Genomic DNA, 115,343 nt, shown 5'->3' with positions numbered 1-115,343 from the left:
CCCGGTAAACACCGCCTCTGATTTACACAAATTATTATAAGTGTTATAATAATTATAACTCCCTTCCAAAACTCATACTTCGTACTTGCGAAAGCCACTATTTTTGTTGCCCTTAAAAGCAGGCATTTGAAAAATAGAAAATGCATACTTGTCTATAAAGAATAAACAACCCCACCTGTAAGCAGTTTATACATCGCTTCTATTTTCTGTTCCTCATAACGCAGCACCGGAAATCCTCCGGTACTGTGCAAGGACCCGGTATGCCTGAAAAAAAGGAACCGGGTAATTTCCCAAACGCAAAAAATAAACACAATGAATACAAAGTTGATCAGCCGAAAAGCCCTCCTCCTGTTAACGCTCTTTGCAGTAAAATTATCCTTTGCCCAGCGCTCCCTGAAATTTGAAAACGGCGGCGGGCCTACCGGAAGCGGCCCTTCCACAAATGATCAAACCATTACTTTCTATAATGGAAACGCCGGCGTATACAATCCAACTACCAAGGTAACCTACAAGCTAAGCAATCAACAATATACTACTGTAGAAGGTGCCAGCCTGCCAGGCCTGGTATTTGGCACTACTGTAAACGGCGCCACCAATGGCAATGCGCCCGTAGCCAATGCATTGTACCCGCTGATGAATTCGATCAGCAATTCCCAAAACATGCACTATGCCACCGGGGGAGCTACACCCGCCATTGATATTACCAACGACTATGGCGTGGAGCTGATGACCATTGCAGACGCGTTGATCAATAGCAACGGAAGCAATAAGATCGCAACCAATACTAAAGACATTTACTACGGCGATCTTACGCTTACCTTTTCCCGCCCTGTAAATAATCCGGTGATTCATTTCACCGGGATGGGGGGCTTTTTTCAATTGAACAGCAACAGCGGAACCTTAGGTTTTGCCGCAGGTTTTGAACTTACGGATCCTTATACCATATCGCGGCTGGCAGGCAATAATTTTTTCCGTGTAACCGGAAAAAAAATTGATAACTCCGCCGGCACTTATAATTCAACCACCGGCAATACGGCCCCGGCTGCCTCTTCCGGCAGTATACGGGTTAATGGAAACAATATTACCACGCTTACGTTTAAGGTATATTTGAGCGGGGATGGACAAGGTACTGTGTGGAGCTCAACCAGCAAATTTAACGGCGACGCATTACTGGTAGGTGTGTCTCTTACTACCTATGATATCAGCGGCAATGTGTTTAACGACGCCAACGGCATGAGTGACAATACCGTTAATGGCCCGGGTACGAACGCCGGTGGTCTGAATGCCGTTTTGATCGATCCCGCTACCGGTAACGTACTGGCAGTAGCGCCCGTAAATGCCAATGGCAGCTATAGTTTTACCAATGTATTGAGCGCTGGTTACGCTATTGCTATTACGAAAGACCCTGTTACGGCAGGTGATCGTTTTGCCGGTGTTGTGCTTCCCGAAGGCTGGACGGCCACCGGGGAAAACCTGGGTACCGACGCAGGCAATGATGGTAATGCAGATGGCATACTGACCAATGTACAACTCAATAGCAATGTAACCAATGCAAATTTCGGTATCGAACAAATGCCCGTCTCCGACAATAAGGAACAAACCATTTCCACCCCATCTGGCGGCACCATTCCGCAGGGGACCCTTACCACAGCGGTAAGTGGCCATGATGCAGAAGACGGTGCCCTTGGAAATGCCAACCCAATCGTGATCACAGAGCTGCCAACCAATGGCACGTTGTATTACAACAACAGCCCGGTAACCGCCGGTCAAACCATTGACCAGTTTGATCCTTCGTTGTTATCGTTTACCAACCTGCAGGGCGGCACCACCGAAACCGCTTTCAAATACAGCTTTGTAGATGCAGCCGGCAAACAAAGCAGCACACCTGGTATTTACACCGTCAAATGGGACACAGCACTGCCGGTTATGTTTGGACCGGTAACTGCCTATTGGCTAAACGGGCAGCTGATCGTTAACTGGAGCACACTTATGGAGCAACAAAACGATCATTTTGAAATCGAAGGTTCAATAGATGGTGTGCATTTTACAAGTCTTGGTTCTGTAGCATCAAAAGCACCAAATGGCAATTCAACAGCGGAACTTCAATACAATTTCAGCCGGTCAATGGCAGGCGCCGCATCGATGGCGGGTATTACTTTTTTACTTGCCGGGTTGCTGTTTCTGCCGCAGTACCGTCGCAACCGGTTTGTTGGAGCAGCAACGCTTCTTCTTATAACCGGAACCGTTATCACCTCCTGCAGCAAGAACACAAAGTCTATTGCTGACCGGAACAGTGCGCTTTATATACGCGTGGTTCAGGTAGACAAAGACGGTGCAACCAATGCATCGAAGACTATAAAAGTTACCGGGATATCCGGTAACTAATATAACACCCCCTTCCTGAAGAAGACTCAGGAATATTACGTACGCTATATTTCCCTGGTTGATGCACGTTACAAAAGAGGCCGGCCACTCGTTTGAAAGGCCGCCTCTTTTTATCGAAGCGTCAAAAGTATATCCGGCCCTACTACCATTATGAACTCATAACCAAACGTCCATATGACAGAGAAGGATTCATACCCGGTTTGTTTTGCCACCAGCTTCCAGGCTAACTCCGATGTTGAAAACAACGTGATCTATTCCCCCTTCCAGGGTGCGAACCAGATTGATACTCCCCAGGCTCATGACTTTTTTGTCTTTATGCTTTTCGAAAGTGGCAGCGGTACGCATACTATCGACTTTATCGACTACGAAGTGCATCCATACCAGATACACTTCCTGTTTCCCGGCCAGCTTCATCAATGGCAGCTGGGTGCAGATTCCAGGGGGCAGCGACTGATTGCGACCAAATACCTGTTTGAAAAATTTGCTGCAACCCTGCAACTTTCCGAAACCCGGTATCATCACCGGCCCGTGGTCGATTTGTCGCCGGAATCCTATCAGAAAACCGTTGCAGAATTCCAGCTCATCAGCCAGGAACTTATGCATCCACTACCGGTTTCATGGGAGATCGTAAGCCTGCGGATCCGGCTTATTTTTACATTGGCCAACCGGCAAACAGAAAATGAAGGTGCTCATTCGGATGCCTTTTCCAACAATCCCGTATTGCTAAAATTCCAGGCGCTTATCGAACAACATTTCCGCGAACATAAATCTGTTGCGTTTTATGCAGAGCAATTGCATGTAACCCCCAATTATCTATCCATCCTTTGTAAGCGAAACCGGAAAGCATCGGCCATCTCGCTGATTCAGCAAAAGGTAATCCTGGAAGCAAAAAAAATGATGCATACGCCCGGAATGTCTGTAAAGGAAATTGCCTATGAACTGGGCTTTAACGAAATCGCCTATTTCTCTTACTTCTTCAAATCCAAAACCGGACTTTCTCCCCGATCATACAGAAAACAGATTGCGGCATCAAAGGCCTGATACGCCCCGCTCAGGGCATTCACCACTACCCGTTTCACACGACCGCATAAAAAAAAAGCTCCCAAAAGGGAGCCTCTTTTCCATCTACCTCTTAACTTAAATGGGGGCATTCTTCCAGGTTAGTATTGGTTTTGTGTTGTGCGCTGAATATTCGATCCCGTTCTTCCTGCTCCTGCTGAAAGGATCTCTTCGAACGAGGAGTCAAAGATACTTTGACGCAGTTGCCTGTAATTACACAAATCCTGATAAAACTTACACATTCACTGACTATCTTATATTCTTAAAGCGAAGGCCCTGCCTGTTACCCGGTCTGCTCAGGATTGACGCCGATGAAACGATTGATTCCAGAAGATTTTTATTGTTTTTAAAAAAATTTGGTTGTATAAAAAATCTTCCTATTTTTGTAGTCTACAAAATAAGTAGACTAATAATTACAACGTGTCACAACATTCACCATACAGGATCCTCTGCCGTTCGTCCCGGTGTTTTCGCCCGGACTTCCTTTCGGCTATCGGTCGAATGTGTTGTTGTTAGTCTCGTTTCTTTCCGGCAATCATTTCCGGATCATCACGCTTTTGCAGTCTTTACACAAACTTTATTCATTATTATAAAACTATAGTTCCATGAGCCATCAGTTACAAAGCTTTGCCTTTCATGGGCAGATCGAGCCGGAGCACCAGGCTTACCTGAAAAAACACGGTGTATTGCATTTCAAACAATTCATTTCCAAAAGTACCGTTGCGGGTTTCCTGGTTGAGATCCGCAACATCGAACAGTATTTGATTGCCCGGCAGATTACCAAAGTAAACGGGATACCGCTTAAATACGGTACAGGTACCGATGGCCGGACGATCATCCAGCGTATTGCTTTTGCATCGCAATACAGTGATACCCTGCACCGCTTTTTAAACAGCGAAGCCCTGGGTGCACTTACTGCATTGCTGGCCCCCTACCAGGGCCGCATCGGCGAAAATGAAAAAGATGGGCTGGTTGTAAATCATTATATCAATTCCGGCGACAGCAGCTTTACCCGCCTGGGTTGGCATACAGACAGCCCGAGAGATCTGTTTCTGGGCTCGCGCATAAAGCCCATGTTGAATGTAGGACTGCACCTCGATGACTGCCCTTATGAAAATGGCGGGCTCCGGGTGATACCGGGCACCCATAACCAGGGTTTATGGAACCTTTTCTTTAAAAAGAAATACTTTGTAGATCACGCGCCTGATAAAAAAGAAACCGGATTTTCCATTGAAGCAGGTGACCTTACCATACACGATGGCCGCCTCTGGCACCGGGTTCAGCAATCGCCGTTCTCTGGCGAAAAAAGCCGCAGACGGGTTATGTATATCCCGGTAATCACCGGTGACTATCATCCTAAAGACGCAAACAGCGCTACCCCTTTTTACCACCAACTGGCCGGTATTAAACGGAGTACGCTTCTGCTCAAAGGAAAATCCGGGAAAGAAAGATCACAGGCACTTCCCCTATTACCCGAACTTAACAGCTAGTACAATGATCTGGGTCCTTCTTTATCTTTTTATACGAAAGCGATTTTTTAAACCGACGAATCCATAAACCATGTCATACGCATTAATCACCGGCGCTGCCAAAGGTATCGGCCGCGCTATTGCGGCAGCGTTAGCAGCAAAAAACTATCAATTGATCCTGGTCGATTTTGACAGGGAACAACTGGCAAAAACCGCAGCGCATCTGCAAACAACATACGAAGTTTCTATTAAGCCCATTTTCCTGGACCTGTCAGATAAATATGCAGCGGAATATATTTTCCGGCAAACCGTTCACTATCATTCCAAATTGCAAATTGTTATAAATAACGCCGGGTATGGTTTGAACGGAGCATTTGAAACATTGGGTCTTGAACAGCAATTAAATATTATCGATGTGAACATAAAAGCCCAGTTGCAGATTGCATATCTGTTTATTCCTGTTCTTAAAAATGTTCCGGATGCCTACCTGCTAAATGTTGGAAGCACGACCAGTTATCAATCCGTCCCCTTCCTGTCTGTTTATGCCGCATCAAAGGCGTTTGTTTTGTCCTTTACAAGAAGCCTGCGACAGGAACTGAGGCCTTCGTCGGTTTCTGTAAGCTGTCTGAGTCCCGGAAGCACGGATACCGATTTTGTGAACCGGGCAGGTATGGCGGCGCATACAAAAAAAATTGCAGCCCGCTTTAATATGACACCACAACAGGTAGCCCGTATTGCGGTAAAAGGAATGTTTAAGGGAAAAGCAGAGATCATTCCCGGGTTTACGAACCGGCTGAATGCCCTACTACCCCGGTTCTTTCCGAAAATCGTTACGGAGTGTATTGCAGCGGGTATTTACCGGCCACGGCCGGAGAAAGCCCTGACACCGCCGCCATCGCTGATACTAACCCCATCATAAACACGCCGTCTGGCGCTTAAAAAAGCAGCACATCAACCCGTGCTGCTTTTCGTTTTCATATCCGTCTCCAACCATCCGGTAAATCGCTGCAAAAACAATGCCCCGAATTAAGGGGTCTTTTTTGATGCTACTGAGGCAATAGTACCTGGTCTATCCGGTGAAGAACACCGTTTATATGATTGAGATCATTGGTGCTGCTGGGTGGTGCATTGAGTATGATATTAGCCGCCGTACCATTGCCCAGGCCTTTTACAATTGCCCAATTCAGCGTGGCTCCTGAAAAACTTGCCCTCAGCCCTACACCGGGGTGTGCAGGCACCGAAGCGTTAACCAGCGTGGGTACATTCACCACACTATCTGTCGGAAAATTCACCGTAAAATCCCGGTATCCCAGGGGCGTAGTACCCGGTTTTATCAGCAAATGATACGCCACAACACCCTGTAAAAGCTGGGGCGTAATTACGGCGGCCAAATCCGGTCCGTAAACCGGAACGGAAGCCGGGTTTGAAATAAGGGTTACGCCATAACCCGCCACCAGTGCCTCTGCGGAATTAACCGCTACGGCCCCTGGTACCCCTTTATTCAGCAATACTTTGGTAATTTGCCCAATCAGCAGTTGTTCAAATGCTGTATTGGTAGGCACCAGGGCCGTAAAATTGGCTGTAGGGTTACTTAAAGCGCTTTGAAACTGTCCGGTTGCGCTCTCACCGCCATCTGCCCGTATAACAGCGGCCTTAAAATAGGTATAACTTCCCCCGGCATTGGCAGCAATGGTTTGCCAAAGCACTTTATCAGGGGGCAGCAATGCCACGGCCACTTTGTGCATCACGCCATTTGAAGCCATAATATCCGGCGTTTTTACCGGAACATTGTTTACAAAAACAACCGGTCCCTGTTTACCCATAAAAATGGGCATCCGGTAACCGGGGGGCAAACTTGCGGAAGGCTGCGCTAAAACCAGCATGCTTTGCAAATACATATTGAGCGCGGGTGCAGTACTGCTGATCACACTGCTGGTAAGCTGTGTGCCACCGATAAGATGGTATTTTAACATAGAATCCAGCTGACCGGCACTAAAGAAATTTAGCGAGGATGCATCCGCGGGTAATCCCAATAAAGAAAAAGAGGTGTAGATCGCCGTATTATCAGGAGCAAAAAAGGTAAATACCCCATTAGTATTGCCCAGCAGATCCGTTAATTTTCCGGTGGTGCTGGCAAATGTACTGGCCTTTTCCACGGCCGTTTTTAAAATAGAGAACTCCGGTGCATTCAGTTTTTGTAATATCGTTTCGGTAGCTGCAGGTTTTTCCGGCGTTATCGGAACCGCTTCCGGAAGGTCTTTATTACAGGCCTGCAGGAGCCACCCCATTGCAAGCAGCAGGAATCCGGTTTTCTTAAAAAATTTATGATAGAAGCGCATATGTAGTGTGTTTAATGTAAGCAAAGTGGTTACTGTAAGTTATAGGTAAATGCAAGATAATAGAGCCCGCCGATGCTTGGGTTACCAATGCCATTGATATAATACTGGTTCAGGAGGTTGTTGGCACCCAGTTTCAGTTGCGATTTAATGGCCGGCAGCCGGTACATCAATGCGAAATCAACGATATGCGTCGGGTTGATCCTGCCGGAGGCAAAATCGCCTTCAAAATCGATCTTATCCTGCCAGCGCCAGTTTATATTAAACCCAAACAGATTCCTGGGACCGAACCCAGAATTGCTCAACCCCAGCAGGGCCCGGTATTTGGGGGCATTGAAGGAGGCTTTAAAATTATCCGGCACGTCTTTGATCTCATCTGAAGAGATATTTCCGTTTACCGAAAAATTAGACGGTAACCGCCAGTCAATGCTCATGCCCCATCCAAAGGTTTTTACCTTTACATCCGAATTGACCACTACAGAAATTCCACGGTATTTGGCAGGGTCAGCTGCATCATAGAATTGCACCACATCCCGTCGCCCGATAAAATTTTCATATTGCCCGGTATATACATAGGCATCTACCAGTACCTTGCTTTTGATCAGTGCTTTATATCCAAGTTCATAACTGGTTACACTTTCCGGTTTGACTTCTTTATACGTTACCGGGATCCGGTTGGCCGGATTGGTGATGAACTCCGGCGCAGAATAACCGGGGTTATTGATCAGATCATATGCCTCCCATATCACTTTATTTCCTCCAATCAATGTACCGCTTCCCACCGTAAGGTCGATCCATTGTTGCTGCGTACTGGGAAAACGGTAAGCCGTTTGATAGGACAGGCGGATATTGTGATCTTTTGCGGGTTGAATAACGGCGGTGATCCGGGGCGTAAATTTACCTTTAAAATATTCATTCTTATCATACCGGCCAGAAGCCGTTAATTTTAAGCGATCCCTGATCACTTCCTTTGCCACCTGTACATAGGCGCCCAGTTCATTGATCTTAATGGGACCATTCACTTCATGAAACAAGGTATTTTCACTGTTTAAAACAAATTGCCGCCAGTTGCCACCTGCCAGTACATCCACCACATGATTCAGCAGGGATGAAAAGTTATATTGTCCCTCTGCAACATACAGGTCGGATTTATCTAAAAACAAACCGCCATTCTTGTAGATGGGTTTTAAACGTACAGAATCCCACATCGTTTTAAACTCCGAAGAACCGGCTTCCGGCCGGCCAACATCGGCAACTGCACGGGCCTTGTTATGTGCATCGATATCGTTCATACCCGACATTTTTGCATTCAGGTATGCAAAACCATATTCCTGGTACCATTGTGTACTGGGCTTCCACAGCTCGTTAAACTGCCGGGCAGTGGCTGTAAGATTGTGCGATTCACCAGCGTTCTCCTGGGTGGTGTAGGCGCGCGCAAACCAGTTATCGGATCGCAGCTCAAATTTATATTGTGCAATCTTCAGATCCTTCAATGAGTACCGGTCGCTTCCCGTATAGATCGTATTCCCCGTTCCAAACTGTCCCATCAGTATGGCCTCGATCCTTGGCGTAATTTTATAATGCAGTGCTCCTGCCAGCTTATAATTAACAGTATTGGGATCGGCCAGTTCATTTTCCGTATAGCCGGTTCGGGAAACGGGAATATTGGCCGGCAGCTGGTTGATATAAGATTGCCAGAACGGCACCTGTGCCCCAATTGCATTCAGCACCAGCGATCTTAAATTAATGGTGGTTTCATCTCCATATACATTGATGCCGTCGTAATTGGGATCGGTTTCGCGGGTACCGTCCTTAATGGCTCCGTTGGTACCAACCCGGCCGTAATTCCGGTAATCCCGCGCCAGCCAGTCCTTCGCATGAACATATTCGGAAGTGATCTTATAGGCAAATTTATCGGATAGCTTCTGCGCCCATCTCAGCGAAAAATTGTAATAGGGCGATGCCCCCCGCCATTTATTATCCAGGTTCATCACGCCGGTCTTTGCCTGGAAAGAAAGCCCGGTATAATTGAACGGATTTTTACTGTTTACCAATAAGGTACCATTCATGCCCCCGGAGCCATAAAGAGCGGAAGAAGCACCGGGCAAGAGCTCCATGCTTTCCACATCAAGCTCGCTCAGTCCTACCACGCTTCCAACAGAAAAATTAAGTGCCGGCGCCTGGTTGTCGATCCCATCCACAAACTGGTTAAAACGGGTGTTTCCGCTGCCTCCGAATCCTCTGGTGGTAGGCGATGTAAATGTAAGGGATGCATTCACCACATCCACCCCTTTCAGTTTGGAAAGGATATCATAATAGCTGGCTGCAGGCGCATTCTTAATTGCGGCAGCACTTACCCGCTCTACAGTAACAGGTGATTCAATAAGCCGTTCTGCCGTGCGGCTGGCCGAAACAACCACTTCCTGTCCAAGTGCGGTACCCAACACCATGGAAACCGTTACCGGTTCCCGCGTGCTTACCGTTATTTCCTGTGTGGCAAACCCGATGGAACTAACAATCAGTTTAACCGGAAGCGATGACACGTGGATGGAAAAATTACCGGATGCATTCGTATAAGTACCGGACACACTGCCGGAAACAATTACGGAAGCGGCATTAATACCCTCCCCGGTTTCGCTGTTTTTAACAAAGCCTGTAATGGTTCCGGCCTGGGCAAGGGCTACAGCACAACACAGGCTAAACAGGCATACGAAGGCAAGTTGGCGAATCGCAGGTCTCATAAAATTAAATGGTTTTGAACATCAAAATAACACTTGTTAGTGGTAAATAAAAATTTAATTTTCCCTCAAACGGAGTTCCCCGGAATTTTTTCCGGCCCGGAAGCCATTCATATTCAAAGGCTGATTATTTTCGCAGCATGTCAAACTTTAATTTTCCAGGCCAGACCGCCTTTTATAAGGGTAAAGTAAGAGATGTATATACCATCAATGACGACCGGTTGGTAATGATCGCTTCGGACCGGATCTCTGCTTTTGATGTGATCCTTCCCCGCCCCATTCCCTTTAAAGGACAGGTACTGAACCAGATCGCGGCTTATATGCTCAATGCCACCCGGGATATCTGCAATAACTGGTTGCAACAGGTTCCGGCTCCCAACGCGTCTATCGGTATTAAATGTGTTCCATTCAAGATCGAAATGGTGGTGCGGGGTCATTTAACCGGACATGCCTGGAGAACCTATCAATCTGGAAAACGGGAATTATGCGGGGTGGCCCTGCCGGAAGGAATGCGCGAAAATGAAGCCTTTCCCACACCCATCATTACGCCCAGTACCAAGGCCGATGAAGGACACGATGAGGATATTAGTAAGGAAGAAATCATCCGCCAGGGACTGGCATCTGAAGCCGAATGGAATGAACTGGAACGCCTGGCTTTATCGCTTTTCAAACGCGGACAGGAACTGGCAGCCAAACAGGGGCTGATCCTGGTAGATACGAAATACGAATTCGGAACAAAAGACGGAGCCATCATCCTCATGGATGAAATTCACACTCCGGACAGCTCCCGGTATTTTTATGCGGATGGTTTTGAAGAGCGTTTGGCAGCCGGCGAAAAGCAAAAACAACTGAGCAAAGAATTTGTAAGGGAATGGCTGATTGCCAATAATTTTATGGGTAAGGAAGGCCAAACTGTTCCGCAAATGAGCGATGAATGGATCCAGACCATCTCTAACCGCTATATCGAATTATATGAAAAAGTGATCGGAACAGCGTTTCAACCGGAGCCGGCGAGCGATGAAGATTTATTTAGCCGCATTGTAAAAGCGCTGGAAGAATAAAGAATAATCTGCTTTATCATATGTACAAGCCATCCACAAGCAATAACGGATGGCTTTTCTTTTATAAACGATCGACAGCCCGTTTCAAAAAGGGCTTCAGCTCCCCAATGGCACTCACTACCTTTAAGATTTTTCCGTCCGGGCCAACCAGGATATGCGTTGGATACGAAGTAATATGCAGCTTATCACTCATAAACGGCCCTGTTTCCGGAATGACCGCATACCGGAGCTCCCGCATTTTTAAAAAGTTTTCAAGCTCCTTTTTTTCGTCACTTGCAAGGCTTACAAACAGCACGTCTTTTCGATCTTTGTAAGCATCCACCAGGGCATTACAATCGGGGAATTCCTGCACGCAGGCCACGCAGTGAATAAACCAGCACTTTAATACAAGCAGCTTTCCCTTTACAGATTCGTTTGTATAAAGCTGTCCGTTCAGATCGGTAAAGTGAAATTCCGGCAACAGCTCCCCTTCCATTTGAAAATTTTTCATCTCCCTGTAGCCCAGTTCCATCGCACCGGACCCGATATGATCATGATCCTGATTGAGTTTATATAATCGATATACCGGTATCCCCTGAACCCGCCGGATCCTGAATGCCACTAGTTTTCCGGTCATTAATTGCTGCAGGAACGCCCGTTTATCAATACGGTTCGAATCTGCATCCAGGCCGGTAAAGTCTTGCGACAGCTGCAACTGGTCATAGGCATATGCATTCCAGCTAACATCGTCCTTTAAAATCTCCTCCGGATGAACAGCATAGTTTTCATCCGGTAACGGCGAATGGGTCTCAATTGCCGCAATTGTTTCCGGTGCTGTATCAGGGCGCTGGTCTGCATGCTGACAAGACAGAACGCTCCAGCATAAAACGGATATCCAATAACAGTTCCGGTAGTAACCAGATAAAAGCGAACTGAGCGTCTTCAATGAATTGCGCTGCCGGAATGGTGAACCTCCGCAATGTAGGGTACCACGAAACTGTTGCATTTTACTCATTACTTCATTTTTTTGTTGCAGATCTGCCAAACTCCCGGACGTATTTATCAATGTACAGCAGCTTGTCTTTCGACCGGTATTGCTCAATATAACGGGGATGCTCCAATACGATGGCTTTATCAAATAACCGGGCGGTATCGTTTAGCTTATTAATAAATGCAGCGTTTTTCTTCCCTAAAATAAAAACCTCCGAAGTGTCCAATCCAAGACTGATATGCTTTTCCAGGGATTCAATCATAAAAGGCTTTACCATTTCAAAAAGCGCCGGATCATCATAATAATTTGCATTTACCCATTTACCGTCGCCTGCGCTCCGGATGATGGCAAGCGGAAATGGCGAATTGATATAAAACTTCTTGTAAAACGACGCGGCGCCACCCCAGGCTGCGATCATATCATATATAAATACCGAAGACACTTCATGCGTATAGGCCGATTGCATTTTGATACCGCAAGCCTGTTCCAGTCTTTTTGTATCTGTAAAGGGCACACCGGTTACACCCGCACCATGACGGCTGGGATTGATACCGATGATGAATTTCCGTTGCCGGGTATCATTATAATACTTACGATAAAATGACCGCATCACCTGCATGGTTTCGGGATTATCCAGGTATGGATTCATTACCTGGAACCCTTCCGGAAGTTTTCCGGTATATTTCAAATGCCTGTTAAAGTCAATCACTCTGTCTGCAAAGGTTGCCATGGTATTTAAAGCTATAAAATAATTTGGTTCTTTACCGTTTAATTTTATACTCCGGGAATAACAGGTACCGTTTTCCCGAAAAAGAAACCGGGAGACTACCCGGTAAAAATTCAACCGCAGCAAACGCACAAAATCACAACACGTAGCGCCTTCCTTTTTATTTTGCCTCAAGCTTAAGCTCATTGTGCCCAAAACCACCGCAATGCGCCTGAAGATAGGTTTTTAAAGCGCTTTTATCATTCAATCGTTCAATGCCATTGCTTCCTGTAATGATAACGGAATCAATATTATCGACCAACGCCTCCAGGTCCGCATCACTCCAATTACCCATTCCAAAATAAAATTCCCGGCTGGTCGTATTTCCCTGGGGAACACGGATTACGATCTGGCCCGTATCACCAGCGGCCCTTTCACCAGTCAATGGCTTGTTCCCATATAATACTATGGACGTATTTTTTTCGCCGGTAGCCCGCAAGCGCATCATCTGCGCATGATAACAACCGGCGAAGAGGATTGTTCCGGTAAACGCAATGGCCATCACCGGTAACCGGCCCGTTAACATCATTTTTGTTTTCATTTTTAGCGTATTTAATCGTTCGTTGGTATACCCTTAATACAGAACTTTCATATAAGTAACCGTTCACTTCATATCATAAAAATAAAAGAGCCGGCTATGGACGCCGGCTCTTTATCGCTGATCTCTTACAATCATGATTGCGGTTGCAGCGCTTCTATATCCTTAAGCGCTACGGTCAGTTCCTCATCGGTAAACGAATGATTCACCAGCTTGCCGTCGAAATAATCCTGGTAGGCCGCCATATCCACAAAACCATGTCCGCACAGGTTAAACAGGATATTCTTTTGTACGCCTTCCTCACGGGCCCGGTTTACTTCACGGATCACCTGGGCAATACCGTGGTTCGCTTCCGGCGCCGGTACAATCCCTTCTGCCTTTGCAAACAATACCCCGGCCTCAAAGCATTCCAGCTGCTGAATGGCATTTGCTTCAATCAGTCCGTCCTTTAATAACTGGCTGCACAATACACTGGCGCCATGATACCGTAAGCCGCCGGCATGTATGGCTGCGGGTGTAAAGCCATGTCCCAATGTAAACATGGGCAACAGCGGTGTATAACCCTGCGTATCTCCAAAATCATACATAAATTTACCCTTGGTGAGCTTTGGACAAGACGCCGGCTCCACGGCCACACAGCGAACGTTCTTACCCTCAATTTTGTCTTTTATAAAGGGGAACGACAGGCCCGCAAAATTGGATCCGCCACCTAACGGGGCAATGATCACATCGGGATAATCACCGGTGTATTCCAATTGTTTTTTTGCTTCCTGGCCAATGATGGTCTGGTGCAGCAACACGTGGTTCAATACCGATCCCAGTGAATATTTGGTATCCTCATCGTCGGCAGCAATTTCAATGGCTTCTGATATGGCAAGGCCCAGGCTTCCCGGCGTATCGGGGTTTGCCTCCAGGGCGTTCCTTCCCGCCTGTGTATTGGTACTGGGCGAAGCATATACCTTGGCGCCAAACGTATTCATTAATATTTTCCGGTACGGCTTCTGGTTAAAACTGATGCGCACCATATATACCTCACAATCGATCCCGAAATGTGCACAGGCAAAGCTTAATGCCGTTCCCCACTGCCCGGCGCCGGTTTCGGTAATGATCCGCTTTACCCCGGCTTTTTTATTATAATATGCCTGCGGAATGGCCGTATTTGGCTTATGCGATCCGCTGGGACTGGTGCCCTCATATTTATAATAGATCTTACAATCTGTTTTTAATGCTTTTTCAAACTCCGTTGCCCGGATCAATGGTGTGGGCCGCCAGATCCGGTAGGCTTCCTGCACTTCCTCCGGTATATCGATATACCGTTCCGCAGAAACTTCCTGCTGGATCAGATCCATAGGAAATAACGGTGCAAGATCCTCGCCACTGATCGGCTGCTTTGTACCGGGATGCAACGGCGGCAGCGGCTTATTGGGCATATCCGCTACAATATTGTACCATTGCGTGGGCATATCTTTTTCATTCAAAAGGATTTTCTTTTCCATTTATGATTTGGGTTTTAATTAGAATCTAAAGGACTAAATTTAAAATACTTATACTATATACCCAATTTAAAATGAACATTTTTTAAAAATCGGAACAAATACCTCCCATGCTGTGCCAGGCATTTTTGATTAAAGATCCCATGCGCTACCAACCATTTTTATCAAGCCCCTATTACCTCTGTTGCCGGAATACCACTAGCATTCCTGCTTTATACCCAAAAGACAAGCTATTGCCCGGCCTGCTTTTATCGAAGCTGAAACACCTCCGTTTGAAAGTTTTGCATAGATCCCTTTACCTTATACCAGGAGCTGTTGTCATTAAGCGGTATATAACGGCGTTCATCGTTTCGATAATGCCAGTCTTTATCTACCTGGTAGTAAATTTGTATACCTTCGGCCTCTATAATGTTCCGGATCTCGTTATCATGATAATTATTTTCATCAAAATCGGTTAGTGCCTTCTGAGCCATCCGGGAATACAGGCTATTAAGTTCAAACAACATATCATTAATCCTTTTATCGAGCAGCTTTATATTTAGCCCAATTTCTTTGGCTTCTTTCGACAGAATGGGGTAACTATGCGAGGGATAGTCGGAATTTAGCTTTTTGCTGATCATGGCGGCCTTTCGTTTGTCTTTCATGTGATAGGATAGAACGTCAGTGCAGAGCTTTATCGACAATGAACTGGCCCTGTCCAACGCACCAAACACAAGCGGATGAATATGCGCATATAAGTCCGGATAAGGATTTTCTTCTTTTCCCGCTTCTTTCCATAACTTCAGAACCCGGGTTAATTCATCCTGACTCACACTTACCAAATCATTGTCTTTATCGACCGGAGACAAGTCATGTGTTAGCGATGTATCCACCGCAGATAAGAATGCCAACGGCCCCATATGAATTTCATCCGCTCCCAAGGCCATTATTGTTGCGGCTGATGAACACTCTTCAGATATAAATACAATTAACCTTTGAGTATGCTCTCTTAGCAAATTAATAATACGGAGCGACGCTTTGCCATCTCCTCCGGCCGATTTTATAAACAGATAAATTTGATCCTGTATCCCCCAGTCCTTGATAATCTCATAAACGGAATTTACATCATTCTGGCAAACAGCGCCTCTCACAGAATTCCAGTATACAAGGATTTTTATTTTCCCCGATACCTGAATTTTTTTTATGAGCTTTTGCGTTTCGGCAAATAATACCGGTGGTTTAATGATTTTTTTTTTGGTAGTCATACTACGTATATTATACAGCATTGCAACAGCAATTTTGTTCCTGTTGCATGATTTATGTTTTACAAATTAAATAAGGTAAATTATCGCTGTCAGTTGGTACTGGTCTCAATAAGTCCTCACTATAAAAATAAGAAAATTCCGGTACTAAAATATTGCCCGGAACAGGAAACAGCAGTTTTCAAATCATGGAACCAGGTTACTGCCCATCGCCTGCTGTTACCAGCCGCTGGCCAGTACATCTGCCAGGTGCATGGTTTTAATGGCGTATTTTTTGTGATCAATATAGCCCTGCAAATGCATCAGGCAGGAAAGATCGGTGCTGATGAGGTAATCGGCGCCGGTAGCAATGGCGTTCTCTACTTTTTGTTCCCCCATATTAATGGATATAGAAGGAAATTTTACGGCAAAAGTACCTCCGAAACCACAGCAGGTTTCTACATCTTTTAGCTCGTTTAATACCAATCCGCGTACATGGGAAAGCAGGGTCCGGGGCTCCGATTTGATCTTGCATTCCCGTAAGCCGGCACAACTGTCATGATACGTGGCATTACCCTTCAGCGTGGCACCGGTATCTGTTACCTTCAGCACATGGGTGAGGAACTCGGAAAATTCAAAGATCCTTGCGCCCAGGTTTTTTACTTCATTATGTACGGAAGAATTATCAAAAAGCGTGGGATAATAATTGCGTACAAAACCTACACAGCTGGCACTGGGAGCTACAATATAATCGCTGCCTTTAAAATCATTGATAAATTTGGAACAAACGGCTTTCGCCTCTTCGCGAAAGCCGGCATTAAAAGCCGGCTGTCCGCAACAGGTCTGATTTCCATTATAACGAACCGTGCAACCGAACTTCTCCAACACTTTTACCATGTTAAAGCCGGTTTCCGGGTAAAGCTGATCTACAAAACAGGGTATGAAAATCTGTACGTTCATTTTATTGCTGTTGAACTTTTTGATATTCGGCAATCGTCAGCTGATCGCCGCTAACCGGTTCCATCACCTTTATAGTGAAATTCTGAGGATTCACGGTGAAAAAATAATAGGTCTCAAAACGCAGATCGCCGTTATATCCGGCTCTAAAGTTAACTTCTTTATCAGAAACCGTATCGATCAAAAATGCGATACCATGTTTGTGGTGACTGAATGAATCGATATACCGGTGGCTTTCTGCAACAAACGGAACCTTGCGCAAACTATCCAGCACTTCAGCCTCCGTTACTTTCCGGATAACCGGAACAGCGTCTATCGTATCCGGCACCGGCGTTTTTGCGGTCATAAGACTATCGCCACCCGCATCCTTTTTTGTTCCTGGTTCATTACAGGAAGTGGCCAGCAATATAGCCAGCAGGCAAGGGAAAAAGAAGCTTCTTTCAATCATTATGAATGAATCATTTTCAGCGCAGTAATGGCGGCTTCCTCGCCTTTATGCCCATGTGCACCGCCAATACGCTCCTGTGCCTGTTCATCGGTATTTACCGTTAGTACTCCAAAAATGGTGGGTACCGGCAACATCAGGTTCAGCTGTAATATTCCCTGGGTTACAGCATCGCATACATAGTCAAAATGCGGAGTATCGCCCTTAATGACACAGCCCAGGGCGATAAACGCATCCGGGGCAGCACCTTCTTTAGTCCGCTCCCAGTGCCTTTTTATAGCAAAGGGCAATTCCACAGCACCCGGCACTACCAGGGTCTGATACCGGATCTTATATTGATCAAAGATCCGTTTACAACCGTCTTCCAATGCATCCACAATAGCTGCATTCCATTCGGTTTTAACTAAAACAACACAGGCATTCTCTTTCAGAATGCCTGCATCAATATGATATAAAGAACTGTTTCCTTGTGTTGCCATTTTTAATTTACATTATAAACGCCTAACTGGGCCAGATACTTGTCAGCATCAAACCCTGGCTGAGTACGCGGATATTTTTCTTTTAATTCTTTATAAAGGCCAATGGCCTCGTCCTTTTTATTCAAAACATGCTGCGCCAGGTAAGCTGCGCTAAACAATGCATCCGCACTGGCGGTTTGATCCGCTTCAAATTCCTTTGAGGCTTTTTTATAGCTGTCCAGTGCTTCGGCACCTTTGCCCATGTCACCATAAGCATCTCCCAACAATTTATAGGCACGCTGCTGGATCTGTTTTGAATCGGTTTTGAAATCCTTCAGAAAGCTAACCGCTTTATCATTCTGATTCAGCTTTACATAACACACACCGGCATAGAAATTTGCCAGGTTGCCGGTAGGAGTACCACTGTATTTTTTTGAGATCGCTATAAAACCGGGGTTTACACCATCGCCATTCAAGGCAAGATTAAAGGAGTCCTTTTTAAAATACTGTTCTGCCTTAAAGCTTTTATCCAGCGCCTCTTCGATCTTTGGCTTTTGCACAAAGGTTTTATAAAGCAGGTATCCGCCTCCCAATACCACGATTACACCCAGGACAGCGGCAATTTTCTTACTGTTCTTCAGCCAGAATACTTTTAAATTATCAACAGCGTTTGAATCCGCAACATGCTCGTTTACAGCTTCATTATTTCGCTTATCTGTCATTTTGATATATATTATTTAGTTAGTTTTAATCTACAATGAATGGATAGTTCTGGTCCATGTATACATCCTTCAGTACCTCGTCATCTGAAGGGAACGGACTTTCTTCGGCGAATACCACAGAAGCCGCCACTACTTCATCGCAACGCGTATCGATCTCTTTTACCTGTGCTTCGGTAGCCACTTTGCCATCCAGGATATTTTTCCGCAGCAGGTTGATCGGATCCTTGGATTTGTATTCGTCTACTTCATCCTTGGTGCGGTATTTTTGCGGATCACTGATAGAGTGTCCTTTATAACGGTAAGTTTTAATTTCCAGTAAGGTAGGTCCGCCTTTTTCCCGTGCCCGCTTAACGGCTTTAGCCACGGCATCGTGAACGGTTTCGGGATTCATTCCGTCTACCACTTCAGATGGCATTTCATAAGCCGATCCCAGCTTGTAAATATCGTGAATATTAGAAGTACGTTCCACAGAAGTACCCATCGCATAATTGTTATTTTCACAAATATAAATTACGGGTAACTTCCATAACATGGCCAGATTAAAGGACTCGTGTAAAATTCCCTGACGGGCAGCACCATCTCCAAAGAAGCAAAGTACCACGTTGTCTGTGCCCTTATAATTTTCAGCAAATGCCAGTCCGGTACCAGTGCCGATCTGCGCTCCTACGATACCATGCCCGCCATAAAAATGCTGTTCTTTACCAAAAAAGTGCATACTGCCGCCCTTACCTTTGGCACAACCGGTGGCCTTGCCATATAATTCAGCCATACAGCTGTCCAGCGAAACGCCTTTGGCGATGGCCAGTCCGTGATCACGATAGGCCGTGATAAAAATATCTTCCGGTTTAGTGGCAGTCATACAACCCGCAGCAATGGCCTCCTGCCCTACATAGGCATGGAAAAAACCACGGATCTTTCCTTCCATTTTATATTTCTCCTCTGCTGTAAGCTCAAACGTGCGAATCAGCTGCATCAATTCATACCAGTACAGGTAGGTTTCTTTTGAAAATTTTGTTGCCACGGCTAAAAATTTGAGTAGCAAAAGTAAGGGAAAATTTCTGATTTCTATCCCCTTATGATACCACTTGGTATCATTTTATCTACTTTTTTTAAACCGGTAGAAACCTGCGTTTTGTTTCGGCCTGAAGTGCAGCAGGCACCGGCCTTTTCCCCGTTGGCCAATGAAGCGCTGAAGTTGTTTTTCAGCCGTTTCGCGCCACTTCATGGGTCATTTTTCAACCGCCTGGCGCCATTTTGAAGTTCCCTGCGATTTTGTACACCCGCTTTTTGAAAATTATACCGCCAATAGAATGACAATTAGTAATTTAGCCAGCAGAGACCAGCATCATGTCGTTCCAGCTCAATTCCATATCATTGCTCCAGTTTAAAAACTACACCAACCGGAGTTTTCTTTTTCCAAAAAAGGTGGTGGCTATTTGTGGAAAAAACGGTGTTGGTAAAACCAATATCCTGGATGCGATCCATTACCTCTGTTTTACCAAAAGTTATTTCAGCAATACCGATGCGGTTAACGTGCAGCAGGCTGCCCGCGGATTTCGGATCGATGGTGCCTTTGAACTAAATGGTCAAGCAGAAACTGCGGCCTGCATTCTACGGGAAACGGGTAAAAAGGAATTTTCGGTAAATGGTGAGCTCTACGATAAATTTTCAAAGCATATCGGCCGGTACCCCTGTGTGATCATTGCACCCGATGACGCCGTGCTCATTACCGGAGGCAGTGAAGAGCGCCGGGGCTTTATGGATGCCTTGCTTTCCCAGCTGGATCCGGAATACCTGCGGCAGCTGATCCTTTACAACAAACTGCTGCAGCAGCGTAACAGTTTTTTGAAAGCCGCCGCCGAAAGCGGATCACTGGACGAATCGCTGCTTTCCGTTCTGGACGAACAACTGATACCGGCGGGTAATTTCATCTTTAATAAAAGACGCGACGCTATGGTTGCGTTCCTGCCCCGTGTAAAACGGATGTATACAGAAATTGCGCAACGGGAGGAACACCTCTCCCTCCTTTACGAAAGCCGGCTGCTGGAAGCCGGTTTTGATGAACTGTTAAAAGCCGCACGACAAAAAGACCTGGTGCTGCAACGTACTACCCTGGGCATTCACCGGGATGATATCACCCTGCAGCTGGGAAATCAGTCCTTTAAAAATATTGCCTCACAGGGCCAGCGGAAAAGCCTGCTTTTTGCGCTGAAGCTTACCGAACTGGAGGTATTGGCTGCAGAAAAAAAATTTACACCGCTCCTGCTGCTGGACGATGTTTTTGAAAAACTGGATGAGGACCGCATCAGCAGCCTGCTGGCCCAGGTATGCACAGAAAAGGATGGCCAGGTATTTATTACCGATACGAATAAAGAACGGGTACTGCAACATATGCAGGCCATTGGTGTGGATGTACACCTGGTAGAACTTTAGTTGGTGCACATTTCATTTCGCATTAATTTTAAAGCATTATCAGTTTTCCATCAACCCGTTTTTGTATGAACCAATCTACGCCGGCGCGTTTTCTTGCCCTTGATGTTTTCCGGGGCCTTACCATCTGTTTTATGATTATTGTGAACACCGGTGGGCCCAACCCTTTCCAGGAATTGCGGCATGCACAGTGGAACGGATTTACATTAACCGATCTTGTATTCCCTTCTTTTCTATTTGCGGTGGGCAATGCCATCAGTTTTTCAACATCAAAATGGGAGCAGCAAGCCCGCCAAACGGTGATTATTAAAATACTTAAACGAACGCTGCTGCTATTTTTGATCGGTTACCTGATGTACTGGCTACCGTTTGTAAAAATAGATCCGCAAAATCATATTACGCCTTTTCCTATTAGCCAAACCCGCATTTTTGGTGTACTGCAACGTATTGCCCTATGCTATGGGATCGGCGCACTGATCATTTATTTTTCCTCCCGTAAAACGATCCTTTTTATGGCGGCCGGCCTGTTGCTGGGCTACTGGCTGTTGTCTGCATTTTTTGGCGACTATACCCTCAACGGGGCTGCAACTACCAGGCTGGATATTCTTACACTAACCCCATCCCACCTGTATAAAAAAGGACCGGAAAACGCATTTGATCCCGAGGGTTTGCTTAGTACCCTGCCGGCCATTGTAAATGTGTTGATCGGTTATCTTGCCGGTGCCCATATTAAAAAGAATCCGCGGAGTTATGAAATGCTGGCATTGCTGGCCATTGCCGGATTCCTGCTTTTATCAGCGGGATATCTGTGGAACCTTGTTTTCCCCATTAATAAAAAACTCTGGACCAGCAGTTTTGTATGCGTTACAACCGGCCTTGATTGCCTGATCCTGACCGTCATACTGTATTTCATCGATTTCAAAGGCAAACGCCTGGGCGTTCATTTCTTTGAGGTCTTTGGTAAAAATGCGCTGTTTATTTACTTGTTTAGTGAAGTGATCCCCATCCTGCTGTCCAGCTATTATACGGCAGACCGGCAGTCGCTTTTTAAAGCGCTTTATACTGCTACCTGGGGGCAGCTTGGAACCGGTCCTGTTCCCTCGCTGTTATGGTCTGTAAGTTTTATGCTTTGTTGCTGGCTGGCGGGATATGTTCTGTATAAAAGAAAAATATTTATCCGGCTATAAAACGGTATATACTTTCGACCCGTATTGTTATAAAATTTAACCACAATGAACCAAAGGTTTTTTCGCAAAGTCTGTAAAGCGTTTTCGGCTATGATTCATCCAATTCTAATAGCGTTTCCTGCACTTAGCGGTAAAATTTTAACTGCTGAAAAAGTAAAAACCCCACTACATCCGTAAAGCATCTTCCGGAATGACCTAACCGAGCCGTATTTGTATCCTTCCTTTAATAAGTTACCTTTGCAGAAACAGTTGAACCGTGGCACAATATTCTTTAGGAGAAGCGCTGAATGAATTTTTGAATAAAAGCCGTATCAAAGGCGATATACAAGCCCTGCGCATCGACGGGGTTTGGGAAGAGATCATGGGCAAAACGGTAGCCCGGTATACCGATAAACTACAGATCATTGGCGATAAATTAATCATTTCCACAACGGTTGCTCCGCTTAAAAACGAATTGATCTACCAGCGCGAAAAGATCATACAACGGGTAAACGAGGCCCTTGGACAACGGGTGATCAAAGAGATCATTGTTAAATAAGGCCGCAAGAACCAAATCCCAAATTTCAACTATTAAATAGCCAATTGCAAATCCTAAAGATCGGGGGTGGATGGCGTTTGCCAGCTTTGAAAGGCGCCTACCTCATATTCAATCACCCCGGTTTGGGCATTATAAGATGATTTGGACAACAGGGGCAGCCGCATGGGTATTTTTGATTGTTCGGGGTGATGCGTACGATTATGATAGGTTTGCACCTTCAGCGGATGAATCGGCTTTCCGTTCAATTTTATGTTGCCGATACTCAAACGCACCACCGGCAGATCTTTATAGTTGGTGATCTTTCCACCGATAGCGGGCCTGGATGACCCAAAATTGATGACCGTTCCGTATTGCTCCAGGAAAATGCCTTCCCAGCGGCCAAACCGCAGCTTTTTCCCGGGAAAAGCAAGCGCACCGATAACGAATGTGTCCTGCCGGTCCAGATCTTCTACTTCCATCGTTACCCAACTATGTTCATACTCGCCCCAGGAGAAAAAGAGCGCTTTTGATACAAACGAATCGGGCACCGGTTTTCCGGGCACATAACCCGACTTATACAACGTAAGGCGGTAATTTCCTTTGTCCCATTTCACCTTATTGCGTACGCTGATAAAATCGCCTTCGGCATCGCTGCTGGCATAGTAGCCGTCTGTTTTTAATGCATTTTTATTCCGTTCCATCCACCGCGAGAAAATGCCCCCCCGCCCAATGCCCTGACTGCTGCCACCATCTACCGGCTTCCCGTCGGATGCCGTCTGTATTCCCCCGTAAAACTGCATACCGTTAAGTGTTCCGTTGAATGGAGAAATATAAAAACGGTAATCATCCGGTATAGGGGTACTGATATGCACCTCCATGGAAAAACGTTCAAAGAATACGGCAGGTGTATCCAATGTAATGGTCGTATTGATAAAATGCAACGGTGCTAATATGATGCTATCCGGGTAACTGCGATCCGTGGTCATTTTTTTCTTTAGCTCCTTATGTATATCAGAATCCTCATACTTTTTCCGGAGCGCGGCTTTCGAAGTATCTTCCTGCGCTGCAACCACTCCGCAAAGCAGGATCATCACAAGCAATAATAAACCGTTTTGTTTCATGTTAGATTTTAAATAGCATCATTAATCCATTCATCTTTTCATCCTCAGATCCTGACCCTTGGATCAAATACCCCGTACAACACATCTGCAACGATGTTCATGATCACAAAGAAGGCTGCCGAAATCAGTACGGAGCCCATTACCACCGGGTAATCCAGCTTTTCCAGCGCATCCACGGTTACTTTTCCAATTCCCTGCCAGCCAAAAATGTACTCCACAAAAAAAGCACCGGCCAATAACTCCGCAAACCAGCCTGTAACCGCTGTAATGACCGGGTTCAATGCATTTTTCAATCCGTGCTTCCATATTACCGTTCGCTTATGCAATCCTTTGGCATACGCGGTACGGATATAATCCTGGTCCAGCACATCCAGCATTGCACTTCTGGTGAGCTGGGTAATGATGGCCAGCGGGCGTATTCCCAGTGTGATAGCAGGAAGGATCAGGTTCTTTAGAGTAAGTACCCGCTGCCCTGTTACCGGGTCAATATCAAACCAGTTGCCTGTAATATGTAACCCGGTATATTTTGTAAATACAAACCCAAAAACATAGGCAATAATGATCCCCATAAAAAAGGACGGGGCCGAAATACCTACAATGCTTGAAAAAATAGCCCCGGTATCCAGCCAGGAGTTCTGCCGGACAGCCGCTACTACTCCCAAAGGAATTCCAATAACAACCGCCAGCGCCATTGCAGCCAGCGTCAGCATGAGTGTTCCGGGAAGGGCTTCCATAAGCACCCCCGTTACGGCTCTTTTTGTTTGATAAGACCGGCGCAGGTAGGGTACTTTTAACGCCAGCTTTGTTTCACCGCCAACAAAGAAACCTTTTAATTTCTTTGAAGCGATCTCCTCCCGGCTATGTATTGCCAGTGGTGATACGTCATTTACATATAACAGGAATTGTTTCCATTTGGGCTGATCGAGGTACAGCTCCCTGCGGATATTCTCCTGCGTTTTCTGATCACCGCTCTGTCCCATTACCAACCGCGAAGGATCACCAAAACCCTGGAATAGAAAAAACACCAGCAGCACTACCCCGGCCATCACCAGTATGCCATATATCGCTTTTCTGAAAATGTATCCTAACATAAAAGGGAACTGCCTACTTGATGAGTGGTTGTTGTGATTGCCAAAATATTAATGCGCTGTCTTTATTGTTTCCAGTTCTTTTAAGGCTTCCCCAAAATTCTTATAGCTCCATTTTCCGGCAACCGTTCCCTTTTTCAACAGGTATAAAGTGGGATTGGTCCTTGCCGCCATGCGGATCATTACCCGGTCGCCTGCCAATACCTCCAGGTCTTTAAACGAAGTGCCGGCAATGGCTTGTTTTACCGGTATAGCCGTACTGCTGATTATATATACCGGTATTCCCAGCTCACGGGCCTTTTGATAAATGGGCTCAAACCTGCCCTTCCAGTCATTTACCGGATGCGACAGATCTTCATTAAATAATAGCAGGATATTACCTGCATCCAGGAGTTGTTGAGTAACATTATTTCCAGCGGCATCTACAAAATCAAAACCACGGATTTCCGGAATATTGTTGGAACCGGCTTTGATCAGTTTATCATAACGGTTAATAAACTTATAGGTACTGTCGTTAAAATCGGCCGGGAATTGTTCCGCGTTGAATTCGATCTTTTTACCGTCTTTTTCATATACAAACATGATCTCCGTACTGTCAGGAACAGCATTAGCGGGTATTTTCAGTTTGCCGGGAATGAAGCTTCCTTTCTTAAAGGGCAGGCAATCCAGCACTGGTAGGTACTTCAGTGTATACCACTGCCCTGCAAAGGAAAACACGGTAACCAGGATCATTAATAAAGCGGTTGTCTTTCCCGAAAAAACAGGACGGATATACCGGAGATTTACAAAAAGGAAAAGGATCAGCACCAGCAATACCAGGTCCTTGATAAACGAGGTTTTTGAAGTAATGGGTATACAGTCACCAAAGCAACCGCAATTGCTAAACTTGCCAGACAGGTATGCATAGCCGGTCAGGAATGTAAAAAATACAATCAGCAGCAGCAATAACCAGGCGATCCATTTCTTTTTCCATCCAAGCAGTAATGCTGCTCCTGCAATGATCTCAAAAGCGATCATGAGAACCGATAAGGTAAGGGTGATGCCATTTAACGAGCTCATTTTCCAGAGCTCAAAAAACTCCTGCATTTTATAACTCAACCCGATCGGATCATTGGCTTTAATAAGGCCCGAAAAAATGAACAGAACCCCTACAATGACCCGGGCAATTGCTACCAGTATCTTCATGCCGTTTCCTGTTTGTTGCTGTTTGCTTCATCCTGCAAGATCAATGCAAAAACAGCATAGTTAATAATATCATTATAGTTTGCATCAATTCCCTCACTGATCAGGGTTTTATGATCATTATCGAGGATCTGCCGGATGCGCTGCAATTTCATCAGGATCAGATCTACGAAACTTTCCTGGCTCATACTCCGCCAGGCCTCGCCATAGTCGTGATTTTTATCCTGCATCAGCTTTTTGGCTGCGCCGGTATATTGTTCATAATATGCCCGTACAGTTTCTTCCGCCAGATCTGCCGGAGCATCTTTTGGCAGTTCCAGTTGTATCAACCCAATCACCCCATAATTGATAATGCCCTTAAATTCACCGGCAATATCATCGGCTACTTTTTGTTGTTTCAGGTCCTGTATGGTACGGATACGCTGGGCTTTGATATAGATCTGGTCTACAATAGAAATAGTCCGGAGCACCCTCCAGGCCGTTCCGTAGTCCTTATTTTTCTTTAAAAACACATTCCTACATTCGCTGATCACCTTTTCGTATTGTGTATTTGTTTTATTCATAACCGTATTTCCTCAAACTTTAAATCGTCCGGCAGTGCCGGCTTCAAACCAAAAACAAGATCTTATCTTTACGCTCAAAAATAACAAACAAATCGGGATGTTTACGCTTAATTGCCGGGGAAAGTTGCTTTCGCTTCAAAAGCCAGTTGTAATGGGCATTTTAAATATGACCCGGGATTCTTTTTATGCACCCAGCCGGCACCAGGAAAGCAACTCCTTATTAGATACAGCAGAAAAAATGCTGAATGCCGGTGCCACCATCCTCGATATCGGCGGCCAAAGCACGCGGCCCGGCAGCAGTACCCTGTCGGCACAGGAAGAGGCTCAGGCTGTGATACCGGCAGTAATGGCGCTGCACAAGGCATTTCCCGAGGCCATTCTTTCTATCGACACCTTTTACAGTACTGTAGCCATAGAAGCCGTTGCCGCCGGTGCGGCCATTGTAAACGATATCAGTGCCGGAAGCATCGACCCCGACATGTTTCGGGCAATTGCAGCACTTAAAGTGCCTTATGTGCTGATGCATATGCAGGGGCGCCCTCATACAATGCAGCAGCAGCCCCATTATGATGATGTGACACAGGAAGTGCTCGACTTTTTTATAGAGAAGCTGGCACTGTTAAGAAGCGTGGGTGTAAAGGATATCGTTATTGATCCGGGATTTGGTTTTGGGAAGACCAGCGTACACAACTTTACACTTTTAAAAAACCTGCAACAGTTTTCCATACTGAACTGCCCCCTATTATTAGGCGTAAGCCGTAAAGGAACCATTTACAGGGCATTGGGTACAACGGCCGAAGACGCACTGAACGGCACAACCGTTCTGAATACGATCGGCCTGATGAACGGCGCCAACATTCTCCGGGTACACGATGTTCGGGAAGCGATGGAAGCCATTATTTTGCTGCAGCACTATCATTAGTAGTTGCCTTCCTTTGACGCATTACTGTTGCAGACATGCTGCACTTCTTCCTGTGCATCCTTTTTGCTGTCTAAATATTCGATTCCAGAACAGCCGTTAACTGGCCAGCCGGCAGTACACCACTCTGCCGCCACACGATCTGTCCTTTCTTAAATAGTATGAGAGTTGGTACACTTTGTACATGATAAAAGGATGCCGCCTGCGGACTTTGGTCAATGTCTACCTTTATAATGGTTACATTTTCACCAACCTTCAACTTCACCTCTTCCAATACCGGCTTCATCATTTTACAGGGGCCACACCAGGTAGCGGTAAAATCTACCAATACCGGTTTTTCGCCATTAATCAGTGTTTGAAATGTAGCTGCCATCTCTTTGTTTTTACAAAAGTATCAACAATCGCACCATTTCAAATAAAAAAGGCCACCCTTTTGAGGGTAGCCTTTAACAATCATTCGGTTAAATACGCTTATTTTTTGCCACCGGCCTTTGCAGTATCAACCTTCGGAGCTTCCTGCGGTACAGGCATAACGGGCTGCTGCTGTTGCTGCGGAGCATCTCCAACATGTGTGATCTCTACTTCAAAGTACAGCGCATCATATGCTTTGAAAGGAGCGCCCTGAGGTGCACCCTGTGTATACGCTAAAAATCCGGGGATATAGATCACCCCTTTTCCGCCTTCTTTAAACTGTTTCAGGCCATCTTCAAAACCAGGGATCGTTCCGCCGGAACCTACCTGTGCGGTCATGGTATTGGCATCGAATTGCTTGTCGCCATTTACAGTTTTACCCGCATATTTCAGGGTTACAAATTTACCATCAGCTACCTGTGCACCAGTACCGGGGTTATCTATTTTTACAAAAGTTCCCAGTGCCGATTTTACAGCAGTGATGTTTTTCTTTTTCAGATATTCTTCCATATCCTTGATCTGCTTATCTTTTCCACCAGCTTTTTCAAATGCATCTACTACTGCTTTTTGTTTGGCTTCTTCTCTTTTCTGATATGCCTCGCCTTCTTTCTGACGGTCTGCCATTGCCAGGCTGTCTTTCTTAAATACTTCCAGCACTTTAAAAGTAAAGGTTATTTTGTCGCCTTTTTTCAGGAACGGAGGCATTTGTGCTTCCTGAATTTGTTTTTTACTGATCAGAGAATCTACAAAAAGAATAGCGATCATGCTGTCGCCTTTTCTTAACTTGGGCAGCACTTCCAGTGGGCTGTAGTTCGCTTGTTCGGGCATCAGCTGCTGAACGGGCATATATTCCGGCATGGTATTATAGGAATCATACATCACTGTATCCTTTGCGCCGGAAATTTTTTGAATTACCTGAAACTTCAGCACATCGCCGGTTTTTGTAGAGTCCTTACTTCCGCCTTCAATGATTTTATATTTCAGACCGCTGGCCGTCGTTTTAAAATCTGCATTTTTACAGGCCGTAAAAGCAACTGCGGTAAACAGGCACAGGCCGATTGTTTGTAATTGTTTCATTTTTGTTTTTGTGTTATTTTTTATTCAGATATTACGTTGCTCCATACAACGAAAACGACATTTGTAAACAAGCTTGATCTCAGCAACTGTTTAAACCGTTTTCATCGATTATTACTTTTTCTTTTCTTTTGCGGCCGGAAGTTTTTCCACGGGCAATTGAGTTGCCGGCATAGCCTTTGGCTGAGGCATAGTATCACTTACTTCTGTAATTTCTACCTCAAAATACAATGGCTCAAATTCTTTAAACGGCGATCCGGGGGGTGGTGTTTTACCATAAGCAAGAAATCCCGGGATATATATCACTCCTTTTCCGCCTTGTTTAAACTGCCGCAACCCATCTTCAAATCCACGTATAGATCCGTTTACCCCAATTTGGGTGGTAAAAGAGTTCGGACCTTCAAATGTACTGTCGTTCAACACTTTTTTGCCCGTGTACTTTACAGAAACAAATTTCTTATCAGCAACAGGCGCACCGGTACCAGGATTTTCTATTTTTACAAAAGCCCCTAATGGCGTTTTTACCGCACTAATGTTTTTGCCTTTCAGATAATTCTCCACTTCTGCTGTCTGCTTTGCCTTTTCACCGGATTTCTCCAGAGCCAGCTCCTCGTTTTTTTGCATTTTTTCAATCTCCGCCTGATAGTCTTTACGTGCCAGGCTATCGTTGTTAAATACATCCAGCACTTTATAAGTATAAATAATCTGGTCGCCTTTTTTGAAATAAGGAGGCATCTGTGCCTCCGGCAACATGCCCTTCTTTATGGCAGAATCGATGTATACGATAGCCACCAGGCTATCGCCTTTTTTCAAAAATTTGAATACCTCAGCAGGATCGTAAATAGGTTGGTTGGGCGGATAAGGACGTGCCCCGGTAAAAAAAGGAAGTTTCCCATAGGTATCCGCCAATACTGTATCCTTATGGCCGCTAACTTTCACGGTCATATTCATCTTTAATACAGAGGCATCTGTTAATGTGTCTTTGCCCTCACTCCCAAAGATCTTATATTTTAGTCCGCTGGAAGTAGTTTTAAACTCCGTATTCTTGCAGGCAGTAAAAGCCACTGCCGTAAGAAGGAACAGACCAATTATTTGTAGTTGTTTCATGTTTCTATTATATTATTTTTACTATGCTTTTTTGCCTGGCATAAAAGAAAACTGTTACGCCAAACTGGCTGTCTCATTCAACAATAAAGACAGCCAGTTTGGATCGTTTTTTTAAAAATTACTTTTTTCCCTTTTCAGCGGGCGTTTGTTTTTCTGTTGGAGCCGGCGATGGCAGCGGTGGCATTTGAGGAGCAGGCAAGCTGTCGCTTATTCCGGTAATTTCAACCTGGAAGAACAAGGGCTCATATTCTTCAAAAGGTGCACCCTGGGGCGGCATTTTGCCATAAGCCAGGTAACCGGGTATATAAACAGTTCCTTTTCCACCTTGCTTGAATTGTTTCAATCCATCTTCAAGTCCCCGGATGATACCGCCAATACCCAGTTTGGTGGTAAATGAGCTGGGGCCTTCAAATGTGCTGTCATTCAGGATCTTTTTCCCGGTATATTTAACCGTTATATATTTACCATCCACCACCTGGGCTCCCGTTCCGGGATTGTCTATTTTAACAAATTCACCCAATGAAGTTTTGCTGGCGTTAATTCCTTTTTTCTTTAGATAATCCTCCACCAATGCTATTTGCTTGGCTTTCGCTCCGGATTGTTCCAATGCGGATTCTTCTGCTTTCCATTCCGCATCCCGCTCCTGCTTCATTTTCAGCAGCTTTTCTTCTTGTTCCTTTTGCTGACGTGGAGCGTTTTTGATCATTTCCTTCTGATAATCGGCCCGTGCAATACTATCTGACTTGAAGAGCTCCAAAACCTTATATGTATAGGTAATCTTATCGCCTTTTTTCAAATACGGAGGCAATTGTCCTTCAGGAAGCATACCTTTTTGAATCGCAGAATCCACATAAATCTGCACAATTAAGCTGTCACCCTTTTTAAGCTTGGGAAACAACTCCGATGGATCATATACGGCCTGCCCCTGCGGAAGTATATGAACCGCCGAATAGAAAGGCATCTTTCCATAAGTATCTGCCAGAAGAGAGTCTTTATGTCCACTAAGCCGCACCACCATATTTAACTTCAGTACGTTTCCCTCTGCAGCACTGTCCTTACCATCTCCGCTAACTATTGCATACTTAAGCCCGCTGGGCGAGGTCTTAAACTCTGTATTTTTACAAGCCGCAAAGGTAATCGCTGTAAAAAAAAACAGCCCTATGCTTCTGAATCGTTTCATTGTTGCTTTTGTATTAAATTATTGTAATAAATGCTCGTTCTCTTTCAATGCCTGTTTAAACTTACTTACCGTTTCCTGCAGGCTGTCTTTTGATCCGCCACCAGAGGCATTAAAATGTCCGCCTCCGTTAAAGTAGGTACGGGCAAATGTATTGCAATCAAAATTATCCTTGCTGCGAAAACTCCATTTCCGCTCCTCTTCCCGGTCAATGACCAGGGCCGCCAGCTTAATGCCCTGTACAGACAACGGAAAGTTCACCAGCCCTTCTGTATCCCCGGTCTTTATTTCATACTTCAGCAAATCATATTTGGGGATCGCGATCAGTGCCGTATTGTATTCATAGAAAAATTCAAGGCGGTGCGAAAACACGTGGCCCATAAAACGCAGCCGGTTTTCCAGGAAATTATCAAACAGCAAACTATGAATTTCGGTGTGCCGGATTCCCTGCTCCATCAAACGGGCGGCCATGTAGTGTACTGCAGGTGTAGTAGCATCGAACCGGAAGGAACCGGTATCGGCTATAAGCCCGGCGTACAGGCAGGAACTCATCTCTTTATCCAGCATATTTTCATCGCCTGCTGCCAGGATCAGGTCAAAGATCATTTCGCAGGTAGAGCTCTTTGCCGGGTTACTGATGCCAAAATCAAATGAATTGACATCCGGCTCCCGGTGATGATCGATCAATACCTTTAAACATTGCGCTTTGTACAGGTCCTGTTCAAAATTCTTGGTGCGATGAAAAATATTAAAATCCAGGCAAAACAGCCAGGTTGCTTCTGCAAGCGCCGCCTGTGCCTTGTCCCGTTCCTTATCGTAGTTCAGTACATCAGCGGCCCCCGGCATCCAGTTTAGCCATGGCGCCCAGTTGGTAGGCGATACTACTGTAATCGTGTGTCCCAGCTTTTTAAGATAGTGCGCTAAACCCAGGGAAGACCCCATAGCATCCGCATCCGGCTTTTGGTGCATGGTAATCACCACTTTAGCCGGCTGTCTTAAAATAGGAAATATGTCTGTTATTGGTTTCAATGAGGCGCAAAAATAGGTAAATCTATGATTTGGAGTGGAGGATTTTTCCTAAATTTGCCGGCCAAATTAAATTAAATCTTAAAATGAGTAATCGTACTTTTACTATGATCAAGCCAGATGCTATGAAAAACGGGCATGCAGGCGTAATTATTGATCGTTTTATTAAAGAGGGCTATAAAATCGTTGCATTAAAAGTAACCCGGTTATCGGCAGATAAAGCCGGTGAGTTTTATGCAGTGCACAAAGAGCGCCCTTTTTACGGGGAACTGGTGGAATTCATGAGCAGCGGTCCCATTGTAGCTGCCATCCTGGAAAAAGAAAATGCTGTGGCCGCATTCCGTGAACTGATCGGCGCCACTGATCCTGCAAAGGCAGCAGAAGGCACGATCCGTAAATTATATGCTACTTCACTGGGCGAAAACGCCGTTCATGGCAGCGACAGTGATGAAAATGCCAAAATTGAAGGCGATTTCTTCTTTAGCGGACTGGAAAGAGTATTATAATAAATGGGATCTATTCCATAATGAAAAAGCCGGCTCCTGTAAGAAGCCGGCTTTTTAATGCTCTTTGCCACATCCCTATCGCACTTCCGGTACGGAAATGACTGTTGAGGATAAAACCACATTTTGCGACAATCCTCTTTGATGAACGGGATGGTACGTTGCCATTTTTTCTTCTTCCTGCATACGGTGATTGGCAATGAATAAAAGAGAGGGCACTGATGTAAGAAAGATCAGTAATAGAATAGATAGTAAGCGTTTCATAAAACCGGTTTTTAATATAGTTAACTTCGAATAAAGGGCTGAATGGCAAGGTAGTTAAAAAAACCACGGAACCTGCCATTCTACCATTATTATTTTATTAAGTCCTTCAGCCGCGATCGGGATTTATTGAATACATTCCGCCCCAGATCGATTCCCTTCCGCATTTCCTTTTGCTGCGCTTCCGGAAGGTGTATAAACTCCTGACATTCTGTACTGCAACAGTTGTCATACTTTTTCCTGCACTCCTCACATTGAATAAACAACAGGTGACAGGCATCATTGACACAATTTACATGTGTGTCTGCAGGCTTGCCACATTGATGGCAGGAAGCGATGATTTCCTCTGTTACCCGTTCACCCAATCGCTGATCAAAAACAAAATTCTTGCCATGAAATTTGTTTGCCAGATTTTTTTCTTTGATCTGGTTCACATAATTGATGATTCCGCCTTCCAGGTGGTATACATTCTTAAATCCCCGGTGAAGCATGTAAGCGGAAGCCTTTTCGCAACGAATGCCTCCTGTGCAGTACATAATAATATTTTTATCCATGTGTTCCTGCATCATATCCACCGCCATCGGCAACTGATCACGAAACGTATCGCTGGGGATCTCCATGGCATTTTCAAAATGTCCGACCTCAAACTCATAGTGATTCCTCATGTCGATCACGATCGTTTCCGGATCATTTGTTAAATTGTTAAAGGCTCCGGCATCTACATATTTCCCTTTTTTAGACATGTCAAAATCCGGGTCGTCGATGCCATCTGCAACGATCTTCTCACGTACTTTTATATCCAGCACATAAAACGATTTTCCATCATCGTCTACCGCGATGTTCAAACGAAGCCCGTCCAATGCCGGTGTTTGGCCTAAGACGGACCGGAGCTGCTCCAGGTTGTCTGCAGGTACACTTATTTGGGCGTTAATCCCTTCAGAAGCAATATAAATACGCCCCAGTACACCAATAGCAGCAAACGATTTATAAAGCGTATTGCGGAAGGCAACAGGGTCCTCTATTTTGAAATAACAATAAAAAGAGATGGTGGTACGTGGTGTAGTATCTCTTAAAATGCGCTCTTTTAGCTCCTTCCGTGATATGCGGTTGTGCAATGCCATAGTGTTTTGAAATTTGAACCACGGGTACCGTGATAATTAAAATTTTAATTGGGCAGTTACAGGCTGCACCAAATTTCACCGCAAAAGTACAGGTTTTTGGCCAGCCACACAAATCAAAACGCTTGTATTTCATGGCCTTTGCGTCAAACACAAGGTAAAACTAAAAAAATAGTTGTAAAACTAAATAATTAGTTTTACCTTGCTTCAAAATGTGATTTCATGAAACAACTTACAAAAGCCGAAGAACAGATCATGCAGGCGTTGTGGCAGCAGGGACCGATGTTCTTACGGGAGATCCTCGAACTGTTAGCACCTCCCAAACCCCATCAGAATACGGTTGCCACTATCCTGAAAATACTGGTAGAAAAAGAATTCGTTACGGTAAATGTGTTTGGAAGGCAGCACCAGTATGTGCCGGCAGTAAGCAAAGAGGACTATTCCAAAAAAACCATGCGGCAGATTGTAAAAGGGTATTTTGAGGGCTCCTTCAGCAATGTTGTATCATTTATGGTAAAGGAAAACAACCTGAGCATTGAAGAGCTCGAACAGTTACTGGAACAGATCAAGCGTCAGCAATCAAAAAAATAAAAGCGATGTTTCCCTACCTGGTACAAATGGTTGCCTGTTCGGTCATTTTGTTTGGCTACTATTATTGCTTTCTGAGAAATGAGCGGTTTCACCAATACAACCGTTTTTTTCTTTTGGGCATCGTTTTGCTTAGTTTTTGTTTGCCCTTGCTAAAGCTGCCGCTGCTAACAGAAAGCCGCATGAATACGGTTTTGCAAAGCTGGCAGCGCTTCAACCCAACATCGGTTGCACTTGATGAAGTAGTGATTTCTAAAAGCAGCAAGCCGGCTTTTTTCTTACAATATGGATGCACCGGGCTCTATGCCGGAATCTCCATCCTGCTCAGCCTGCGGCTTTTTATTGCATACCGGAGTGTACTGAAATTAAGAAAGGGCCAGGCCGGTAAACGCATTGGCCAGATCCGGTTATTCTGGTCGGATCATCCCCAGGCCCCGTTTTCGTTTTTCAACTGGCTGTTCTGGAACCCTGCACTCAGGATCCATTCAGCGCAGGGACAACAGATCTTCCGGCATGAAGGCTATCATATAAAACAAAAACATAGCTGGGATTTGTTCTTTATCGAACTGTTGTGTATCTGCTGCTGGTTCAACCCGGTTTTTTTCCTGGTAAAAAGAGAACTGAACACCCTGCACGAATTTCTGGCAGACCGGCATGTAACCCGCTCCACAGACCGGTTTAGTTATGCGCAGCTGTTAGTACGCCATTCGTTGGGAGCTGCCCACCACCCGCTCATGACGCCTTTTTTTAATACCGATCTGAAGCGGAGAATTGCAATGCTTACCCAAAACCAGCAGTCTGCCTTTCCCCACCTGAAAAAAGGCATGGTATTACCTGTTGTTGCGATTGCATTATTGCTCTTTTCCTTTGAACCAGTAAAAAAGGCCGTTTCGGCGATCTCCTTTGCCCCGCCTGTACCGCAAATCATCGGGGAAACGTTCCGCAACCGGCCTGCAGGTACAGCATCCCAGACAATGCAGCCGTCAAAGATCCTGAAACAGCCCAAAACAGCTGTTCAACCAACCGGAAGCGTGGCTGTCATAGAAGATAACATTGTTGCTCAACCCAGCCCATCGCTTCAATTGCCATTGACCGAAAATCCCATTACGGTTCTGCTTCCTTTTGCAGACATACCTGTCCGCAACCCGGAACGGCCGCAGGAGATCTTCACTAAAGTAGAATACGATGCCACATTCCCCGGAGGCCCGGAAGCCTGGAAGCGTTTCCTGCAGGCGAATCTCCGGTTCCCGGAAAAAAATAATGTACCTGCCGGAACCTATACCGCCATCGTACAATTTATTGTGGACCAGGACGGCATCATTAGCGATATAAAACTCGTTACGGATCCTGGTTATGACTTTGGTTTTGAAGCAAAACGGGTAATCCAGCTTTCGGGGAAATGGAACCCCGCCATTCAAAATAAGCGGGTAGTGAAAGCTTACCGGAAGCAACCCATAACCTTTAATGTATCCTGATTAAACCTGACGCGGTATGAAAACAATTGCCATTTATTTGCTGCAGCTATTCTTGTGCTCCGGTTTGCTTTACGCCTACTACCTGCTTTTTCTCAAGAACAGGAAATTACACCGGTTTAACCGTTTGTTTTTACTCAGCACCTTTGTCCTCAGCATAGCCGTGCCGTTTATTAAAGTGCCGTTCTATGTTTCATTAACAAAAGAGAGCAGCATTAGCATCCAGACCCTGGTAAAATACAATGAGCTGCTGCTGCCCGAAGTGGTCATCTCTTCCCGGCAATCTTCCGGAATCGATAGTATCCAGATCTGGTACCTGCTTTATATAAGCATTGTCCTTTTCTTTCTGATAAAAATTGCCGCAGGTATCATTACACTTGTAAAAAAGCGCATGAACAGTGCGATTCAGCAATGGCATTCGATCACCATTATTGAAACGCAGGATCCTTCTGCCCCCTATTCTTTTTTTAACTGGCTTTTCTGGACGCGCAGTGTGGATGAATACTCCGAAAATGGCAAAAAGATATTGCGGCACGAATATCATCACATTCGCGAATGGCACAGCGCAGATATACTGTTTACAGAGGTCGTTACCGCGCTGGCATGGATGAATCCCTTTTTCTGGCTGATGAAAAATGAACTGAAAGCGGTTCATGAATTTGCCGCCGATGCCTTTGCTGCCAGTGATGCGGATGAGTTTGAATACGCGGCACTCCTGGTTACCGAAGCCATCCACATCAAACAAAAACTCGTGCACCCGTTTTATAATAACCAACTAAAAAGAAGAATTACGATGTTAACAAATACAGATCACCACCGCCATTATGCATTACGGCAATGGATGGTATTGCCGTTATTCCTCCTTGCTGCCACCTTATTTATGGTTAGCTGCCAGTCAGCCGACCAACAACCGAAGCAGACCGCCGAATCCCAAACACCGCTTCCGGCCGTTGCTACCACGGATAGCACTCCTGCACTACCGCCGGCAGCCTCCCAAGGCACAACAACCGCTGCCCCCTCCGGCGACTCCGGGCAAACAAAAAAAGCAGTACGATTCACTCCACCCAAAATTGTGAAAGACGTGGAAGTCAAAGAAGGAAAGCGCTTTACGCCGCCGGTTGTAGTAAAGGACGATAAGCCTGACATTTACTCAAAAGTCGACCAGGACGCCCGGTATCCGGGTAACTGGCTTCATTACCTGACATCCAATCTCCGGGGCGAAGTTCCAGTGGAAAACGGGGCAGCACCAGGCAACTACCAGACCATTGTTCAGTTTATCGTAGACGTCGAAGGTAATGTCAGTGATGTAAAAGCCATAAAAGATCCCGGATTTGGCATGGGTAACGAAGCCGTGCGGGCGATCAAACTATCCGGCAAATGGAAGCCGGCCATGATGAACGGAGAACCGGTAAAAGCCTTCCGGAAACAGCCCATCACGTTCCAGGTAACTAATTAAATAACCGTTTTATGAAGACGATTGTCATCTATTTGCTACAACTGTTCCTGTGCTCGGGCATTCTTTATGGCTATTACCTGCTCTTTCTAAAAAACAGGCGACAACATCAGTTTAACCGGTTCTTTTTGCTGGCCAGTTTACTATTGAGTATCCTCATTCCTTTTATCAGGGTTCCCTATTATATTTCACTTACAAAAGATTCTGGCATTGGATTACAGGCATTGGTAAAATATAATGCGCTGTTGCTTCCGGAAGTAACAGTAGCAGCAGGTAAATCCATTTTTCCATGGGAACCGGTTCTATGGGCCATACTGCTTAGCGGCTCCGTTTACTTCCTGCTGAAGTTATTCCTGGGAGTGAGTCGCCTGTTAAAACTGCGCAGGCAATGTACAGTTAAAAAGAAAGATGGCATTACCGTCATTTACACAAAAGATCCGCGCGCTCCGTTTTCTTTTTTTCAATGGCTGTTCCGGAATCCGGAAAAGGAGCCCTCCGATGCCGAAAACATCCTGCAACATGAACTTTGCCATATCCGCCAGTTTCATAGCCTGGATGTATTAATCGCTGAAGTCATTACGGCCGTTGTCTGGATCAATCCTTTTTACTGGATACTGAAGGCCGAACTCAGCGCTGTACACGAATTTGCGGCCGACGATTACGCCGCCCGGCAAACTGATGAGCTGGAATATGCAACCTACCTGGTTAACCAGGCCATCGTTCAAAAACGCCACGCACTTATAAACCCCTTTTTTAATCACCAATTTAAACGAAGAATTACCATGCTGACAAAAAAATCTACTTCAAAAAACAGCTACAACAAATGGATCGCCGTTCCGTTATTTATTGCTACGGCCATCTTCTTTATCATCAGCTGTCAAAAAAAAGATGTGCTCCCATCTTCTTCTGCGCTATCAAAACCGGATATTGAAGCCAGTTACCAAGGAAACTGGATTCATTTTCTTACTACAAACCTAAAAGGTGAAGTGCCTGTGGAAAATGGTGCGGGCCCGGGAAATTACAAAGTGATCATGCAGTTTGTTGTTGACGTGGACGGCACAGTCAGTGATGCCCGGTTGTTACAGGATCCCGGATACGGTATGGGAGCCGAAGCTTTAAGAGTGCTTCAGCAATCCGGAAAATGGAAACCCGCAATGGCCGATGGTAAGCCGGTAAAAGCTTACCGGAAACAGCCCATCACCTTCCAGATTACAGAAGGATAGCATAACGGTTCAATAAAACACGGGATGTCTCAAAATTGGGACATCCTTTTTTATTAAAAGCTTCTCCGTTTTTTTAGATTTGTACCAACCTGATCCAATACAAAAGTTGCGACTTTTGGAACATTTATTAATAGACCGGTATCTATTTTATTAAAATGGCGGTTCTCTTAAATGGTTTATGGAGAACCCATAGCCTCAACCTGCGCCAGGGGCAGTGCCCTCATTGACCGGGCATAAATTTATAAGATACTTTTGATACCGGTTCCTTATAAAAATCCAATCGTGTTAATCCGTGCAATATAACGGCTGTAAAAAAGATGCATTCCTGCAGGAATGGGCACGCCTGCGATCTGATCACTTTTTCCTTTGCTGACGCAGATAAGAACCGCTGAGCGACGCCATTCCTGTTACCAGGCCACCGATGACCCCGGTAATAACAGCCAGTAATACGGGGCTTTTGCCAATGCCCAGCAACAGCCCGATGCGCCCGGCAAGAATGCCGTCATTAGCTGTATTAATGCGCCAGGCCAGGAACAGCCAAAGCAGGAACACAGCGATAAAACCCGACCAAAAAGAATGAGCGGGCTTTTGCCGCAATAATACTGCTACGGCGAAGCCGGCAACGGCTATCCCCCACCAGGGTAGATATATACCGGAGATATACGATAATACACCAATGGTAATAACGCTAACAAAAATCTTCATGCTCATATCTATTAAAACAGGTACTATTATTGTTTTACAAAATTCATCCGCCATTTCACCCGGGTATCCCCCTGCTCATCTTTATTCATCATCCATAACCGGTAATAGTTACCAGTAACCCAGGTATCGATCGCATTGTCATAAAAACGGCTTCCGGGATTTCCGCTTTGCCCACCGGGATATACACCGTACGCCTCGGTTGGCGTACTCAACTGTACCACCATGCGCCAGCTGGGTCCATGACTTTTTTTAACCGCGTTGATGATATTGCCCCATCCTCCAACATTCAAACCCGTATGTGCAAAGGGCAAAAGCGCATCCTTCAGCAAATGATAAACGCTTACGTCTTTAAATTTTGCCCATGCGGCCCTGTCTTCTTTTTCAACTCCGGCCATCATCACCGCCGTTTTATTAAGTGCATCCGTCACCTGCATTTGTATCGTTTCCTGTTCCGGTGTATTAATATTATCTACATACCCCATCACCGTTGAATCTTTTTTCAGCAACTCCATCAAAGTTTCCTCTGCCGGCAATTCTACTTTGAAACCGGCCCTGGCCAGCTCATCCTGCCAGATATTGATGGAAAGCGAGTCCATCCATGTTTGATAGATGGTTTGCCCTACAGAAAGCGGGCCTGCAAAAAGATCCCAGTTCTTCACCTGGTCATAACATTTTTTTGCACCAGGGCTCAGTTGGTCCGTATCTGTATAGTTAAGCAACAGCGGCACCATATCCCGAGCCATAATATTAAAATAGTTGTTCTGCAGTTTCATCATATCTGCGGGAGTGATATGATTCATCGAGCGCAGATACAGATCAATAGCACCGGCTCTTGGCGTAATATAAGCACCGGGGATATAATATGGATAAGTGCTATCTGCCGGACGCTGGTTCGCGCTGAACAAATAACCCCGCGCAGGATCTACTGCATGTGGGTTCTCCGCTTGTGGAATATCCGCCTGCCAGTCATACCGCTTATCCGTTCCGGGCATTACGTACATACCCTGGTCCTTCCATCTCGCCGGGAACCGTCCCTGTTGCCAAAGTGCGATGGTGCCGGACTTGGAGGCGAACACAAAATTCTGTCCCGGGCATTCAAAAAAACGGATCGCATTTACGTAGTCGTCATAATTTTTTGCACGGTTCAGCAGGTAGAACGTGTTTCCATCATCACCGGTATGATGCGCCATCCATTTAACGGCCAGTCCGTTTTGTTTTGTGAGCGTATCCCGGAAGCTTTCGTCATACATTACCGGACCAAAAACGGTATACGCAACCGTGTCATAAACGGTGGCTGCACCTTTTACTTTAATGGCTTCGATCCGCTGCTGCGCCGGCTTCCACTGACCTTCGAACCAGTACGCATTCCGCCGGCTGTCTTTAAACCGGATTGTATAATAATCTTTTACATCCCGCTGTGCATTGGTTACCCCCCAGGCAATATTGTCGTTAAAACCAATGATCACATACGGACTTCCGGGCAGGGTAGCCCCATAGGTTTTGCTTTGCGGAGTACTCAGCTGCATTTCGTACCAGATAGAAGGCAGGGATAATTCCAGGTGCGGGTCGTTGGCCAGTATGGGTACATTGCTGGCCGTTTTACTACCAGCCACCACCCAGTTATTGCTCCCGTTATCCCGGTCTGGAGTATGCTCTTCAAAAGCGGATACCGGCTGCGCCTCCTTAAAATAGGCCGAATCTGCATCGCCCGGCATTGCAGGAGCGATTGCCGGTTTGGCAAAAGCAGTGCCCGGTGGCACAATGGGCTTCAGGGAATCCGGCACCTGTGGATACAACATTTTGATCTGCCGGGTTGAAAAAACCTGGTGCAACCGCGAATAGGCCAGATCTTTCTCCGTTCCGGAGGCCAGCATCTTGGCCATCATTTTCAGCAGCAGTGCCGTTCTTAAATTGGTCCACTCTTCCGGCTCAACATTCAGGATCTTGTATTCCAGCGGAAGATCGCTTTTCTTCAGTGAATGGATATAAGCATTAATACCCGCCGTATAGGCCGTATACACCGCATGCGCCTTCGGATCCTTTTCCATCGCCTGCAGCGAATTCTCTGCTGCGAACTTCATGCCCATCCGCCGCTGTTCGCGGTCGTAATTGATTGCCTTCGGCCCTGCGATCTCACTCACCCGGCCTTCTGCCGCTTTTGTTTGCAGGTCCATTTGAAACAGCCGGAACTTTGCATGGAGGTATCCCTGTACAAAATAAAGGTCTTCATCATTTTCTGCAAATACATGGGGCACCAGGCGTTCATCAAAATACACTTCCGCTTTTCCTTTTAGCTCCGGAAATGAAAGATCGGCATCAAAACAGGCAGCAGTGTCTTCCGCATTTTGCCAGAAACCCGATTGCGGGCTTAAGAAATTTCCAACAGGCATGGGCACTTTTTCACCCAATGGCCGGTTTAGCAGGTATACCAGCAGCAGGGTAATGGCAGCAGTGAACAGGAAGGGAATCACTCTCATAAATAGACCTTGTATCAGCAAGTTAAGGATTAAAAACCAATTTTTGTTTGTGCTCCGGTTGAACCGTATTTACAGCAGTGGTTCCGGACTATTCCGGCAATGAGCCATTACTAAAGGTTTATTCCCCGCCCATTGTTTTAGCTTTCAGTTCTTTTGCTTTTTGCAGATCCGCTTCAGCAGCCTCCTTATTGCCTATTTTCCGGTACAATTTTTCACGGCTTTCATAGGCTTTTATTTCTTTTGGATACAGTTCAATTGCTGTAGCATAATCTTTCAGCGCAGGTTCATATTCATTCAATGCTGCATAACTGTCACCGCGCAACACATAATCCTCGTGTTTATGGGGCGCTATTGAAACGGCCTTTCTCAGATCCGCAATGCTTTCCTCCTTTTTTCCTGATTCCCGGTATACGATTCCCCTGCCATACCATGCGCGGGCATTTCCTGGATTCAGGGCAATGGCCCGGGTATAATCATTTAGCGCCGGTTCATATTGCTTCAGCTCTGCGTAAACCTTTCCCCTTGTCTGGTATCCTCCATCACTTTGAGGATTTAATGCAATGTCTTTTGCAAGATCATCGATGGCGTGCCCATACTCTTTTTGAGCATAGTAAACAGCCGCCCGGTTATTGTATACATCCCGTTCATCAGGATTCAATGTTATGGCGCTATCAAAATCTTTGAGTGCTGCCTTATAGTTCATTTTAAAGTAATACGCACCGCCCCGCATTTTGTAGCAGCCGGAAGATTGAGGATAGAGCCCGATCAGTCTTGTAAAATCCTCAATGATCGCATCGTACTGTTCCAGCGATGCGTAAATCATACCCCGGTTCAAACAGGCAGCCGTGTCCTTATCATTCAGCGCAACCGCTTTATTGGCATCGATAAGTGCGGCATCCGGCCGGCCCACAAGCACATAAAGCCAGCTGCGCATCACATACGCCATAGTATAATGCGGATTCAGCTCAATTGCCCTGGAATAGTCGTTAAAGCCCGCTTGCGGATTTCTTGCAACGCTGATACCTCCCCGATGAAAAAATGCATCTGCATAACCCGGGTTCAATTCAATAGCCTTGTTTACTGCTTCCATGGCCTTTTTATCTGCCTCTTCACCACCTCCCGATCTGGTGTATGCATCGCTTAAAAAGAGGTAGAGTGTATCAACCGGTTTTTGCTTTATGGCTTCCGAATAGATCCTTATGGCTCCTGCATAATCCTTTTTGTTCAATGCCTCCCGGCCTTTTATATACGGATTATTTTCCTGCGCAGCAACCGTTAGCGTTGCTATGATACAGCCGGCAGCTGCCAACAGGTTGGTCCATTGTTTCATCATTGGTTTTTTGGTGATCGAGCAGCGTTCTTATTCCTTCTACAAATTAGCGTTTATTTTATAAAGCAGCAAAAATCAACCCTTCATAAAATATCACCCCTGTGGTTTCCTGCTTTTTACCGGCGCCTCCTCCTGCCCCTTTGGTTTCCTTCTGCCCGATTCGATCAGCGCGCGTTGCAACAGGTATTCGATCTGCCCGTTAACACTTCTGAATTCATCTCCGGCCCACTTTTCCAGCAAATCGTAAGCGGCCTGATCGATGCGCAATACAAAGCTCTTCTTGTCTTTCAAGATCCCATTTTTATTGATACAATGTTCCGGCGTTCAATACCGGCGTTGCTGCTTTTTCACCGCAAAGCACTACCATCAGGTTGCTTACCATCGCCGCCTTCCGTTCGTCATCCAGCTGCACAATATTTTCTGCTGATAGCTTTTTTAATGCCAGGTCCACCATTCCAACCGCACCCTCCACAATTTTGATCCGGGCGGCCACAATTGCAGTAGCCTGCTGCCGCTGCAGCATGGCGCCTGCTATTTCGGGAGCATAGGCCAGGTGACTGATGCGTGCTTCCTGTATCAGGATCCCTGCCGGTTCCAGCCGTTCTGCCAGCTCCTGCTCAAGGATCTTGTTTACCCGCTCACCGCCGTCGCGGAGCGTAATTTCCGCCTGTTCATCTTCCATGGTATCATAAGGAAAGCTTACTGCCAGGTGGCGCACCGCTGCCTCACTTTGGGTACGTACATAATCGATATAATTGGCTACCTGGTAAGCCGCTTTATAGGTATCGCCTACCCGCCAAACGATCACCGCTCCGATCTCAATGGGGTTCCCCATTTTATCATTCACCTTTAGGGTTTGCCCCTGGAAGTTCTGGTACCGCAAACTGAGCTTGTAGCTGCCGTAGAGGGGGTTTACAAAAAACAAACCGTTCTCTTTAACAGAGCCCACATACTTCCCAAAAAAGTTTAACACCCTCGAATGGTTGGGCTGTATAATCATCAGTCCTTTTAAGAAAAACAAGCTCAGCAGTATGAGCAAAACGCCGGCAACGATCCACGGAGCCTGGTGTTCCGCATTTACAAGCAGGTAGATACCAATTCCGGTCAATGCAATTGCAATTACCAATGCCAGGTAGCCGGACATGGGTTTTAATGATTTCTCCATAGTTTTAATTTGATATTAAAATAATATCATAAAGATATAAAGGAATCCCATCGGTTCAAAATTTATTTTTGGAGATGGTTTACGGTTATTTCGACAGCAGCGCTGCGATCCGTTCTGCGATGATCCGGTTTCCCTTATCGGAAGGATGCAGGCCATCATACGTTAGGCCGATCGCTGCTTCCGGATACGGGTAGGCATCAGTTTCGGGGTTAAAGGGAATTTTTTGAAAACCAGGATATTTGTAATTCCGGTATTTACCGGTGCCGGGATCTTTCAGGTATTTAAAACGCACCAGCTCTTTTTCTTTTAGCTTTGGATCATTGTACAGATCGATACATTCCAGTCCTTCCACTGCTGCAATCTGCTTTATAGCGGCGGCCACCTGCTTCAGCGACTGCCCATTTTTATCTTTGTAAGAACCCCAGGCATTGTTTTTCATATTAAACAGGTATACAAAATCGGTCCGCTGCAATGGCGTCATCAGGATGATACGGGCATTGGTATTGATGGCACGCAGCCGGCTTATAATGATCCGGAACGAGCCGTAAATGGTACCATCACCGGAAGCCGTTTTATAATCATTCATGGAGCCGATAGGCCGGCCCTGCCACCAGTCATTCGTTCCCAACAGTATGGTATACACATCCGCATGGGGAATATATAACGAATCAAAATTGGACGCGATACGCCCCGCCGTCCATCCATTATAGCCTTTATTGACGTAATGTACAAAAGGCAGTTGTTGCGTTACCAGGGTCATATAGCCACTGGTAACGCGGTTTCCGGTTTCATCCGGATGCTCATTCAGATAGGTGATACTATCGCCAATGGCCACCCACTTTATTTCCTTCTTTTTAAACCCACTTGCCAGCAGTAAAAAGAACAGCAGTACAATCGTTCGCTTCTTCATTTTTATGGAATGATTTCAAACAGGAATACCTGTGTTTTTTCCTCTTTACTAAAATTATTGTCGGCAATCAGCAACAGGGAATGATGCCCGTTGGGTAGTTGCGGCCCCAGGGTAATGCCCTCCACGTTATCGATATACCGGCCCAGGTCGTTCATATTCAGTAATAGTTTTTTTGAGGCCGGCTGATAGGTTTTATCGGTATGCAGCCCGCTTTTTTCAGATACATCCGTTGCCCCATGAAGATCGGCTTCATAAATTTTGATGGTGCAATATGAATTTCCCATCGAAAATGAACGTTCCATCACCAGCAGCCGGTGCGCGTCTATGGCCATGATCTCTGAAATACCATTTACCCTGAATGCCGTTGCCGGGTTGGGCTTGCGCGCCACAGCATCCAGCAAATAGGCATATTGTGCAATGGGCTTTCGGGATACGGCATCATATTTCAGGATCCGTACAGGGGCGCCGGCATAATCTACATCTGCCCGGGGACCATCTTCATACAAAGGTTCTTCTACACTTACAAAAAGATTCCGGTAATCGTTTGCAAAGCTCAGCCCTTCGAACACCCCGTTTACCCGCGGGCCTTTTTCTGTTGTATGCACATGCATATTTGAAGGCAGTGCAAAGCTATCCAGATAATGGCCTTCCAGATCCATTTCCCATACCCAGGGGTCTTTAATATTGATTACACCATTGCGTGCTGCCCGGTCGCCCTCGCTGGACCATACCAGCCGGTTGGTGCGGGGATTAAAACGAATGGATTCCGGATCCGCGGCTTCCTGTGCGCCCTCCTTTAAGGAAGGGAAGGTCTTCCCGTTGGCCATTTTCAGGGTTTGCATGTCTGTAAAGAAAACCGTATCGATTTTATTGTTGGCTATTTTGATGGCGGCAGTGTAAAACCGGGAGGGGCTCGTGGCCGACCGTTCATCGCTGATGATAAAATACCGGTCATGCGCCCGGTCGTAATCAATGCCCGACAAACCGCCTACCCAGGTATCTTTATATTGCAGATCAAAAGGGATCTCATATTCATCGAGAAATTTCAGCTGCGATATCGACAGGGATGCAGCCGGATCTGGCAAAGGAGCAGTGGCGTTCCGTTGTACAGCACATCCGGTTACCAGGAAGATAAAAACAGAGAGGATACTACGCTTCATATCTTTAAAATACAAAGCTAAAGTTTTTTAACCAGGTATGCCGAATAGGCATAAAACAGCGGTCAGATGATCAGCCCGGCATTTCCCGATGCAGAAAAAAATGTTACAAGCCTGTAAGCCGGATTCTGTATTCCGCCTGAGACGGAATGGTTATCATTTATCTGTTCAAAGAGTTACCTCAATGAATCCATCTACCTACCCTTCCTGCCATTCCGTTTCGATAATTACCGGAACGGAATTGTAAACGAGCCGCTCACATTTTAAAACGGGATCGTTTTAAAAAGCAGGATTTACATGGTATTTCAGCATACAAGGTTTACCCGTGTTCAACATTACTATCAAACACCGTGAGCTCTTACCTCACATTTTCACCCTCATCCCACCAGGGGCAGGACAGTTATTTTCTGTGGCACTATCTGTTGTTCCGCCCGGGGCGAAACACCCGGCTATTCACCGGTGTATTGCTCTGTGCTGTCCAGACTTTCCTCCCATCGCAATGCGAAAGGCGATAACCCGGCTTGTAACGCTGCAAAGTTAAAACGTAAAATTCAGAATGCAAAACCGGTACCTTTTCCAGGATATGCCCGGCCGCTACTCTTAATATTTAAAATGGATCTCCGTAGCTCCATAGCCATAAGAGGGATGGTATTGATTTACAAAGTAACTCACCTCCTTTTTCAGTCGCAATGCATCATGAATTTCATCCCGGAGCCGGCCGGTGCCTACCCCATGAATGATCGTAAGCATAGGCTGCATATGGGCTACAGCCAGGTTGTAAAATTTTTCAAAAGTGTCCAGCTGCAGGGTGAGCATTTCAAAATTATCCATGCGCGCGGCATTATCCGTTAGCTTTTCAATGTGCAGATCCACCACACTACGGGCGGGCTCCAGGTGCTTACGCGCCTCCTTTGCGTTGTACACTTTAAATTTTTCGCCCAGTTTGCTGAGCGATACTTCCATCGGATCCGCCTCCGGGGCTTTATCCGGGTAGGTATCAAACAATTTATACGAAAATGTAGCCAGGTTCTTCTGCCGCAGTTCTTCGATCTTCGCAAAAAGTTGTTTGGGCTTTATTTTAACGGAGGTTTCAAAATGTGTTGCCTTTTGTTTATTGGGCTGTACCAGCGAAAACTCAAACTCAAAAGATGGGCTATCGCTCATGTCTTCAAAAGGAACATCATGGATGTAAAAACTCTGGAACGGCTGTACGGTATTCTTCAATTCAAATTCCGGATCGCCAAAAAAGCCCAGGGCATATTTAAACTGATAGGGCGTTCTCGTATTATTAACGAGGTGTACTTTCAGCAGTTCCACCACTTCATCCCCAAACTCATCGGTATCTGAAACCGGCAAAAAGTTCAGCCAAACACCATCTTCTTGTTTTTCAGGTACCTGCTTTTCTTTTTTGAGATCGTCGACAAATTTCCGGGGCGGCGCCTGTGGCTGCTTTTTCTTTTGGGTAAAATTCTTAAAATATGGAAAATCGATCTGGTCCAGGTATACCGGGAACTTTACCCCGCGCACATCCACCATCACCATTTTATCGTTTATAAAATCAACGATGATCCCTTCTTCGTCTGAATGCAGGATCAAAACTTTATCGCCTATCTGATATTTCACAAGCAAATATACGTTGCGTACGCTTATCAAAATGCAGGCGCGTTAAACAAGAATGCTCAACGCCAGTGAAAAAAAAGCCGCGTTGTTAATGTATTACTACTTTTCATATAGGGGTATACAAAATATCAGCCCGGTTTTTTTGCCAGGTTACTTTTACGGTATCCATATAAGAAATAGATCACCAACCCGATGGCCATCCATACAAAAAACCACAACCAGCTGATAGCAGGAATTTCTGTCAGCAAATAGAGACAGGATAATACACCCATTACCGGCACAAATGAGTATTTCCGGAGCATTGTTTTAATGGTAATGACCGTAGCCGTAACAAGGAATAATAAAAACAGGATCTCCTGGTAACCTTCATTGCCAATATTGCGGAACGATTGAACGGTCCGTTCCCGGAACAGGTAAATAAATAATAGCAGCAATACCGGAATGATATAACGGCCATTCAAATACGGGATCCTGAATTTACCAGCTTCTTTGCTAACCGGAGGAAGGAGCAGCAATCCGCCGCAAACCAGGATAAATGCGAATAAGGTTCCGATACTTGTTAAATCAGTTACCAGACTGCTTTCCAGAAATAAAGCGCCTATCCCCACAATCACACCCGTTAACAGGGTAGAAAAGGACGGCGTCTTGTACCGGGGATGGATCTTCTGGAAGATCCGGGGCAATAACCCATCCCTGCTCATGCTCATCCAGATTCTTGGCTGGCCGATCTGAAACACCAGCAATACGGATGTTGTGGCTACCACAGCACTAACAGAAACAATTTTTTCTACCCAGGGCGCCCTTTTTTCGAATACAAAGGCCAAGGGGTCGGAAACATTTTTAAAGGATGCATAATTTTCGATTCCTGTCAGCACCAGCGCCACCGCAATATACAGCACCGTGCAGATCAGCAATGAGTAAATCATACTCCGCGGCAGGTCGCGCTGCGGATTCCTGCATTCTTCCGCTGTTGTAGAAATTGCATCAAAACCAATGTACGCATAAAAAACTGCGGAAACACCTTTCAATACGCCCTCAAAGCGGTTGGGCAGAAAAGGCGTCCAATTATTCGTATCTACAAAAAAGGCACCGACAATGATAATAAAGATGATCACCGCAATCTTAAACATCACCATAAAATTAGCAGATTGCTTGCTTTCCTTTATACCAATGTACGCAAGCCAGGTAATAAGCGCAGTAACAATAAAGGCAGGAAGATTCAGGAATACAGGCATCGTCCCAATCTTTGGCGCAGCGTTGTATGCTTCGATCGCAAACTGATGATTTTTCAAGTCCTCCGGTGTAAGCCCGGCGGTACCTTCAGCCAGTGCTTTCACTGCACCGTGATAAGCATTGATTGCCGTTTCGGGATCGACTAATAGCCAATCTGGCAGGTGGATATGAAATACATGAACCAACAGGTTATTAAAATAACCACTCCAGGATATAGCTACTACAATATTGCCGATTGCGTATTCTAAAATAAGTGCCCACCCAATTACCCAGGCAACAATTTCACCAAAACTCACATAAGAATACGTATATGCGCTCCCCGATACCGGTACCCGGCTGGCAAATTCAGCATAGCACAGGGCCGAAAAGCCACAGGTCACGGCCGTAATAATAAATAACAGGGATACGCCCGGACCACCATGGTAGGCCGCACTCCCGATCGTTGAAAAAATACCGGCACCAACCACTGCGGCAATTCCCAGGAAGGTAAGATCTTTTACAGTTAGTATTTTATTAAGGCCGTGCTGCTGTTCTTCTGGCTCAGCAATAATGTTTTCTATCTTTTTTTTTCGAAAGAGCGAGCCCCCCATCTATGATGAATTTTAGTGAAAATATTATAAAATGATGGATTTATGTAATTTATTCGTCTAATTTTCTCGTTTCACCAGTTGCTGAGCCAGCTCTTTCAAGGGGATCTTTCTTTTTGATACCACCGCCATATCATCAAAATGCTGCAGGGCCTCATTTAAGAAACGGTGTTTGAGCTCAAGCGCCCAGTCGTCAATCCTGCAATCCTTGTATATCTTCAGTACGCGGTCCACTTTGTCGGCATCATTGCCCGCCAGCAGCCCATCCAGTTCTTCTTTTTTTTGGGCATCCTTAACCTCACCCAGCGCCTTTATCAGCAGGAATGTTTTTTTGTTGGCCAGGATATCGCCTCCCGCCTGTTTACCAAATTTCTCGGGGTCTCCAAAAGCATCCAGGTAATCGTCCTGAACCTGGAAGGCCAGTCCGATCTTTTTCCCTGCCTGGTACAAAAGATCCAGGTTGCCATAGCTTCCGCCTCCCAGGATACCGCCCATCTGTAAACTGGCTGCCAGCAGCACGGAGGTTTTTTTGGTGATCATCCCCAGGTATTCTTCCATGGTTACATCTCCCCGCTCCTCAAAATCCATATCCAGCTGCTGCCCTTCGCAAACCGCAACGGCCGTATGATTAAACAGCTCCAGGATCCGCTGTACCAGTGCAACATCAACCCGGGATATATATTCGTAAGCCCGGATCATCATTACGTCCCCTGCAAGAATGGCCGTACTTTCATTGTATTTGGTATGTACGGTCTGATGTCCGCGGCGCAATGGCGCTTTATCCATAATATCATCATGGATCAATGTAAAGTTGTGAAACAACTCAATGGCTGTGGCAGCATTCCAGGCGTCGGGGTGTATTTCTCCAAATAATTCGTTCGCCATGAGGCAAAGCACCGGGCGCAGCCGTTTACCGCCCATCGATAAAAAATAATTGTTGGGTTCGTATAAGGTATGCGGTTCCTGCGGAAAATGTGTTTTTTCAAATGTTTCGGAAAATAAAGCCGATAATTCTTCGAATGTATGCATGGCTCAAAAATAATGGTTCTTGCTCAAAAAAGCCGTTTTTCACAGCCTGTTTAAGTCCTCAAGCATTCGTATTACCCGTTCTCCTATGAACCATCGCAATGCGCCCTTTATCCAAAAATCTTTTTATGCTTTTAAAAAACAGCAACCTGCCAAATGAAAAAAGGCTGTTCAAAAGTCGCTTTATACGGTGTTGCGGTTTTGATCCGCTATGGCGGATCAAAACCGATTGATCGGTGTGCATTTTAGATGCCGGAACAATTCCGATAACTATCGGCACGGCAAGTGAACGACCTTCACACTATCTCCCGGATATACGGAACAATATTCCTCCGATTCCGGAGGGCCCTTTAGGGAGCCTGCTTTTTCTTTTTTGTCCGGCTGCCCTTTGCAGGTGTATCCAGCAATTCGGGTTTTACCCAATGATAATCGAGATAGCGTTTTTCAAGATTGGCAGCCACCACCTGTATGCGTACCTTATCGCCCATCGTAAACTTAATGCCGGTGCGCATGCCTACAATGGCATAATCGGCTTCGGAATGCTTAAATGAATCATATTCTGCAAGACTGGTCATACCAACCATGCCCTCACACAAATGATCAACGGTTTCTGCCCAGAAGCCAAATTTGGAAACGCCACTCACAATCGCGTCAAATTCTTCCCCTACAAACTGTTGCATATACTCTACCTGTTTGTATTTGTTGGCGCTGCGCTCCGCCTCCATGGCGGCCCGTTCGCGTTCGCTGCAATGCTTACATTTTTCTTCGAGCTTCTTATCTATTTTAGCCTTGTCTTCCAGGATCTCCAGCAGGATGCGGTGTACCATAATATCCGGGTACCGGCGTATGGGCGACGTAAAATGACAGTAATTTTCAAATCCAAGTCCGTAGTGACCAATATTGGAAGATGTGTATTTGGCCTTGGCCATGGTGCGGATGCCCAGCTGCTGCAATACCGCTTCTTCCGGCCGGCCTTTGATGTCTTTTAATAATTTATCAAAAGAAGCCGCAATGGTTTCAGCACTGGAAATATCAAATTTGTACCCAAACTTATGGGCAAAAGCTACAAAGGGCAATAACTTTTCCTCATCCGGCGTATCATGGATCCGGTAAGGAAATGGCAGTGTTTTATTATTGATCTTTACTTTTGAAGCGGTTTCCGCTACGTATTTGTTGGCCAGCAGCATCAGTTCCTCAATGAGTTGATGCGCTTCTTTACTTACTTTTAATACAATACCGGTAGGCACCCCATTCGCATCCAGTTTAAAGCGTACTTCAGTGGAGTTAAAATTGATGGCGCCTTCATCAAAGCGGTTCTGACGCAGCCGCTGGGATAGTTTATTTACCAACCCGATCACCTCCGCATGATCTCCCTGTCCGGTTTCAATGATCGCCTGCGCCTCCTCATACGTAAACCGCCGTTTCGAACGGATCACTGTTTTCCCCAGCCAGTATTGTTTCACCTCTGCTTTTTCATTCATCTGGAAGATGGCTGAAAAGGTAAGCTTATCCTCGTCCGGCCTTAATGAGCACAGCACATTGGAGATATGTTCCGGCAACATCGGGTTTACCCTGTCTGGCAGGTACACCGAAGTAGCCCGCAGGTACGCTTCATCATCCAGTGCCGTACCGGGAACCACATAATGACTTACATCGGCGATATGCACGCCTACTTCGTAGTTGCCATTTTTCAATATGCGGAACGAAATGGCATCATCGAAATCTTTGGCATCTTCGGGGTCGATGGTAAAGGTGAGAATATTGCGGATGTCTTTCCGTTTTGCCAGGTCCTCCTTCGTAATAGCATCCGGAATGCGGTTGGCCACTTCCATGGCTTCATCCGGGAACGACAATGAGAACCCTTTTTCAAGCAGGGTTTCTTTCATGGCAATATCCCCCGCCTGCGCTTCATCCAGTATGGAAACAATCGCTCCTACCGGTCGCTTATCTTCTTTTTCCCAGCGCAGCATTTTCGCCACCACTTTTTGTCCGTTCAACGCTCCGTTCAGGTGCTCTTCTGCTATATAAATATCCGGCAATCCTTTTTCTTTATCGCCCAGCACAAAGCCAAATCCCCTGTTCAGCTGAAGCGTACCGATAAACTCCGTACGGTTACGCTGCACCACTTCCATGATCTTGCCCTTGAGTTTTGTATCATAACCGGAAGTTAATTTTACCCGTACCACATCCCCGTCCATCGCATTGCGCAGGTCTTCCGGACGGACCAATACATCTTCTTCCTGACCGGGAACGATGACAAACCCTCTCCCGGATTTTGTTACTTCCAGGGTTCCTTTGAGCAATTGCTCGCCTCCAGAAGATGATTTATTTTTTTTCTTCTTTATTTTTTTCGCCATAAAATCAATGCGGTTTTTCAAAGTTTTGAATAAAATTCCCGATCAAGGTATCAAATTTTTTGCTCCCGTCCAATAAAAAGCAATGACGCACCGGCAACACAAACAATGCTACCTGCGCCAACTGTGCTTTAAATGGAAGCAGTCGTACACTGTCTTTTTCCGTTGTAATAAATGCAGCCGTACCGTCTTTAAAGGCCGTGTATTCAAGCAGCAGCCGGTCAATATCTGCCTGCCGGAACTCGTAATGGTCTTCAAAATAAAAGGTCCGGATCTCTTTTTTATATTGCAGCAACTCTTCCTTCAACGGCTCCGGATTGGCGATACCTGTTAACAACAGCAAGGTGCTGATACCATCCGGCACCCGCTGTTTCTCTCCAAAAGCCGGATACATAACTCCGTATTCCAGTGTTGCAAAAAGCACCTGCTGTCCGGGCTGCGGATTTATTTCCTGCAGGATGGCTTGCTGTTCCTGTTCCGGCAAGAAAGCGGGGCACTTGGTTACCACAATACAACCGGCTCCTTTATAGTGCGACTTCAGATCCCGGAGCTGTCCGGCGGGCAGGTAATAGTCTCCGGGAAACCGGTTATCATACGCTGTAAGCAGGATGTTGAGCCCGGCGGTAACAGCACGATGCTGAAACGCATCATCGAGCAGGATCACCTCCGGCTTTTCGTTTTGAAGCAGTGCGTCAATCGCCGTTGTTCTTTTTTCTGCCACCGCCACGGTGATCTCCGGAAATTTCGCATGAAACTGCATGGGTTCGTCTCCGATCATTGCGGCCGTTGTTTGATCATCCGCAACCAGGAATCCCCTGGTTTTGCGGCCATATCCACGGCTGACAGTTGCTATCCGGTAACGGTCCTTCAGCAGCCGCACGATATATTCAACCATGGGCGACTTGCCCGTACCGCCCACAGAAAGGTTCCCGATGCAGATCACCGGAAGCGGGTAAGACCAGCTTTTTTTTAACCCCGAATCGTACAAAAAACTAAAAAGACGAACGCCGGCAACATACAGCCATGAAACGGGTAACAGTAACTTATATTTCTTTTTGATAATGTTCTTAAAACTCATAAATCCCTTGCGGCGTAATACAATAGTTTAAAGGTACGTCAAATTTATCGGTATCTGCGATCAGGGGCACAGGTTCAAAATAACTTAACCCCACCAGCAGCGCATCCGGTCGCACTTCTTTCAGGTAGCGGTCATATACGCCCTTCCCATACCCTACGCGGTATCCCCGCTCATCAAAGCACAGTAACGGCACAAAGACCAGGTCCAGTTCCCGGGGTTGTGCCACCCTACCATCCGTTGGTTCGCTGATGCCAAATTCGTTCACGCTGAACAACGTGTTTTCATCCACCCAAACGGCTTCCATCAACGAAGACCGTGCGTCATAAACCGGGTAAGCAATCTGCAGACCGGGATTCCGGAATTCAAGATAACTTAAGATGGCATCGGTACTGATCTCCTTACGCCGTTCAATGGCGGCATAGCTGAATACAGCATGCAGAGGTGGCATGGACAGTTGTTGGAGGTTGATCAATAACAGATCATCCCATATTGCCTGTTGTTTTAAAGTAATCTGGGCACGTTGCTGCAAATATGCTGTTCTTGCTTCGGACTTTAGCATTTGTAAAGGTACTAAAAAACCGCGTTTAGCCTTCAGCATTCAGCATCGGGAATGCCTCAAACATCAGATCTATTTACAAAAACGGAAAAAATGGTGGTGCCGTAGTTTTTCTCGAAGCTGTATTTTTCAAACTGTTTGTAATCATTCCGGGGGGTATGCTCCAATACAAACCAGCCGTTCTCCTTCAGCAATTGCCTGCCGATGATGAGTTTCGGCAATTCATCAATGGCGGTTAACGCGTAAGGCGGACCAGCAAAAATAAAATCATAGGTCACATTGCAGCTTTCCAGGTATTTGAAAACATCCATTTTTACAAATTTCATGTTTTCAATTTTGAGCGTAGCAGCGGTTTTCTTTATAAACTCAAACATCACATTATCTTTCTCCACGATGGTGAGATCTCCGGCACCCCGGCTGGCCAGTTCATAGCTGATGCTGCCGGTACCACCAAACAGGTCCAGGGTCTTGATATCTTCAAAATCGATCCGGTGTTGCAGCACGTTAAACAACCCTTCTTTGGCAACATCCGTGGTTGGCCTTGTATAGGGCATCTTCGCCGGAGGATTGATCTTTCTTCCGCCTAATGCACCGGCGATAATTCGCATAGAGCAATTTGTTTTAGAGTAGTAAAATAGTGTGGCGGACAGGTTTGTTCGGCCTCAGCCAGCCAACCGGCATTCATTAACCGGATGTTCAGGAAATACGCATACAGCATTTTGTAAAGCTGTGCATCGGCATCGATCAGTCCTGAAACATTTACCTGCACCTCTGTTTGTGCAAGCTGATGTACTTCTGCGATCTTTAACAGGTAAAATAATACATCTTCGGGCGCCTTGTAGGTATAATGCTGTGCCAGCAACAACTTTCCGTCTTTTACTGCCACTACCGAAAAGGCATGATCAATGATATTTACATCCATGATCGCCCCTTTACTGTCTTGCAGCGCTTCGGTAATACGGATCTTTTGCAAATGCCAGTAAGATGCACCTGGTATATTATGAATGCACTCGTTCAGCAATGCAAAAGGCACCGAATAGTTGAGGGCAATATCGTTGCCTACATGCTCATTAAGAATATGGTCCTGCGGATCGGCACCTGCCAGGTGCAGCAATGCGCTGTTATCGCCCAGGTTCAACGCTGCCGGCAGTAAAGTATAGGCGGGAAAATCAAAGGCAATGATCTTTTTCTGAAAAGGATGCTGAATTTCCGGGATCCCGGACAGCAGTTCCTGCAAGCTGTTTTTTTCTGTTGAATACCATTTTAGCATTCCCAGCCTGGAGCCCAATGTATCACAAACAGCATAGGCCAAATACCCGGGGCCGGTCTGAATGGCCAAAACACTGTTTTCGGGGTCTAAAAAATATGTTCCGTTTATTTCAAATCTAGCCTGCACTTACTTTCTTATTAGGGAGCAAACGTACATAAAATTTTTCATTTGGGTTTTTGTATTGCAACCAGGAACGATTGCCGTAGATTACACAGGAACATAAAAATTTCGCGATACCTGCAGGGAATGTTCCCGCTGATTCACGCGGATTCTTTACGCAAATGGCGCGGAAATATCAGCGAAAATCTGCGAAGCCATCAGCGGCAATCTGCGGGAAAGAAATCGCATTATGGATACAGCAGGTACTGCTTCCGCATTTTTTTGTAAGCCCCCAAACCCGGCTCCCAGCTCTTGCGGATCTCGGCTTCTGACCGGCCTTCGATGATCTGCTTTTTAAAATCATAGACCCCGGCCAGCTTATCAATATCCCCGATCTGGTTGCTTTGCGTTTTATCAAAAAATTTCGACGGATCCGGATAAGCTTTATATAGTTCGATCATCCACTGAATATTGATCTTGCGCCCGCGGATCAGCCCCGTCATATCATAGTTGCGGAGGTCGAGTCCATAACATACCTGGTCTTTATGCAGTGGTGTAGCACTCATTCCTTTAATAGCTACCGGGGTAAATTCAAATGCATACTTGCCCTTCAGCGCCGGAGCGCCCAGTATTGCAAACGGGTAATGGGTGCCCCTGCCCTGACTGATAATGGTACCCTCAAACAGGCACAGGGAAGGATACAACAAAATGCTTTGCTGTGTGTTCAGGTTGGGAGAAGGCGCCACCGGCAGCGTATAGGGCAGATCATGCGTGTAATTGGCCACGGGTATGATCTTAATGGCTGCCTTCATTTTCCCGGGAAGCCAGCCCTCGCCATTGATCATTTGCGCCAGCTCGCCAATGGTAAGCCCATGTGCAATGGGAATGGGATAAGCGCCAATGCCCGACTTCAGCCGCATATCCAGCACAGGACCATCCACCAGGTAGCCATTTGGATTGGGCCGGTCCAGGATCAGCAGCTCTTTGTTATTTTCGGCGCAGGCTTCCATAATGCGGCCCATAACATTAATATAGGTGTAAAACCGCGTGCCCACATCCTGCACATCAAAGATCATTACATCCACATCTGCCAGGTCTTCTTTGGAAGGCTTGCTCTTTTTGCCATACAAGGAAATCACCGGGATACCGGTTTTTGCATCCACGGCATCATTGACTACGGCACCGGCATCTGCATCACCGCGAAAGCCATGCTCCGGGCCAAACACTTTTACGATTTTAATGCCGCGCGCCAGCAGGCTGTCTACCAGATGCAGGTTCCCGATCCGCGTTGTAGGATTGGCTAATACCCCTACGCGTTTACCCGCCAGGTACGGAACATATTTTTCGGTTTGATCCGCACCGGTCCTGATAGCATGTGCCGGGTCCGTTGCCGGTGTTTTGGGAACCCGGGCAGTGGCGCAGGAAACACATAATGCAATCAGTAAGAGGTTCAAAAAAATAAGCTTCATATCGTTTTATTTATCATTCAATCAGGCAGCTGCTAAAATACGGCATCCTTGGGAGAAATATAAAATGAGAACTCTTCAAAAATAGAAAAGTAAGCCTAACGTTCAGGGATAAAGAACCGGGGCAACAACAGGATATTCCGGTCTTTAATTTTATATCCAGCAATGTGCATATAAAAACTAACACTCGTTACTGAAAAGAAATTTCCCCTACATTTGTTGAAATAAAAATAAGATGTTACCTAAAGAAATATATATCCTCTCCGCGGTTCGTACGCCTATCTGCAGTTTTGGAGGAGCCCTGAAAGACCTTAGTGCTACCCAGCTGGGTGCTTTCGCTATTAAGGCGGCCCTGGCGAAGGCCAGCATAGATCCGGAGCTGGTAACCGATGTGATCATGGGATCTGTATTGCAGGCCAACCTGGGACAGGCCCCAGCCCGTCAGGCCGCAAAATTTGCTGGTTTGCCGGATAGCGTCAACTGTACAACCGTCAATAAGGTTTGCGCCAGCGGCATGAAAGCGATCGCCGGTGCCGTACAGCATATTGCCCTGGGCGATGCGGATATTGTTGTAGCCGGCGGCATGGAAAGCATGAGCAATGTTCCGTTCTATCTCAATAATATGCGCTGGGGCAATAAATACGGAAATACAGCGGCTATTGATGGTTTAGCAAAAGATGGTTTAACGGATGTATACAACGGTGAAGCGATGGGTATGGCGGCCGAATTATGCGCAGGTGAATGTGGCATCTCCCGGGAAGCACAGGATGCCTTTGCCACAGAAAGCTATCACCGCAGCCAGCGCGCCTGGGAAACCGGAAAATTTGATGCGGAAGTGATACCGGTAGCAGTCCCTTCCCGTAAGGGAGATCCGGTGATTATTTCAAAAGATGAGGAGCCGTTCAATGTAAAATTTGATAAAATAGCCACGTTGAAACCTTCTTTTAAAAAAGACGGTACGGTTACCGCCGCAAACGCCAGCACGATGAATGATGGCGCTGCAGCCCTGGTGCTCATCAGCAAAGAAAAGGCGGAAGCCCTGGGATTACGTCCCATTGCCAGGATCCTGTCTTATGCCGATGCAGAACAGGCCCCCGAGTGGTTTACCACAACGCCCTCACTGGCTGTTCCCCGGGCAGTTGAAAAAGCCGGCCTGGGTATGACCGATATCGATTTCTGGGAGCTGAATGAAGCATTTAGCGTAGTGGGTATTGAAAATACCCGGCGCATGAAATTAGACCCGGCAACGGTAAATGTAAACGGAGGCGCGGTATCGATCGGGCATCCCCTGGGTGCCAGCGGTGCCCGCATCATTGTAACCCTGATCCAGGTGCTCCACCAAAATAATGGCCGCTATGGTGCTGCAGGCATCTGTAACGGTGGCGGTGGTGCCAGCGCGATGGTGATAGAACGGATAATTTGAAAATGTGGCAATTTGAAAATGTGAAAATGTGGAGATGTGGAAATGTGTAAATGGAATTACTTCTCAGGCATGAAACGAAATCCAACATTAAACAGCTTGTAGCCTTCAGTTATCAGTTTTCAGTTATCAGTATTGTACATCGAATATGAAACAGGATCTAACGTGAAACCTTGAACCTGGAACAAGCTTTCAGCGTTCAGCGAGCATGAGTCCGGTTAGGAATATGGAGCAGTATTTGGTGAGCAATATCGGCCATCCTGTATCGAATGTGAAACCAGCGGTTAGCAACACCCCCTGTCCCATCGGTCTCCCTGTCGCCCAAAACATATGAAAATTTGAAAATGCAGAGATGTGGAAATGAAATTACTTCTCAGGCATGCAACGAAATCCAACATTAAACAGCTTGTAGCCTTCAGTTATCAGTATTGTACATCGAATATGAAACAGGATCTAACGTGAAACCTTGAACCTGGAACAAGCTTTCAGCGTTCAGCATTCAGCCCTCAGCGTTTAGCGTTCAGCCTGTCGCTGATTGCTTTTATGATCTTCACTGCGTGCTCGCGGGAATTTTCGATAAACAACCGGTGCGTGTTCATGCCCCCGCAAATCACACCGGCAAGGTATACGCCTCTTACACTGGATTCATGGGTTTCCGGATCCAATAGCGGACATTTTACCGCATCATCACTCAGCTCAATACCGATTTGTTTTAAAAACTGCAGGTTGGGCTGATAGCCGGTGGCAGCAATTACAAAGTCATTCTTCAATGTAACCATGCCTTCTGGTGTATCGATATCTACCTCCTGTTCCCTTATTTCCCGGATGGTGGAATTGAAAAGTGCTTTAATGGAGCCTTCCTTAATGCGGTTCTCAATATCCGGACGTACCCAATATTTTACCCGGGTTCCTATTTCCGGTCCGCGCACCACCATGGTAACCCGGGCACCCTTTCGCCAGGTTTCCAGCGCCGCATCCACACCGGAATTCATGGCGCCCGCTACCACCACATCCTGAAATGCATAAAAATGCGGGTCCTTATAGTAATGCGTTACTTTGGGCAGCTCTTCGCCCGGCACATTCAGCAGGTAAGGAATATCATAAAAACCCGTAGCAATAATGATCTGATCGGCAGTATAGGTGCTCCGGGATGTGATCACCTCGAAAAGATCCACACTCCGCTCCACCTGCTGTACGGCTTCAAACAGGCGGATATTCAGGTTAAAGGAGCTGGTTACCCGCCGGTAGTATTCGAGCGCTTCATTGCGGGTTGGTTTGGGGTTATTGGAAACAAAGGGCACTCCGCCGATCTCCAGCCGCTCCGAGGTGGAAAAAAAAGTCATGTTCACCGGGTAGTTATAAAGCGAGTTTACCAGGCTTCCTTTTTCTAAAATCACATAATCCAGCCCCGCTTTTTGTGCTTCAATGGCACAGGCCAGCCCGATAGGCCCGCCTCCGATGATGATGATCGAAAAATGCTGCATCCTGCAAATTTCAGGGATCGGCTCCCGAATGCCAAATTTTATACTCCGGCGGATACGGCCAATCATAAGCGCAGCCCGGGACACCGTCTTTTCTGCGTGCCAGCCATAGAAAAGACGGGTTCCGTTTTATAATTGTATTTTGAAAGTTTTAATGGGAGAACAGGGAATAATCCTTCTTTGGTTTTCTGACGCATCTCACTTAAATTTGCCACTCTTAAAAAAGACAATTTACAAAGTATGGCAAGGAGTATAGCTTTCAGAGAAGCCCTCAGAGAGGCAATGACCGAAGAAATGAGAAGAGACGAACGCGTGTTTCTGATGGGTGAGGAAGTAGCTGAATATAATGGTGCGTACAAAGTAAGCCAGGGAATGCTGGCCGAATTTGGTGAAAAAAGGGTGATTGATACCCCTATTTCCGAATTGGGTTTTGCGGCAGTTGGCGTAGGTGCCGCTCAGAACGGCCTTCGTCCGATTGTAGAATTCATGACCTGGAACTTTGCGGTACTGGCCCTGGATCAAATTTTAAATACCGCTTCTAAGATGCTGGCAATGAGCGGTGGGCAAATTTCATGTCCAATTGTTTTTCGCGGCGGAAACGGTTCTGCAGGACAGTTGGGTGCACAGCACTCCACGGCATTTGAGTCCCTGTATGCCAATATTCCGGGTCTTAAAGTTGTATCGCCAAGTACGCCTTATGATGCTAAAGGACTTTTAAAACAAGCCATCCGGTACGAAGAAGACCCGGTGATGTTTATGGAAAGTGAAGTCATGTACGGGGATAAAATGGAAGTACCCGAAGAAGAATATTATATCGAACTGGGCAAGGCTGATGTAAAAAAAGCCGGAACCGATGTTACCATCATTTCTTTTAATAAAATGATGAAAGTAGCATTGGGTGCTGCCGCTGAGTTGGAAAAAGAAGGGATCAGCGCTGAAGTGATCGACCTGAGAACCATCCGTCCGCTGGATATGGATACCATCCTTGCCAGTGTACGTAAAACAAACCGGTTGGTAATTGTGGAAGAGCAATGGCCCTTTGCCTCTGTTTCATCCGAAATCTCTTACCGCGTTCAGAAAGATGCGTTCGATTACCTGGATGCGCCCATCCGCCGGATCACTGCGGCCGATGCCCCCCTGCACTATGCACCCAACCTGGTTGCTGCAGCATTGCCGGATGTTCCCCGCACGGTGAAACTGGTAAAAGAAGTGATGTATATGAAGAAATAACCCGGATCGGGTTCTGTTGGAATGCTCCCGATATGTTGTGTTTTCTGATTAGTTATTTTAAAAAGATCCTGTGCCAAAAAACAAAAACAACGATAATCAACACGAGATTCTGATCATTGACGACGAAGCATCCATAAGAAAAACGCTGTCGGAGATCCTTTCCTTTGAAGGTTACCGGATTTCTGAGGCAACCGACGGCGAAGAGGGGCTGAAATTATTTTCGGAAAAAACATTTAATGCCGTTTTATGCGACATTAAAATGCCGAAGATGGATGGTCTTGAATTCCTTGAAAAGGCAACCAGCCTTTCACCCGATATTCCGGTTATTATGATCTCCGGGCATGGTACGATCGAAACAGCGGTGGAAGCTGTAAAAAAAGGTGCCTATGATTTTATTTCCAAACCACCGGATCTGAACCGCCTTCTCATCACCATTCGTAATGCCATGGAGAAAACCTCCCTGGTGGCCGAAACCAAGGTGCTGCGGAAAAAGGTTTCTAAAGTTCAGGAAATTGTAGGCACTTCCGCCCCTATTGAAAAAATCAAAGAAACCATTAATAAGGTAGCGCCCACTGAGGCCCGTGTGCTGGTAACCGGAGCCAATGGTGTTGGCAAAGAACTGGTAGCCCGCTGGATCCACGAATTAAGCAGTCGCTCCAATAGTCCGCTGGTTGAAGTAAACTGTGCCGCTATACCAACCGAATTGATTGAATCTGAATTATTTGGACACGAAAAAGGATCTTTTACTTCAGCTATCAAGCAACGCATTGGCAAATTTGAACAGGCCAATGGCGGTACCCTTTTCCTGGATGAAATTGGTGATATGAGCCTGAATGCACAGGCCAAGGTATTGCGGGCATTGCAGGAAGGAAAGATCACCCGTGTAGGTGCCGATAAGGATATTAATGTAGATGTACGGGTGATTGCGGCCACCAACAAAGACCTGCTCCAGGAAGTAGAAGATAAAAATTTCCGCCTGGATCTGTATCACCGGTTGAGTGTGATCCTCATCAATGTACCATCACTCAATGAACGCAGAGATGATATTCCCCTGCTGGTAGATCAGTTCCTGGATGATATTTGTAAGGATTACGGCATTACCAAAAAGGGCATTGATGAAGGCGCTATCGAGTCCCTGCAACAATATAACTGGACCGGCAATATCCGGGAACTCCGGAATGTGGTAGAGCGACTGGTGATCCTGAGCGGTAAAACCATTACGGCCGGCGATGTTCAAAACTATGTAGCCATCGGCTAAGAACATTCGTTATATCCGGAAGCCGGCAGGTTCTGCAAATATGGCGTTCCCCAATTACATCTTTTACTAACGGGTGTACTATGATCAAGAAAGCCATTGTTTACTTTTTAGCCAAAAGCCCGGCTCCTTTCAGAGATTTTATATTTAGTCTGAAGCGGTACTCCCTGTTTGGAAAAGCAGCAGCTTCGCCCCCCTTTTTTTTATCCCTGATCGACGGGCGTAATTTTCATGGCGGTTTTGCCGACCGGATGAAGGGGATCATTTCCTGTTTTGCCTTTTGCCATCAAAATAAGATTCCGTTCCGTATTCACTATACCTTTCCCTTTACATTAACCGATTTTCTGATCCCGAATACTTATGACTGGACCTTACAAAAAGATGAGGTCATCGCGGCACAGATAACGGATGTTACTTATCTCAACCTTGTGGGCTCCTCTTCCATCGAACGCCTGCTCCATTTAAAAAACGGAAAAAAACAGGTACACTGTTATGCCAACCGGGATGTAATAAATGCGCTGAATGCCCATTACCACACCCAGCATACCTGGGGCGACCTGTTTCGCCAACTGTTTCGTCCGGCTGAAATACTGGAACAGGAATTGCAAAAAAAAAGAAGCCTGCTGCCAGCCCGGTATATAGGCATGGCCTTCCGCTTTCAAAACCTGCTGGGTGATTTCCAGGAATACCAGGTAGCTGCCCTGCCCGAAGCAGAACAACGGGCATTAATGGAGCAATGCCGGAACTTCCTGATCCGTTTTCGGCAGCAGGTCAATGTTCCGATACTGGTTACATCGGACAGCTACCGGTTTTCCCAATCCCTTGCAGGGCTGGAGCAGCTCTATTGTTTTCCTGAACAGAACCACCACCTCGATCTCCGGACCAATCTGCCCCGGACCGCCTACCTGAAATCCTTTACCGATTTTTTCCTGCTCTCGGAAAGCCAGAAAGTGTATGCAGCAGGAACCGAAAAAATGTACCGCACTGAGTTTCCGGTGTATGCAGCCCGTTTAAATGAACGCCCCTTTGAACGGATCCTTATTGAATGACCGTCCATCGCTTCTTATGACCACAGCCAATGAGCCGCGGGGCCGTTACGCATAACCAGGGTAATATTGTGGCATCAGGCATTGTTTGGCATTTAACCTATAAATTTACAGCATGATCCATTTGTTCAACCCAACCTGCATCCATTAATCACCGGCCGTGGAAGTAAATTTCAAACATAATTTCAGGGGCTATTTCCGGTTTTACCACTCTGTTTTAGGTAATAAAATTTACCTGTACCTGGTGTTAAATGTGCTGGTAGGATTGCTTGACGGGATCGGACTCGCGCTGTTCATTCCGCTTTTTACCCTGTTATTCAATTCCGGTAGCGATACGCAGCTCTATACGGGGAAACTGCATTACTTAACAGATTTGCTGTCGAAGGCCGGTATTTCACTTACCCTTGTCAACATCCTGGTTATTGTAGTGGTGGTATTTTCGGTTAAAGGTGCTATCCGTTTTTTACAAACGCGTTATCTCGCCAGGGTACGCTTTCTCTTTATCCGGGAAGTTCGGGTAAAATTACTATACCTGCTGAATGATCTTTCCTATACAGGATTCCTGAAACTGAATGCCGGGAAAATCCAGAACGGTCTTACCACCGAAATCGGGGGACTGTACAATACGCTTACCAGTTATTTTAATACTATACAACACCTGGCCATCCTTATCACCTATTATATACTGGCCTGTATTGCAGATATCCAGTTTGCCACCATGGTATTGCTTTTTGGTGCGGCGAGTAATTTACTTTACCGGAAACTGTTTTCAAGAACCCAGAAAATATCCGTAGGCATATCCAAAAAAAGCGATACGTTCATTGGCTACCTGATCCAATCTGTTGCGCATTACCGGTACCTGAAAGCCACCAATTACTTTAAACGATACCTGAAAAAACTGGAACGGTCCATTGACGAGATCGAAAACCTGCACTTCAGAATGGGCTTTTTCTCTGCTTTATCGGAAGGGATCAAGGAGCCGGTAGCGATTATTACGATCAGTGCGGTGCTGTTCCTGCAGTTTTACCTGTTTCCCGGAAGCGACAAAAACGCAATCCTTGTAAGCCTGCTGTTGTTTTACCGCTCGCTTTCCCAGCTGAGCCTGTTGCAAACAAGCTGGCAGTTTTTTGCCCAAAACACCGGCAGTATTCATTCCGTTACCGGCCTGGTAGGCCAGATGCAGCAAGCCGGAGAGCCCGCAGATGCACACCAGGCCACTGTCAACACCGTTGGCGATATCCGGCTTACAGATATCTCCGTAAGCTATACCGGACGAACTATATTGGAAAAGATCAGCCTGCATATTCCCCGCTATCAGACCGTAGCCTTTGTAGGCGAAAGCGGATCGGGAAAAACAACACTGGCACATGTCGTCATCGGGCTGATCCCGCCCACTGCCGGCACTGTAAGCATTGGCAACCGGTCGCTCAATGACCTGAATCTTGAAGCCTACCGGGACAAAATAGGATATATATCCCAGGACCCTGTGGTGTTTAGCGATACCATCTTTAATAATGTTACCTTCTTTGACACACCCACACCCGAAAACCAGGCGCGGTTTCAGAAGGCGGTACAGCAGGCCTCACTGGCCGGCTTTATTGACGCCCTTCCGGAAAAGGAACAAACACAGGTAGGTGATAACGGCATTTATATTTCGGGCGGACAAAAACAACGCCTGTCTATAGCCCGTGAACTGTATAAAAATGTGGAAGTGCTGGTTTTGGATGAAGCCACTTCAGCATTGGACTCTGCCACGGAAAATATCGTTCAAAAAAGTCTGGAACTGTTGCACGGTCACTGTACCATCATCATCATTGCGCATCGCCTGGCCACCATCAAAAAAGCAGACCGGATTTTTTTGATCCGGGATAAATCCATCGCAGCACAGGGGTCCTTTGAAGCGCTCCAGCATTCCTCTGAAGATTTTCAGCAAATGATTACCGCCCAGCTTTTTTAAGGTTAAGGATATACAAAACGGCAGCCGTCCAGCTCTCTCAGCCAGGTATTAAAAAATGCACTGTTCTTGCCGTAACTATTGTCAAAACAAACTACCGGTTTAGCCAGGAGTAACGCCAGGATCATCCCATGCAAACGATTTGTATAGATCCGGTCATATTGCAGGAACATCCGGATACCAATCCGCATCTGTTGCTCGCTAAAACGGCTTCCCTTAAGTCCAAAGCTATCACTAACCCATAAGCCGCGCATGTTCCAGCCAATCATACGCCGGGCCAGCCTTGTTTGATAATGCGCTGCCGTTTCCTGCAATTGCTGCCAGGCGCCCTCACGCGGAACAACACCCGGCCAGTCCCGGACCTCCAGTTGCCCGTGCTGCTGGTCATCCCGTATAAAGTTCCGCTCTGCGTCTTCATGTGTTCCGATCTCCTTATCCGTCCGGCAGAGATACAGATCCCGTCCTGACAGACTGTTGCGCCGGTACTCCTCTAAATTGAGGCAAAAGGCCATATCCGGCATCAGCAGGATCCGGTTGCGGGGAAAATGTTCCTGCAAAAAATGAAAAGATCCGGCATCACGGGCACAGATCGTAAGATCCGGATGCCGGCCATAGATCTCCTTATCTGCCTGAAGATTTTTTTTATCCTGGTACCAAACCGTTTGAGGCAGCACCACAATCCGCTGCCGGGTCCTTTGCGCAATAATACCCGTTCTGAAACGGTGATGCGATGGCCACAGATCACCGAAGTTTCCACCACCATGCATTAAAATGATGCCACGGTGCGGCAAATATGAGTCGTTGAAAAAGATATTGCTGGCTTTATAAAGAAGCCGGCTGGGTAAGGCTTTCAAAAACGCTGCGGTACCGCAAGCGATCAAACTGTCTCCAATATTTTTATGAAAGGGCACATCCAGCCAGGAAAAATCATCATCAATCAATGATTGCAAACCGTTTTGGATTTTACTACCCAGCATTTTCAAAATCGCTTCATCATTCATCAATATATGTTTTCCGTTTTATAAAAACCCGTTTCAACAAACGGAGGATATCGGATAGCCTCAGGTATTTATAGGGATAGGGACTTCGCATCATCTCCAGGTATTCGCCCGGTGTAAATTCGGGGTTCACCACATAAATGGTATAGCTGTACAGCTTATACAACAGATAATTCAGATGCCTGTTTTTATAGATCCGTTCCTGCTTTTCCACTACTCTCAGCACCGCGTTAAAACCAGCAATCCGGAACCCGGTTGTATCATTTTTGTTGGCACAGATCTGGTCAATCTGCTTTTCATTTAAATACGGGAACCGGTAATTGAAATATGCCCGCCGTACCTTATACATAATGGCATATTGAGAAAGCCGCCGTTCAACACTTACCTGGCCTTCGTGGATTCTTTTATAAAGCAATATTTTATCAATCAGGGCAAACCGGATCTCATTTGTGGCAAAATCTACCAGTAGCTTGTAGTCCTCCGCATCATCATATGCCGCATCATATGCAAACCGCTCAAACAGCTGGCGACGCATCATTAAAGTAGGATGACACAACGGAGGTCCGTTCAAAAGCCGGATGCAGATCTGTTCATGCCCTTCCGGTTCTACACTGCGGTTGCTGGCCGCTCCAAAGCATTGGAACTGGGTCCCCACAACGTCAACCTCCGGATATTTATCCAGATAAGCCCGCTGCAGCTGTAAACGGTCCTTATGACAAATATCGTCAGCATCCATCCGGGCGATATAGATACCGCGGGCCGCCTGTATCCCCAAATTCAACGCCTGTGAAATGCCTTTAATGCTATGATCCTGCAAAATGCGGATGCGCTCATCCTGATAAGCCCGGGCAATGGCAACGGAATCGTCGGTTGACCGGTCATCTATAATGATCAGCTCAAAAAAGCGATCACCCTGGTTCATCAGGGAATCCAGGCATTCCTTCAAATACCGTGCTCCGTTATGAACCGGCATGATGATCGATATTAATTCATTCCCCATTACAAAATCGCGAAGGTACCACAATGGTGCATCTCAAGTGAACATGGTGCCGCTCTTTATACTGCATTTGATTAAAGGACTAAGTTATGAAAAATAGAAATATTTAATTACCTTCCCTCGGGCGATGACATTCATTTCCGTTTTATATTTCTCCAACTGAATATGCCAAATTCGTATACGGTCAGCGTTTGTATTACTACCTATAATATGGAGCATTATATTGCACGGGCTTTGGATAGTGTGGTGAAACAGGAAACCGGGTTCAGCTACGAGATCATTGTTGCAGATGATGCCTCCACCGATCAAACCGTGGCCATCGTAAAAACCTATCAGGCATTATTGGGCAACCGGCTAAAGCTGCTGGAATCTGAAAAGAATCAGGGCGTTATGGCCAATTACAATAGGGCGCTGGAATGTGCTTCCGGAGCATTTATTGCTTCACTGGATGCCGATGACTACTGGATCGATATCCATAAACTGCAAAAGCAGGTAAATCTTTTTTATACACAGCCGGATATCGGGTATATCCATACCAATTTTTATTACGAAGATGAAACAACCGGGGAACGGGTAATCGCCCGGGATCAATATTATCAGTTCCCGGAGGAAGATGCTTTTACCAGTACCCTGCTTCATTATGACATCTTCTTTTCTTCCTCCTGTTTCCGTCGAACCCTGATCAACTTTGACGAGCTAAAGGTATACGCCGAAAAGAAATTCTATGCGCAGGACCTTGCGCTGTTTTTGCACCTTACCCGGATATCCAACGGATTTTATATGCCGGATCCAACAACGGTATGTTGTTACCGCACTAATTCACGCAGCCGGTTGCAAAACGCTGAGCAGCGTATTGAAAATTACCGGAACACTGCCGCCATTGAGGATTACTTTATTGCTCAAACTCCTATTCCTGCATCACTTAATGCCCGGCGAATCTTTAATAAGCGGTTGACCATCCTGCTTGCCAGTTGGGAAACCCGGAATTATCATTTTGTAAAACAACATACGGAGGAACTAAGTTTAAGATCCGTTCTGCGTCATCGTCCGGGCGTGGCTTATATTTATATTGCTTCAAAGAACCCGCTGCTCTTCCGTTTGCTACTTCCCTGGGTGTTACGCAATCGAACGCTGTCGGACAGGGTGCAATAATTGCATAAAGGATCATGCAGGCCCTATAAAACAAACCACATACCTGCACTTCATCATTGGCATTCCCAATGCACGTTAATCATTAAGGATTTGATCCTGGTTGTTTACCGGGTATTCCGGATTACATCCCGGTACCAGTCATCTAATTTTTTCCCAATGGGCTCGTAACCGAACCAATCGATGGCTTTCCGCGCTATTTTTTCCGGATCATACCGGTGATAATGCGCTCTTATACGGCGGATAGCATCCGTAAGTCCTGCTTCATCCCCAGCCAGTACCAGCACTCCATTTTCATCCCGGACCAACTCCCCGATGCCGCCCACACTGGTAGCTACCACGGGCACACCACAACAAAATGCTTCACCAATAACACAGGGCGAGTTTTCCGCGTTGCTGAAAATCACCAGCAGATCGGTGGCCCTTAGTGCTGCAGCAACCGTTTCATTAGATTGTATACCGGGAAACCGGATACCGGGATATTGCTTCTGGTACCGTTCGTTCATAGCCGGGGGAAGACCCAGGATACAAAGCGAAAACTCCTGTTGGGGCAGGTTTAGAAAAGCGCGTATAATGCCCTCTACATTCTTTTTTGCCGCGCCGCCTGAAATATGCAACAATTGAAACGGCCCGGCATGCTGCCGCTCTTCGCGATAAAAAAAGCGCGTATCAACCGCATTGTTGATGACCACATATGAAACCGGCCGGCCCAGCTGATTGATCTCCTTTCCCAGGTAATCGCTTACGGAATGTATGCCAGCCGCGCGGTGAAAGGTGGTTGTGATGATCCGCCGGAACCAGGATGGCCGCTGAAGATAGTGGTTCTCCACCACCCTGTTATACCCGTCCCAATGCTCGGTTACCACAAATGGAATCCCATACTTCCGTTTGATCCACTGCGCCATAAGCCCCGCTTTAAATGGAATGTGCACATGTACCAGGTCCGGTTTCCCGTGCTGCGCAATATAGGCCCTGATCGCCTTCTTAAACAGGCTATTCCACCAGAAATACGACTGTATCTTTCCCCCCAGGCCCTGCTTTTTAGGATAATAGATGCATTGTTCCGTAAGATTGGGATAGGCATCACCGGTAGTTGAAACATCCTCCACTTTCTTTGCCTCCGGATCGGGTGTGATCTTAATAACATGGACCTGGTTGTATAGGGATACCGCCCGTGCATGACGCTGTACAAAATCCCCATCGAACGGAGCCACCCGGTTCGGATACCAGCTGCATAGCCACAATACATGGCGCTTCAATTCCATTGGAGCAAATTTAAAGTAATTCGATACGTTGTTGTTTCGCGTATATCAATAAAAAAGTGAGGATGGAAGATCCGGTCCTCACTTTTTTAATACCATCTTCCTGCAGCGCGTCCGCTTTTGAACAGGGCATTGCCTCGCCCGGTGCTCCTGCAGGAATGAATTTATTTCAGCGCTTTAATGATCTCTACGAAATCCATGGCAACCAGTGAAGCACCGCCCACAAGACCACCGTCTACATCCGGACAGGAAAACAGTTCCTTTGCGTTGTTGGCTTTTACACTTCCTCCATAAAGGATGGAAATACCATCCGCAGCTTCCGCTCCGTATTGTTTGGCAATTACAGAACGCAGGTAGGCATGAATTTCCTGGGCCTGCTCGGTTGTAGCCGTTTTGCCGGTACCGATCGCCCAGATGGGTTCATAAGCAATCACCACATTTTTCAGGTCCTCTGCAGACAGGTGGAACAGGGATTCCCGCAGTTGCTTTTCCACATATTCATTTTGTGTACCGGCTTCGCGGATGCTCAGCGGCTCACCGCAGCAGAAAATGGGTTTTAAACCAGCACCCAGCAGGAGGTCCAGTTTCTCGGAGATCTCGAGGTTCGATTCATTAAAATATTCGCGGCGTTCGCTGTGACCGATAATGCAATATTGGATATTGATCGATTTCAGCATATCTACAGAAACCTCACCGGTATAAGCACCGGATTTTTTATTGGAGCAATTCTGCGCTGCCACATAAAAATTCTTCAGTGTATTTACCTTTTCATTGGCCATCATCAGGTAAGGAAAGGGAACCCCAAAGATCACCAGCTGGTTCTCGGTGGTTTCGATATTTTCATCCAGGATATCTTTTAGCAATTGCTGTCCTTCTACATACGTTAAGTTCATCTTCCAGTTAGCCGCTGCTATTTGCTGTCTCATGATTTCTTTGTTTTTGTTTGATTATAAATATGGGTAATATGCTCTTTTTCTGCTGTTGTCAGTATTTGTTTTTTGGTTTGCATCCACCGCTCCAGGTGTATCAAAGCCTGGGGCAACTCGTAAAGCGTGTCATCATTATATCCCCAGGAAAAAGAAGGGATCCATTTAGGGCTGAGTCCTTTGCCGAAAATGTTTGCACAGATGCCGGTCACCGTTCCGGAGTTAAAGGAAGTATTGATCGCAGCTTTTGAATAATCGCCCATCAATACCCCGCATTTCATACCCGCCTGATATCTTCCGGAGGGCAAAGTTATGCGAATATTTCCGGCTGTGTTTTTTAAATTGCTGTTACTGGTACCGGCGCCCAGGTTGCACCAGCGCCCGATCACCGAATCGCCCAGGTAACCATCGTGTGCTTTATTGGAAAACGGGAACAGCACCGAATTTTTAATTTCTCCGCCCACCGTGCAAAAAGCACCGATAGTAGTTCCACCATAGATCCGGGTACCCATTTTTACCACTGCTCCTTCACCAATAAACACCGGTCCGCGGATACAGGTACCTTCCATGATCAGCGCATTCTTCGAGATATACACCGGTCCCTCCTCCGCGTTGATGAACGAAAACCGCACATCTGCACCTGGTTCAATAAATACCTGCGCGCCGTTGGTGACCTGGTTGCCGGCGGCCAGCGGTGCCGGTTCCCGGCCCTGGCTGAGCAATGTAAAATCGAAATGCAGCAAGCGCGCGTTTTGCTCAAAAATATCCCAGCCGTACCGGATAAAATCAACCGGGGTTTGAGGAAGCAGCTCAACCGGACTGCCGGAAAAATCTGCTTCAGATGCACCGTAACCAATAATGGCTCCGCTTTCGAATTGCAGGAAATCACCGGGAGAAAAAGCGCGCAATTGATCCACCAGCTGCTGCGATGGCAGCAGGCTGGCCGGTATAAACCAGCGGGCATCCGTACCGTTCTTCAGATCGTTTTCCACGATCCGCTCCCAGCGCCGGCGGTTGGTCATCATACCCCCGGGAATGGCCTCCACGGCCGTTGTAAGACTAAAAGGGAACAATGGTTCTGCCTGGTACTGTGTATGCGTGAAAATAACTGCGCTCATAAATTGAGGTGCCTAAGATAAACAGAAATAAGGGCAAAACAAAACCCCGGGAGCACCGGGGTTTGTAAAAAATATAAAAACAGCACCAATTATTTCTTGGCGTATTTTCTTTTGAACTTGTCGATACGACCGGCAGTATCTACCAGAACGTTCTTACCAGTAAAGAAAGGGTGAGAGGTGCTTGAAATTTCCAGTTTAATTACGGGGTATTCGTTACCATCTTCCCATTGAATGGTTTCTTTTGAATTGGCAGTAGAGCGGCTTAAAAAGGTATCGCCGTTACTCATGTCTTTAAACACTACTAAACGGTAGCTTTCTGGATGGAGCCCTTGTTTCATAATTATATGATTTTTAAGGTTGTACGGATTTTGCCGTACGGTTATGAATAAAATTTGAGGTGCAAAGGTAAGGAAAATCCCAAATGCAGCATAATGAATATCAAATTAAAATGCAAAACATTCAACCCAGATAGCTCCGGCCCCACTGCCGTACCAGAAGCCGGCGATGACCAACTTCCTTATTCCGCTCCCAGACCCAATTTCCACATTTCCACATTCTCAAATTTTCAAATTCTCAAATTCCCTAACTCCGCATATTTTCGATCTGTAGCGGTACGCCCAGCTCCCAGCCTTTTGAAGCCTGTATCACGCTTTGCAGGTCATCGATCTTTTTGCCGGTTACCCGCACCACATCGTCATGGATGGAAGCCTGCACTTTCAGCCCGGCATCTTTGATCAGCTTCACGATTTTCTTGGCATCTTCCTGCCTGATACCGTTGCGTACTTCCACTTCTTTTTTCCAGGCCTTGCCGATCTGGCTTCCGGCCTTGCTGAGGTCAAACGCTTCGGGGGCGATGCCCTGCTTATGGGCGCGGCTTACCAGTACATCCAGTAACTGCGTCATCTTCATATCATCTTCCGTTTCTACATTGATCTTGAATGTTTTTTTATCCAGGTCGATCACTACATGCGAACCTTTAAAATCAAAACGGTTGGTGATTTCCTTTTTCACCACATTTACGGCATTGTCCAGCGCCTGTGCATCTACTTTACTGGCAAAATCAAAAGAAGGCATATTCAGAAATTTAGAATATAAATTTAAAATGTAAAATTTAAAAGTACTAAGAACCTGCGGATTCTACGGAATTATTTTCCACTGCTGACAGGTATCATCCCATATTCCGGAGCAGCTTAAGCCTCTTCCTGGTATTTTTGAATACGGTTAAAGCGCATGATCTATCTGCCATCTGCAATTTTAACAATACCTCCCGGCCACAATTGCATTTTTTTTATTATATTTAGGTAAGAAAACCCGCTGACCATCAAAATGATGGAACGGTTTCCTGCATTTTTTAATCATAAAATCACCAATAATGTCAAAGCTATCTTTAAACCGCGTACACACCATCGCGGACTGCACACTTTTACAGGAAACATTCCGCCAGCAACATGCCGGTTTGATCATTAAAATAGTGGCATTGAAACGCCGGATTGAACGCCACCGGAACATCATTGATCATACCACAGCCGACCTGCGCATAAAGCAAACCACACTGGATGCTTACGAGCAGGCATTGACCCAGGCAACCGCTACAGACGTAAGGACCCGCCTGAAGCGCGACCTGGCCAAAAGCCGGGTACTGGTATTACAGGCACGATTGTTACGCTATACCCCGGTTGGCCTGCTCAACCTGGAAAACAGGCTGGAGATCGCTGAAAAAGCAGTTGAGTTGAGACTATAAATACAAACCTGCAGGAACTGGCCGCCTGCCGGCTAAAGCTGATGGAGCAAACAGTTCCCGCAGCCGTATCGCCGCTTCCGGAACAGCCAGGTTCAACCGACTTTGTTCCGGTGCAAACGGAGCCGGCAGACCGTCCGGCAAACGAAAAATCCGGAGAATTAGCCATGATCGTGCTTTCTGAAAAACCATTCATAACCCTATCGGGCGCCAAACAACCGCGGCTGCCGGAGTCTGCCACTGCTATATTTCAGGCGGCCAAGGTTGCCGGACCTGATCTTATACCACCAGTACCGCTCCGGCATTGAGCGCAGGTAAGCTGCGGTATTGCATTTCCTTTGCCGGTCGTAAAAAGCGCCGGAATTCTGTTGGTAGCTGTTATGCGGAATTGAATAACAACCGGAAATACTTAATAATAATTTAAGCCTCAACTTACCGTAAACTCCGATTATTCCCCGTAATTCTGCCGATAAAGTGGTATTATTGTGAGTATACACCGAAAAGATATGCAGAAGGTTATCCCCAGGGACATCAGTTGGCTGGCCTTTAACGGCCGGGTATTACAGGAGGCTGCGGACCCAACCGTTCCGCTGAACGAGCGGATCAAATTTCTTGGAATTTTTTCCAATAACCGGGATGAATTTTTCAGGGTTCGTATTGCTTCGCTGAAGCGGATGCTGCGGATCGAGTCGAAGCTGAACATGCACCCCGAGAAAAATCCAAAAAAGATCCTTGATCAGATCCACCGCCTGATGACCGATCAGCAGGAAGAGTTTGAGCGGGTTTGGAAGAATGTGCAACGCAGCCTCAACCGGAACCGGATCTATTTAAAAACAGAAGCCCAGCTTACCGTAACACAGAAAAAATTCATCCGGGATTTTTATGAATCGGAGATCAGTCCGAATATCATTCCGCTGATGATTGAGAATATTAAAAAATTTCCTACACTTCGCGATAAATCCATTTTCCTGGGAGTGGTGATGCGGAAAAGCTTTAACCGGCAAGACCGGAAATATGCGATCATCGAAGTGCCCGTAACGGCGGTCGGACGTTTTATTGAGCTTCCCTCCCGCCCCAGCCAGCACGATATTATGTTGCTGGAAGATGCCATTATTTCCAATCTCCCGGATATCTTCCGGTTCCTGGGTTATGATGAGTTCAGGGCACATATTTTTAAATTTACGCGGGATGCCGAACTGGATATCGATACCGCTGATAATACATCCATCATCCAGAAACTGGAAACCGGTCTTAAAAACCGGAAAAAAGGTACACCCGTACGTTTTACTTACGATGAGCGGATGGATCCGGAGCTCCTGAGCTACCTCGTTACCCGTATGGGATTTGCAAAACAGGATGCCATCAGCCCGGCAGGCGCCATTCACAATTTCCGTCATTTTATCGACTTCCCATCCAAGGTATTTAAAAACGTAAGCAGGAGAAAGGAGCCATTTGATCATCCCCTCTTGCTGGAACAGCGTATTTCGGATGTGATCATGCACCGGGATGTGCTGCTGAGCTATCCCTATCATAATTTTACGCCCACCATCGACCTGATCCGGGAGGCTGCTTTTGACCCGGATGTGGTATCCATCAAGATCACCTGTTACCGCCTGGCCTCCCAGTCGAAGATCATCAATGCATTGGTAAATGCCGTACGCAATGGCAAAGAAGTTACCGTAATGCTGGAGCTGAAGGCCCGCTTTGATGAAGAAGCAAATATGGAATGGAAGCAGCGTCTGGAAGATGTGGGTGCGACCGTTTTAACCGGGTTCCCGAATATGAAAGTGCATGCCAAATTGTGCATTATCAAAAAAAGAAAGGGTGCTCAAACGGAACATTACGGTTTTGTAAGCACCGGCAACCTGAATGAAAAAACGGCCCGCATTTATGCCGATCATTGCCTGCTGACCTCCAACAAAAAAATAATGGCCGATATCAACCGGATCTTTACCTACCTGGAGAACCCCAAGACCAATGAACTGGTATTACAGAAATGTACCACCATTGTTCCCAGTCCGTACCTGGTGCGCACCTTCCTGGTAAAACTGATCGATCATGAAATTGCTACGGCCCGGAAGGGGAAAAAGGCAGAAATGATCATCAAGATCAATTCGCTTTCCGATATCGACCTGATCCAGAAACTTTATGAAGCGGCACGGGCGGGTGTTGTGGTAAAACTGATCGTGCGGGGTATCTTCTGCATGCTGTCGCAGAACAAAAAGTTCAGGCACAAGGTTACCGCCATCAGTATTGTGGATGAGTACCTGGAACACGCCCGTGTTTTTGTATTTCATAATGGCGGGAAGCCCCGCGTATTCCTGTCGTCGGCAGACTGGATGCTGCGGAATATTGAACACCGGGTGGAAGCCACCTGTCCGGTCCTGGATCCCCAGTTGAAAAACGAGCTGATCGATATTCTGAATATCCAGCTGAGCGACAATGTAAAGGCCCGGGTACTGGATAATGAACTTAAAAATAAATATGTACATTCGGCCTCTAAAAAGGTACGGTCACAGGAGGAGATCTATCATTACCTCATCAATAAAAAATATTCATAGTTGAAATTAGCGGCCATTGATATCGGCAGTAACGCCGCCCGTTTACTGATCACGGATGTGCGGATGATCAAAAAGAACAAGCCGGAGTTTATCAAATCCAATCTCATCCGGGTACCGCTGCGGCTGGGTTTTGATGTATTTGAAACCGGGGAAATTTCGCCGGATAAAACAGCGCATATCCTCAGTACCATGAAGGCCTACCGGCACCTGCTGGATGCCTACGAGGTACAAGCGGTAAAAGCCTGCGCTACTTCGGCCATGCGCGATGCCCGGAACGGGCTGCAGATCATTGAGCAGGTAGCAAAAGAAACCGGGTTGCAGATCGAGATCATTTCCGGCGACCGGGAAGCAGCCCTCATTTATGAAAGTCATGTAGCCGAAAACCTTACCCAGGACGCTGCCTACCTGTATATTGATGTGGGTGGCGGAAGTACGGAACTAACCTGTTTTGTAAACGGGGAAATGAATTTTAAACGTTCTTTCAATATCGGAACCATCCGGTTACTGAAGCAACAGGTGGCGGAAGCCCAGTGGGAGGAAATGAAAACCTATATACGGAGCAATACACGGAATATCAAAACAACCATCGGTATCGGGTCCGGGGGTAATATCAACAAGATCTTTTCCCTTTCAAAACGCAAGGAAGGCCGGCCGCTTTCGCTGGAACTGCTCCGCGATTATTATAAGGAATTCAGCAGCATGACGCTCACCGAACGGATGAGCAATTATAAGTTGCGGGAAGACCGGGCCGATGTGATCGTTCCGGCTTTATTGATTTATATAAACGTATTGAAATGGGCCGGAGCCGAAGAGATCCTGGTGCCCAAGATCGGGTTGGCAGATGGATTGATCCAGAATTTGTACGAAGAGATCCGAGAGCAGGGATAAGTTTGGAGCTATTAGTTATCAGTTTTCAGTCTTTAGTTTTCAGTTATGAACACTCAGCGTCTGGCATTGATCATCAAGTATAAAATGAAATCCAACCTGGAACATTAGACTTGAAACCGTAAACAAAAAAATTAGTTATCAGCTTTCAGTCTTTAGTTTTCAGTTATGAACACTCAGCGTCTGGCATTGATCATCGAGTATAAACGAAATCCAACCTGGAACATTGAACTTGAAACCTTAAACAAAAAAATTAGTTATCAGTTTTCAGTCTTTAGTTTTCAGTTATGAGCACTCAGCGTCTGGCATTGATCATCGGGTATAAAACGAAACCCAACCTGGAACATTGAACTTGAAACTTTAAACAAAAATATTAGTTATCAGTTTTCAGTCTTTAGTTTTCAGTTATGAACACTCAGCGTCTGGCATTGATCATCAAGTATAAAACGAAATCTAACCTGGAACATTGAACCTGAAACCTTAAACAAAAAAATCATGTCGATTAATAAAGAAGTAAAAAGGGTAACCACACATACACTGGCGAAAATGAAAGAGGCCGGGGAAAAGATCAGTATGCTTACGGCTTATGATTTTTCCTTTGCCCGCATCATCGACGGTGCCGGTATTGATGTAATCCTGGTGGGTGATTCGGCCTCCAATGTAATGGCCGGACATGAAACCACATTGCCCATTACCCTTGATCAGATGATCTACCACGCACAATCTGTGATCCGTGGTGCCAAACGTTGCCTGGTGGTGGTCGATCTTCCGTTTGGCGCCTATCAGTCCAATTCTGAAATTGCCCTGGCATCTGCCGTACGTATTATGAAAGAAACCGGTGCACATGCGGTAAAACTGGAAGGTGGTGAAGAAGTGGTAGAGTCCGTGCGGAAAATTGTATCGGCCGGCATACCGGTGATGGGTCACCTGGGACTTACTCCACAGTCTATTTACAAATTCGGCACTTATGCCGTGCGGGCAAAAGAAGACGCCGAAGCCAATAAGCTGCGCAAAGACGTGCTGCTGCTGCAGGAAGCAGGCTGTTTTTCTATTGTGTTGGAAAAGATACCGGCACTGCTGGCGAAGGAAGTAACCGAAAGTCTCTACATTCCTACCATTGGTATCGGGGCCGGCAGGCATTGCGATGGCCAGGTACTGGTAATGCATGATATGCTGGGGATCAATACCGAATTTAAACCCAAGTTTTTAAGGCAATACCTGAATGTTTTTGATCAGGCCACCAATGCCGTACAACATTATATTTCTGACGTACGCTCCGGCGATTTTCCCAATGAACAGGAACAATATTAGCCGGATGGTTTACTTGCAAAGAGATCTGCCTGGTTACTGAAAACCGATCATTCAGAAATATTTCTGAAGAGCATTTCTTGCCCATGACAGGAGTCATGCTATATTGAGTCCAGTGATACGCCCTGTCATGTTGTTCCGATAAATGTGCCTGGTGAACACTATTCCTGAAATAGGCAAAGGGGATCGGTATTATTACGATGGCTTTCGCGCTGAAGTAGCAATATCCTTTAATGTATAAAGAGGCCCGAAGGGCCCTAAATATGCATAGCCTCCAACTGAGGTTGGAGGCTACCCGGGCACGGACAATTCAACCCCGAAAAGTGGGTTGAATAAACGGGCTCTTTTCAAAGCAGGTATTGTTCGTTAAATTCAATATCATTTTCAATCAGCAGTCTTTTGAATTCATCATGAAATAACTCTTTTTTGTGATGTTCTTTTTGGTTCCTAATATAATTGATAATCTTATCTTTTTCTCCAATTGAATAGGTGAACGCACCATATCCCTCCTGCCATCCCTCAAAATCGGGAAATAAACCGCTGTTTTTCATCCAACTATTAGAAGCTATCTTTATGTCTTTTACGTAATCTGCAAGCGATATGCAAGGATGAAGGTCTGAAAAAATGTGGATATGATCTGCCACCCCGTTGATACAATAAAGCTTGCATTTGTGATTCTTTACGATTCCGGATATATATCTGTAAAGTTGTTCACAATCCGACTCTGCAATTGTTTTTTTACGGTGTTTTGTACTAAACACGATCTGGTAAAAGACCTGACGGTAGCTCATAGTGATTTCATTTGTGGGTTAATAATCGGGAATAAGTTACGATTCTTTTTCGAAAAATTCAACCCCTGTCAGGGTTGAACCTACCGCTGTCGGAAATCCTCCGCTTTGCAGAGGGCTATTCACATTGTAGCCCTCCGGGCTGCCATTTGCGCACATAACAGTAATGATATGACACGCATTTAATCAGGCGCCATTTGTATTCACACGATCGAACTCATGGAAACAGAGTGGCTGCCTCCAGAAGGCCTATCCCGTCCAGCTATTTATTCAGGCGGCCATTTGAAACTGACTTGTGATTTCCCCTCGTCTGCAGGGATAAAAAATATTTCTTATCTTTAATACCCTTTGTAAAATAAACACCGGGATCACGACATGATGAAGGAAAAAAAATTTCAATTCTCTTATACCCTGGTTGAAGACAGCCTTGCATTAAATGAGGAGGATGCGGCCCTGTTACAACTGGCACGCAAAACCACTAAAAAGGCTTATGCGCCCTACTCCCGGTTCAATGTAGCCTGTGCGGCCAAACTGGCCAATGGTAAAACAGTGGTAGGCTCCAACCAGGAGAATGCCTCCTATCCCGTGGGTATTTGTGCAGAACGGGCACTGCTGGCAACAGTGGGTACCCAATATGCCGATGAGCCTATCGTTACCCTTGCCGTATCCTATCACTCGCAGAACGGAAGCAGCAACCGGCCCATATCGCCCTGCGGTATGTGCCGCCAGGCTTTGTCGGAATATGAAAAACGTACCGGAAGCCCCATTCGCCTCCTGTTATCGGGTATGGAAGGTCCGGTTTATATCATTAATACCATTAAGGATCTGCTGCCGTTGGCCTTTAGCAATGAGGATCTGGGAAGTAATGGTTAATACAAGGCGAACAATGTATCAGCCGGGAGGCAGCACTTCAGAAAAATAGCGGGTAACTGTTACCTGCACAATATGTTTACCCGGATATCGGGTCTTATACGCATTTGTGAAATCCTGGGTTAGCCCGATCACGTTGTATTGAACCGGGTTCAGCGGAATCTGTTCCTGCCGGCATTCATGGTTAAGTGTGAGCGTCCAGTTTTTAAACGTATATCCTACTTTATAGAGTTGCTGGTTCCGGGCATATTCGGCGGCCTCGTTTGACCGGAAAATAAATCCATTGCCGGCGGATGCATCATTTAAAGAATCCAGCAGCTGCCGGCGCAATACCCGGGCGTCAGCAGCACGTGCAGCCTTTACCACAACCGTTGTTTTCCATTGTTCGTTCTCAATATGCGTCCAGCCATATGCTGTTTCTACAGACCGGGAAAAAACCGCGATATGCAGAACCGGTCTTCCCGGCTCCCCGCTCCGTAACGTGATGGTCGTATTGCCCGGCGCATGGGCCGTTACCAAAACCCGGTCACCCTGCCATACAGCCGTTGCTATTGAAGAATCGGTTGAGGTAAGCGCAGCATCCTTGCCTGCATATGCCGGCAATAACAACGGTTTCTCTGTTTGTGCCCATAAGGAAACTGTTTCCTTTTCGGTGCGCTCCGGCAACCTGGTATCATTTTTACCACAGGCAGTTGCCAGTAATAGCAAAAAAATGAACACAGGAAACCATTGTCTTTTCATAAATGACAGTGTATGATGCCACAAGATAAAAAACAAACGAACAGTATCCTTAACCGTAAATCAGAAAGTAGTGTTAAAAGCACCGATATTACAACCTCTATTACCCACTGTTTCAGCCATACAGATCAATGGTCGGGGGCAGGCATATTAAGAAATTTGCTTTTTCTAAAACTGACGCTCCAGTTCCACGCCTACTTTTCCTGCAAATCCGTCGATGGGAACGGTGAGCTTGTATAAGCGCATGCGCAGCGCTGAAATAATGGGGAACTGTTCTTTTAGCTTTTCTGCCAGCTCTGTAAGAAAGGTCTCGAGCAGTTCCCGCGGTTGCTGCATTTCTGCTTTTACCAGGTGATAGATTTCGGCATAGTTTAGTGTTTCGTCCAGTGAATGGATGATCCCCTCTTCTTTCGGAAAGGAAATGGTCAGGTTCATTTCAAAAGCATTGCCCGTTTTTTTTTCCTCTGCATACAAGCCGTGGCCCGCAAAAAAGCGCAGCTGTTCCAGGTGTATCGTAACGAGTTGTGCCATTGAATCTTTTTTTAGTATGAACGTTTACAAAAGGAATGCAATACCCGGCGGCATTGCCACTTGGATCAGGCTCCTTATCATATACGCCACATAACGAACAGAATTATACCAGTGTCATGCTGAGCATAGCCAAACATCCCTGTGATACCGGACTATCCGAAGACCGGGAGACCTTTCGGCTTCGCTATGCTCCGCTCAAGGTGACGAAAGCATAATAACGAATAACACCAGGTATGGAAGAACAATCCTGCTACCGTCATGCTGAGCATAGCCGGGCATCCCTTTGATACCGGACTGCCCCGGAATTGACTTTTTTTAATCAGCTTCTTTTCAAAACCTATCCTGCGATTAGTGAATGCCTTTCTCTCCCAGGTAGCGCTCTGCATCCAGGGCGGCCATACATCCGCTTCCTGCAGCGGTTACAGCCTGCCGGTAAATTTTATCCTGCACATCGCCGGAGGCAAAAACACCTTCCACATTGGTTTTGGAAGTGCCCGGTATGGTTTTAATATACCCCGCTTCATCCATATCGAGAAAATCTTTGAAGATATCGGAATTGGGCTGGTGACCGATGGCTACAAAAAAGCCATTTACGGCAATTTCCTGCGTTTCGCCGGTCTGGTTATTTTTTATACGAACTCCATTCACCGTCTTTTCTCCCAGCACTTCTTCCGTTTCCGTGTTGAAATAGAGTTTGATATTGGGCGTGTTCAACACGCGGTCCTGCATTACTTTTGATGCCCGCATAGCGTCTTTCCGTACCAGCATATGTACCGTGGTACACAGTTTGGAAAGGTACAGGGCTTCTTCCGCTGCCGTATCCCCGGCACCTACAATAGCCACTTCTTTTCCTCTGAAGAAAAAACCATCGCAAACGGCACAGGCACTTACACCAAAGCCATTCAGGCGTTCTTCGCTCGACAGCCCCAGCCATTTTGCAGAGGCACCGGTGGAAATAATAACCGCGTCGGCTTCAATCAGTTTTTCCTCATCGATCCATACCTTATGCGGCTGGCTCGAAAAGTCGACCTTGGTGGCAATTCCAAAACGGATATCGGCGCCCATTCTTTTGGCCTGCTTTTCAAAATCGATCATCATCTCCGGTCCCTGTATCCCATCGGGATATCCGGGATAGTTTTCTACTTCTGTGGTGATGGTCAGTTGTCCGCCCGGCTGGATCCCCTGGTATAAAACCGGGTTCAGATTGGCACGGGAGGCATAAATAGCCGCCGTGTAACCAGCTGGTCCTGAACCTATTATTAAACATTTTACGTGTTCTGTTGCTGTTTCCTGTATCATATCGATGCTTTATAAAAATATGCCGAACGATTTCGGCATAACACTATTATTTACAAATTTTTATGTTGTATTTAATTACAAAAATAAAGGGAAAATGTTTACCGGGGGTTAAACGCTTCCCCACATCATACCCGCCGGGATGTGGATATCCCGGGTGAATATCGCCTTTAAGCTTATTTTGCATTCCGGTTACGATTCCTTTATTTTGCAGCCCAATAATAACGTTTATGAAAACATATATACTGCTTTTGATGTCTGCACTGCTGTTTTCCTGTGCTTCAGGGTACAAAGCGATTCATCCCGAAAAACTTCAATACATTCAAAGCCGGGAAGATTCGATCCTTGCATACAAGGAAAATGTATTACAAACCGCAAGAAACCGGAAATTTGTTAACAAAGAAATCAAAAAAGAGCTGCAGGTGGTTGCGGTACGGATTACCAACACAACTAACAATACCCTGCTGTACAATGCCAATTACAAAATTTACGCTGGTGGTAATGAAATCCAGTTACTGGATCCTGCAATGGCCGGTAAAAAGATCAAACAAAATGCCGGGCTGCATCTTTTATACTTATTGCTTACCCCAATGCGATTGAACATAGCCACAACATCAAGCAATGAAAGCATCCCTATCGGGTTGGTGGTAGGACCGGTGCTGGCCGGAACCAATATTGCCATTGCAGCCTCGGCCAACAAAAACTTCAGGAATGAACTCGCCTACTTTGATATAACAAGTAAGCAAATACAACCCGGACAAACCGTATACGGTCTGATCACGTTGCCCAACTATCACAATGCCCCGTTGTTTTTAAAACTGCTTTAGCGGGTAGTGTCCTGTAACCAGGCACAGTAAAAGAACAGTAGTTTGTGACATCCACCAGGGATCATGGCACATATTTATTGATGCTCCTTCTCCATTTTTTTGCGGTATGCCCGGTACAAATCAGCAACCAGGCGGTCATATGCTTCCCGGTCAGCAAACACGGTTGGATCGTGTGAACTCCCTGGTGCATGTTTTCCCGGTAAATTAAACTGGCTGCCATGCGCCGCAACCCAAAGATCAAATGATTGTTTTTTCAGCGACTCGAGGGTATAGGCATAATCCTGTGCAATATCCGGATAGGCCGGTATGGCGTCGAAACGTCTGTCAGTAATGATCGTGGGTAAATTAGCAATCAACACCCGGTAAGCCCGCTTATTGTCGTTTACGGTAAGCAGGAAACTGCTGGAGCCCTTTGTATGCCCCGGATGATGTAGCATCACCAGGCTGACACTTCCCAGTGTGATCGTATCCCCGTCGTACAACAACCGGTCGGCCCTCACCGGTTCAAACTGTACACCATGTACGCCCAGTTCATAATCCGACCGGCCACCGTCTGCCAGCACCGGTGCATCTTTTGCATTGACCATCATACGTGCACCGGTTAACCGTTTGATAGCAGCCATGGCTCCTACATGATCGTAATGCACCTGCGAAGTGAGCAGGATCTTGATATCGTTAAACCGGAAACCCAGCGTTTCGATGCTCTTTTTAATCAGGGGCAATGATGCGGCCAGTCCGGTATTGATGAGGATATTTCCTTTGGGAGTGGTAACCAGGTAACAGGCCAGATCACGGGTGCCCACATAATACAGGTTACCGGCAATTTGAAAAGGAGGAAACGCCTCCGACCAGTCTGCCGGAACATCTTTGGGCTCCTGTACCTGTGCATGAACGGATTTACAGGTAATAAACAGGAGTAATAACACCATTCCAGTCTGCCATAAAGCCGCGCCGTTGATTTTCATTTTTTTTCAAACAGATTTTTCACATGTAATCAAAAAGCAGGCCGTAAATGCACTTCATTTTCGCGACCTGCTTCCTGTTTTATACCGGTATACCGGGTCATCGTTTCATCAATCAGCAAATTTTTTCCGCAGGGCATCCAGGCTCGATTGGAAGTTGTTTTTTCCCGCAGACGCCGTTTTTGCCGGTTGCTTCTGCTGGTTTCCTGCAGGTCTTGTTTTGCCTTCGCTGCCTGCAGCGTCTTTCATGCTCAGGGAGATCCGCTTCCGTGCAGCATCTACTTCCAGTACCGTAACCATCACTTTCTGATTCAGCTTTACCACTTCATTGGGATCGCTTACAAATTTATTGGCAAGGTGCGACACATGTACCAGGCCATCCTGCTTTACCCCTACATCCACAAAGGCTCCGAAATTGGTAATATTGGTTACAATACCCGGCACTTTCATACCTGGCTTCAGGTCTTCGATGGCAGACAATCCCTCCGCAAAACTAAATTCTTCAATAGCTGCCCGCGGATCACGGCCGGGTTTTTCCAGCTCTTTTAAAATATCTTCAATGGTGTACTGCCCTACTGTTTCTGTCACAAAATCACGCGCTTTGATCCCTTTCCTTAATTCAGGCTTTGTGATCAGCTCCGTAACAGAGCAATTCAGGTTCCCCGCCATATTCTCTACCACCGGATAGCTTTCCGGGTGCACTGCCGAATTGTCCAGCGGATTGGAGGCATTGGGGATCCGTAAAAAACCGGCACATTGTTCAAATGCCTTCGGCCCCAGCATCGATACCTTCAGCAGTTCTTCGCGGCTTTTAAACGCCCCGTTCTTTACCCGGTATTCTACAATATTACGGGCCGTGGTAGCCGTTAAGCCCGATACATACATCAGCAGATGTTTACTGGCTGTATTTACATCCACGCCCACATAGTTCACACAGCTTTGTACCACCTGGTCCAGGCTATCTTTTAACCGGTTCTGATTCACGTCGTGCTGGTACTGGCCCACACCGATGCTCTTGGCATCGATCTTCACCAGTTCGCTCAGCGGATCCAGCAACCGGCGCCCGATGCTGATGGCTCCGCGCACGGTTACATCTTCATCCGGAAATTCCTCCCGGGCCACTTCGCTGGCCGAATAAATAGAAGCCCCGCTTTCATTTACCATAAAGATCGAGACCGGTTTTCCGAAGTCGATGCTTCGCGCAAGCTTTTCCGTTTCCTTACTGGCGGTTCCATTTCCATAACCGATCGCCTCAATATCATATTTGTTTACCAAACGCTTCAATGCCTCCGTTGCACCATACCAATCATTTTGCGGTGCATGCGGAAAGATCGTTTCATATTTAAGAAACGTGCCGCTTTCATCCAGGCACACCACTTTGCAACCCGTTCTGAATCCCGGGTCAATCGCCAGTACCCGCTTATGCCCCAGCGGCGAGGCCAGTAATAATTGCCGCAGGTTTTCTGCAAATACTTTGATTGCTTCTTCATCAGCGGAGGTTTTACTGCTCATCCGGAACTCCGTTTCAATGGCCGGTTTCAGCAGCCGGGCATACGCATCTTCAACCGCCAGTGCTACCTGCCCGCCGGCTTCGCCGGACGACGTAACAAATTCGTTTTTCAGCGAACCGATCGCCGAATCTTTTTCAATAGCAATATCCATAATCAGGAACCCTTCTTTTTCACCGCGGCGAATGGCCAGGATCCGGTGCGAAGGGCATTTCGACAAGGGTTCTTTGAAGTCAAAATAATCCCGGTATTTCTGGGCTTCTGCTTCTTCTTTTTTTGTTGTGAGCACGCGGGACGACACGGTGGATGTTTCCTCAAACATCGATCGCACCAGGGTACGGGCCTGCTCACTCTCCGCAATGCGTTCTGCTATAATATCCCGGGCTCCCTGAAGCGCCTCCGCGGTATCTGCTACCTGTTCATTCAGGAATTTTGCTGCGGCTTCCGCTACATGTCCGTTACCTTGCGCCCATAACAGGTCTGCCAGTGGTTCCAGTCCCTTTTCTATAGCAACCGATGCCTTGGTTTTCCGCTTGGGTTTGTATGGCAGGTAAATATCTTCCAGTTCCGTTGCATTGATGCAGACATCGATCCGGGTCTTTAATTCAGGGGTCAGCTTTCCTGCGGCTTCAATCGTTTTGATCACCGTTTCCTTCCGTTTTTCCAATTCGTCATAGTAACGGATCTTATCAATCACATTTCCTACCTGTACTTCGTCCATATTTCCTGTTGCCTCTTTCCGGTAGCGACTGATAAAAGGGATCGTAGCCCCTTCCGCATGCAGTTGTTCCACATTACCTACCTGCTTTAACGGCAGGCTCAGGTCTGCTGCGATCTGCTGTATGTATTTTATATCCATTTTTAAATTAGTTGGGGTGCAAATGTAAGCGGTGTTGGTAAAGAAACAAAGGGCTGTGCATAACAATCGCCGCTTCCCTGGGTTTGCCGGCAAGCTGCTTTGCCGTAACTGGAAAATACACATTAAATAAGGACTCGTCTGCCGAAAATGGTTAAAAAACCGTAAAGATTTTGGCATGGGTGCCGCAGGATTTGTCCGATTGCTTAAGCGTCCTTATATTTGTCTATAAATTTAGTAGACTAAAAAAGATTCGCAGTTTGCTGAAGTGTTTGTTCTGTTAGGGTGAGCCGATTTAATAAACACTTAAAAGCATAAAAATGGCGGCATACACCATCCTGATCAATGTTCCCAAAGCCGCGGACATGATCCTGGTCCAACTGGTCCGGCTGTTAAAAGAAGCAATTTATACCCGCAGTGTACGACACTCATCCGGGATCATTGCGGCTGATCAGCAAAGCATTGAATGGAATATTGAAGGCAGCATCAGCTTTCATGATATCAGCAGTTTTGTAAACGGTATCACCCGGGATATTCATGAACCCTACCGTTATTCCATTACCAACCAGGATCCGGCGCTGCTGGCCCGGAACTAAATTTTCACCGGATGCAGCTCAATTTTATTGCACTTGCGGTGCCGTTATTCCTGCTCTTTATGGCGCTGGAATATCGCCACGCATTAAAAAAAGGCAGCCGTGTTTTTCACTGGCAGGAGTCCATTGCGAATTTGAATGTTGGTATTGCAGAACGGCTTTGCGACCTGCTGACCTCCGGCTCTTTTTTCTTTGCGTTTGCCTGGATCCACAAACATTATGCATTGCTGGACATAAAGCCTACACTGCTTACCTGGGTTCTGCTTTTTCTGGCAACCGACCTGGTATGGTACTGGTATCACCGGTTCGGACATGTGGTAAATCTTTTCTGGAGTGCTCATGTGGTGCATCATCAAAGCGAAGATTTCAATTATACCGTATCAGCACGGATTACGGTGTTTCAATCGGTACTGCGGGGTCTCTTTTGGAGCGTGCTACCGCTGATCGGGTTTCCGCCGCAGATGATCACCCTGCTGCTGCTGATCCATGGCGCCTACCCGTTTTTTACGCACACTCAAATGATCGGTAAACTGGGCTGGCTGGAATATATACTGGTAACGCCCTCCCATCACCGGGTACATCATAGCAGCAATCCCGAATACCTGGATAAAAATTATGGTGATGTGCTGATCATATGGGATAAACTGTTTGGTACCTTTAAGGCGGAAGATATTACACCCGTTTATGGATTAACCCAACCGCTCAACAGTCATAGCTTTCTATGGCAGCATTTTCATTTCTTTATGGAGCTTTGCATTGCTGTAAAAAGAACGCCTGGTTTTCTTAATAAAATAAAATTGCTGTTCAGTAAGCCCGATACGGTAGACGCATCGATCCGCCCGGTACTGGAACGGAAATTTCAGCGAAGGAAGGCCGTAGCACCACCATCCGTTCCGTTACTAAAAACCATTTCCCTGCAAACGGCTTTTACATTAACGATCCTCTTCTTTACGATTTTGTTTTCCTATTACCTGCAGCCCCTGCAACTGTTTGTTGCTGCCGTCTTCATCGTTCTTAGCGTTATTGCCACGGGTGCCATGCTGGAACAAAAACGATGGGTATTTCCTTTGGAGTATATCCGTACATTACTTTTGTGTATATTTCTCTGTGTTACCTTCCCGAATAAATATGTATGGATATGTTGTACCTGTTTGCTGTTGATCCTGCTCTTATACTATCACTATTTTAGAAGCCGTTATTACGCGCTTTACCTGGCACCCTGATTTTTTGATCGAAATCATTATTACCCGGAAGAGACAACCTTTGTGACATGCATCCGGTCTGTTTTGCGGGTACTGACTTTTATGCAATGATACAGGATTTCGCATCCTGGTATTGCAAACAGGAAACAAATCGTTTAACCATAAAACAGTAATGATGAAAAAATTTCAATTAGCAGGCTTTTTATTCTTCGCATTGGCGCTGATCTCCTGCAGTACTACCAAAAAAACAGTAAATACCGTAGAAAAAAATGAAGATGCCCAAAAACAGCTGGAGCATTTTCCCAAAGAGAAAAAAGGATACAAACGGTATGTAATTCTTTTACCCGTTAAAGGCGCATCAGAGGCCGATTTTAAGCTGGAACTGATCCCGGGAAAGGTAATGCCTACCGACTGCAACACCCGTTCACTGAATGGCAAGATCGTTGAAAAAGATGTACAGGGATGGGGCTACACCTACTATGAATTTTCTTCCAACGGAACCGTAGTATCTACGATGATGGCCTGCCCGGATGGTAAAAAAACAGAAAAATTTGTTGGGGCAAAACCCGAGCAGATCCGTTACAACAGCAAACTTCCGGTAGTTGTTTTTGTGCCGGACGGATATGAATTAAAATACCGCATCTGGAATGCCGGTAATACTTCTGATGCTGCGGTTAAGTAGCACCGGATCATAAAGCAGTAACCATAAAGAATGTCATCCAGGGGATGGCATTTTTTTATGCCTGGCTTTTTATTATTGGCCAAACAAATGCGTCATGATAGCCCTTTAATCAAAATAATCCTTTTCCAATATTCAAAGTAAGATCCAAAACGCCCTGTATCATCACTCGGTTCGGTATCACAGGAATGTTTCAGCCGGGCTGCCAATGACAGCTGATATGAGAGCTGGTTCAGCCAGATTCCCTTTTTCTTTTTCCACTTTGAGGTTTTTATTCACCTGTCTATTATTTTTTTTGGCACTCATGAAGTCCATTCGGCAGGTTACCCCATTTTTCATTCCCGATTCATCGCATATGCGTTAAGATAATTTTAAGAACTTAACGATCAAAGCTGCAGCGCAGCGCTGCTCTTATTAGCAACGAACACAGGGATGAATGAAGGTGCAGCGCACCAGTAATATAAACCGCCTTCCAAAAGATTCCCGCTGAAAACGTCGTGAGATCTTTTGCTGGTAATTTGCTCCGGTATCCAGAGAAAAGCTATCTGTCAACAGATGTTGATCCTGGGCGTACAGCACGAGGTTCTGCGATGTGTCTCTATATGTCAGCAGAAATATTTATAACCCTGAAGGCTTTATTCATTTCCACCAGGGTATAAAAAAGGACCGCTCGTTGGAGCAGCCCTTATATAGGAAACGGACTAACAAAGTCTATTTAACAGAAGGGATCGGAGTTCCGGTACGTCTCTCCAGGCTTATCTTCGTATTGTTATATGCCTTGGCATATCCTTCCTGGTCTTCTCTCCGGATTACGGCATTAATCGCATCATTCTTATAATCAAAAAACTCATCCACTTCTAAACGGATATTGAATCCCGCCGTTTTGTTATACAGAGTCCGACCGCCTCCCACTGAAAAGTCGCCGTAAATCACGTCCTTCAATCTGGGCCAGTAATAGCTATCTTTTTCCTGGCTGAAAACAACAGCATAGGACCCATCATAATCCATCCGGATCACAGAATAGGGCGATCCCACTTCAGAAATATATGCAGTAACTCCCGTCTCGTTCTGATAACGATTATCATCCTGCCAGTGATCCCGTTTGGTACAACTCGCCAGGGCAACTATAGCCAGAACCGATACTATTGAAAATGTAAGAATCCGTTTCATGGTAGTTAAAGTTTAAATTGTTTATATAATTTGTGATTGTGTTCTTTATTATATAGAGGATCTGTCCGTTGTAAAAATTGCATGGGGATTGTTAAAAAACAGATAAAAGCAAGTCATAGTATTGTCAGCCCACGTTAAATTCCGGCGGCTGCCCTTAAAACTTATCGTACCTTTGCATTTCAATTTTTTACATGAAACCATTCATTTTCACGTTGCTCATGCTGCAAATTGCCGCCATAATAAATCCTTCGTTTGGTCAATACCTGGTAGTAGGTACGTATACCCATCAAAACAGCAGCAGCAAAGGCATTTATATTTATGATTTTGATGCGCAAACAGGCGATCTGAAAATGACCGGCGAAGTGGCCACCGTAAACCCGTCGTACCAGGTCGTATCTGCCAGTCAACGTTTTGTATACTCCGTAAATGAAACCAGTGATGGTGGTATCAGTGCCTTTTCTATGGATCCCCAAACCGGGAAGTTGACCCTTATCAATTCCGTAAAAAGCATGGGCGATGATCCCTGTTATCTTGAAATTGACCGGAGCGGTAAATGGCTGTTTGCATCCAATTATTCCAGCGGCAGTTTCTCCGTTTACAGCATTCAGAAAGACGGCTCACTGGGCAGTCTCTCGCAGGTAGTTACCCACCAGGGCAACGGTCCCGATCATTCGCGGCAACAGGCGCCTCATGTACATAGTACCACCATCGCTCCGGATAACCGTTTTGTATTTGTATGCGACCTGGGAACGGATAAAATTGTCAGCTATCCTTTTAACGCAACAACCGGTAAAGCAGATACCGCAAGGGCATCGTTTATACAAACGGCACCGGGCGCGGGACCCCGTCATATGGTAATTTCTAAAAATAAAAAGCTTGCCTACAATGTTGATGAAATGTTTGGCACCGTGAATGTTTATAGCCTTCGTAAAGGAAAATTACAACATCTGCAAACCGAAGATGCATTGAAAGCCGAAAAGGGAAAAGCAGCCGGAGCAGATATCCATCTGTCTCCCGATGGACAATTTCTTTATGTATCCCAGCGCAGCAACAGCACCATTGAGGTTTATAAAACAGACCGGAAAACAGGAAGGATCACCTTTGTAGGCAGTCAATCTACCAATGGTAATTTCCCGAGGAATTTCACCATTCATCCTTCCGGGCGCTGGCTGATTGCGGCCAACCAGAAAAGCGATAATATTACCCTTTTCAAAATTAATCCTGTTACCGGTATGCCGGAATCTACAGGAAAAGAAATAAAAGCCGGCATCCCCGTGTCCCTGAAATGGGTTGCCAAATAAGCCAATCCCGGCAGGATTGCAGCGCTGGTAACACTACGCAACAAAGACAAAAGCATTCCTGATAAAAGCAGGATTGCAATAATCGTATACCTCTTGATCTTAAAAAGCGCGGGGTATTATTTTACGGCAACTACTTCTTTGAGCGCGAGGTTTTTAATATCCTCCAGCCGCATCACGCTTTCCGTTAAACGGTGTTTTGGAATACCGATGTCCATCACACAAAACAGCTGCAGTTCCTGTTTAATAATGGTGCAATCGAACTGCTTCACCACATTCATTACTTCATTGAGCTGGGTATAATCAAACTGGAGATGAAATATTTTCAGCACGGGCTTGCGCACCAGGTGTGTTACCTGCAATGCCATCGCCGCAGCCGATTTATAAGCGTTGATGAGCCCCGGAACTCCCAGCAGCGTTCCACCAAAATAGCGCACGACAATGATCAGCGCATCTGTTACCTGCCGGCTGTCGATCTGTCCCAATATGGGCCTTCCTGCGGTTCCGGAAGGTTCCCCCGCATCACTTACCCGGAAGGTATTTCCATCCGTTCCCAGGCGGTAAGCAAAACAATGATGATTGGCCTTTGGATGTTCTTTTTTTACAGCAGCCAGTATTTTTTTGAACTCATCGGTATTTTTAAGCGGATAAGCCATGGCAATAAAACGGCTCCCCCGGTCCTTAAACTCTGCCTGTCCGCTGGTTTCAATGGTTTGATAATAATTCCCCTGCTCCATCTTAAACTATAAACTGATTATGCATATTCTTATAAACGGTTATTTCATCGGTTCCGATCGTGGTTGTTTGCAGTAGCACCTGTTGCTTTAGCAAGGGGGCCTGTAATCCGCTGCCGGCAATCATTTCCCTGTTGGTTATAATCCGGGCCTCATCCCATAAGCCAGCCTTGATCAGTAATTGCAACAGCCGGTGCCCGCCCTCTACAAAAACGCTCTGGATTTGTCGCTCAAACAAAACATCCAGCATCCCTTTTATCAGATCATCACGCTCTACTTTGATCCACTCCACCCCTGCCTGTTCCTTTGCCAGCCCCCGGTTAAATACCCAGGCCGCGGTTCCCGAATGAAACAACTTCAGCTCCCCCGGCAAATGACCGGAGCCGGATACTACGATCTTTACCGGCGCTTTTCCAAACCAGTACCGGTTATCCAATAATGGATCATCCTGCAGGGCGGTGGCTGCACCTACCATGATGGCCGCCTCCTCAGAGCGCCACCGGTGCACCAGCCGGTTGGTTACCGGGTTCGAAATCTTTAATCGCTCCGTATTTGCCGAAGCCATAATACCATCCCTTGTTTGCGCCCATTTCAGGATAATATACGGACGTTTCAACCCGTGAAAGGTAAAGAACCGCTTATTAAGGTTGATGGCTTCCTGTGTGGCGATGTGCTCAATCACTTCCACACCGGCATTCCGCAGTTTTTCGATCCCTTTTCCATTAACGGCCTCAAAACTATCACGACAGCCCACCACTACCCGGGGTATCCGGTGCCGGATGATAAGATCTGCACAGGGCGGCGTTTTACCGTAATGCGCGCAGGGCTCCAATGACACATAAAGGATTGCCTTGTCAATCAGTTCCGCATGCTGCTTCAGCGCATTATGAATACAGTGCACTTCCGCATGCGCCTCCCCGTATTGCTGGTGATAGCCTTCCCCGATGATCCGGTCCTCATACACCAACACGGCGCCCACCATCGGGTTGGGGGCCACATTGCCTGCCCCTAGCCGGGCCAGCTGAAAACAACGTTGGAGAAAGATATCCCGTATTCCTGTATCCATTTTTGCAAAAGTAAAAGAATTAAGTTTGCAGCATGTCTTTAAAAAACATAGAAAAAAGCTTTGTCGACGACCTAAGGGTACTTTATCCCGAAAGCGAAGCCCAGCAGATCTGGTATATAGCCGTGGAAAACCTGACGGGCTTTAACCTGCGAGCCAATAAGGGCCAGCATTTCAATCCGGATCCCTGTATGCTCAACATGTTCGCAGACATCAAAAAGCGATTGCTAAAAGCAGAGCCGATCCAGTATATCCTGAATGAAGCCTGGTTTTATGATATTCCTTTTTTTGTAAATAAGCAGGTGCTGATTCCAAGACCAGAAACAGAAGAGCTGGTAGATGCCATTATACGCGAACACCAGGACCGGCCACCGGTACGGATACTGGATATTGGCACCGGCAGCGGCTGTATTCCGGTTATTTTAAAAAGAAAACTCCCCGAAGCGATGGTTTCAGCCTGTGATATCAGCTCCGAAGCCCTAGCTGTAGCCCGTAAAAATGCTACGAAATATGAGCTGGACATCCGCTTTATACAACTGGATTTTTTGAATGAAACCAACTGGCCACAGCTTCCAATGGTTGATGTACTGGTAAGTAACCCTCCTTATATTCCCATTGCCGACAAAGCATCCATGCATAAAAACGTACTGGACTATGAACCGGCGCTGGCGCTGTTTGTACCCGATGAAGATCCTTTGTTATTTTACCGGAAAATAGCAGATGCAGCCCGATTCATTCTGGCGCCGGAAGGTCATGTCTACCTGGAGGTTCACGAGCAGCTGGCGGCTGAAACCCGGGAGCTTTTTGAAACCAACGGCTTCACCGCATCCATCAAAACAGATATGCAGGGAAAACAGCGGTTTGTAACGGCCCGCTTTGCAGATGCTTAGTTTTCTTTCTTTAATGCATCGGTTCCGGAAGGCCGCATCATCATTCCCTGAAATTGCTTCATGGTATGTTCCATTCCCTCTGTGCTTCCATCAAGGAAAATAACATTCCCCTTTCCGTACTCTGCAAAATTTTTGATCGCTTCGGTCCACATACTAAATAAAATAAAATTGGTATCCAGGTTGGCCTGACGCAGCTCCACTGCAGCTGAAGACAACCCCTTTGCCACTTCTTCCCGAAACAGGGCAATCCCCTGTCCTCTTAACCTTGCGGCTTCCCGCTCCGCTTCTGCACTGATCTTGATCGCATTTCCTTCTGCCTCCGCTGATTTGGTTTTAGTGATCAGCAATGCCTGGCCCTCATTTTCCGCCGCGGCCTTAAGGTTATTGCTGGCTACGACCTTGCTCATAGAATCCAGTATCATTTTATCGAACGTAATATCATTGATCTGCAGATCCAGCAGGTGATAGCCCCATTCTTCGAGGGTATGATCTATTTCAACCTTTACATACTGTACAATTTCACGACGCAACCCCAGCACTTCAGCCTGTTTTTTTGTGGCAACAAACGCACGGATATTGCCTTCAATTGTACGTACCAGCGCCTGCATCAGATTCCGTTCATCAATAAATTTAAAGGCCACGTTTTTTACGGTTTCTTCCTGCTCATTTTGCACCGCATACAGCAGCATGCTTTTGAAATACACATTCGCCTGGTCCTGGGTCACCGCCTGAAATTCGAGCTCCACGGACCGGTTCTGCACGGATACCCGCCGGTACACTCTTTCAATAAAAGGGATCTTTATGTTTAAACCCGGTCTTACGATACGGCGGTATTTCCCAAACATGGTAATAACCCCGATGTAGCCCTGGTTGATGGTAAATAAACCACTTAACACTACGAGTAAAAGAACCAGCACCCACCAAAAGTTTGCAATGTATTCCATAACAATAATTATTTCTATAAAGGTACGTATTAACTATATGTACGATCCCCTTTTTACATCCCTAAATCCGGTAGACCTGTTGATAACAGAACACCAGCAACAGAAAGCACCATACATAATAAACCGCTGGCGGAATATTCAACCAGCGGTTTGCTTTTAATATGAACAGGTATTCGTTTAAAATAATGCCGTAGTAACCTGAGATAAGAGGAAGATCTGGACTATGCTTTTTCTTCCCAAACCTGCACCAGGTGTATCAATGTTTCTACAGATTTTTGCATATCCTGGATACTTACATATTCCTGTTTGCCATGAAAAGCCATTTCCCCGGTAAAGATATCCGGGAACGGGATACCCATAAAAGACAATCTTGAGCCATCCGTACCACCCCTTGCGCTGCTTTTTTTGAACGTAACGCCACTCCGTTCCATCGCGATCTTTACATATTCTCCAATCTGGGGATGCAGATCCACGATCTCCTTCATATTCCGGTATTGTTCCCTGCTCTCAAATTCGTACCGGCTACCCGGATACCGGCCGGTTGCCTGTTTTGCAAATTGTTCCAGCCGGGCTTCGTGCAGTTTTAGTTTCGAAGTTTCAAAATCCCGTATAATAAAGCTTAGCGAGGCTTTTTCTGCCCCACCCTCAATGTGAACGGGATGCACAAATCCTTCCCGGTCCTCTGTTGTTTCCGGGCTAAAGCCATCCCTGGGCAAAAGGTCCAGGAATGTTCCCGAAATTTTTATCGCATTGATCAGTTTATCCTTAGCATAACCGGGATGAATACTATTTCCATAAAAATGAATGGTAACGCCATTGGCGCTAAATGTTTCGTCCGTATAACTGCCTCTTTCTCCCCCATCAAGCGTATATCCAAAATCAGCACCCAATTTTTCCAGGTTTACATGATCTACGCCACGCCCAATCTCCTCATCCGGCGTAAACAAAATTTTAATCGTACCATGCTTTACATCCGGATGGGTGGTCAGATAATTTGCCAGGTCCATAATAATGGCCACACCGGCCTTATCATCTGCGCCCAGCAAGGTGGTACCGGATGCTGTAATGATATCTTCACCCCGTTTTGTTTTTAAATAGGGATGATCTCCGGGCCGTATGACCTGCTGAGGGTCGTCTGGCAAAACAATATCCCTGCAATCATAATTCTGATGTACAATAGGTTTTACATCCTTACCTGAACAATCGGAAGAAGTATCTACGTGGCTGCAAAAACAGATAACCGGCACCTGCTTCCCTGTATTGGCCGGTATAGTGGCATATACATATCCAAAGTCATCAAGCATTGCATCCTTTATACCCATCGCTTTCAGCTCCTCCACCAGGATTATACTTAAGTCCTTCTGACGGCTGGTAGAAGGCACAGTATCTGAGTAAGGATCACTTTGGGTGTCGATCGTCACATACTTTAAAAAACGGTCAGAAACTGTAAAATTGTAAGTCATGGTCCCCAATTCTGTTAACACAAAAATATTTAAAAAAAACAACGCGTCAAAAGGCAATAAAAACACTATCAATACATTACAAAGCACACGCGGTGTAAAAATAAATATAAAAGCAGCTCCTAAAGCTGCTTTTATCAAATGATCATCCTGCCGTTATTACGGCATAATAATCAGGGGGCTTCCGCCTTCTATTTCTACCAGTTCCAGGTCAAAAACAAGGTCTTTGCCTGCAAGCGGGTGATTGGCGTCAAGCACAATTTTATCTTCTGTAATTTCTTTTACCGTTACCTGAAATTGCTGTCCCTGAGGATCACTCATTACCAGGGGCATTCCAACTTCCACTTCCATATCCTGTGGCAAGCGGTCTTTGGGCATTTCTATGATCATATCCGGGTTTACTGCTCCATAAGCTTCTTCTGCAGGGATTGTAATGGTTTTTTTGTCGCCAACAGCCATACCTGTAACGCCGTCGTCAAAACCCTTGATCACCATGCCGCTTCCAATCTCAAACGGCAGTGGATCCCGGCCTTCGGAAGAGTCGAATGTTTCCCCGGTGGTCAGTTTTCCGTGGTAATGAACCTTTACTTTATCGCCTTTTTTTGCTTGTTGCATTGATTGAATTTAAAATGAATAAACGTATTTGCGGGCAAGGTAGGCTTTTTTGCGCAGATGCCATAATTTGAAATCCCCCATACAAGGGCCCTTACACCGTTATTTTTGGGGAAACCGGGGCTTTGCATTACTGCTTCTATTTGCAGCATGCACCGCCGGCAGCAACACTCCCTGGTACACGTCAGGTATGTCCGCCAAAGCTTGTATACTACGATTCCACAGCGGATCCTTTGCTACCATTAAAAATTGAATGGTTGGATCCCTAAGAGCTTTACCCGGTTTGCTATTTAAAGATAGATGATTTACCGTTATTTTTGTGGGATGATGTTGAATGAGCGGGCAAAAAGTTTACGGATTGTATTTATGGGAACCCCGGAGTTTGCGGTTGCAAGTCTGGACGCCCTGGTTAAGGCCGGGTGTACCATTGCAGGCGTAATCACCGCCCCCGATAAGCCGGCCGGGAGGGGTATGGAATTACAGCAAAGCGCGGTAAAAAAATATGCGGAGGAACATCAGCTGTTGGTATTACAGCCCGATAAACTGAAGAACCCGGATTTTCTTGAGGCACTGCGCGGTTTGAAAGCCGACCTCCAGATCTGCGTTGCTTTCCGGATGCTCCCGGAAATAGTGTGGAACATGCCGCCCATGGGCACCATCAACCTGCATGGCTCCCTACTGCCCCAATACCGGGGCGCCGCACCGATTAACTGGGCCGTGATCAATGGTGAAAAAGAAACAGGGGTAACTACTTTTAAACTGCAACACGAAATTGACACCGGGCATATATTGCTGCAGGACCGTTTTCCTATTGGTACAGAAGATACGGCCGGTACCGTTCATGATATTATGAAGGAGGTGGGTGCCCGTCTGTTGGTAAAAACCGTACAGGGGCTGGCCGACCATACCCTCACAGAAACTCCGCAACAGGTATCTGCAGATATGGTGCTGCACCACGCACCAAAGATCTTTACCGAAACCTGCCTGATCGATTTTAACCAGCCGGTTGCCAGGGTACACAACCTTGTAAGAGGCCTTTCACCTTACCCCGGAGCCTTCACTTTTTTTAACGGTAAAAAACTGAAAGTATTCAGTGCGATTGCCAAAGATGAACCTGCCGGTATACCACCAGGGCGGTATACAACGGACACAAAAACGCATCTTTCCTTCGCCTGTGCTGATGGGTTCCTGGAAGTAAAAGAAATACAGCTGGAAGGGAAAAAGCGTATGATGATAGCCGATTTCCTGCGCGGTTATCAGTTTAAATAATAGGAAGCTTCGTCCTGAGGCAAGCACCTTACAGATGCAAACCGGGTAAGATCGGCTTTGATTGAATCAGTTTAGCATAAAGTTTGCAGGCCTATGAGCATACAGGGTATCCTGTATCCAAAAAGCCCTACTATGAAAAGAACATATACACTGATCCTCATCTTCTATATTATTGCATCGCTTATTGTTTTTGCATTTGTAAAATTAAGTCCGGATCATGCCGATGGTACGCCGGGCCTTGGCAGCAGTGCGCTTGTCTTTTTTATGGTATTGATCGCCCTGCTGGTAATCATTAATATTATAAAAGGGTTCACCGTAAAAGGAGGCTTTTTTTGGGTTGCGTTGCTTCACGGGTTTATATTACTCCTGCTCTATTTTGGACTGTTTTATCGTTGAACTCAGCCTCTGTAATGCCTTTTTAAAAAATCGGAAGCCGTTTGTACCTCGATAATTGCGAAATAAAAGTCCCTTGTATTTTCGGTTATAATATGGCTGCAATTGGCATTATAGGCCGCAAAATATTGTAACCCGTCTTCAAAATCATTTACATGCTTATCTGTTGCAGCCTGTTGTACTTCCTTAGTGCCACAATCTGCAATAGAAAAATGTGTTGCCAGTAGTCCGATGCGTTCTTTTGCAGACCGGGTTCCATGTTTTTTCTCTGCAAAATAATACGTGATTGCCAAACTTACAGAGGTGGTTACCAACGGATATCCTTTAGCCGTAGCCCAGCTTAAGACACGTGAGGCATAGGTAAACAATGGATATTCTTTATTGATCACCGCTACCAGGATATTTGCATCAATAAATAACTTCATGACAGGAGCTATTTATGGCGTTTATAATAAGCTGCTTTTTGTTTTTTGCCCAAAGGTTTGGCGTTATACGTAGCCGGCCCTTCGGCCACCATGCTTACCCAATCTTCGATGGGAATGTGCTCAATGTTGTGATGCTGGCCCGTGGCAATGACCTTCTGCAACAATAATTCTACAAGCCGGGAAAGACTTAACCCCTGGGAAGCAGCATATTCTTTTGCATCTTCGATAACAGCACTGTTAAAGCTTAAAGTAACTTTGGCGTCCATAGTTGTTCATTTATACGACAAAGCTAAAAATTTTATACGTATTAAAATAAACTTCTTTTTGTACGCACCACCAATTATTGTGCTTTCCGCATAACCTATTGCATACCAGTCCTTATTGCAAAAGTGTCACTTGTATCAATAGCGTGTAATTAATGCGAAACAACTACATCAAAATCCGAAGCATTGATCCGAAGCGCAGTAGCGGCGGCATCACTGATGCGGGCTGCTGGCCCGTTCTTCTGTTTTAAGCTTTTAATATCACCCAGTACTTTGGCATAAACCGTTGTATTGGCTTTGGGGTTAGACAGTTTCACAATCGTTCCGGAAGGAATATCATCGATCAATGCATAATACTTTCCATCATCCCAGCCCTTATCTGTTTTAAATACTCCCGCATGTACCGACCGCTCTGTAGTAGATACCGTACCAGTTTGCGCCTCATAGGCATTTTTAAAGAATCCGGTTTCATCAAAACCCGCCGGAGGAGGCGCCACATCTGCTACGGGAGCAGAAGAAACCGATTCCGGAGATTTCCCTTTGGATGACTTTGCTGGTTCTTTTTTTGCGATCGCTTCCGGTGCCGGCTCAGCTTTTGCTTCACGGTCTTTCTGTTCCTGTTGTGCAGCCGCCTGTTCCGCTGTACCAAGGAAACGGGACGCAATATATCCGGTTATACCTTCGCTGGTGCGTATTGCAGCCCAATCACCATTGGTATCACCGGTCACGGTTACCATTTCGCTATTTTCTGCTTTTCCCACAACCGGCTCGCTGGTGGCCGGTCCTTTACGGATATTGATGCCGGAGCCCACAATGGCCATTTGTTTTTCAGCTTTTGCAGCAGGCTGTTCTTTTTTAACGACCGGGCGTTCAACTACTTCGGCAGACGGATCAATAAGATATTGTGTTGCAGCATATCCTTCTATGCCATCATTGGTGCGTACAGCGGCCCACTCATCATTTACCCGGCGCACCAGGGTAAGGAGCTCGTCTTTCTGTACCTGTCCAACCACCGCCTGATCCGTTCCCGGACCTTTACGAATATTAATATAGGTATCCGTGGCAGCTTTTACTTTTTGCCCTGCATTCTTTTTCACATCAGTTCGAGCCACTTCTTTTTGCTCATCCTTGCTTTTTTCAGTTACAGCTTCAAGAAACTGGGCAGCCATATAACCTTTTTTGCCATCGCTCGTGCGAACCGCAGCCCATTCATCGTTGATCTTACGGGTTACCGTCACCACCTCATCTTTTTCAACACGGCCTATAACCTGCTCATCCGTTGCCGGAGCCCTTCTTATATTTACTGCTGAGGTTACCGTTACTTTCATCCCCGCCTTTAGATCAAGGCTGGTTTTAGCTGTTTCCTTTTCCTCAGCCGGCTGTGAAGTTGCTGCCGGTTCAAGGAATTGTGCAGCAATATATCCTTTTTTGCCCTCAACGGTACGCACTTCCGCCCAATCCTCGTTTGCCATACGAACCACGGTTACCATTTCATCTCTCTGCAAAGTGCCTACTACCGGCTGGCTGGTACTGGCGCCCTTCCGGATATTCACTGCTGAGGTTACCGCTACTTTCTTACCTGCTTTGAGGTCGGAACCGGTTTTGGCTGTTTCCTTCTCTTCAGCCGGCTGTGGCGCAACAGCCGGTTCGAGATACTGTGTGGCCATATAGCCCTTTTTGCCTTCGCTGGTACGCACCTCTGCCCAGTCGCTGTTCGTTATACGAATGATCGTAACCACGTCATCTTTCTGTAAGGTACTCACAACCGGCTGGCTGGTGCTGGCGCCCTTCCGGATATTCACTGCTGAGGTTACCGCTACTTTTTTGCCCGCCTTTAAAGCAGTACCTGTACCGCTTTTGGCCGTTTCCCGTTTTGCCTCTTCAGGTTGTTCTTTTTTAGCCGAAGCATTATCGGTCAGGTACCCAACCAGGATATCCTGTCCCCTGGAAACATTATCCTTGTGTAATTTATTCCATGATTTCAGGGTTTTCACATCTACCCGGTTAAATTTCCGGCTGATACTGGCCAGGTTATCCTTAGAACCCGCCTCATAGTAAACGGGGATACCTTTTTTTGATTTTGTATTCAGGTTGGAAGCCGTTACCGGCACTTTCACCATTTGCCCGATCTTCAGATCCTGGCTGGCTTTCATACCATTCGCCTTCGCCAATGAAGAAAGCGACACCCCATATTTGGTACTTAAATACTGTAATGATTCTCCGGAAGTAACCCGGTGTTCCACCACTGTTCCTTTAGAAGTGGCAACAGCAGTCAGTTTCTTCTGCGCCTGGGCAGATCCCATTAATAAAATCAATCCGGCCGTAACAATAAACGATTTCATGTATTCTAGATGTGTCTTGAAAAATTCCTTACTAATACACGAATTTACAATAATATTTACAACTAAACAGCTTTAGAATTTGTTAACAAAAGGAATATTGCGACAGAAAAGACCGCATATTTTGGAAATTAGTACCTTTGCGCCCCTATGTTTATAGAAGTTTTTAAATCCAAGATCCACCGGGCTATTGTAACTGAGGCTTTTCTCAATTACATGGGCAGCATTACCATTGATGAAGACCTCATGGATGCCGCTAACCTGATTGAAAATGAAAAAGTTCAGGTTGTAAATGTACATAACGGGGAGCGACTGGAAACCTATGTGATCAAAGGAAAAAGAGGTTCCGGTACCATTTGCCTTAATGGCCCTGCAGCCCGTAAGGCACAGGTGGGTGATCCGGTTATTATTATTTCCTATGCTTCCATGGATTTTGAGGAAGCCAAAAAACACCAGCCTACGATCATTTTTCCCAAAGAAGGGAACAAACTTTAGAGCCGTTAGCGATCAGCACCTGAGCTTTGGAATGGAATTGAACGTTGAAACTTGAGAATAGAGCTATCACATCGAGTGTCAAAAGCAGATCTGACCTGGAACTTTAAACCTGGATCCAACATTTATTTTTCCTGGTGAAACACGATCTTTGTATTCCCGATCCAGAAATAATCACCTTCCTTCAACAGCACTTCCGTTGTATCGGATAAACGGATCGAGTTTTTTTCAGTATTAAAATAGGTCCCATTCTTGCTGGGAGCTTTGTCCTGTAAAAAATAAGTATATCCATTTGCAGTATCCGGCTTACGGATAATCTGGCAATGGTTTTTTGAAATAAACCGGTCGGAGGTCCGGATGCCGAAATCGGCCATCGTTCCCGGAGCATCATTCCAGCGCCCGATCGTCACCAGGTCCTTATTAATAAAAAAATGCTGTCCTTCTGTGAGGATATTTGGCTCTACCTCTATATAGGCACCTGCATTCCGTTCTCCCAAAGCAGGATCAATATCAATGATCTCAACCGGCTTATCCGGAGCATCAATTTTCCCATCCAATCCATTGTAAAAGAACTGGCTCAATTCCCTGCCCGTTTTAAAACGGTTGAGTGGATTTTTTTCGAGGCAGCGCAGTACCAGCATTTCCAGCCATGCCGGAATATCACATTCCTCCGGGCGTTGTCCTTCATTTCTTTCTATGGCTTCCATCCGCTTCCGGCAAATATCGGGCACAGGAGCGCTTTTATGCTTTTCTTCCAGTGCAATCATCTCATTGGCCTGTTTGTAGTCCTTTACGGGGAAGGGTACCTGGCCGGCAAGCAGCTCAAACAAAACGATTCCCAGGCTGTAGATATCAGAAGGGGTATCTACCAATTGTCCGCGCCATTTTTCCGGAGCCTTGTACTCTGCCATGCCGTCTTCTTTCTTGCTGTGCCGCACTGCATCAGGGTCAGCAAACGACAATCCGAAATCGATGAGTACATACCGGTATGAACCATCTTCATTCTTTGTGCGGATAATATTCTTGGGATTGATATCATTATGAATAATAGCATTCCGGTTAATGATCACCGAATCCGATAGCCAATGCTGCGGTGGCGTATCATAGGTATGATAGTGATGACAGTAACTCAGCGCCGATGCCATTTGCGTAATCATTTCCAGGGTATCCTCAATGGAAAAATAGCCCTCCCGCTGAATAATAGACTCCAGCGTTTCCCCGTCTACATATTCCATCTCCAGGGAAGGTTTATTATCCAGTATGTACTCGTCGTAGATCTTTACAATATTGGGATGATCCAGCCGTTTCAGGATCTCCACTTCATTCTTAAAGTCGCGGTACTCTTTGGCATCCTCATTATCCAGCACAAAATCCAGTTGTTTCAGGGCAACGATATGCTCCGGGTCATCCTTGCTCCTTGCCTTAAAAACGGCCGAAAATCCGCCATGACCAATTACCTTAAGAATATCATATTTCAATGCTAATTCCTGCATTACTTTCACGCTTAACGCATAAGGCTGATGGCTGAATGCCGGTTAGCGCCTATTGCAAATTTTCTTTACTAAATAAATTATTTTCTTTTTTGATGTACAATGCCTTCTGCTTATTTAATCCAGCAACTGAAACTCCAGAACGATCGTATCATTAAAACAAATGGAATCCCCGTCTTTTAAGATATGTGGCACCGCCGCATTGCTCAGGCTGATCCCCGAAAAATCATCCAGCGATGCATTAAAGATCTTGATCTTATGCGAAGGATTGTTCAGGAATTTAGACCGGTAAATCTTATAGGCTCCAATTTCTTTATCAAATACGATCACCGCATGCGAACGGCTGATGAAATTATTGATCTTGTAAGACGCTTCATTTTTTTCCTCGATCCCTACAAAGGCAATGTCATTATGGATCTTGGGACCATTCTCAATTTTGGGATCCTTTCCCCGGCCGATAAAATAGTGTTTGCCGCTCGGTTCCAGGATATATTCCGGCTCCCAGGTAATACCCTCCGTTGCAACAACCCTCGCCTTCCGTTTTTTCAGGATATCTTTTGGAGTCAGCACTTCTACTCCGATTCCATCTGTAATAGCCGTTACCTTTTCCGTATCGGGCGATTCATGGATCACCTCCATACTCAAATCCTCTTTATAGCTAATCCCGCGTGATTTAAATTCGCGCTTGATCCGGTTAATGAACTGCGGATCTTTCACCAGGCTCATCAGTCCCACATTTTCAATGGCATTATCCTTGTACGCCGAATGAAACACCAGTCCTGAGATTACGGTACTACTATATCCCAGCATTCGTACTGTTTGAGAAATAGCACCAAGCGTGATTTCTTTTAATGCTTCTATATTATCCACCCGTACAGATGAAGTTACAGAAACCGGAGCCTTTGGAGCTACAGGCGTTTTTGCGGATTCATCAGTCGCGCTTTTTTTTTCAATCGATCCGAAAGAAGCGTCATCTGCATTGAGCTTCTCCGAAAACTGTTCAAATTTTTTCTTAAACCAATTCATATTGTTGGATTCTATGTTTTGTTTGTATTCAACCGCCGGTGATCAGCTTTCAGTTATTCGTTCTTATTTAATGTCTACTGAAGACTGAGAACTGACAACTGAAGACTGAGAACTGACAACTGAAGACTGATAGCTACATACCTTGCCTTAAAAATACCCCGCTCCTTTCAGCTGTTTTAAAATATCCACTGCAAGCGTCTTTGCGTACTCCGAATTACCGATTTCCTCAATACGGATCGTAAATGCAATCGGCGCCCTTAATTTAGGCGAAGCTACAAAAAATGTGTACCAGGAGTCTGTAACGCGCTTCAGCTCCGTTTTCTCGCCTTTCTTTACCAGTTTATCCCGCTCAGGACTTCCGGTTTTCCCATGCACTTCCAGTCCGGATGCCGCGGATACCTTGGAGGATTGTTCCCTCATAAAATCACTGATCAACGCAGCGATCCGCGGTTGACTCGCTACCGGGGTTTCCTTTTGTGTAACCAGCTTGTTATTCCAGCTTTTAAACAGGAAACGGGATGGTTGTAAGATCCCGCTGTCTGCAAGGGCACCCGACATCTTCGCCAGGTGCAGCGGTGTAGCGGAAAGCTCGCCCTGTCCCCAGGCAATATCGGAATAGGGCGACATCAGTCTTCTTCGCGTGTTCATTAACCGCTGGCTGTTAAAGATATTTTTACCCCGGGCCACAAAAGCACCCCATTCTTTAAAATAGGTTTCGCTGTCATAATCCTCCGGTCGTTGAAAATGAAAACCACCGCGGTTGAGGATATTCATACCCAATGCATCGTATACATTAAATAAGGACGCCTGCAGGTTTTTATCATTTGCCAGTTTAATAAAATATACGTTGCTGGAGTGCACAATGGCGGTACGCATATCTACATTCATATTCACCGGTTCACCCTGATGGATCACTTCTTCCGGATATACAAAATAACTGAACTGCGCAGCAGACGGGCCATACTGGTTCATGGCTGCAGTTGCATCAATGATCTTCACCGTAGATCCCGGCCTCGAATTGAAGGTAATACCCAGGTCCTGCGGCACAACTACCCGGTCCTGGAAGATCTGCTTAAAAATGGTACGGTAATCGGAAGGATCAATATTACTGATCAGTTTCAGATCTTTATAGGAAGGTGCCGGGTTAGAAGCAGAAGCCAGCACATCACCTGTACTTGCATTGACCGCAACCACCGAAGTGCGGAACGGGCTGGACGCTGCCGTGTTTTGGATCACCGCGCTGATCTTCTGGTTCAGTGCCACATCCAGCGAAAGCTGAATATCTTTGTCTTTATTATTTTGCAACTCCACCCACTGGCCGTCCTTTCCTTCTTTTAAAATCGGTGCAAGAGCACTATAATCATATTTCACCAGTTCCGACTCCTTTTGGGTAACGGGCAGGAAACGGTCTTCCCGGTAACGGTCCGATGTTTTCTGAGCCGTGGCATAGGTAACATCAAATCCCTTCAACAGGGTGTAATGCCGGTACTCCGCCGCATAACCCGCCGCCTCTTCGTTGGCGATTTCCTTATTATAATCGCCCAGCCAGAACAATAGATCGGCACCAAATGGATAATACCGGTTCTGATCCCGTTTCAATTGCTCCGCATATAGCGCAGGGTTGGCACCTAAAGGAACCAGCTTATTCTTAAACTTATCAAAAGTGGCCTTGCTGGATGTTGCCAGCAATACACCATTACGATCGTAGATATTACCAGAGCGGATCTCGCGCAAAAAGATCCCGATGCGCGGATTGTAGCTGTATTGCCAGGCACCCTTACGATTCAATACCAGCGCCGGTTTGGTAATATAGGTATCTGATTTATATTGATACCAGAACAGGGTGCCGATAAAAAAGACCAATACTGCAAAAAAGGTAAGAATTGCATAGGCATTTACATTATCATAGTTCTTTTTTACATAGTCCATTTCCAGGGCATCTCCCTTCTCATTCGAAAGCAACACAACCACCAGGAACGCAGCCAGCGTAATAATGATACCCGCATTTCCTTTACTAAGAAAAGGAACAGAAATGCCCGTAAGCGGGATCAGTCCCAGGGTACCGGCCGTGATCAGGAAAAACTGAAGCATGGTGGCAATGGCAACACCAGCCACGAGGTAAAAAAGAAAGGGCTTACCCGTACGGCGGGCAGCCAGCAGCGAGCGATAGGTGAGCAAACCAAAGGCCAGGAACACAGCAATCAATGCAATCAGTCCCAGCTCCTCTCCCATACTTTCCAGGATCATATCTGTATGATAGGCCGGCATTACACTTGAAAATCCTTTTCCCAGCCCCTGGCCAAAGAACCCGCCGGCATTCAGCGACCAGATCCCGTGCGCCACCTGGTCTCCGCCAATGAGTTTGTTCTCCCAGATATCCTTAAACATCCCGTTCCGATCCGCCAGGCGCTGCGTAAACTCAAAAGGCAGCGCCGCCAGCAGGATAAACGAGGAGATGATCAAAATGATAAAGGCAACCGACTCATACCGCTTTTTGAAGAACGCATAACCCAATGTTCCCACGCTGGCGATGGTGGCCAGCAAGGGCAGATAATTATGTTGGGTACTATTAATAAACCGGGAGGTAATCAGCAATAGGATTACATAGATCACTGCGGCCAGCACCATCTGGAAAAATTCTTCCTTTGCAAAAGCATAAAAGAATAAGAATGTAAGGCAAAGAACAATGGCCGGGCCCAGGTCTCCCAACAAAGCATATACACCCAACAGGAAAACAAATAACAACAACATTTTTATGTTGTTGCGCGTTAGCCAGCGGTTATCCGGAATGTTCCGGAAATATTCTGCATTCACCGCAAAATAAGCTGCAAAAAATACCACCATGCAGAATTTCGACAATTCGCTTACCTGGAACCCGAACAGGTTTACTTTTACACCGCTGCCTTCCGGCCCCGTTCCAATAAAAGCCAGCATTACCATCAGGAATATAGACAGCAGCATCCAGGAATAGCCGCGCGGAGCTTTTAATCCGCCGGATAGCGGCAACAGGTTGTATACCGGATCAAACCATTTTGAATGATAAAAACGCATAACCGCATGTTCCTTCAGGAAGAACAACAACACGGAAAAGAACAACAATACTCCTGCTACACACCGCGCCATACCGCTTCCATGAATGATATCACGCAGCGGATCCTGCATACTGTACAGTACAATAATACCCGTACCGGAAAGAAAAAATAACAGGGGCAGGATAAACTGATCGCTCCGGTAGTTCTTAAGCCAGAGTACAAAATGAAAGATCCAGAATGCCAGCACAAACAACACCAGGTGTGTAAGATATTCCTTCTTAAAATCGGCCGGGGTACGCACCGTAAAGATCTTATCACTTTTAATCTGGCGGAATTCTGTACGATCCAGGATACGGATCCGGTGTGCTTTTCCCGCGAAATCAAACGACTGATCTCCCTGGATAGCCGCAATACCTTTTGCCGGACCAAAATCATAACCCGGCTTTATCGCCATCACCCGGTAGTTGCTGTTTTCCTTCAGGTTGTAAAACTCATACGATCCGTTTTCGTTGGTACGTGCAAAAAATTCCACCGGATCATTGCCGGCCTGTACGCTCAGCGTATCGTAATAATTGGAAGGGAAGATCTCTGTTAGCTTAACCAACACACCGCCGCCAGCCTGTGCCGTACTACTGTCGGAAGCCGCCAGCCTTACCTTGCCATGAATGGATAATTTTGTCTTGGTATTCTGCACGGCCACTTCATCCGGGTACTTTGCCGGACTTTTTAATTCGGTGGCATAAAGCGCACTGTCCATATCCAGCTGGGTGATCGCATTTAAAAACCGGAGCTTTCCGGATTCGCTGGAGGTATTTAAAAACTCCGTAGCCGGGATCATCAGACTGTTCTTATTCAGCGCGCCCAGGTTAGGTAATGCGCCCTGTTTTTCTACCAGTGTTTTTATTTTTCCGGCAATAAAACGGATGTATTCCTCATCCGTAAAATAGCCACCTTTGGCAAAGATCTGCTGCAGTGTAGCTGCTTGCACCGGCGCAACGAGATTTACCATTTTCCCGCTTTCATATCCGTAATCTGAATTGATAAAATCTTCTTTCTTATGCTGGTAATACTGGAAGGCCATAATGCCGATCAACAGGGTAACAGCAGCCAGCAGCACCCGCTCTATTCTTCTTGGATATAACGTTACTTTCTTCTTCATTTCTTAATAACCTTGCAGTGCATTGCGGCGAACACTATCCCGGTAGATGGTATCCGTTGCGTTAATCAATGTGTCCAGTTGCCGCAACCGGGCGCTGTCTGTTATCGGCAAACTATCTACCGGAACAATCGTCGGATCCGGTACGATTGCGGGTTGCTCTTTTGTTGCAAAAAAGGATTTAGTTCCCGTCCAATTCATCAAAAAGCCAACGATAAATGCGATGATCACGGGCCATATGTTTATTTTTTTTTTGGAGGAAGTTGTATGCATAACGGGCATTGCTTCATTGGATTCATAATCGGGTGCTGCAATCGGGATCTCGATGGCCTCCCTGGTTCTTTTACGTCCCGGTTTTTTGGCTGCCGTATACGTAGCCAGTACTACGGTGATATTATCTTTCCCCCCCAATTCATTGGCCTTATCGATCAGCTGCTGTGTTTTAAGCGGAAGCGATCCGGACGAAGACAGTATTTCTGCCATCTGCGCCTGTGTTACCAGGTCGGTGAGACCGTCGGAACAAAATAGTGCAATATCTCCCGGCAAAAAGCTATGCTCCCCGATATCAAAATACTGATTGGAGTCTTCAGCATCCAGGAATAGATCCCCCGCCATTTTGCTAATCTCATTCCGGCGCGGATGCTGCATGGCCTCCGCCTCGGTAAGATAACCGCTGTCTTCCTTCATTCCCACGGAGGAATGATCACGGGTGATTTTTAGCATGCTTCCGTTCCGGTATACATAACCACGGCTATCGCCCACATGGGCCACATACATCATTTCTTTATCTGCATCCAGCACCGCCACCGAAAACACACAGCTCATGCGGTTGAGCGCTTCGTTCTCCCTCCGTTGCTCAAAGATCTTATTATTGGCAGCAATGGCTGCTTCTTTCAGCAGCTGTTGTGGCGCGCCGAAACTAAAATGCTGCAAATATCCTTCGATGGTTTCTTTGGCAATCAGGGCCGCTTCAGCCCCGCCTTCATAGCCTCCTACGCCATCAATAGCGCCAGCCAGCGCACGGGAAGGCGTTGCCCAAAGCTCCGGAACTGCTATGAAATTATCTTCATTCTCCTCCCGCTTGCGGCCCAGATCCGTTTGTCCGTATAAAACGACCGTCCTGCTCATTATTTCACTTTAGATTGTAACAGAAACACCAGGATGATAAAAATCAGCATTACAGTACCCAGCATAGTTTCCCAGAATTAGAAATTAAAATAACAGATCCGCCAACCGGAACCGGCTATACCGCCGCTTTAAAATCCAGCTGAAAGATCCCGCACACAATAGTAGACTCGCTTTTAAGCGGATGCCATGCCGGCTGTTCTCCCACACGGCTCAACTCCAGCTTTTGTTCATTTACAAATGCATCTGCAAATAATGCGATATAGAACGCTCTTGCCGCATCATCATACCGGATCATCATATGCTCTTTTTGCAAACTTCCGCTGGGCTCATTAATACATAGCAAAGTGGCCGTACTCGTCATTCCGTCGATGGCTTTTGTAATTTTCAACTGTTTTTCGCGCATCGGAAAACTATACCGCTGCTTGTTCAGTACAAACTGAATGGTAGCCAGCTTATCCGGAGCAACGCTGTTACGCGAACCCGCGGGCGGCGCCTGCACCGATGTAAAATCCCCCAGGAATTCTTTCCGGAACTTCACCCGGAAATGACCTTTGGATAAAATATCGATATTGGAAAAGGTGGTAGGGTTCAGATCATATTTTGAGTACTTTGAATGCTTACTGCTTACTGATACCTTGATATGCTCAGACGAAAGCTCCGACCAGGACTTTTCTGAAGTGGGCGTGCTAACCACCTGGATGGTGCCCGGCTCAATCTCGCGGTTATCTACTCCGCGTTCTGCCGGGCAATACTGAAAATCCCAAAAGCTTCCGATGGGCTCGTAACGGGGATATTGATCTTTACGCTGATTAATATAGTCGTAAAACTCATCCAGGATCCCTTCGGTAATACCGGCCAGCCGAAGTTCTGCATGTTTGTAGTCCTCCGGCCGCATCAGGATGAGGTAGCTGCAGTCATACATCATCCGTTTGTTGAAGGATTCCCGTTCCACCGTTTCTTTAAAAGAGATCAATATCTGATCTACCAGCGCCTGGTTGGTTAACCGTACCTCTTCTTCCTCCTCTTCATCCGGCAACAGCCATCTTTTTAATTTATCAAACATATTATCAATTTGAAATTTCAATAAAACAAACTCCACTTCTTATGCACTATTCAGCGTTCCCTGTTCACTCTTTATAGCTTCTCAATCCTTCGCTCCACGATCCGCACAATTTTCATTTGTTTATCAAATACCACCGATACATCAATGTTATACGGCGTCCAGTCATCCTCATCGTTTTGCTTTATCTTATACAACATACTAAAATCTACATAAGTATTCCCATTGGGATTATAGGTAAACACATAAGACGAATTGGTGATATCCGCTTCCGTAAACCGCCATTTTCCATGATAGGCCACACATTCTTTTTGAATGCGGGTCAGCAACTCATTCGACCGGTTATAATACTGCTGCACGGTGTCTCTGAAAAACTGAGACAAACTACCACAATCCTGCCGCGTGCGGTAATAATCGTTGATCCTGTTTTTAATGGCCGCCTCTTTTTGTCCCAGGTCCTCACTGGTAACCTCCTGGGTAGACGTCATGGTGTCATTTTGAGCAGCAACCGTATCTTCCGGCTGGATCAGCTGTGGCTCCGGCAGCTCTTGCTTTTTCTGACGGGGCTTTGGAGCCGGCATTTCGGTTTCGGGCTTTTTGGTATCGGGAGTTACGCCAAACATCGACAGGATCTCATCCTTGTTCAGTGCAAAAACAATCAATCCGCTTACAACCAGGAAAACCAGGAAGATGTATCCAAAACGATTGGAGCCGGTTTTTTTTGCGGGATGTGTGGATAGCGGCGGATAAATCGTTTCGATGGGTTGCGGAGGTACCGGGGTAAATACGATCGTTTCGTCGCTCTTTATAGCTCCGGCATCCAGTTTCCGGAGTTCTTTCCGGTCTTCGGGATTTTTACCCAGGTATAAGGGAAGCAATCCCCGCCAGGGCTCCGGGAGCATTGAAGTATCTATATTTTTACGTACGATATGCTCCTGGATCTCAAAATCGGATATCCTGGAAGCATCATAAGGGGCCGTTCCGCTAACGAGATGATAAAAGGTTACCGCAAGGGAATAAATATCGGTTTTATAGGAAAGCGTTTTTACATCGTATACCTGCTCCGGACTCATATACATGAGCGTTCCCATCCGGGAACCGGTTTGGGTTACGGTTACATTATCGCGCAGTTTGGCAATCCCAAAATCCAGGATCTTGATCTGCCCGTCTTCCGTCAGAAAAAGATTGGAGGGTTTTATATCCCGGTGAATGATATTTTTACGATGTGTATACTGGAGTGCATCTACCAGGTCGTTCCACCAGGTGATGAGTTGCAGGTTAGAAAAACGGGAACCCTCCTTCATCCTTTGCGCCAGATCCCTGCCCTCCAGGTATTCCATGATCATACATGGACAGCCATCTACGGTGGAATAATCATAAATGTTCCGGATATGCGGATGATTCAGGTGCACCATCAGCCGGGCCTCATTTTCAAAACGGGCCACCACTTCGGGCATTCCGCAGAAACGCTTTTGAAGTACCTTCACGGCAGCAGGCTTTTGCAGGTAGTTTTCTGCATACCAAACTTCGGCCATACCTCCCTCGCCCAATTTATACTTCAGCTTATAACCGTTGATGGTTGTATTCTCCATGCCTTATTTTACTTGCTTGATCTGCTTATAATAATCCCCACAAATACGCCAGCCAATGATATTCCAAACTTACTTTAAATATTTGGAACTGCCATAGCGCGCTCATTTCGAACATTCAATAGCCAGACAGCCCTTTTTAAAAAACTGAACAGCCTCATTTATAATACCCATTTCCCCTGATAGTAACCTGTAAAATAACAGCCCTTTTGTCTCCGAACCCTTAAAATTGGGATAAAACCGGTGAACGGTGTGTTCAAAACGGTTAGTGACGGCAACCGGCGGTTTCAAAAATCTGTTTTAACTTGCCGCTTATGGTCCCCAATGCCATTCTTGATCAGCTGGAAATGCCCGGAGCCGCCTGTCATCCGGTTCAGGGAGGTGATATTAACCGCGCCTGCTGTTTACATTGGAACCACTCAACCTATTTTCTTAAGATCAATAAGCGCCAGACCTGCCCGGGACTATTTGAAAAAGAGGCCTCCGGCCTGCGCAAACTCGCCCATACTGGTGCGTTCCGGGTGCCGGCACCACTGAAATCAGGCGAAGCAGGCCCCGATCAATACCTGCTGCTGGAATGGCTGGATGCCCATCCCCCTGTACAAACTTCCTGGGAATTACTGGGCCAGGGCCTGGCAAAAATGCACCGGAGCCCACAACCCTTTTTTGGCCTCGAAGAGCACAATTACCTGGCGGTATGGCCCCAGGAAAATACCCCTACGGCAACCTGGCCGGAGTTTTACGGTAACTGCCGGATCCTTCCCATGGTCCGGTCACTTATAGAGACAGGGAAACTGGATCGAACAGACCTGGCGAATGCCCGAGTTTTCTGCCAACGGCTGCCGGATCTTTTCCCTGAAGAACCGCCGGCCCTCCTTCATGGCGACCTATGGAGCGGAAACCTGCTGTTTTTGCCGGATGGTACACCGGCGCTGTTTGATCCCGCCGTATATTATGGTCACCGGGAAATGGACATCGGTATGACCTGTCTGTTTGGAGGATTTGATACCAGCTTTTACCGTGCTTATCATCAAACCTACCCGCTGCAACCCGGATGGCAACAACGGTTACCCTATACGCAGCTTTATCCGCTGTTGTTACACGCCTGGCTTTTTGGCGGGCATTAGACCTCTTTCATAATTCGAAATTCACATTGGTGTAAAAGTTTTTGATATGAAGTTGGGGTAAATTGGTTTTACCTTTGTGATGCGCTATAAACAAATCGGGAATCTTTCGGCTGCTCAGTTTCAAAGGGCTACCGG

104 protein-coding genes and 1 other RNA gene are annotated in these 115,343 nt (G+C 46.1%); 36 read left to right on the top strand and 69 right to left on the bottom strand.

The genetic code is table 11. From position 1 onward, the window contains the following. Positions 1 to 312: 312 nt before the first annotated feature. From Q1V85_RS10820 to Q1V85_RS10805, 4 genes are all read left to right on the top strand, one after another. Positions 313 to 2,385: a hypothetical protein gene (locus Q1V85_RS10820; protein WP_300599768.1), complete on the top strand. Its 2,073-nt coding sequence runs from the start codon at positions 313 to 315 to the stop codon at positions 2,383 to 2,385. A 174-nt stretch (positions 2,386 to 2,559) separates the two neighbouring features. After that, positions 2,560 to 3,426: an AraC family transcriptional regulator gene (locus tag Q1V85_RS10815; protein ID WP_300599765.1), complete on the top strand. Its 867-nt coding sequence runs from the start codon at positions 2,560 to 2,562 to the stop codon at positions 3,424 to 3,426. A gap of 623 nt (positions 3,427 to 4,049) precedes the next feature. Then, a complete protein-coding gene (locus Q1V85_RS10810) occupies positions 4,050 to 4,934 on the top strand; it encodes a phytanoyl-CoA dioxygenase family protein (RefSeq protein ID WP_300599763.1) in 885 nt (294 codons plus the stop codon). Between the two features lie 70 nt (positions 4,935 to 5,004). Continuing rightward, the gene (locus Q1V85_RS10805; RefSeq protein ID WP_300599761.1) at positions 5,005 to 5,832 is read left to right on the top strand and encodes an SDR family NAD(P)-dependent oxidoreductase; all 828 of its coding nucleotides are present in this window, start codon (positions 5,005 to 5,007) and stop codon (positions 5,830 to 5,832) included. A gap of 127 nt (positions 5,833 to 5,959) precedes the next feature. On the opposite strand, the gene Q1V85_RS10800 is transcribed toward Q1V85_RS10805, so the two are convergent. Both Q1V85_RS10800 and Q1V85_RS10795 read right to left on the bottom strand, forming a co-directional pair. Beyond that, positions 5,960 to 7,252, bottom strand: a complete 1,293-nt coding sequence (locus Q1V85_RS10800) for a fasciclin domain-containing protein (RefSeq protein ID WP_300599759.1) — start codon at positions 7,250 to 7,252, stop codon at positions 5,960 to 5,962. A gap of 29 nt (positions 7,253 to 7,281) precedes the next feature. Further along, positions 7,282 to 9,990: a TonB-dependent receptor gene (locus tag Q1V85_RS10795; protein WP_300599758.1), complete on the bottom strand. Its 2,709-nt coding sequence runs from the start codon at positions 9,988 to 9,990 to the stop codon at positions 7,282 to 7,284. 137 nt (positions 9,991 to 10,127) lie between these two features. Here Q1V85_RS10795 and Q1V85_RS10790 point away from each other — a divergent pair, with 137 nt between their 5' ends. Continuing rightward, positions 10,128 to 11,048, top strand: coding sequence for a phosphoribosylaminoimidazolesuccinocarboxamide synthase (locus Q1V85_RS10790; protein ID WP_300599757.1), 921 nt, complete (start codon positions 10,128 to 10,130; stop codon positions 11,046 to 11,048). A 61-nt stretch (positions 11,049 to 11,109) separates the two neighbouring features. Here the strand turns inward: Q1V85_RS10790 and Q1V85_RS10785 are convergent, their stop codons facing one another. The 10 genes from Q1V85_RS10785 to pdhA form a co-directional block, all read right to left on the bottom strand. Further along, complete coding sequence (locus Q1V85_RS10785) at positions 11,110 to 12,042, bottom strand: TlpA disulfide reductase family protein (protein WP_300599755.1); 933 nt, start codon at positions 12,040 to 12,042, stop codon at positions 11,110 to 11,112. A 4-nt stretch (positions 12,043 to 12,046) separates the two neighbouring features. Next, on the bottom strand, positions 12,047 to 12,748 hold the full coding sequence (locus tag Q1V85_RS10780; RefSeq protein ID WP_300599753.1) for an SMUG2 DNA glycosylase family protein: 702 nt from the start codon (positions 12,746 to 12,748) through the stop codon (positions 12,047 to 12,049). Positions 12,749 to 12,905: 157 nt separating this feature from the next. After that, positions 12,906 to 13,325: a hypothetical protein gene (locus tag Q1V85_RS10775; protein WP_300599751.1), complete on the bottom strand. Its 420-nt coding sequence runs from the start codon at positions 13,323 to 13,325 to the stop codon at positions 12,906 to 12,908. Between the two features lie 131 nt (positions 13,326 to 13,456). Beyond that, positions 13,457 to 14,818 (bottom strand): TrpB-like pyridoxal phosphate-dependent enzyme, encoded by a 1,362-nt coding sequence (locus tag Q1V85_RS10770; protein WP_300599750.1) that lies wholly within the window; start codon positions 14,816 to 14,818, stop codon positions 13,457 to 13,459. A 245-nt stretch (positions 14,819 to 15,063) separates the two neighbouring features. Then, entirely contained in the window at positions 15,064 to 16,059 is a 996-nt protein-coding gene (locus Q1V85_RS10765; protein WP_300599748.1) for a hypothetical protein, read from the bottom strand. A gap of 216 nt (positions 16,060 to 16,275) precedes the next feature. Then, the gene (locus Q1V85_RS10760) at positions 16,276 to 16,995 is read right to left on the bottom strand and encodes a (Fe-S)-binding protein (protein ID WP_300599746.1); all 720 of its coding nucleotides are present in this window, start codon (positions 16,993 to 16,995) and stop codon (positions 16,276 to 16,278) included. A gap of 1 nt (position 16,996) precedes the next feature. Beyond that, positions 16,997 to 17,440, bottom strand: coding sequence for a hypothetical protein (locus Q1V85_RS10755; protein ID WP_300599745.1), 444 nt, complete (start codon positions 17,438 to 17,440; stop codon positions 16,997 to 16,999). Then, on the bottom strand, positions 17,440 to 17,916 hold the full coding sequence (ribH, locus tag Q1V85_RS10750; protein WP_300599743.1) for a 6,7-dimethyl-8-ribityllumazine synthase: 477 nt from the start codon (positions 17,914 to 17,916) through the stop codon (positions 17,440 to 17,442). The genes Q1V85_RS10755 and ribH overlap by 1 nt, the downstream gene beginning before the upstream one ends. A gap of 2 nt (positions 17,917 to 17,918) precedes the next feature. Further along, on the bottom strand, positions 17,919 to 18,617 hold the full coding sequence (locus Q1V85_RS10745) for a tetratricopeptide repeat protein (RefSeq protein ID WP_300599741.1): 699 nt from the start codon (positions 18,615 to 18,617) through the stop codon (positions 17,919 to 17,921). A gap of 25 nt (positions 18,618 to 18,642) precedes the next feature. Beyond that, on the bottom strand, positions 18,643 to 19,638 hold the full coding sequence (gene pdhA / locus Q1V85_RS10740) for a pyruvate dehydrogenase (acetyl-transferring) E1 component subunit alpha (RefSeq protein ID WP_300599740.1): 996 nt from the start codon (positions 19,636 to 19,638) through the stop codon (positions 18,643 to 18,645). 326 nt (positions 19,639 to 19,964) lie between these two features. Here pdhA and recF point away from each other — a divergent pair, with 326 nt between their 5' ends. The 3 genes from recF to Q1V85_RS10725 all read left to right on the top strand — a co-directional run bounded on the left by recF (position 19,965) and on the right by Q1V85_RS10725 (position 22,772). Further along, complete coding sequence (gene recF / locus Q1V85_RS10735; protein WP_300599738.1) at positions 19,965 to 21,050, top strand: DNA replication/repair protein RecF; 1,086 nt, start codon at positions 19,965 to 19,967, stop codon at positions 21,048 to 21,050. Between the two features lie 65 nt (positions 21,051 to 21,115). Beyond that, entirely contained in the window at positions 21,116 to 22,234 is a 1,119-nt protein-coding gene (locus Q1V85_RS10730) for a heparan-alpha-glucosaminide N-acetyltransferase domain-containing protein (RefSeq protein ID WP_300599737.1), read from the top strand. 256 nt (positions 22,235 to 22,490) lie between these two features. Beyond that, entirely contained in the window at positions 22,491 to 22,772 is a 282-nt protein-coding gene (locus Q1V85_RS10725) for a DUF721 domain-containing protein (RefSeq protein ID WP_300599735.1), read from the top strand. 53 nt (positions 22,773 to 22,825) lie between these two features. Here Q1V85_RS10725 and Q1V85_RS10720 read toward each other — a convergent pair whose 3' ends face one another. Genes Q1V85_RS10720 through Q1V85_RS10705 form a run of 4 tightly spaced genes read right to left on the bottom strand, consistent with a single transcriptional unit; the run spans position 22,826 to position 26,705 of the window. Beyond that, positions 22,826 to 23,872, bottom strand: coding sequence for a hypothetical protein (locus Q1V85_RS10720; RefSeq protein WP_300599733.1), 1,047 nt, complete (start codon positions 23,870 to 23,872; stop codon positions 22,826 to 22,828). 44 nt (positions 23,873 to 23,916) lie between these two features. Then, positions 23,917 to 24,963, bottom strand: a complete 1,047-nt coding sequence (locus Q1V85_RS10715) for an ABC transporter permease (RefSeq protein WP_300599731.1) — start codon at positions 24,961 to 24,963, stop codon at positions 23,917 to 23,919. 48 nt (positions 24,964 to 25,011) lie between these two features. Next, positions 25,012 to 26,145: a BT_3928 family protein gene (locus tag Q1V85_RS10710; protein WP_300599730.1), complete on the bottom strand. Its 1,134-nt coding sequence runs from the start codon at positions 26,143 to 26,145 to the stop codon at positions 25,012 to 25,014. After that, positions 26,142 to 26,705 (bottom strand): DUF1599 domain-containing protein, encoded by a 564-nt coding sequence (locus Q1V85_RS10705; RefSeq protein ID WP_300599728.1) that lies wholly within the window; start codon positions 26,703 to 26,705, stop codon positions 26,142 to 26,144. The genes Q1V85_RS10710 and Q1V85_RS10705 overlap by 4 nt, the downstream gene beginning before the upstream one ends. Before the next feature lie 151 nt (positions 26,706 to 26,856). Between Q1V85_RS10705 and folP the strand changes: the two genes are divergently transcribed. Then, a complete protein-coding gene (gene folP / locus Q1V85_RS10700; protein ID WP_300599726.1) occupies positions 26,857 to 27,627 on the top strand; it encodes a dihydropteroate synthase in 771 nt (256 codons plus the stop codon). A 70-nt stretch (positions 27,628 to 27,697) separates the two neighbouring features. Here folP and trxA read toward each other — a convergent pair whose 3' ends face one another. From trxA to Q1V85_RS10675, 5 genes are all read right to left on the bottom strand, one after another. Then, on the bottom strand, positions 27,698 to 27,997 hold the full coding sequence (gene trxA, locus Q1V85_RS10695) for a thioredoxin (protein WP_300599724.1): 300 nt from the start codon (positions 27,995 to 27,997) through the stop codon (positions 27,698 to 27,700). 98 nt (positions 27,998 to 28,095) lie between these two features. Beyond that, a complete protein-coding gene (locus Q1V85_RS10690; protein WP_300599722.1) occupies positions 28,096 to 29,112 on the bottom strand; it encodes an FKBP-type peptidyl-prolyl cis-trans isomerase in 1,017 nt (338 codons plus the stop codon). A gap of 111 nt (positions 29,113 to 29,223) precedes the next feature. Further along, positions 29,224 to 30,216 carry an FKBP-type peptidyl-prolyl cis-trans isomerase gene (locus Q1V85_RS10685; RefSeq protein ID WP_300599720.1) on the bottom strand — a complete coding sequence of 331 codons (993 nt, stop codon included), beginning with the start codon at positions 30,214 to 30,216 and terminating at the stop codon, positions 29,224 to 29,226. Between the two features lie 118 nt (positions 30,217 to 30,334). After that, on the bottom strand, positions 30,335 to 31,396 hold the full coding sequence (locus Q1V85_RS10680) for an FKBP-type peptidyl-prolyl cis-trans isomerase (RefSeq protein WP_300599719.1): 1,062 nt from the start codon (positions 31,394 to 31,396) through the stop codon (positions 30,335 to 30,337). An 18-nt stretch (positions 31,397 to 31,414) separates the two neighbouring features. After that, positions 31,415 to 32,422: a DHH family phosphoesterase gene (locus Q1V85_RS10675; RefSeq protein WP_300599717.1), complete on the bottom strand. Its 1,008-nt coding sequence runs from the start codon at positions 32,420 to 32,422 to the stop codon at positions 31,415 to 31,417. Between the two features lie 83 nt (positions 32,423 to 32,505). Between Q1V85_RS10675 and Q1V85_RS10670 the strand changes: the two genes are divergently transcribed. Next, entirely contained in the window at positions 32,506 to 32,925 is a 420-nt protein-coding gene (locus Q1V85_RS10670) for a nucleoside-diphosphate kinase (RefSeq protein WP_300599715.1), read from the top strand. A 75-nt stretch (positions 32,926 to 33,000) separates the two neighbouring features. Here Q1V85_RS10670 and Q1V85_RS10665 read toward each other — a convergent pair whose 3' ends face one another. Next, entirely contained in the window at positions 33,001 to 33,186 is a 186-nt protein-coding gene (locus Q1V85_RS10665; RefSeq protein WP_300599713.1) for a hypothetical protein, read from the bottom strand. 89 nt (positions 33,187 to 33,275) lie between these two features. Continuing rightward, on the bottom strand, positions 33,276 to 34,304 hold the full coding sequence (locus Q1V85_RS10660) for a rhodanese-related sulfurtransferase (protein ID WP_300599712.1): 1,029 nt from the start codon (positions 34,302 to 34,304) through the stop codon (positions 33,276 to 33,278). 219 nt (positions 34,305 to 34,523) lie between these two features. Here Q1V85_RS10660 and Q1V85_RS10655 point away from each other — a divergent pair, with 219 nt between their 5' ends. Genes Q1V85_RS10655 through Q1V85_RS10640 form a run of 4 tightly spaced genes read left to right on the top strand, consistent with a single transcriptional unit; the run spans position 34,524 to position 39,037 of the window. Next, on the top strand, positions 34,524 to 34,892 hold the full coding sequence (locus Q1V85_RS10655; RefSeq protein WP_300599710.1) for a BlaI/MecI/CopY family transcriptional regulator: 369 nt from the start codon (positions 34,524 to 34,526) through the stop codon (positions 34,890 to 34,892). Between the two features lie 5 nt (positions 34,893 to 34,897). After that, complete coding sequence (locus tag Q1V85_RS10650; protein WP_300599708.1) at positions 34,898 to 36,364, top strand: M56 family metallopeptidase; 1,467 nt, start codon at positions 34,898 to 34,900, stop codon at positions 36,362 to 36,364. Between the two features lie 16 nt (positions 36,365 to 36,380). Further along, positions 36,381 to 37,817 (top strand): M56 family metallopeptidase, encoded by a 1,437-nt coding sequence (locus Q1V85_RS10645; protein ID WP_300599706.1) that lies wholly within the window; start codon positions 36,381 to 36,383, stop codon positions 37,815 to 37,817. An 11-nt stretch (positions 37,818 to 37,828) separates the two neighbouring features. Then, positions 37,829 to 39,037 carry a M56 family metallopeptidase gene (locus Q1V85_RS10640; protein WP_300599703.1) on the top strand — a complete coding sequence of 403 codons (1,209 nt, stop codon included), beginning with the start codon at positions 37,829 to 37,831 and terminating at the stop codon, positions 39,035 to 39,037. A gap of 354 nt (positions 39,038 to 39,391) precedes the next feature. On the opposite strand, the gene Q1V85_RS10635 is transcribed toward Q1V85_RS10640, so the two are convergent. The 17 genes from Q1V85_RS10635 to Q1V85_RS10555 all read right to left on the bottom strand — a co-directional run bounded on the left by Q1V85_RS10635 (position 39,392) and on the right by Q1V85_RS10555 (position 58,073). Next, complete coding sequence (locus Q1V85_RS10635; RefSeq protein ID WP_300599701.1) at positions 39,392 to 39,742, bottom strand: hypothetical protein; 351 nt, start codon at positions 39,740 to 39,742, stop codon at positions 39,392 to 39,394. A 26-nt stretch (positions 39,743 to 39,768) separates the two neighbouring features. After that, entirely contained in the window at positions 39,769 to 42,219 is a 2,451-nt protein-coding gene (locus Q1V85_RS10630) for a penicillin acylase family protein (protein WP_300599700.1), read from the bottom strand. A gap of 118 nt (positions 42,220 to 42,337) precedes the next feature. Then, positions 42,338 to 43,552 carry a tetratricopeptide repeat protein gene (locus Q1V85_RS10625; protein WP_300599698.1) on the bottom strand — a complete coding sequence of 405 codons (1,215 nt, stop codon included), beginning with the start codon at positions 43,550 to 43,552 and terminating at the stop codon, positions 42,338 to 42,340. A 90-nt stretch (positions 43,553 to 43,642) separates the two neighbouring features. Next, positions 43,643 to 43,840, bottom strand: coding sequence for an Arc family DNA binding domain-containing protein (locus tag Q1V85_RS10620; RefSeq protein WP_300599696.1), 198 nt, complete (start codon positions 43,838 to 43,840; stop codon positions 43,643 to 43,645). A 10-nt stretch (positions 43,841 to 43,850) separates the two neighbouring features. Further along, positions 43,851 to 44,714, bottom strand: a complete 864-nt coding sequence (locus tag Q1V85_RS10615) for an SPFH domain-containing protein (RefSeq protein ID WP_300599694.1) — start codon at positions 44,712 to 44,714, stop codon at positions 43,851 to 43,853. An 85-nt stretch (positions 44,715 to 44,799) separates the two neighbouring features. After that, positions 44,800 to 45,624 carry an SGNH/GDSL hydrolase family protein gene (locus tag Q1V85_RS10610; RefSeq protein ID WP_300599692.1) on the bottom strand — a complete coding sequence of 275 codons (825 nt, stop codon included), beginning with the start codon at positions 45,622 to 45,624 and terminating at the stop codon, positions 44,800 to 44,802. Between the two features lie 2 nt (positions 45,625 to 45,626). Further along, complete coding sequence (locus tag Q1V85_RS10605; RefSeq protein WP_300599690.1) at positions 45,627 to 46,784, bottom strand: esterase-like activity of phytase family protein; 1,158 nt, start codon at positions 46,782 to 46,784, stop codon at positions 45,627 to 45,629. Between the two features lie 98 nt (positions 46,785 to 46,882). Further along, positions 46,883 to 47,309, bottom strand: an RNA gene (gene rnpB / locus Q1V85_RS10600) — RNase P RNA component class A. 72 nt (positions 47,310 to 47,381) lie between these two features. Then, on the bottom strand, positions 47,382 to 48,404 hold the full coding sequence (locus tag Q1V85_RS10595) for a Smr/MutS family protein (RefSeq protein WP_300599688.1): 1,023 nt from the start codon (positions 48,402 to 48,404) through the stop codon (positions 47,382 to 47,384). A 125-nt stretch (positions 48,405 to 48,529) separates the two neighbouring features. Continuing rightward, a complete protein-coding gene (locus tag Q1V85_RS10590) occupies positions 48,530 to 50,224 on the bottom strand; it encodes an amino acid permease (protein WP_300599687.1) in 1,695 nt (564 codons plus the stop codon). Positions 50,225 to 50,281: 57 nt separating this feature from the next. Beyond that, positions 50,282 to 51,250, bottom strand: a complete 969-nt coding sequence (locus tag Q1V85_RS10585; RefSeq protein WP_300599685.1) for a polyprenyl synthetase family protein — start codon at positions 51,248 to 51,250, stop codon at positions 50,282 to 50,284. A gap of 347 nt (positions 51,251 to 51,597) precedes the next feature. Next, positions 51,598 to 53,604, bottom strand: a complete 2,007-nt coding sequence (gene rnr, locus Q1V85_RS10580) for a ribonuclease R (protein WP_300599683.1) — start codon at positions 53,602 to 53,604, stop codon at positions 51,598 to 51,600. Between the two features lie 4 nt (positions 53,605 to 53,608). Beyond that, complete coding sequence (lpxK, locus tag Q1V85_RS10575; RefSeq protein WP_300599681.1) at positions 53,609 to 54,679, bottom strand: tetraacyldisaccharide 4'-kinase; 1,071 nt, start codon at positions 54,677 to 54,679, stop codon at positions 53,609 to 53,611. After that, complete coding sequence (locus Q1V85_RS10570) at positions 54,669 to 55,238, bottom strand: 5-formyltetrahydrofolate cyclo-ligase (protein ID WP_300599680.1); 570 nt, start codon at positions 55,236 to 55,238, stop codon at positions 54,669 to 54,671. The genes lpxK and Q1V85_RS10570 overlap by 11 nt, the downstream gene beginning before the upstream one ends. A gap of 56 nt (positions 55,239 to 55,294) precedes the next feature. Then, on the bottom strand, positions 55,295 to 55,843 hold the full coding sequence (locus Q1V85_RS10565) for an RsmD family RNA methyltransferase (protein WP_300599678.1): 549 nt from the start codon (positions 55,841 to 55,843) through the stop codon (positions 55,295 to 55,297). After that, complete coding sequence (locus tag Q1V85_RS10560; protein WP_300599676.1) at positions 55,819 to 56,631, bottom strand: DUF3822 family protein; 813 nt, start codon at positions 56,629 to 56,631, stop codon at positions 55,819 to 55,821. Before Q1V85_RS10560 ends, Q1V85_RS10565 begins: the two co-directional genes overlap by 25 nt. A gap of 221 nt (positions 56,632 to 56,852) precedes the next feature. Further along, positions 56,853 to 58,073, bottom strand: a complete 1,221-nt coding sequence (locus tag Q1V85_RS10555; RefSeq protein WP_300599674.1) for a DUF1343 domain-containing protein — start codon at positions 58,071 to 58,073, stop codon at positions 56,853 to 56,855. A gap of 232 nt (positions 58,074 to 58,305) precedes the next feature. Here Q1V85_RS10555 and Q1V85_RS10550 point away from each other — a divergent pair, with 232 nt between their 5' ends. Beyond that, the gene (locus Q1V85_RS10550) at positions 58,306 to 59,493 is read left to right on the top strand and encodes an acetyl-CoA C-acyltransferase (protein ID WP_300599672.1); all 1,188 of its coding nucleotides are present in this window, start codon (positions 58,306 to 58,308) and stop codon (positions 59,491 to 59,493) included. Between the two features lie 503 nt (positions 59,494 to 59,996). On the opposite strand, the gene Q1V85_RS10545 is transcribed toward Q1V85_RS10550, so the two are convergent. Continuing rightward, a complete protein-coding gene (locus Q1V85_RS10545) occupies positions 59,997 to 60,974 on the bottom strand; it encodes a YpdA family putative bacillithiol disulfide reductase (RefSeq protein ID WP_300599670.1) in 978 nt (325 codons plus the stop codon). Positions 60,975 to 61,211: 237 nt separating this feature from the next. Here Q1V85_RS10545 and Q1V85_RS10540 point away from each other — a divergent pair, with 237 nt between their 5' ends. The 4 genes from Q1V85_RS10540 (at position 61,212) to Q1V85_RS10525 (ending at position 66,459) form a co-directional block, all read left to right on the top strand. Continuing rightward, on the top strand, positions 61,212 to 62,201 hold the full coding sequence (locus tag Q1V85_RS10540; RefSeq protein WP_300599668.1) for a pyruvate dehydrogenase complex E1 component subunit beta: 990 nt from the start codon (positions 61,212 to 61,214) through the stop codon (positions 62,199 to 62,201). Positions 62,202 to 62,271: 70 nt separating this feature from the next. Next, entirely contained in the window at positions 62,272 to 63,459 is a 1,188-nt protein-coding gene (locus Q1V85_RS10535) for a sigma-54 dependent transcriptional regulator (RefSeq protein ID WP_300599665.1), read from the top strand. A gap of 80 nt (positions 63,460 to 63,539) precedes the next feature. Continuing rightward, complete coding sequence (locus Q1V85_RS10530) at positions 63,540 to 64,505, top strand: hypothetical protein (protein ID WP_300599662.1); 966 nt, start codon at positions 63,540 to 63,542, stop codon at positions 64,503 to 64,505. Between the two features lie 157 nt (positions 64,506 to 64,662). Further along, positions 64,663 to 66,459, top strand: a complete 1,797-nt coding sequence (locus Q1V85_RS10525) for an ABC transporter ATP-binding protein (protein ID WP_300599660.1) — start codon at positions 64,663 to 64,665, stop codon at positions 66,457 to 66,459. 2 nt (positions 66,460 to 66,461) lie between these two features. Here the strand turns inward: Q1V85_RS10525 and Q1V85_RS10520 are convergent, their stop codons facing one another. Further along, positions 66,462 to 67,457 (bottom strand): polysaccharide pyruvyl transferase family protein, encoded by a 996-nt coding sequence (locus tag Q1V85_RS10520; protein WP_300599658.1) that lies wholly within the window; start codon positions 67,455 to 67,457, stop codon positions 66,462 to 66,464. Further along, complete coding sequence (locus Q1V85_RS10515; RefSeq protein ID WP_300599655.1) at positions 67,450 to 68,427, bottom strand: glycosyltransferase; 978 nt, start codon at positions 68,425 to 68,427, stop codon at positions 67,450 to 67,452. The genes Q1V85_RS10520 and Q1V85_RS10515 overlap by 8 nt, the downstream gene beginning before the upstream one ends. A gap of 189 nt (positions 68,428 to 68,616) precedes the next feature. On the opposite strand from Q1V85_RS10515, the gene Q1V85_RS10510 reads away from it, so the two are divergent. Next, on the top strand, positions 68,617 to 69,603 hold the full coding sequence (locus Q1V85_RS10510) for a glycosyltransferase (protein ID WP_300599653.1): 987 nt from the start codon (positions 68,617 to 68,619) through the stop codon (positions 69,601 to 69,603). A 104-nt stretch (positions 69,604 to 69,707) separates the two neighbouring features. Here the strand turns inward: Q1V85_RS10510 and Q1V85_RS10505 are convergent, their stop codons facing one another. The 5 genes from Q1V85_RS10505 to Q1V85_RS10485 all read right to left on the bottom strand — a co-directional run bounded on the left by Q1V85_RS10505 (position 69,708) and on the right by Q1V85_RS10485 (position 73,980). Beyond that, positions 69,708 to 70,865, bottom strand: coding sequence for a glycosyltransferase (locus Q1V85_RS10505; RefSeq protein WP_300599651.1), 1,158 nt, complete (start codon positions 70,863 to 70,865; stop codon positions 69,708 to 69,710). A 161-nt stretch (positions 70,866 to 71,026) separates the two neighbouring features. After that, the gene (tpiA, locus tag Q1V85_RS10500) at positions 71,027 to 71,788 is read right to left on the bottom strand and encodes a triose-phosphate isomerase (protein ID WP_300599650.1); all 762 of its coding nucleotides are present in this window, start codon (positions 71,786 to 71,788) and stop codon (positions 71,027 to 71,029) included. Then, a complete protein-coding gene (locus Q1V85_RS10495; protein WP_300599648.1) occupies positions 71,785 to 72,906 on the bottom strand; it encodes a putative sugar nucleotidyl transferase in 1,122 nt (373 codons plus the stop codon). The genes tpiA and Q1V85_RS10495 overlap by 4 nt, the downstream gene beginning before the upstream one ends. A gap of 89 nt (positions 72,907 to 72,995) precedes the next feature. After that, positions 72,996 to 73,244 carry a type B 50S ribosomal protein L31 gene (locus Q1V85_RS10490; RefSeq protein ID WP_231002891.1) on the bottom strand — a complete coding sequence of 83 codons (249 nt, stop codon included), beginning with the start codon at positions 73,242 to 73,244 and terminating at the stop codon, positions 72,996 to 72,998. A 244-nt stretch (positions 73,245 to 73,488) separates the two neighbouring features. Continuing rightward, on the bottom strand, positions 73,489 to 73,980 hold the full coding sequence (locus Q1V85_RS10485; protein WP_300599644.1) for a YajQ family cyclic di-GMP-binding protein: 492 nt from the start codon (positions 73,978 to 73,980) through the stop codon (positions 73,489 to 73,491). A 298-nt stretch (positions 73,981 to 74,278) separates the two neighbouring features. Between Q1V85_RS10485 and Q1V85_RS10480 the strand changes: the two genes are divergently transcribed. The 5 genes from Q1V85_RS10480 (at position 74,279) to panB (ending at position 79,401) form a co-directional block, all read left to right on the top strand. Then, a complete protein-coding gene (locus Q1V85_RS10480) occupies positions 74,279 to 74,647 on the top strand; it encodes a hypothetical protein (RefSeq protein WP_300599642.1) in 369 nt (122 codons plus the stop codon). Positions 74,648 to 74,688: 41 nt separating this feature from the next. Continuing rightward, positions 74,689 to 74,952, top strand: coding sequence for a hypothetical protein (locus tag Q1V85_RS10475; protein ID WP_300599640.1), 264 nt, complete (start codon positions 74,689 to 74,691; stop codon positions 74,950 to 74,952). A 198-nt stretch (positions 74,953 to 75,150) separates the two neighbouring features. Further along, positions 75,151 to 77,205, top strand: a complete 2,055-nt coding sequence (gene ppk1 / locus Q1V85_RS10470) for a polyphosphate kinase 1 (RefSeq protein WP_300599638.1) — start codon at positions 75,151 to 75,153, stop codon at positions 77,203 to 77,205. After that, on the top strand, positions 77,206 to 78,093 hold the full coding sequence (locus Q1V85_RS10465; protein ID WP_300599635.1) for an exopolyphosphatase: 888 nt from the start codon (positions 77,206 to 77,208) through the stop codon (positions 78,091 to 78,093). A gap of 492 nt (positions 78,094 to 78,585) precedes the next feature. Next, positions 78,586 to 79,401, top strand: a complete 816-nt coding sequence (gene panB / locus Q1V85_RS10460; RefSeq protein ID WP_300599633.1) for a 3-methyl-2-oxobutanoate hydroxymethyltransferase — start codon at positions 78,586 to 78,588, stop codon at positions 79,399 to 79,401. A gap of 344 nt (positions 79,402 to 79,745) precedes the next feature. Here panB and tnpA read toward each other — a convergent pair whose 3' ends face one another. After that, positions 79,746 to 80,189 (bottom strand): IS200/IS605 family transposase, encoded by a 444-nt coding sequence (gene tnpA / locus Q1V85_RS10455; RefSeq protein ID WP_300599631.1) that lies wholly within the window; start codon positions 80,187 to 80,189, stop codon positions 79,746 to 79,748. A 372-nt stretch (positions 80,190 to 80,561) separates the two neighbouring features. Between tnpA and Q1V85_RS10450 the strand changes: the two genes are divergently transcribed. Continuing rightward, positions 80,562 to 81,059, top strand: coding sequence for a cytidine deaminase (locus tag Q1V85_RS10450; RefSeq protein WP_300599629.1), 498 nt, complete (start codon positions 80,562 to 80,564; stop codon positions 81,057 to 81,059). 18 nt (positions 81,060 to 81,077) lie between these two features. Here the strand turns inward: Q1V85_RS10450 and Q1V85_RS10445 are convergent, their stop codons facing one another. The 3 genes from Q1V85_RS10445 to trxB form a co-directional block, all read right to left on the bottom strand. Further along, the gene (locus tag Q1V85_RS10445) at positions 81,078 to 81,797 is read right to left on the bottom strand and encodes a hypothetical protein (protein WP_300599627.1); all 720 of its coding nucleotides are present in this window, start codon (positions 81,795 to 81,797) and stop codon (positions 81,078 to 81,080) included. A gap of 165 nt (positions 81,798 to 81,962) precedes the next feature. Beyond that, on the bottom strand, positions 81,963 to 82,325 hold the full coding sequence (gene folB, locus Q1V85_RS10440; RefSeq protein WP_300599624.1) for a dihydroneopterin aldolase: 363 nt from the start codon (positions 82,323 to 82,325) through the stop codon (positions 81,963 to 81,965). Between the two features lie 348 nt (positions 82,326 to 82,673). Continuing rightward, the gene (gene trxB / locus Q1V85_RS10435) at positions 82,674 to 83,624 is read right to left on the bottom strand and encodes a thioredoxin-disulfide reductase (RefSeq protein ID WP_300599621.1); all 951 of its coding nucleotides are present in this window, start codon (positions 83,622 to 83,624) and stop codon (positions 82,674 to 82,676) included. 227 nt (positions 83,625 to 83,851) lie between these two features. Between trxB and Q1V85_RS10430 the strand changes: the two genes are divergently transcribed. Then, positions 83,852 to 84,448, top strand: a complete 597-nt coding sequence (locus Q1V85_RS10430) for a hypothetical protein (RefSeq protein WP_300599619.1) — start codon at positions 83,852 to 83,854, stop codon at positions 84,446 to 84,448. A gap of 74 nt (positions 84,449 to 84,522) precedes the next feature. Here Q1V85_RS10430 and bla read toward each other — a convergent pair whose 3' ends face one another. Beyond that, a complete protein-coding gene (bla, locus tag Q1V85_RS10425; RefSeq protein WP_300599617.1) occupies positions 84,523 to 85,413 on the bottom strand; it encodes a subclass B3 metallo-beta-lactamase in 891 nt (296 codons plus the stop codon). 108 nt (positions 85,414 to 85,521) lie between these two features. Beyond that, positions 85,522 to 87,777: a Tex family protein gene (locus tag Q1V85_RS10420; protein ID WP_300599615.1), complete on the bottom strand. Its 2,256-nt coding sequence runs from the start codon at positions 87,775 to 87,777 to the stop codon at positions 85,522 to 85,524. 317 nt (positions 87,778 to 88,094) lie between these two features. Here Q1V85_RS10420 and Q1V85_RS10415 point away from each other — a divergent pair, with 317 nt between their 5' ends. The 3 genes from Q1V85_RS10415 to eco all read left to right on the top strand — a co-directional run bounded on the left by Q1V85_RS10415 (position 88,095) and on the right by eco (position 90,251). Then, positions 88,095 to 88,370 carry a hypothetical protein gene (locus Q1V85_RS10415; RefSeq protein WP_300599614.1) on the top strand — a complete coding sequence of 92 codons (276 nt, stop codon included), beginning with the start codon at positions 88,095 to 88,097 and terminating at the stop codon, positions 88,368 to 88,370. Positions 88,371 to 88,381: 11 nt separating this feature from the next. Next, positions 88,382 to 89,590 (top strand): sterol desaturase family protein, encoded by a 1,209-nt coding sequence (locus Q1V85_RS10410; RefSeq protein ID WP_300599613.1) that lies wholly within the window; start codon positions 88,382 to 88,384, stop codon positions 89,588 to 89,590. Between the two features lie 151 nt (positions 89,591 to 89,741). Further along, entirely contained in the window at positions 89,742 to 90,251 is a 510-nt protein-coding gene (gene eco, locus Q1V85_RS10405) for a serine protease inhibitor ecotin (RefSeq protein ID WP_300599612.1), read from the top strand. A gap of 708 nt (positions 90,252 to 90,959) precedes the next feature. Here the strand turns inward: eco and Q1V85_RS10400 are convergent. Further along, positions 90,960 to 91,418 (bottom strand): hypothetical protein, encoded by a 459-nt coding sequence (locus tag Q1V85_RS10400; protein ID WP_300599611.1) that lies wholly within the window; start codon positions 91,416 to 91,418, stop codon positions 90,960 to 90,962. Between the two features lie 191 nt (positions 91,419 to 91,609). Here Q1V85_RS10400 and Q1V85_RS10395 point away from each other — a divergent pair, with 191 nt between their 5' ends. After that, positions 91,610 to 92,719: a lactonase family protein gene (locus Q1V85_RS10395; RefSeq protein WP_300599609.1), complete on the top strand. Its 1,110-nt coding sequence runs from the start codon at positions 91,610 to 91,612 to the stop codon at positions 92,717 to 92,719. 116 nt (positions 92,720 to 92,835) lie between these two features. Here the strand turns inward: Q1V85_RS10395 and Q1V85_RS10390 are convergent, their stop codons facing one another. Next, on the bottom strand, positions 92,836 to 93,453 hold the full coding sequence (locus Q1V85_RS10390) for a YigZ family protein (RefSeq protein ID WP_300599607.1): 618 nt from the start codon (positions 93,451 to 93,453) through the stop codon (positions 92,836 to 92,838). 1 nt (position 93,454) lies between these two features. After that, positions 93,455 to 94,516, bottom strand: a complete 1,062-nt coding sequence (gene ribD / locus Q1V85_RS10385) for a bifunctional diaminohydroxyphosphoribosylaminopyrimidine deaminase/5-amino-6-(5-phosphoribosylamino)uracil reductase RibD (RefSeq protein WP_300599605.1) — start codon at positions 94,514 to 94,516, stop codon at positions 93,455 to 93,457. Positions 94,517 to 94,548: 32 nt separating this feature from the next. On the opposite strand from ribD, the gene prmC reads away from it, so the two are divergent. Beyond that, positions 94,549 to 95,403, top strand: coding sequence for a peptide chain release factor N(5)-glutamine methyltransferase (gene prmC, locus Q1V85_RS10380; protein ID WP_300599604.1), 855 nt, complete (start codon positions 94,549 to 94,551; stop codon positions 95,401 to 95,403). Here the strand turns inward: prmC and Q1V85_RS10375 are convergent. The 3 genes from Q1V85_RS10375 to Q1V85_RS10365 all read right to left on the bottom strand — a co-directional run bounded on the left by Q1V85_RS10375 (position 95,400) and on the right by Q1V85_RS10365 (position 98,422). Then, positions 95,400 to 96,347, bottom strand: a complete 948-nt coding sequence (locus Q1V85_RS10375) for an SPFH domain-containing protein (protein ID WP_300599602.1) — start codon at positions 96,345 to 96,347, stop codon at positions 95,400 to 95,402. The genes prmC and Q1V85_RS10375 overlap by 4 nt on opposite strands. A gap of 221 nt (positions 96,348 to 96,568) precedes the next feature. After that, the gene (gene pepT / locus Q1V85_RS10370; RefSeq protein WP_300599600.1) at positions 96,569 to 97,810 is read right to left on the bottom strand and encodes a peptidase T; all 1,242 of its coding nucleotides are present in this window, start codon (positions 97,808 to 97,810) and stop codon (positions 96,569 to 96,571) included. Between the two features lie 156 nt (positions 97,811 to 97,966). Next, positions 97,967 to 98,422, bottom strand: coding sequence for a peptidylprolyl isomerase (locus Q1V85_RS10365; protein WP_300599598.1), 456 nt, complete (start codon positions 98,420 to 98,422; stop codon positions 97,967 to 97,969). Between the two features lie 321 nt (positions 98,423 to 98,743). On the opposite strand from Q1V85_RS10365, the gene fmt reads away from it, so the two are divergent. Then, positions 98,744 to 99,688, top strand: coding sequence for a methionyl-tRNA formyltransferase (gene fmt / locus Q1V85_RS10360; protein ID WP_300599596.1), 945 nt, complete (start codon positions 98,744 to 98,746; stop codon positions 99,686 to 99,688). A gap of 132 nt (positions 99,689 to 99,820) precedes the next feature. Continuing rightward, complete coding sequence (locus Q1V85_RS10355; RefSeq protein ID WP_300599594.1) at positions 99,821 to 100,084, top strand: hypothetical protein; 264 nt, start codon at positions 99,821 to 99,823, stop codon at positions 100,082 to 100,084. Between the two features lie 2 nt (positions 100,085 to 100,086). Here the strand turns inward: Q1V85_RS10355 and Q1V85_RS10350 are convergent, their stop codons facing one another. The 3 genes from Q1V85_RS10350 to Q1V85_RS10340 form a co-directional block, all read right to left on the bottom strand. After that, the gene (locus tag Q1V85_RS10350; RefSeq protein ID WP_300599592.1) at positions 100,087 to 100,506 is read right to left on the bottom strand and encodes a PIN domain-containing protein; all 420 of its coding nucleotides are present in this window, start codon (positions 100,504 to 100,506) and stop codon (positions 100,087 to 100,089) included. 8 nt (positions 100,507 to 100,514) lie between these two features. After that, positions 100,515 to 100,772, bottom strand: coding sequence for a DUF6364 family protein (locus Q1V85_RS10345; RefSeq protein ID WP_300599589.1), 258 nt, complete (start codon positions 100,770 to 100,772; stop codon positions 100,515 to 100,517). A 149-nt stretch (positions 100,773 to 100,921) separates the two neighbouring features. After that, positions 100,922 to 103,111: an SH3 domain-containing protein gene (locus Q1V85_RS10340; RefSeq protein WP_300599587.1), complete on the bottom strand. Its 2,190-nt coding sequence runs from the start codon at positions 103,109 to 103,111 to the stop codon at positions 100,922 to 100,924. Positions 103,112 to 103,258: 147 nt separating this feature from the next. Here Q1V85_RS10340 and panD point away from each other — a divergent pair, with 147 nt between their 5' ends. Then, entirely contained in the window at positions 103,259 to 103,603 is a 345-nt protein-coding gene (gene panD / locus Q1V85_RS10335) for an aspartate 1-decarboxylase (protein ID WP_300599584.1), read from the top strand. 122 nt (positions 103,604 to 103,725) lie between these two features. On the opposite strand, the gene Q1V85_RS10330 is transcribed toward panD, so the two are convergent. The 6 genes from Q1V85_RS10330 to Q1V85_RS10305 form a co-directional block, all read right to left on the bottom strand. Beyond that, positions 103,726 to 105,093 (bottom strand): FHA domain-containing serine/threonine-protein kinase, encoded by a 1,368-nt coding sequence (locus Q1V85_RS10330; protein ID WP_300599581.1) that lies wholly within the window; start codon positions 105,091 to 105,093, stop codon positions 103,726 to 103,728. Between the two features lie 114 nt (positions 105,094 to 105,207). Further along, positions 105,208 to 106,116 (bottom strand): hypothetical protein, encoded by a 909-nt coding sequence (locus tag Q1V85_RS10325; RefSeq protein WP_300599580.1) that lies wholly within the window; start codon positions 106,114 to 106,116, stop codon positions 105,208 to 105,210. 147 nt (positions 106,117 to 106,263) lie between these two features. Next, positions 106,264 to 110,307: an FtsW/RodA/SpoVE family cell cycle protein gene (locus tag Q1V85_RS10320; protein ID WP_300599578.1), complete on the bottom strand. Its 4,044-nt coding sequence runs from the start codon at positions 110,305 to 110,307 to the stop codon at positions 106,264 to 106,266. A 3-nt stretch (positions 110,308 to 110,310) separates the two neighbouring features. Beyond that, complete coding sequence (locus Q1V85_RS10315; protein ID WP_300599577.1) at positions 110,311 to 111,432, bottom strand: protein phosphatase 2C domain-containing protein; 1,122 nt, start codon at positions 111,430 to 111,432, stop codon at positions 110,311 to 110,313. A gap of 115 nt (positions 111,433 to 111,547) precedes the next feature. Further along, a complete protein-coding gene (locus Q1V85_RS10310; protein ID WP_300599575.1) occupies positions 111,548 to 112,495 on the bottom strand; it encodes a hypothetical protein in 948 nt (315 codons plus the stop codon). A gap of 71 nt (positions 112,496 to 112,566) precedes the next feature. Next, complete coding sequence (locus Q1V85_RS10305; protein WP_300599573.1) at positions 112,567 to 114,084, bottom strand: serine/threonine-protein kinase; 1,518 nt, start codon at positions 114,082 to 114,084, stop codon at positions 112,567 to 112,569. Between the two features lie 311 nt (positions 114,085 to 114,395). Here Q1V85_RS10305 and Q1V85_RS10300 point away from each other — a divergent pair, with 311 nt between their 5' ends. Next, entirely contained in the window at positions 114,396 to 115,208 is an 813-nt protein-coding gene (locus Q1V85_RS10300) for a fructosamine kinase family protein (RefSeq protein ID WP_300599571.1), read from the top strand. The last annotated feature ends 135 nt before the right edge of the window (positions 115,209 to 115,343 follow it).

Source organism: Niabella sp. (genome assembly GCF_030150205.1).
Lineage (GTDB): Bacteria > Bacteroidota > Bacteroidia > Chitinophagales > Chitinophagaceae > Niabella.
This window is presented reverse-complemented; position numbering and strand designations above follow the sequence as displayed.

Bases quoted from the DNA above. Each gene is read 5' to 3' on its own strand.
- Q1V85_RS10820 (WP_300599768.1), top strand. From the start codon at position 313: ATGAATACAAAGTTGATCAGCCGAAAAGCCCTCCTCCTGTTAACGCTC.
- Q1V85_RS10815 (WP_300599765.1), top strand. From the start codon at position 2,560: ATGACAGAGAAGGATTCATACCCGGTTTGTTTTGCCACCAGCTTCCAG.
- Q1V85_RS10810 (WP_300599763.1), top strand. From the start codon at position 4,050: ATGAGCCATCAGTTACAAAGCTTTGCCTTTCATGGGCAGATCGAGCCG.
- Q1V85_RS10805 (WP_300599761.1), top strand. From the start codon at position 5,005: ATGTCATACGCATTAATCACCGGCGCTGCCAAAGGTATCGGCCGCGCT.
- Q1V85_RS10800 (WP_300599759.1), bottom strand. From the start codon at position 7,252: ATGCGCTTCTATCATAAATTTTTTAAGAAAACCGGATTCCTGCTGCTT.
- Q1V85_RS10795 (WP_300599758.1), bottom strand. From the start codon at position 9,990: ATGAGACCTGCGATTCGCCAACTTGCCTTCGTATGCCTGTTTAGCCTG.
- Q1V85_RS10790 (WP_300599757.1), top strand. From the start codon at position 10,128: ATGTCAAACTTTAATTTTCCAGGCCAGACCGCCTTTTATAAGGGTAAA.
- Q1V85_RS10785 (WP_300599755.1), bottom strand. From the start codon at position 12,042: ATGAGTAAAATGCAACAGTTTCGTGGTACCCTACATTGCGGAGGTTCA.
- Q1V85_RS10780 (WP_300599753.1), bottom strand. From the start codon at position 12,748: ATGGCAACCTTTGCAGACAGAGTGATTGACTTTAACAGGCATTTGAAA.
- Q1V85_RS10775 (WP_300599751.1), bottom strand. From the start codon at position 13,325: ATGAAAACAAAAATGATGTTAACGGGCCGGTTACCGGTGATGGCCATT.
- Q1V85_RS10770 (WP_300599750.1), bottom strand. From the start codon at position 14,818: ATGGAAAAGAAAATCCTTTTGAATGAAAAAGATATGCCCACGCAATGG.
- Q1V85_RS10765 (WP_300599748.1), bottom strand. From the start codon at position 16,059: ATGACTACCAAAAAAAAAATCATTAAACCACCGGTATTATTTGCCGAA.
- Q1V85_RS10760 (WP_300599746.1), bottom strand. From the start codon at position 16,995: ATGAACGTACAGATTTTCATACCCTGTTTTGTAGATCAGCTTTACCCG.
- Q1V85_RS10755 (WP_300599745.1), bottom strand. From the start codon at position 17,440: ATGATTGAAAGAAGCTTCTTTTTCCCTTGCCTGCTGGCTATATTGCTG.
- ribH (WP_300599743.1), bottom strand. From the start codon at position 17,916: ATGGCAACACAAGGAAACAGTTCTTTATATCATATTGATGCAGGCATT.
- Q1V85_RS10745 (WP_300599741.1), bottom strand. From the start codon at position 18,617: ATGACAGATAAGCGAAATAATGAAGCTGTAAACGAGCATGTTGCGGAT.
- recF (WP_300599738.1), top strand. From the start codon at position 19,965: ATGTCGTTCCAGCTCAATTCCATATCATTGCTCCAGTTTAAAAACTAC.
- Q1V85_RS10730 (WP_300599737.1), top strand. From the start codon at position 21,116: ATGAACCAATCTACGCCGGCGCGTTTTCTTGCCCTTGATGTTTTCCGG.
- Q1V85_RS10720 (WP_300599733.1), bottom strand. From the start codon at position 23,872: ATGAAACAAAACGGTTTATTATTGCTTGTGATGATCCTGCTTTGCGGA.
- Q1V85_RS10715 (WP_300599731.1), bottom strand. From the start codon at position 24,963: ATGTTAGGATACATTTTCAGAAAAGCGATATATGGCATACTGGTGATG.
- Q1V85_RS10710 (WP_300599730.1), bottom strand. From the start codon at position 26,145: ATGAAGATACTGGTAGCAATTGCCCGGGTCATTGTAGGGGTTCTGTTC.
- Q1V85_RS10705 (WP_300599728.1), bottom strand. From the start codon at position 26,705: ATGAATAAAACAAATACACAATACGAAAAGGTGATCAGCGAATGTAGG.
- folP (WP_300599726.1), top strand. From the start codon at position 26,857: ATGGGCATTTTAAATATGACCCGGGATTCTTTTTATGCACCCAGCCGG.
- trxA (WP_300599724.1), bottom strand. From the start codon at position 27,997: ATGGCAGCTACATTTCAAACACTGATTAATGGCGAAAAACCGGTATTG.
- Q1V85_RS10690 (WP_300599722.1), bottom strand. From the start codon at position 29,112: ATGAAACAATTACAAACAATCGGCCTGTGCCTGTTTACCGCAGTTGCT.
- Q1V85_RS10685 (WP_300599720.1), bottom strand. From the start codon at position 30,216: ATGAAACAACTACAAATAATTGGTCTGTTCCTTCTTACGGCAGTGGCT.
- Q1V85_RS10680 (WP_300599719.1), bottom strand. From the start codon at position 31,396: ATGAAACGATTCAGAAGCATAGGGCTGTTTTTTTTTACAGCGATTACC.
- Q1V85_RS10670 (WP_300599715.1), top strand. From the start codon at position 32,506: ATGAGTAATCGTACTTTTACTATGATCAAGCCAGATGCTATGAAAAAC.
- Q1V85_RS10665 (WP_300599713.1), bottom strand. From the start codon at position 33,186: ATGAAACGCTTACTATCTATTCTATTACTGATCTTTCTTACATCAGTG.
- Q1V85_RS10660 (WP_300599712.1), bottom strand. From the start codon at position 34,304: ATGGCATTGCACAACCGCATATCACGGAAGGAGCTAAAAGAGCGCATT.
- Q1V85_RS10655 (WP_300599710.1), top strand. From the start codon at position 34,524: ATGAAACAACTTACAAAAGCCGAAGAACAGATCATGCAGGCGTTGTGG.
- Q1V85_RS10650 (WP_300599708.1), top strand. From the start codon at position 34,898: ATGTTTCCCTACCTGGTACAAATGGTTGCCTGTTCGGTCATTTTGTTT.
- Q1V85_RS10645 (WP_300599706.1), top strand. From the start codon at position 36,381: ATGAAAACAATTGCCATTTATTTGCTGCAGCTATTCTTGTGCTCCGGT.
- Q1V85_RS10640 (WP_300599703.1), top strand. From the start codon at position 37,829: ATGAAGACGATTGTCATCTATTTGCTACAACTGTTCCTGTGCTCGGGC.
- Q1V85_RS10635 (WP_300599701.1), bottom strand. From the start codon at position 39,742: ATGAAGATTTTTGTTAGCGTTATTACCATTGGTGTATTATCGTATATC.
- Q1V85_RS10630 (WP_300599700.1), bottom strand. From the start codon at position 42,219: ATGAGAGTGATTCCCTTCCTGTTCACTGCTGCCATTACCCTGCTGCTG.
- Q1V85_RS10625 (WP_300599698.1), bottom strand. From the start codon at position 43,552: ATGATGAAACAATGGACCAACCTGTTGGCAGCTGCCGGCTGTATCATA.
- Q1V85_RS10615 (WP_300599694.1), bottom strand. From the start codon at position 44,714: ATGGAGAAATCATTAAAACCCATGTCCGGCTACCTGGCATTGGTAATT.
- Q1V85_RS10610 (WP_300599692.1), bottom strand. From the start codon at position 45,624: ATGAAGAAGCGAACGATTGTACTGCTGTTCTTTTTACTGCTGGCAAGT.
- Q1V85_RS10605 (WP_300599690.1), bottom strand. From the start codon at position 46,784: ATGAAGCGTAGTATCCTCTCTGTTTTTATCTTCCTGGTAACCGGATGT.
- Q1V85_RS10590 (WP_300599687.1), bottom strand. From the start codon at position 50,224: ATGGGGGGCTCGCTCTTTCGAAAAAAAAAGATAGAAAACATTATTGCT.
- Q1V85_RS10585 (WP_300599685.1), bottom strand. From the start codon at position 51,250: ATGCATACATTCGAAGAATTATCGGCTTTATTTTCCGAAACATTTGAA.
- rnr (WP_300599683.1), bottom strand. From the start codon at position 53,604: ATGGCGAAAAAAATAAAGAAGAAAAAAAATAAATCATCTTCTGGAGGC.
- lpxK (WP_300599681.1), bottom strand. From the start codon at position 54,679: ATGAGTTTTAAGAACATTATCAAAAAGAAATATAAGTTACTGTTACCC.
- Q1V85_RS10570 (WP_300599680.1), bottom strand. From the start codon at position 55,238: ATGCTAAAGTCCGAAGCAAGAACAGCATATTTGCAGCAACGTGCCCAG.
- Q1V85_RS10565 (WP_300599678.1), bottom strand. From the start codon at position 55,843: ATGCGAATTATCGCCGGTGCATTAGGCGGAAGAAAGATCAATCCTCCG.
- Q1V85_RS10555 (WP_300599674.1), bottom strand. From the start codon at position 58,073: ATGAAGCTTATTTTTTTGAACCTCTTACTGATTGCATTATGTGTTTCC.
- Q1V85_RS10550 (WP_300599672.1), top strand. From the start codon at position 58,306: ATGTTACCTAAAGAAATATATATCCTCTCCGCGGTTCGTACGCCTATC.
- Q1V85_RS10545 (WP_300599670.1), bottom strand. From the start codon at position 60,974: ATGCAGCATTTTTCGATCATCATCATCGGAGGCGGGCCTATCGGGCTG.
- Q1V85_RS10540 (WP_300599668.1), top strand. From the start codon at position 61,212: ATGGCAAGGAGTATAGCTTTCAGAGAAGCCCTCAGAGAGGCAATGACC.
- Q1V85_RS10530 (WP_300599662.1), top strand. From the start codon at position 63,540: ATGATCAAGAAAGCCATTGTTTACTTTTTAGCCAAAAGCCCGGCTCCT.
- Q1V85_RS10520 (WP_300599658.1), bottom strand. From the start codon at position 67,457: ATGAATGATGAAGCGATTTTGAAAATGCTGGGTAGTAAAATCCAAAAC.
- Q1V85_RS10515 (WP_300599655.1), bottom strand. From the start codon at position 68,427: ATGCCGGTTCATAACGGAGCACGGTATTTGAAGGAATGCCTGGATTCC.
- Q1V85_RS10510 (WP_300599653.1), top strand. From the start codon at position 68,617: ATGCCAAATTCGTATACGGTCAGCGTTTGTATTACTACCTATAATATG.
- Q1V85_RS10505 (WP_300599651.1), bottom strand. From the start codon at position 70,865: ATGGAATTGAAGCGCCATGTATTGTGGCTATGCAGCTGGTATCCGAAC.
- tpiA (WP_300599650.1), bottom strand. From the start codon at position 71,788: ATGAGACAGCAAATAGCAGCGGCTAACTGGAAGATGAACTTAACGTAT.
- Q1V85_RS10495 (WP_300599648.1), bottom strand. From the start codon at position 72,906: ATGAGCGCAGTTATTTTCACGCATACACAGTACCAGGCAGAACCATTG.
- Q1V85_RS10490 (WP_231002891.1), bottom strand. From the start codon at position 73,244: ATGAAACAAGGGCTCCATCCAGAAAGCTACCGTTTAGTAGTGTTTAAA.
- Q1V85_RS10485 (WP_300599644.1), bottom strand. From the start codon at position 73,980: ATGCCTTCTTTTGATTTTGCCAGTAAAGTAGATGCACAGGCGCTGGAC.
- Q1V85_RS10480 (WP_300599642.1), top strand. From the start codon at position 74,279: ATGTCAAAGCTATCTTTAAACCGCGTACACACCATCGCGGACTGCACA.
- Q1V85_RS10475 (WP_300599640.1), top strand. From the start codon at position 74,689: ATGGAGCAAACAGTTCCCGCAGCCGTATCGCCGCTTCCGGAACAGCCA.
- ppk1 (WP_300599638.1), top strand. From the start codon at position 75,151: ATGCAGAAGGTTATCCCCAGGGACATCAGTTGGCTGGCCTTTAACGGC.
- panB (WP_300599633.1), top strand. From the start codon at position 78,586: ATGTCGATTAATAAAGAAGTAAAAAGGGTAACCACACATACACTGGCG.
- tnpA (WP_300599631.1), bottom strand. From the start codon at position 80,189: ATGAGCTACCGTCAGGTCTTTTACCAGATCGTGTTTAGTACAAAACAC.
- Q1V85_RS10450 (WP_300599629.1), top strand. From the start codon at position 80,562: ATGATGAAGGAAAAAAAATTTCAATTCTCTTATACCCTGGTTGAAGAC.
- Q1V85_RS10445 (WP_300599627.1), bottom strand. From the start codon at position 81,797: ATGAAAAGACAATGGTTTCCTGTGTTCATTTTTTTGCTATTACTGGCA.
- folB (WP_300599624.1), bottom strand. From the start codon at position 82,325: ATGGCACAACTCGTTACGATACACCTGGAACAGCTGCGCTTTTTTGCG.
- trxB (WP_300599621.1), bottom strand. From the start codon at position 83,624: ATGATACAGGAAACAGCAACAGAACACGTAAAATGTTTAATAATAGGT.
- Q1V85_RS10430 (WP_300599619.1), top strand. From the start codon at position 83,852: ATGAAAACATATATACTGCTTTTGATGTCTGCACTGCTGTTTTCCTGT.
- bla (WP_300599617.1), bottom strand. From the start codon at position 85,413: ATGAAAATCAACGGCGCGGCTTTATGGCAGACTGGAATGGTGTTATTA.
- Q1V85_RS10420 (WP_300599615.1), bottom strand. From the start codon at position 87,777: ATGGATATAAAATACATACAGCAGATCGCAGCAGACCTGAGCCTGCCG.
- Q1V85_RS10415 (WP_300599614.1), top strand. From the start codon at position 88,095: ATGGCGGCATACACCATCCTGATCAATGTTCCCAAAGCCGCGGACATG.
- Q1V85_RS10410 (WP_300599613.1), top strand. From the start codon at position 88,382: ATGCAGCTCAATTTTATTGCACTTGCGGTGCCGTTATTCCTGCTCTTT.
- eco (WP_300599612.1), top strand. From the start codon at position 89,742: ATGATGAAAAAATTTCAATTAGCAGGCTTTTTATTCTTCGCATTGGCG.
- Q1V85_RS10400 (WP_300599611.1), bottom strand. From the start codon at position 91,418: ATGAAACGGATTCTTACATTTTCAATAGTATCGGTTCTGGCTATAGTT.
- Q1V85_RS10395 (WP_300599609.1), top strand. From the start codon at position 91,610: ATGAAACCATTCATTTTCACGTTGCTCATGCTGCAAATTGCCGCCATA.
- Q1V85_RS10390 (WP_300599607.1), bottom strand. From the start codon at position 93,453: ATGGAGCAGGGGAATTATTATCAAACCATTGAAACCAGCGGACAGGCA.
- ribD (WP_300599605.1), bottom strand. From the start codon at position 94,516: ATGGATACAGGAATACGGGATATCTTTCTCCAACGTTGTTTTCAGCTG.
- prmC (WP_300599604.1), top strand. From the start codon at position 94,549: ATGTCTTTAAAAAACATAGAAAAAAGCTTTGTCGACGACCTAAGGGTA.
- Q1V85_RS10375 (WP_300599602.1), bottom strand. From the start codon at position 96,347: ATGGAATACATTGCAAACTTTTGGTGGGTGCTGGTTCTTTTACTCGTA.
- pepT (WP_300599600.1), bottom strand. From the start codon at position 97,810: ATGACTTACAATTTTACAGTTTCTGACCGTTTTTTAAAGTATGTGACG.
- Q1V85_RS10365 (WP_300599598.1), bottom strand. From the start codon at position 98,422: ATGCAACAAGCAAAAAAAGGCGATAAAGTAAAGGTTCATTACCACGGA.
- fmt (WP_300599596.1), top strand. From the start codon at position 98,744: ATGATGTTGAATGAGCGGGCAAAAAGTTTACGGATTGTATTTATGGGA.
- Q1V85_RS10355 (WP_300599594.1), top strand. From the start codon at position 99,821: ATGAAAAGAACATATACACTGATCCTCATCTTCTATATTATTGCATCG.
- Q1V85_RS10350 (WP_300599592.1), bottom strand. From the start codon at position 100,506: ATGAAGTTATTTATTGATGCAAATATCCTGGTAGCGGTGATCAATAAA.
- Q1V85_RS10345 (WP_300599589.1), bottom strand. From the start codon at position 100,772: ATGGACGCCAAAGTTACTTTAAGCTTTAACAGTGCTGTTATCGAAGAT.
- Q1V85_RS10340 (WP_300599587.1), bottom strand. From the start codon at position 103,111: ATGAAATCGTTTATTGTTACGGCCGGATTGATTTTATTAATGGGATCT.
- panD (WP_300599584.1), top strand. From the start codon at position 103,259: ATGTTTATAGAAGTTTTTAAATCCAAGATCCACCGGGCTATTGTAACT.
- Q1V85_RS10330 (WP_300599581.1), bottom strand. From the start codon at position 105,093: ATGCAGGAATTAGCATTGAAATATGATATTCTTAAGGTAATTGGTCAT.
- Q1V85_RS10325 (WP_300599580.1), bottom strand. From the start codon at position 106,116: ATGAATTGGTTTAAGAAAAAATTTGAACAGTTTTCGGAGAAGCTCAAT.
- Q1V85_RS10320 (WP_300599578.1), bottom strand. From the start codon at position 110,307: ATGAAGAAGAAAGTAACGTTATATCCAAGAAGAATAGAGCGGGTGCTG.
- Q1V85_RS10315 (WP_300599577.1), bottom strand. From the start codon at position 111,432: ATGAGCAGGACGGTCGTTTTATACGGACAAACGGATCTGGGCCGCAAG.
- Q1V85_RS10310 (WP_300599575.1), bottom strand. From the start codon at position 112,495: ATGTTTGATAAATTAAAAAGATGGCTGTTGCCGGATGAAGAGGAGGAA.
- Q1V85_RS10305 (WP_300599573.1), bottom strand. From the start codon at position 114,084: ATGGAGAATACAACCATCAACGGTTATAAGCTGAAGTATAAATTGGGC.
- Q1V85_RS10300 (WP_300599571.1), top strand. From the start codon at position 114,396: ATGGTCCCCAATGCCATTCTTGATCAGCTGGAAATGCCCGGAGCCGCC.